Origin of the sequence: Trichlorobacter sp. (assembly GCF_034008105.1) — a bacterium.
Classification (GTDB): Bacteria; Desulfobacterota; Desulfuromonadia; order Geobacterales; family Pseudopelobacteraceae; genus Trichlorobacter.
This window is the reverse complement of sequence record NZ_JAVEPN010000007.1, coordinates 1-111836: the sequence shown is the minus strand read 5'-3', so window position 1 is coordinate 111836 and position 111836 is coordinate 1. Positions and strand designations below refer to the sequence as shown.

The following is a 111836-nucleotide window of genomic DNA, read 5'->3' as shown; positions in this document are numbered from 1 at the left end:
AGCAAAGGGGCCCAGGCGTTTTACCGTGCCCGCCAGGATTACTATGCTGCCCACCATTACGCCGGTTTGGACTACGAGGCGATCTGGAAGGGCAACCGGCCTCAGGATGCACCGCTCTTGACGGTCTACCGCCACTTCGACAACGCCTCGGTGCACAAGGGAGCCCTGGGTAACCTGCCCAAGACGGTCTGGGTGATCGACTATCCACTCTTGGAGCGGATCTACTACGCCCTGGTGGCCGGTTTCGACGTCTACGGCAACGTGGCCCACCAGCTGTCGCTGCGGTTGTATATGGATCAGCTGCGCACCGAGGGGGAGAGCTATTTTCTCGATTTTTTGCCGCCGGAAAGGCGGCAGGAGATCATGCAGTCCTGGTATCTGGGGCTCGACCTGCAGAAGATCGGCTATCATCCCTCGGCACTTCCGGCCCGGATCAGGTTTGGCAGCAGCGACCCCAAGCGGGAATTTGTGGAAGAGCTGGTGGACCACCGCCTGCTGCCGGCCACCGGCATCGCCTTTGATCCGATCAATTACCTGCGGGCCGGGGCCCAGTATCCGCAGTTGCCGACCAGTTACCGCACTGCCGATGATTATCTGCGCGCACTGCGTGCCCTGGCCAAGCCGGGTATGCCTTTTGTACGCATGGTCAACGATTACAATGCCAATCTGGCCTACCTGCGGGTGCGTCTGCCGGACGGTACTGACCGGGTGGCCTCCTTGGTGGTCAACCGCTGGCATGACAACGTCGCCTTTTTACTGGGCGAGGATGGCCGTCTCGATCCAACCAAGGACGATGTCGATTTCATCCCGGGGCTGATCGGCTCCTATCCCAACTACTTTTTTGATGTGCGGGTGGATCAGCTGCCCGACTTCCTGAATCTGCTGGCCCACTTCAGCGGCTCTGCCAGGGATCGGGAACGGCTGGTGCGCTACGGCATCAATCGCGCCGACGACCGCTTCTGGGAGACCTACGACTGGTTCCAGCAGCGTTTTGACAAGGACGAGCCGGTACGGGGCGGCCTGTTGGACCTGAACCGGTATTACCACCAGGCCAACTGACAGGCAGCGACTGGTTCGGCGCCGGCTCCATCAACAGCTTTTGACAAACGGCGGCCAGGTGTGCTATGCAGACTGCCTGCTTGATCATCACGATTGATTCGTCCAGGTTGTGGGCGGAGATGGTAGCCGGGCCCTGCGCAACGGCAGGCCGTGAACCCCGCCAGGTCCGGAAGGAAGCAACGGCAGCGGCTGTCGCCGTGTGCCGCGGGTCAACCCGGCTACCATCTCCGCCCACAACGCATCGTAGCTGTCCAAAGCCAGGAAGCCAGCCGTGTCTTACGTTGTCCTTGCCCGTAAATACCGTCCCCAGACCTTTGGTGAACTGACCGGCCAGGAGCATGTCAGCCGTACCCTGCAGAACGCCATCGAGACTGAGCGGGTGGCCCATGCCTTCCTATTCACCGGTGCCCGGGGGGTGGGCAAGACCAGCTCGGCCCGTATCCTGGCCAAGGCGCTCAACTGCGAACAGGGGCCGGCGGCCGAGCCCTGCAACGTCTGCCCGCTCTGCAAGGAGATCACCGACGGCAGCTCCACCGACGTGCTTGAGATCGACGGTGCCTCCAACACCGGCGTGGACGACGTGCGCGAGCTGCGGGACAACAGCCGCTACCTGCCGTCCCACAGCCGCTACAAGATCTACATCATCGACGAAGTGCACATGCTTTCCACCAACGCCTTCAACGCCCTGTTGAAGATCCTGGAGGAGCCGCCGCCCCACGTCAAATTCATCTTCGCCACCACCGAGCCCCACAAGCTGCCGATCACGATCCTCTCCCGCTGTCAACGGTTTGACTTCAAGCGGGTGCCCTTGGCCAAGATCGTGGCCCGGTTGCGCCACATCGCCCAGCAGGAGCAGATCACCATCTCCGACGCCGCTCTGTCCATGGTTGCCCGCAAGGGGGACGGCAGCATGCGCGATTCGCTGTCCTGCTTCGACCAGGTGCTGGCCTTCTGCGGCAATCAGGTGCTAGACGACGATGTGGCCACCCTGGTGGGGGTGGTGGACCGGCGCCTGTTGGCCGATATGTCGGCCGCCGTGCTGAACGGCGATACCCAGGCCGCCCTGGAAGGGGTGGGCCGGGTGGACAGCTTCGGCTACAACATCCGCCAGTTCACCCAGGAGCTGATCGCCCACTTCCGCGGCCTGCTGGTGATCCGCTCGGTGCCCAACCCGGCCGGTATCCTCGATCTGGCCGAGGCCGAACTGGACGAGCTGCGGCGTCAGGCTGAAGCCCATGATCCACAGGCCATCCAGCGTCGCCTGACCCTGCTGGTCAAGGCGGAAGCAGAGATGGCCCAGGCTAGTTTTCCTCGGCTGCTGCTGGAGATGGCGCTCTTGAAGATGGCCACCCTGCAGCCGGTGCTGCCGGTGCAGCAGCTGATCGAGCGGATCAAGGCCCTGGAGACCAGCGCTGCGGCCACACCGGAGCTGTGGCGCAACCCTGCGCAGCAGAGCGTACCTGTTGCCAGGCAACACCAGACGCCGGCGTCAGCCGGCCCTTCGACACCAACCGCTGCCGCCGCTGCCCCGGCCGGTCAGACCGCCGGCGGCGCCTGGGAGCGCTTCGTGGCCTTCTGTCTGGAGCGCAAACCGGCCGTGGGGGCGCTCTTGGAGTATGGTTCGCCGCTGCGTTGTTCTCCGGACCGGATCGAAGTCGGTTTTGACGAAGGCTCCTACTATCTGACCTGCCTGCAGGATAGCGAGACCCTGCAGTCGGTGCGTGAGCTGGCGGCCGAGTTCAACCATCAGCCCACGGTGGTAACCATCACCTCGGTGGCGGCTGGCGACGGGCAAGGTCCCCAGTCACTGGCTGAAAAAAAAAAGCATGACGACGAACAGCGGCTGAACACGGCCCGCCGCGAGGCGGCCGAACATCCGCTGCTGGTGGCTTCGCTTAAGGTGTTGGGCGGTGAGATCGTCGAGGTCAAGCCGTTGTAGGCAATCAAGACTAACTCTGTTTTACCATTACCAAACAGCATGGAGGTTATAGGCAGATGTCAAAAGGATTGGCAGGTATCATGAAGCAGGCCCAGATGATCCAGAGCAAGATGGCCAAACTGCAGGAGGAGGCCTCCCAGAAGACCGCCGAGGCCACTGCCGGCGGCGGCGCTGTGACCGTGGTGGTCAGCGGCAAGAACGAGATCAAGTCGCTGGTGATCAAGCCCGAGGCGGTGGATCCCAACGACGTGGAGATGCTGCAGGACCTGATCATGACCGCCGTCAACGAGGCGCTGAAAAAGGTGCATGCCGAACTGTCCGAGGAGATGTCCAAGATCACCGGCGGCATGAACATCCCGGGTCTTTTCTAACAGCTATGCTTTTACTCAGACTGTAATGAACCGCCTGATATCAGACAGAAACAAGCGGACGATGGGATTCCTGTCGTCCGCTTGTTTTTAACCACACTATAATTATAAAAAATTGTTTTACTTGGGTTTTTTCTATGCTACAACATGCACCTACACTGACGCGGCTGGTGGGCGAGCTGAAAAAATTGCCCGGCATCGGTGAACGGACCGCCTTCCGGCTGGCCTTTCACCTGCTCAAAAGCCCTCACAACATGACGTCGCTGGCCGAAGCGCTGCTCGCAGTACAAGAGCGGGTGCGGGCCTGTTCCGTCTGTTTTACGTTGACCGAGCAGGACCCCTGTCCTCTGTGCAGCGGCCAGCGCGACACCCGCACCATCTGCGTGGTGGAGACCTCCCAGGACCTGCTGGCCCTGGAGCGCAGCAACGCCTTTCAGGGGGCCTACCACGTGCTGCAGGGGGCCATCTCGCCTTTGCAGGGCATAAGCCCCGATTCCTTGCGGATTGCCGAACTGCTGGAGCGGGTGAAGCGTGGTGGGGTCGAAGAGGTGGTGATCGCCACCAACTTCACGGTGGAGGGTGAGACCACGGCACTGTACCTGGCCAGACAGCTCAAGCCGCTGGGGGTCAAGGTCACCCGGCTGGCCCACGGTATCCCGCTGGGCAGCGATATCGAATTCGTGGACCCGGCCACCGTGCAATGGGCCCTTAAAGGCAGAAGCGAGCTTTGAACATCCGGTCGTTCGGACATCTTTAGGTACCACAATCAACAGGAGGAGCAGCATGAGCAAGAAGATGGTGACCATTGACGGCAACACCGCCGCAGCTCACGTGGCCCACGCCACCAACGAAGTCATTGCCATTTACCCGATCACCCCATCCTCGGTGATGGGCGAGATCTCCGACGCCAAGAGCGCCGTGGGCGAGAAGAACATCTGGGGCAACGTCCCCTCGGTGGTCGAGATGCAGTCCGAGGGCGGCGCCGCCGGTGCCGTGCACGGCGCCCTGCAGGCCGGCGCGCTGACCACCACCTTCACCGCCTCCCAGGGCCTGCTGCTGATGATCCCCAACATGTTCAAGATCGCCGGCGAGCTGACCTCTACCGTGTTCCACGTCTCGGCCCGCGCCATTGCCGCCCAGGCGTTGTCGATCTTCGGCGACCACTCCGACGTGATGTCCTGCCGCTCCACCGGCTGGGCCTTCTTGTGCTCCAACAACGTGCAGGAGGTGATGGACTTCGCCCTGATCGCCCAGTCCTCCACCCTGCGTGCCCGAGTGCCGTTCCTGCACTACTTCGACGGCTTCCGTACCTCCCACGAGATCCAGAAGGTGGTGGAGCTGTCCTTCGACGAGATGGCCGCCATGCTGGACGACAAGCTGATCGCCGAGCACAAGGCCCGGGGCTTGAACCCGGACAAGCCGGTCATGCGCGGTACCGCCCAGAACCCGGACGTCTACTTCCAGGGCCGTGAGACCGTCAACCCCTACTACCCGGCCTGCGAGAAGATCGTGCAGGAAGAGATGGACAAGTTCGGCAAACTGACCGGCCGCAAGTACAAGCTGGTGGACTATGTCGGCGCCAAGGATGCCGAGCGGGTGGTGGTGGTGATGGGTTCCGGTGCCGACGTGGTGCAGGATACCGTTGAGAACCTGGTCAAAAAGGGTGAGAAGGTCGGCGTGGTCAAGATCCGCCTCTATCGTCCCTTCCCGAAAGACGCCTTCCTGAAGGCGCTGCCCAAGACCGTCAAGAAGATCGCCGTGCTGGACCGCACCAAGGAGCCCGGCTCCCTGGGCGAGCCGATCTACCTGGATGTGCGCACCGCCATCGGCGAAGGGATGGCCGAAGGCAAGTTCAAGTTCAACGGCTATCCGGTGATCGTCGGCGGCCGCTACGGTCTGGGCTCCAAGGAGTTCAACCCGGCCATGGCCAAGGCCGTGCTGGATAACCTGAAAAGCGCCAAGCCGAAGAACAAGTTCGTGGTCGGCATCGAGGAAGATGTGACCAACAGCAGCCTAAAAGTTGACTACAACTACAAGAACCCGATGGAAGGGGTCTATCAGGCCATGTTCTACGGTCTGGGTTCCGACGGCACCGTGGGCGCCAACAAGAACTCGATCAAGATCATCGGCGAGGAGACCAACAACAACGCCCAGGCCTACTTCGTGTACGACTCCAAGAAGGCCGGTTCCATGACCACCTCCCACCTGCGCTTCGGCAAGAAGTACATCCGCGCCCCATACCTGGTGCAGGAGGCCGACTTCGTGGCCTGCCACAACTTCTCCTTCCTGGAGAAGTACGACATGCTGGCCAAGGCCAAGAAGGGCGCCACCTTCCTGTTGAACGCCCCCTTTGGCCCCAACGAGGTCTGGGACCAGATGCCCAAAGAGGTGCAGCAGCAGATCATTGACAAAAAGCTCAAGTTATACGTGATCGACGGCGTACACCTGGGCAACGAGATCGGCCTCGGCCCCCGCATCAACGTCATCATGCAGACCGCCTTCTTCAAGATCTCCAATATCATCCCGATCAAGGACGCCGTGGCCTCCATCAAGGGTGCCATCAAGAAGTCCTACGGCAAGGCCGGCGAGAAGGTGCTGGAGATGAACTACAAGGCGGTGGATGCGGGCCTGAACAACTTCTACGAAGTCAAGGTGCCCACCAAGGCCAGCAGCAAGATCAAGATGGCGGCCGCGGTCTCGGCTAAGGCCCCCACGTTCGTCAAAGACGTGACCGGCGTGATTGTGGCCGGTCTGGGCGACCAGCTGCCGGTGTCGCTCATGCCGCCTGACGGTACCTTCCCCACCGCCACCTCGCAGTACGAGAAGCGCAACATCGCCACCGAGATCCCGGTCTGGGACGAGAAGCTCTGCATCCAGTGCGGCATCTGCTCCTTTGTCTGCCCCCACGCCGCTGTACGGATGAAGGCCTATGACGCCAAGGAGCTCAAAGGCGCACCCAAGGCGTTCAAATCGATTGATTGCAAGATCAAGGGCCAGGAAGGCAAGAAGCTGACCGTGCAGGTGGCGCCGGAAGACTGTACCGGTTGCGGCGCCTGCGCCCACAACTGCCCGGCCAAGGACAAGACCAACGCCAACCACAAGGCGCTGGACATGGCCTTCCAGCCGCCGTTGCGCGCCCAGGAGGCCGAGAACTTCGAGTTTTTCCTCAAACTGCCCGATGTGGATGCGACCCAGGTCAAGCTGGATACCCTCAACAACAACCAGCTGGTCCGTCCGCTGTTCGAGTTCTCCGGCGCCTGCGCCGGCTGCGGCGAGACCCCCTATCTGAAACTGCTGTCCCAGTTGTTCGGCGACCGGATGATGATTGCCAACGCCACCGGCTGCTCCTCGATCTACGGCGGCAACCTGCCCACCACCCCCTGGGCCCAGCGGGCCGACGGCCGTGGCCCGGCTTGGTCAAACTCGCTGTTCGAGGACAACGCCGAGTTCGGCTACGGCATGCGTCTGACCGTGGATCAGTTCACCAAGTCGGCCCTGGAGTACGTGGCCGAACTGGCCGCCGACAAGGCCTTTGCCGCCTCTGCCAAGCTGTTTAAGGAGATCGCCTCCGCTGACCAGTCCAGCCAGGCCGGTATCGAGGCCCAGCGTGGTCGGGTCGAGAAGTTGAAGGCCGCCCTGAAGGGCAGCAAGAACAAGGTTGCCAAACTGTTGTTGCCGATCGCCGATTACCTGGTCAAGAAGTCGGTCTGGTGTATCGGTGGCGACGGCTGGGCCTACGACATCGGTTTCGGCGGTCTGGATCACGTCATCGCCTCCGGCAAGAACATCAACCTGCTGGTGCTGGATACCGAGGTCTACTCCAACACTGGTGGCCAGGCATCCAAGGCGACGCCGATCGGTGCAGTGGCCCAGTTTGCCGCCGCCGGCAAGCCGGTGGGCAAGAAGGACCTGGGTATGATCGCCATGTCCTACGGCACAGTCTACGTGGCCACCGTGGCCCTTTCAAATCCGTCCCAGTGCGTCAAGGCCATGCTGGAGGCCGAGGCCTTTGACGGTCCTTCGATCGTCATCGCCTACTCGCACTGTATCGCCCACGGCATCAACATGACCGAAGGGGTTGATGCCCAGAAGAAGGCTGTCCAATCCGGCTACTGGCCGTTGTACCGCTACAACCCGGCCCTGGCTGCCGAGTGCAAGAACCCGCTGCAGCTGGACAGCAAGGCTGCAACCATCAGCTTCGAAGAGTACACCAACAACGAGAACCGTTATCGGATGCTCAAGAAGGCCAACCCGAAAGGTGCAGAAGCCATGATGAAGCAGGCCGGTGAGTGGGCCAAGGCTCACTTCGCCTACTATCAGAAGCTGGCCAGCTTAAGCTTCGAGGACACCTGCGAGAAGAAGTAGTTTCCCGTTTGTAAATGATGGTACAATCCGGCCCCGCAGAGAAATCTGCGGGGCTTTTTTATCGCGAAAGGGGTAAACCTCAGTGAACGACCACCTCGCCAGGGCCATGGCGGCCAAGGGTAAACTGCGGGCCGTGGCCTGCGTCACCACCAGCGTGGTTAACGACATCTGTTTTCTGCAGGGCTGTTCGCCGGTGGTTTCAGTAGCGCTGGGCCGGGCTGTGTCCGGTGCAGCGCTTTTGGGCAGCACCCTCAAGCAGGGCCAGCGGCTGGCGATCAAGTTTGAGGGCAACGGCCCGATGCAGAAGCTTATCGCCGAGGTTGATTGGGACGGCGCCCTGCGGGCGACCGTGGCCGTTCCCGATGCCGTTGCCGAGAGTGTGCCCGACGCGCTGGGCCGGGCCGGCTTCCTGACCGTCACCAAAGACCTGGGTTTGAAAGAACCCTACAGTGGCATGGTGCAGCTCTACACCAGCGAGATCGCCCAAGACCTGGCCTACTACCTGACCGACTCGGATCAGATCCCGTCGGCGGTCGGCCTGGGAGTCAGCCTGGCGCCGGACGGTCAGGTGGCCGTAGCTGGTGGCTTCCTGATCCAGTCGCTGCCTCCCTCCGACGAGTCTGCGGTGGAGCAGGTCATGACTCGCATTGAACAGCTGCCTCCGCTGACGACCCTGTTAGCAGGGGGCACAAGCCCCACTGCACTGCTGGAGCTGCTGTTGGAGGGGTTGGAGTACAACCTGTTGGAGTCCACCGATCTCTCCTTCCGCTGCGGCTGCTCGCTCGACAAGGTGGAGCGGGCGCTACTGTCGCTGGGCAAGGAGGAGCTTGAGCGTCTGATGGCCGAGCAGGGCAGCGCAGAGGTGACCTGCGAATTCTGTCGCAGGCAGTATCGACTGGATCGGGAGTTGCCGTCACTGCTGGAGCGGTTGCAGTAAGGGAGCTGAACGTCTAGCCGGGCCATTCGCTGTTGCTAGACAAGTTGATAAAAATATGCCATGACAGGCAACGAGTACACCGCACTATCTCCGAATCACAGGCCCTACCAGGGAGAAAACCTCATGGACTGTGATCGCCGGTGCCGCCGGAAACAGCGTCGCCATCCTTTTGAAAAGGGGAATGCGCATCAGTGACCCGGTTACCCGGTGTCCTAAGGCCCCCTTTCTTTATGAAAAGCGGCCTTTTTTTGTACTACAACCAAACAGGAGGGATGAACCATGCTGATCGTACGTATGTTGATCGCGGTAGTGCTGCTGGTGATGTCGATAGGTGGTGGAGCGGTCTTCGCCGAGGCGGCAGGCTCCAAGTCCGTTATTCTGGCCACCACGACCAGCACCCAGGATTCGGGCCTGCTGGATCTGCTGATTCCGGTCTTTGAGAAGCAGACGGGCTACCAGGTCAAGACGATCTCGGTCGGTTCTGGCCAGGCGATGAAGATGGGAGAACGGGGAGAGGCCGATGTGCTGCTGGTGCATTCCCCGGCTGCCGAACAGAAGTTCATGGCAGCTGGCTTTGGCGCCACCCGTCGTCTGGTGATGCACAATGATTTCGTGATTGTCGGTCCGGCCGCTGACCCGGCCAAGATCAAAGGTACCAGCGCCATCGAGGCCATCAGTCGTATCGCCCGCAGCGGTTCATTATTCGCTTCCCGCGGCGATAACTCAGGTACCCACGCCAAGGAGCTAGGCCTGTGGAAGGCAGCCGGCCTTAATCCAGAGGGGCAGCAGTGGTACCAACAGACCGGCCTGGGCATGGGCCAGACCCTGAGCGTGGCAGCAGAAAAGAAGGGCTACACCCTGACCGACCGGGCCACCTACCTGGCGCTTAGAAAGAACCTGGGCCTGGATATCCTGAGCGAGGGTGACGGCAAACTGCTCAACATCTACCATGTGCTGGAGCTGAACAGCGTCAAATGGCCCAAGGTAAACCGTGCCGGCGGCAAGGCCTTTGCCGATTTCATGGTCTCGAAACAAGCGCAGCAGCTGATCGGCAGCTTCGGTGTCAGCAGGTACGGTTCAGCACTGTTTTTTCCGGATGCAGGCAAAACGCCTGAATCATTGGGGCTCTGATGGAACTGATTGTTGAGGGTGTACGTCAGGCGCTGGCATTGGTGCTGGCCCTGGACAGCGAAGTGTTGTCGATCACCCTGCTTTCACTCAAGGTCTCCTGTAGCGCAACCCTGATCAGTCTGGCGCTTGGCTTGCCGACCGGCACGCTTTTGGCGCTGTCTGATTTTCCGGGGCGGCGGCTGATCATTAGCATGGTCAATACCGGTATGGGCTTGCCACCCGTGGTGGTGGGCCTGTTCATTACCATCTTCCTCTGGCGCAATGGCCCGATCGGCTTCCTGGAGATCCTCTATACGCCAGCGGCCATGGTGCTGGCCCAGGCCGTGATTGCCACGCCGATTGTCACCGGCATCACCATCGCCTCGATTCAAAACCTGCCTGCCAATCTGAAACTGCAGATTCTGGCCTTGGGCGCCACCCGTCGGCAGATGGTCTGGTTATTGGTCCGTGAGGCGCGGCTGCCGCTGCTGGCAGCGGTGATGGCCGGTTTCGGCGGGGTGATCTCCGAGGTGGGGGCCTCAATGATGGTGGGGGGTAACATCAAGGGGCAGACGCGGGTGCTGACCACCGCAACGGTGATGGAGACCGGCAAGGGCAACTTTGAGGTGGCGATCGCCCTGTCGTTGGTCCTGCTGGGGCTGGCCTTCGGGGTCAATTATCTGCTGACCGTGATCCAGCAACGGGAGCGTCCGCGATGACCGGCAACGTACCATTACTGGAGATGCGGAACCTGGCTGTCAGGCGCGGAGGCAGCGAGGTGCTGCAGATGCCGTCCTTCGTGCTGCATGAAAACAAGACCGTGGCCTTGATCGGTCCCAATGGCTCAGGCAAGACCAGCCTGCTGCTGGCCCTCGCCCGGCTGCTGGACAGCGTGAGCGGTGAGCTGTGCTACCGTGGTGTGCCGGTGCCTGAAGGCCGGGCTGCAGTTGAGTATCGCAGAAAGCTGGCTATGGTCTTTCAGGAACCGCTGCTGTTCGATCTGACGGTGGAGGACAATGTGGCCGCAGGGCTTAAACTGCGTGGTATGGCAAAGGCGGAGTTGCAGCAACGGGTCGCTGCCAGTATGGAACGTTTCAAGATCGCCCATCTGGCCAAGCGATCGGCCCGCAAACTGTCGGGCGGCGAGGGGCAACGCACCAGTCTGGCACGGGCCTTTGCTGCCCAGCCGGAGGTGATCCTGTTGGACGAGCCGTTTTCCTCGCTGGACCCCTTGGCGCGCAAGACGTTGATTGAGGATTTTGGTGTGAGCCTGCATGCGGCCAGCGGTGCGGCGGTCATTGCCAGCCATGACCGGGAAGAGGTGTACCGGCTTGCTGATTGGGTGCTTGTGCTGGAAGAGGGTAGGGTCATCCAGGCCGGCAGTCCGGATGAGATAGCCCGGCAGCCCGCCAATCCCTATGTTGCGGCGTTTTTTGGCCTGTAATGGTCAACCAATCGGGGTGATGATCCCCTCGGGTCGGCTGTAGACCTTGAACGATCCTCCCCTGACATAGCCCACCAGGGTGATGCCGGCCTGCTGACAGATGGTGGCCGCCATGTCGGTGGGGGAGGTGCGTGACGCCAGCAGTCGAACCCCCAGCTGTGCTGCCTTGGCAGCCATCTCTGACGATATGCGCCCCGAGGTCAGCAGCAGCTTGCCGCTCAGGTCGATACCTCGCAGCAGAGCCTCACCGGCGATCCGGTCGACGGTGTTATGACGCCCGATATCTTCGCAATGCAGCAGCAGCCCCTGCTCGTCACCGGCGGCGGCCGAGTGGATACCGCCGTGGGTACTGTACCGATCGGTCAGCTGGTTCAGCTGATCCATCAAGCTGAAGATGGTTGCCGCCTCAGTTGGCTGGCCAGCCGGGCAGATCATGCCGGTCGGCGCCTCGGGCAGGGTAAAGGTGATGCCGGTGCCGCAGCCGGAAGTCAGCACCGGCCTGAGCTGGTCTGGCAGCTCACCCTTGATGCGCACATTGGCGACACCGAAATCGTCACAGATCGCCAACAGGTCGAAATCGGCGATTGATTGCACGAATCCCTGCAGCCGCAGGAATCCAACCACCAGTTGGCGCAGGTCATGGGGCGAGGAGACCAGTGTGGCGATCTGGCGGCCATTCACCTGCAACAACAGCGCAAACTCCTGCACTGTTTCGCCCTGTTCCAGGGTCAGCTTGCCGTTTTGGTAACGGTGGATGACCGGTTTCCTATTTTCCACGTTCAAATCCTTCGCGCGACGCCATCAGATCGAGGTGCATGGTCAGGGCGTCACTCACCTCCAAGGGCACAGCGGCGTCACCCTTGCGTGAGTCGCGGGTCTTTATGTAGCGGCTGCAGCCCTTGCAGGTGTCGACTCGCACCGGGCCGTCATCAACGGTGAAGTAGGAGAGCTTGTCCGGCTCTTCGCAGCCGCAGTAGGGGCATTGTAGACGGCTGAACGGCCACTTGAAACTACAGGCTGAACAGGCGAGGTAACGTTTGCCTTCGTCACCGGCCAATTCGGCCATACCTGCCCGCGAACCGCAGATCGGGCAGAATCCTTCCTGCCAGCCGTCAACATCGCCCGCTCCGAATGGTTTTGCGAATAGTTCCAGCATGGTGCGCAGCGGTATCTCGCACAGAAATTCGATCAGCGGCGACGGCACTTCCAGCCTGGCAGCAGCTTCGTCCAGCGGTGGCCGTTGTCGCTCCAGGATGGCCCTGAACAGCGGAGCAGGGTCAAGCTGGTCAGCGGCCAGCGCGGCGGCCAGCTTGTCCATGCCATCCACAGGTTCACGGCTGTTGGCCTTGATCACCGCTACCAGGCCGGCCAGGAACTGGCGCGCCTGCTGGCGGTCCACCTGCAGTTCCGTAGGCGACAGCAGCGGCAAGCCCGACTGGTTACGCTCTTTGGGGGAGGCGGCCACAGTGGCCGTGATGCCGGTTTCCAGCTCACGGCCTTGCAGATACTCCTGAATGGCAATGAAAAAAGGAATGATCTCCGCATATTCTGGCGCTGTGGTGAGCGCTGCGCGCAGGGCTGCCAGCTTTGCCTCGGTTGTGTTCATCAGTGTCCCTATCCCTGTGGTTATCTGGGTGTGTTAATGAAAACCCCCTCCCTGTGCGGGGAGGGGGTCGCTTCGGTCTGATCCTGGCATTAGCGCATCAGCGGTTCTTCTCGAAGTTTTCCTTGTACCAGCGGGCGTGGTGATGCTTGGCCCAGGTCCTGGTGACGTTACCCCACAGCATGGATTCCAGTGTGCCGGGGTTGCCGACCGAACCCAGATAGACGTGCACGACGGTGAACATCAGGGCGCAGACAAACATCAGGCCATGCAGCATCAGCGACAGTTGCACAACGATACGCGGAAAGAAGGTCGGGAACCAGATAAAAATGCCGGTAATGCCCAGAATGACAGTGGCAACGGCGATGCTGAGCGCAAACAGTTTCTGGCCTGGGTTGAACTTGCCCATGTTGAACTGGCAGTCCTCCTTGGTCAGGTAGCAGCCCTTCTTCCTGATCCAGCTCCAGTCGTTCTCGGTGAGGGTCGTGATCTCGGTCCGGTTGTGGAAAAACATCATCAATGAGGTGACAAAAAAGATCAGTGCGGCCAGCTTGTGAACCATAATGGCATTCTGGCCGCCGCCGAACAGGTTGAAGTAGCCGTTGAACATCTGGGAGAAAAGCCCCAGTCCTGAGAGTACCAGGGTGAAAAAGGACAGGGCGACCACCCAGTGCAGTACCCGTTCCTTGGTGGTAAACCGTTCGATCCGGTTCTTATTCATGGTGGTCCTCCTCCCTGCGGGTCTGCTCTTCCTCAAGCTGCTTGGGGCCGATGGTGACATAGTGCAGCAGCACTGCACCGATACTGCCCCAGAACCCGAGAATCCCCAGCGGCTTGATAACATCCTTCCAGAGGAAGATCGAGAATGGAATGCTTGGCTTGTTCGGCAGACCGTACTGGTCCGGCGGCCCTTCCAGGGCGTAGACCACCCCCAGGCCGTTCAGATCGTTCTCGCCGTAGAGAGTTTTGTTGGCAGCCTTGGCCGAGGCGATCAGCGTGTCGCGGTTGCCGAACTTGAGCGCCTCGGTGGGGCAGGCCTTGGCACAGGCCGGCGTCAGGCCGTTTGAAACCCGGTCGATGCAGAGGTGACACTTGGATACCTTGTCATCCTCGTCATAGCGCGGGATGTTGAACGGGCAGGCCGAGACGCAGTACTTGCAGGAGATACACTTCTCCTTGTTAAAGACCACGATCCCGTCTTTGGTTCTGGTCAGCGCGCCGGGAGAGGGGCAGACCTTCATGCAGCCGGCCTCGCCGCAGTGCATGCAGCGTTCGTTGAAAAACTGCCAGCTCATGCCGCCGTCGCTGGTTGCGCTCTCTACAAAATGGATCCGGTTATAGAGGGCCGGGGTCAGGTCGCGGGGATTTTCAAAGGTCCCCTTGTTGGTGGTCTTGTCCGGTTGCAGCTTGTTCCACTGCTTGCAGGCCACCTGGCAGGAGCGGCAGCCGATACAGCGTGCGGTATCAACCAGAAAGCCTTTGCGTTTATCGGCATTGAATGGTGTCGGTGTCGTCGCCATGGCTTACCCCTTTCTCTTGATGCCGACCATGAAGGCCTTGGTTTCAGGAATCATGGTGTTGGCATCCCCGACGGTGGGGGTCAGCAGGTTGACCGAATCCCCCACATTGGGGGTGTGCCAGCCGTAGCAATAGGGCATACCGACCTCGTGGACCACCTGGTCGCCAATCGTGAACGGTTTAAAGCGTTGGGTCACCATGGCCACCGCCTCAACCGATCCCCGGATTGAGGAAACCTCAACCATGTCGCCGCTCTTGATCCCCTTTTCCTTGGCCAACTCCGGGCTGAGCTCAACGAACAGGCGCGGCTGCAGCTCCAACAGCCAGGGGGTGTTACGGGTCATGACCCCGGTTTGCCAATGTTCAGTCACCCGGTAGGTGCTGGCCACATAGGGGAAACGGGGGTCGCAGGAAGCCACCATGTCTTCTTTGACATCGGTGTCCTTGAACAGCTTGATGGTTGGGTTGTTGATCTGCTTTGACAGCAGGTTTTCAGCCAGTGGACACTCCAGCGGTTCGTAATGCTCCGGGAACGGCCCTTCCTTCATGCCGGCGCCGAAGATGGCAGCCACGCCGTCGGCCCGCATGATAAACGGTTTCTTGCCGTCCTTCTGGTTGGACATCGGTGGCCAGGGGCCGTCCGGCACATCCCCCACCCAGGCACCCAGGGCGCCGGTGGGTTGCACCGCCGCCGGGTTCCAGTAGACCACCGCCTTTTTCTGGTTGAACGGTTTGCCGTCCACCGTGCAGGAGGCCCGATTGTAGAGGATGCGACGGTTGACCGGCCAGCACCAAGACCATTCCGGGAACATCCCCAGGCCGGTGGGGTCTTTCTTGCCCCGACGGGCCATCATGTTGCCCTTCTCGTTGTAGCTCTGGCTGTAAATCCAGTTGCCGCAGGAGGTGCTGCCATCAGCCTGCAGCAGGGCAAAGCCGCCGGCCAGCTCACCTTTCTTGCCGATCAGCTTGAGTGGCGTCTTCTGGTCCGGCACATCCTCCAGGAAGGAGCCGTTGATCTCCTTGGCCACCAGGTGCGGATCAACGGAGTGGATGCTGCCGTCGGCATGCTTGAAGCCGTAGTTCCAGGTAAGATTCAGCAACTGCTCGGGCAGGGCCCCGCCCTCTTTGGTGTAGAGGGATTTCAGTTTCTGGTAGAGCTCGTGAATGATCTCGGCGTCCGGTTTGCTCGAGCCGAGCGGTTTGACTGCGGCATAGCGCCACTGGGCCCAGCGGCCTGAGTTGGAGATGCTGCCCTCCTTTTCAAAGGAGGCGGCCGCCGGCAGCAGAAAGACCTCGGTCTTGACATCAGCCGGATTCATGCCGGGCCCCTTCCAGAAGGAGGCGGTCTCGTTGTCGAAGATATTGACCGTCACCATCCAGTCCAGCTTGGCCAGGGCGTTGCGCACCTTGTTGGAGTTGGTGCCCGAGCAGGCCGGGTTTTGTCCCCAGGCAAAGAAGCCCTTGAATTTGCCCTTGATCATGTTGTCGAAGATCATCAGCCAGGAGCAGTTCATGCCCGGATCCAGCTTGGGCAGCCAGGCATAGCCGTAGTCGTTCTCCTTGGTGGCCTTGGCGCCGTAGATCGCCTTCAGGTAGCTGGCGATATATTTGGGCCGGTTCTGCCACCAGTTGGCGCTCTGGGGGTCCTTGCTCTTGGGGGTGTACTTCTCGTTGTAGGCGGCCAGATCCTTCAGGTCGGCCGACGGGACCGGCAGGTACCCAGGCAGGATATGGAACAGCAGCCCGTGGTCGGTGGAACCCTGCACGTTTGATTCGCCGCGCAGCGCGTTCACGCCGCCGCCGGCCACTCCCATGTTGCCCAGCAGCAGCTGGATGATCGACATGGTGCGGATGTTCTGGGTGCCCACGGTGTGCTGGGTCCAGCCCATGGCGTACATGGAGGTACCGGCCTTGTCCGGCGCTCCGGTGGAGGCGTACAGCTTGTAGATCTCCAGCAGTTTTTCCTTGGGGGTGCCGGTGATGCGTGACACCAGCTCCGGGGTGTAGCGGGAGTAATGCTTCTTCAGCAGTTGGAAGACGCAGTTGGGGTCCTGCAGGGTCATATCCTTCCTGACGCTGTCATCGGCGCCTTTCTGGAACGACCAGGCCTTGGGATCGTAGCTGCGCTTCTGGGGGTCATAGCCGGAGAACAGGCCGGCCAGCTCGCCCGGCATCTTGAAATCGCCGTTCACCAGGTAGCTGGCGTTGGTGTACTGCGTGACGTACTCCTCGAAGTAGGCCTTGTTCTGGATGATGTAGTTGATCATCCCGCCCAGGAAGGCGATGTCGGTCCCGGAGCGCAGGGCGGCGTACAGGTCGGACTTTGCCGCGCTGCGGGTAAAGCGTGGGTCGACGCAGATCACCTTGGCCCCGGCATCCTTGGCCTTCATGATCCAGCGGAAGGAGAGCGGGTGGTTCTCGGCTGGGTTGGCACCCATGATCAGGATTACATCGGCATTCTTCAGGTCAATCCAGTGGTTCGTCATTGCACCGCGTCCAAACGACTCTGCCAGAGCCGCTACCGTTGCGCTGTGTCAAATGCGGGCCTGGTGTTCGATATACACCAGACCTAACCCCCTGAGGAATTTTTGATACAGGTAGCACTCTTCATTGTCCAGCGCGGCACTGCCGATGGAGGCGATCCCCATGGTGCGATTGACCACGGCCTCGACCTGCTGGTTATTAACCTTGATGCTGCTGGTGGGTACGAAGGAGGTGTCGCGGGTTTTTTTAACCTTTTTGGCGATCTCGTCGAGGGCCCAGTCCCACGAAACCTCTTGCCATTCGCTGGTGCCGGGGGCACGGTAGAGTGGCTTGGTCAGGCGGGCCTTGTTGTCGCGCAGCTGGTAGACCGAGGAGCCTTTGGGGCAGAGTGCCCCTTCATTGATCGGGTGATCCGGATCACCCTCGACGTTGATGATTTCGCCCCGCTGGGTATGCACGATCATGCCGCAGCCGACCGCGCAGTAGGGGCAGATGGTGGTGGTTTCCTTGGCGTAGCGAATCTGCAGATCCGCTGCCCTGGCCTCTACCGGCGCCAGGCTGAAGCCGAACGTCGCCGCAGCCAGACTGGTGCCGGAGAGCTTGAAAAAGTCTCGCCTCGATACCGTCATCTGGTGTCCTCCTTTGCTGGTTGTTATCGTTGCCGATGCCAACCATCCCCTTTTCAAGGACAGGAGGGCGCCGCCGTTTCCCGCGACACCCGCGGTCGTACGCCATAGAAGCCGCTTCCGTAGGCAATACAACTCGGAGATGGAATTATCTGTAACTTGACTAACAGTGTTATATAATAGCGCGTGCTGTCTGTCAACCGGTAATACTGCCTGCTGTTGACTCAGCCAGATCGGTCCGTTATGGTCTGTTCGGAGGTGCTCTGGTGCGTGGACGGTTTGCATGGCAGCCGCAGTTGCAAGCGGCGGTGCCTGAAAGGGGAGAGTGCTATGAAGCGTATCCTGGTAACCTGTCTGGTGTTAGCCGCTGTATTGGCCGTGATACCGTCAGTGCAGGCAGCAACACCGCCCGGTGTGGGGCAGCAGCTGCCTGACTTCGAACTGCCGCTGCCCAAGGATGGCGCAGAGCGGAGCTACCTGGGATTGTCAAAGCGCCTGTTCTCCTTTGGCGGCGGCTCGTTCAGGGTGCCGGAGATAAAGGCTCAGGCGGTGGTCTTTCAGGTCTTCAGCATGTACTGCCCCCACTGCCAGAAGGATGCCCCGAACATGAATGCCTTTTACCATCTGGTTAACGGCAGTCAGCGGGCCCGCGACAGAGTCAAGATCATCGGTGTCGGCGCCGGTAACAACCCCTATGAGGTCGGCGTCTTCAAGAAAAAGTATCAGGTCCCGTTCCCGCTGTTTGCCGATGCCGACTTCGTCATTCACAAAAAGCTGGGCGATGTCCGCACCCCATACTTTATCGTGATCAGGATCATGCCGGATGGCAGCCACCGGGTGGTCTACTCCAAACTGGGCAGCTTTGGCGATCCAGCCCGTTTTCTTGATGCCGTACTGACCATGAGCGGTATCTGAAAGGAGTTGTATCATGCCTTTACCCTCCCGCCTGCTGCCGTGCCTCATGATTGGCGGTCTGCTGGCCATGGTCCCCGTCCCGGTCGCTGCACTTTCCGAGGCCTACAAGGACAATCTCTACGAAACCGGCATCCTCAAGCCGGTGGACAGCGTACTTACGGTCAAGGTCGGTGACCAGGCCCCTGATTTCAGCCTGAAGGCCGTCTCAGGCCAACAGATTGCCCTTGCCGACTACCGTGGCAAGAAGCATGTGGTACTCTCCTTCATCCCAGCGGCCTGGACGCCGGTCTGCTCGGACCAATGGCCGGGCTACAACATCGTCAAGGAACTGTTTGACGAGCATGACGCCGTGCTGCTCGGTATTTCAGTGGACAGTCTGGCGTCCCTGTTTTCCTGGACCAACCAGATGGGCACGCTCTGGTTTCCGGTGCTGTCTGATTTCTTTCCCCACGGGGCCACCGCAGCCAAGTTCGGCATTCTTCGCACGGACGGCACGGCCGAGCGGGCCCTGATTGTGATCGATAAGCAGGGGATCATCCGCTATATCGATGTTCACGATGTCAATAAACGTCCGCCGCTGGATGCCCTGGCGCGGGAATTGGAAAAGCTGTCGCAATGACCCGATCACACAAAGCCACCACCGTGGCCCACAAACCTGAACTGTTGGCCCCCTGCGGTTCCCTTGAGGCCTTTTTTGCTGCCATGGAATCCGGCGCCGATGCGGTCTATGCTGGCCTGAGGGAATTTTCGGCCCGGGCCCGGGCCAAGAACTTCACCCTGGGGCAGATGGAGCGGATGCTGGCCTATGCCCACCAGCGGGACCGCCGCATCTACATCACCCTCAATACCCTGGTCAAGGAGCAGGAGCTGCCGCAACTGGCCGAGACCCTGGCCGAGCTGGCCCGGCTACGGGTAGATGGCGTGATCGTGCAGGACATGGCCGTGGCCCGCATGGTGCGGCGGCATTTCCCCTCGATCCCGCTGCACGCCTCCACCCAGATGACGATCCATAACCTGGCCGGGGTGCAGCTGCTGGAAGAGCTGGGCTTTGAGCGGGTGGTGCTGGCCCGTGAACTGCAATTGGCCGATATCGCCTTGATCGCCGGACAGTGCACCGCCGAGCTGGAGATATTTGTGCATGGCGCGCTCTGTTTCTGCGTGTCGGGGCAGTGCCATTTTTCCTCTCTGCTGGGGGGCCATAGCGGCAATCGGGGCCGCTGCGCCCAGCCCTGCCGTCGCCTCTACAGCCACCGTAGCAAGGAGGGCTACTACTTCTCCCCCAACGATCTCTCCGCCATCGAGCTGGTGCCTGAGCTGGCGGCGGCCGGGGTCAGGTCGCTCAAGATCGAGGGCCGCATGAAATCGGCCGATTACGTCGCCAAGGTGGTGGCGGCCTACCGGCTGGTGCTGGATGCGCCTCCTGATGGCCAGAAGCAGGCCCTGGCCCTGGCCAAGGAACGTCTGAAGGATTCATTCGGTCGAGCACCCACCAAGGGTTTTCTGTCCTCGAAGGAGCCGAGCGATATCGCCAACCCGTGGTTGCGGGGCGGCACGGGACGTTTTACCGGCGAGGTCAAGCGGGTCGCTGCAGGCCGTATCAGTTTTGAAAGCCGCGACCCGTTGCAGGTGGGGGACCGGCTGCGGCTGCAGCCCAAGAGCGACATGGCCGGCCAGGCCTGGACCCTGCGGGAGCTGTACGTAGGGCGTAAAAAAGTGCCGGCTTGCAGCGCCCACGCCCAGGTGGAGGTGGCCTGTCCCTTTGAGGCCAAACCGGGTGACGCCCTGTTCAAGGTGGGCGCCCATGACGCCTTCGGTATGAGTGACGAGGCCGCCAACCGCAAACTGCAGGCCGCCGGTCCTGATCGGGCAGCGGTTTCGCTTGAACTGGCCTGTAACCAGCAGGGCCAGGACTGGACGTTGCAGATTACGGCCCAACTGGGGGCTGCCAGCTTCAACTACCAGTTCCCGCTAGGCGAGTTGGAGCCGGCCCGCAGCGCCGATATGGCTGGCGTGCTCAGGGCGCGCTTCAACGAGACCGGCGAGACCCCCTTTCAGTTGGCCCGTCTGACGGCCCCTGATTTTCCGGCGCTCTTTATCCCTCCGGCCAGGCTGAAGGAGATCCGCCGTGAGCTGTACCGTCGTCTGGAACAGGAGGGGGCCGGACAGCAGCGGCGGCTGATCGCCGAGGCCAAGGCCGGTGCCCTGGCCGAGCTGAAGGCTCACCAGCGGCCTGCTGCCCGAAGCGATCAGCGTGAAGAACTGCTGATCGTGGTGGACAGCCCGGCCGATGCCCGCTGGGCGCTGTCCCAGGCCGACCGGGTGGTGTTGCCGCTACGTCGGGCCACGGCCCACAGCCTGCCGCGCTATCTGTCCCGCCTGCGCGAGACGCCTGAGCGGGTGGTCTGGCAGTTGCCGTTTATGCTGTTCGAGGCCGATTACGCCTGGTACCGCGCCTTGGTGCAGCAGCTGCACGCAGAGGGCTTTCGGCAGTTCGAGGCCACCAACCACGGCCATCTCCCCTTGCTGCGGGGCCTGTCGGACCTGCGGCTGTCCAGTGGTTACCGCCTGTTTTCGCTCAACAGCCAGGCCCTGGTCGCCTGGCAGGAGCAGCAGGTGGAGCGGGCCACCCTCTATCTGGAGGATGACCGGGAGAATCTTGCTGCGCTGCTGGGGCGGGAGCTGCCGATCCAGCGCACCGTGACGGTCTATGCCCCGGTGGAGGTGATGACCACCCGTATCAGGATCAAGGAGGTCACCAGCGGTGCGCCGTTTCAGTCCGACCGCGGCGAAGGCTACAGCCTGAGGGGCCGGGATGGCCTGTCGGTGATCAGCGCCGCCACCCCCTTTTCTCTGTTGGGGCATCTGGCCGAGCTGCGTCGCATGGGTTGCCGCTCCTTCCAACTTGACCTGTCCGAAACCGAGCCCGGCAGCCGCGATACCGTACTGGCCGCCTTCCGCAGTGACCGTTTGCTTCCCGGCACCACCAGCTTCAACTACGAACGAGGTCTGGCATGAGACGTATGCTGCTGGCAGTCTGTATGCTCCTGCTCGGCCTGCCGGGTCTATCCTGCGGGGAGACGCTGCACGGCATGGTGCGGCAGGTCTACGACGGCGACACCCTGTTGCTGGTGGCCCGTCCCCAGGGGCAGCTCAAGGTGCGGCTGTACGGTATTGATGCCCCGGAGACCGCCAAGCGTGATCGACCGGGGCAGACCTACAGCAGCGTAGCCAAACGGGTGTTGATGTACAAACTGCTGGGCAAGGCGGTTACGGTGGAGGTGCGGGATCAGGATCAGTACGGACGGGTGGTGGGGGTAGTCAGGCTGACTGGGATGGATATCAACGCGGCCATGGTGGCCGAAGGACTGGCCTGGGCCTATCGTCATCATCTGGAAGGGGATTACGCCTCCGAGTATCTGCGTCTGGAGGATCGGGCGCGGCGGAGACGGATGGGGCTCTGGCAGCAGACCAACCCGCAGCCGCCCTGGGAGTTCAGACGCAGCGGCCAGGGCGGTCGTCGACGCTAGACGGTCTTCATCTGGCGGGAGAGTTCCAAGGCCCGCTTGATCCGGGAAACCACCCGCAGCGGTTGGACCGGTTTGGGGATAAAATCGATAAAGCCCGATTCCAGCGCCTTCTGCTCATCGTCGGTGGATGCCCTGCCGGTCAGCATGATCACCGGGGTCTCGGCGGTCATCGGATTGGCCTTGATGGCCCGCAGCAGACCGAAACCATCCAGTTTGGGCATGACGGAGTCGGTAATCACCAGCCGGGGGCGACGGGTCAGCACCAGCTTGAGCGCCTCCATCCCGTCTTCGGCCAGGACCACGTTGTAGCCCTCCTTGACCAGTGCTGCCTGCACCACGGTGGCCACCGTGGGGGAGTCTTCCACCACCAGGATCGTGTCACCGGCGTCAGGGTTGTAAGGGCTGTTCAGGTAGTGTCGGGCAATGGCGTCCAGCAGTTCGCGTCGGGTGGCCAGCACCGGCACCAACTGAAAGCCAGTGATCCGGGCAATCAGATCGCAGGTCTCGCTGTCAAACGGGTCGGACATGGCCACGGCCAGCTGAAACTCCTTCAGCATCAGCGGAAAGACCACCCGTTTCATCACGAACTCGGTGGGCAGCAGGTTGAGCAGCTCAGGGGCATAGCTGCGGCCGGCAAACTCCTTGACGGTCTTGAAGTTGAACTGCCGGCCCAGGGCGTCCACCAACTCCTGCTCGGTGATCACCCCCATCTCCTCCAGTACCTGTCCCAGCCGCTTGCCTTCCGTCTTGCCCCGTTCCAGGGCCCGCTCCAGGGTTGTTTCGCTGATCAGCTTGGCCTCGACCAGCAGGTCCCCCAGCTGTTTTTTGTGGCCCACATCAACAAACGGGCTGTTCTGGCGGATCAACGCCTCCATCAGCTCCTGTTCGGTGATCACGCCCATCTCTTCCAGCACCTGCCCCAGGCGTTTGTCAGTGCCGGCCTGGCGTTCCAGTGCACGCTGCAGCGTCTTTTTGCTGATCAGTTCGGTCTCTACCAGTATGTCGCCCAGCTGTTTTGCCATACCCGCCCCCGGCTCAGTTGATTGCTACTTCGGCACCTTTTCCCAGTCTTCCAGAAACTTCTTGATGCCGGCATCGGTCAGCGGGTGCTTGGAGAGCTGCAGCATGACCGAGTAGGGGATGGTGCAGATGTCGGCGCCGATCAGGGCCGAATTGAGCACATGGATCGGGTTGCGGATGCTGGCCACGATGATCTCGCTGGTGTAGCCATAGTTGTCAAAGATGGTGCGGATCTCTTCGATGATCCCCATGCCGTCCTGGGAGATGTCGTCCAGACGGCCCACAAAGGGGGAAACGTAGGTGGCGCCAGCCTTGGCAGCCAGCAGCGCCTGCAGCGGGGAGAAGATCAGGGTCACGTTGGTCTTGATCTTGAGCTTGGTCAGCTCCTTGGTGGCCTTGAGCCCTTCGGGCGTCATCGGCAGCTTGATCACGATGTTCTTGTGGATCTTGACCAGCTCTTTGGCCTCCTTGACCATCCCCTTGGCCTCCAGGGAGATCACCTCGGCCGAGATCGGGCCGTCCACGATGGCGGTGATCTCCTTGATCACATCCTTGAACTTGCGGCCAGACTTGGCGATCAGGGACGGGTTGGTGGTGACGCCGTCCACCAGGCCCAGCTCATGGGCTTCGCGGATCTCTTTCACATCTGCGGTGTCGATAAAGAACTTCATGGGTAAACCTCCAGGTTTGGATTAGGGTGTATGGTCAAGTTGTTCGCGAAATTTTTCCAGACAGGCCATGGAGCAGAAGTAGTGACGTTTGCCCTCCAGGGTGCCCACCACCGCGTCGTCACGGGAGAGGTAGACCCCGCAGACCGGATCTTGCACGGCATCTTCGCCTTTGATCCGTTGCGGCGGAGCCTCGGCCTTCGGTTTGGGCGCCAGTAGCGCCTTGACCACACGGTAGCCGATGTAAAACAGAAGTCCCATGAACAGCAGGCGCATTAAACCCATGACTTACTCCAGCGGGGCAACCCGCTCCTCCGATTGCAGCCCTGCCAGCAGGCTGCTGATGGTCTTCCCGCTCAACGGCTCCACCAGGTCCGGCGCGATTTCGGCCAACGGCTGCAGCACAAAACGGCGCAGTGCCAGCCGGGGGTGGGGCACGACCAGATCAGGCATGTGCAGAACCTGGTCACCGTACAGCAGCAGATCCAGATCCATGCGGCGTGATACCGGCGTGGTCGAGGCCGTGCGAGCGAATACCTGCTGCTCGATCCGTTGCAGTTCAGCTAACAGAGCGTGTGGCTCCAGTTCGGTCGTCAGTCTGAGCGCCCCGTTCAGAAAGGCGGGGGTGTCGTCCGGCATACCCACCGGGCTGGTCTCAAAAAAACGGGAAAGGGCCGTGACACGGCAACCGGGCAGACGGCCCAGTTCCGAAACGGCCCGCAACAGGTTCAGTTCCCGATCCCCCAGGTTGGAGCCAAGGGCGATGTAGGCGTCGGTTTCCACAGGGCAGAATTAAACCACACTACGCCAGGGGCGTCAACCGCCGGGCTGTCTGTTTTGTTGGCGCAGCTGGTCGCACTGAATGGCCAGGCAGCAGCCTTCGCACCGGGGGCGGGGCCGGCAGTGCTGTTTGCCGTGCTCCACGATCAGGGCGTGGAACTCGTTGAACAGGGCCGGGTCCTCCGGCAGCTGCTGCATGCAGAAGGAGCGCAGCGTTTCGTAGGCGATGGTCTCATCCACCAGCCCCAGGCGACTGAAGATGCGGCGGGTGTAGGCATCCACCACAAAACTGGGCTGGTTGGCGGCGTATAACAGTATCGAGTCGGCGGTCTCCGGACCGATGCCGTTGACGGCCAGCAGCCACGGGCGCAGCTGCCGCCAATCCTGCGCAAACAGTTGTTCAAGGTCGCCCTGGCATGCTTCCAGGACACAGCTGCAGAAGGACTGCAGGCGGCGGGCCTTGACGTTGAAGTAGCCGGCCGGACGGATCAGCGCGGCCAGCTGCTGCGACGGCAGCGCTGCGATGCCGGACAGGGTCAGGCAGTCGGCGGCCTTCAGGTTGGCAATCGCCTTTTCCACGTTGCCCCAGTTGGTGTTCTGGGTCAGGATCGCGCCGACGCAGACCTCGAAGGGGCTTTCGGCAGGCCACCAATCGCGATGGCCGTAGCGTTCCAGCAGCCGATCAAAGATCGTGGTCAGCATAGCATGGTCATGGGCTGGGCAGGCTGGCGCGCAGGCCGTCCGCCAGGCTGGGATAGCGCAGCGTGATGTCCAGCTCCGCCAGCATGCGTCGGTTGTCCACCACCCGCGATTCGACGAAGTAGGTAAACAGCAGGGGCGGCATCATCCGTTGGGCCTCTGCTAGGTCCACCTGGGGCTGGCGGGGCAGCCCCAAGGCATCAGCACAGGCGTTGAAGTAGGCGGTCATGCTGTAGGGCGCGCCGTCGCTGACGTTGTAGATCCCCTGGCCACGCTGGAGCGTTGCCAGGCAGACCTGCACCAGGTCGTCGACATGGATCCGGTTGGAGGGCTTGGCCAGTTCTTCCCGCAGCAGCGGCTGGCCCTGGGAGATCTGCATCAACGGCAGGCGGCCCGGTCCGTAGATGCCGGAGACCCGCAGGATCACCAGCGGGATGCCGTGGCGCTCGGCAAAGGCGCTGAACTGCTGCTCCGCATCCAGCCGCCGTTTACCCATGGCGGCGGTCGGTTGGGCCGGGCTGGTTTCATCGACCAGGGCCCCGGCGGTATCGCCGTAGACGCTGCTGGCGCTCAGGTAGATGATCCGTTCGGGCACCTGCTGGTCGCGCTCCAGTGCGGCCAGAAAGGTGCGGGTCCGCAGGTCGCTGCTGCCGCCTCCCTGAGGAGGGACGCTGTAGAGCAGGGTCTGTCCGGCCAGCGCCAAGGGGGGAATCTCATCCAGCTGGTCCATGTTGGCCAGAACGATGGTGCAGCCGGCCTGCGCCAGCGGGCCGGACTTGGCCTCGTCACGCAGCTGTGCGGTTACCTGCCAGCCCTGCTGCCGGGCCGCCAGGGCCACCCGTTGGCCGGTGTAGCCGCAACCGGCGATGAACAGTTGTTTCATGATGCGTTCTCCTGCGTCAGGCGTTGTTGTGTTGTCCGGCCTCCTTCCGTCAGCGGAATGATGCGGACCTTGATCAGCCCCTTGCCCCACAGGCCGATCTGCTGGGCAGCCTTGCGGGAGAGGTCGATCAGGTTTTTGGGGGCATGGCGGGGGTGGCAGCGGTCATTGATCCGCACTACCACATCCTGGCCGGTCCTGGGGTTCAGCACCCGCACCACCGTCCCCAGCGGCAGCGTGGCGTGGGCCGCAGTCAGCTTGTCGGGTTGGTAGCGTTCGCCGGAACTGGTGCGGCGGCCGATGAAGCGCGCGGCATAGTAGGTGGCCACGCCATCTCGGGGGTCCCGTGGGCTGCCCTGACGCACCAGCTGCTCCAGCTGTTCGTCGATCGAATCCGATTCTGGCAGGGCGGCAAAGCTATAACCGCCTGGCAAAAGCAGTGTCAGCACAGCCAGCAGGCAGCCAGTGCGCTGCAGGCGAGAGGTCGAGCGCATGTCAGCCCTTCAGGTAGGCGCGGATGCCATCCCGGAAGCGGATCGGCTCAAAACGGAAGGTGTCGCGCCAGGCACCGTCGCAGATGTTTTCCTCCAGCAGCATCTGCAGCTGGTCGCTGGTGATCGGGAAGGCGCTGAACCCTTGCAGGGCCTTGATCACCGGCTGCATCACAGCCAGCGGCAGGGCCGGCTTCCAGGGATGCCCTTTGCCCAGGGCTTCGGCAATGGCGTCCAGCAACTCCCGGTAGCTGAGTCGGTCCGCGCCGCACAGCTCATAGGTCTGTCCGGCGGTCTCCGGCCGCTCCAAGGCCTCGGCATAGCAGCGGGCCACGTCGTCGCCATGGATCGGTTGCAGCCGGTAGGCACCGTTCCCCATGGTGGGCATCAGCGGCGCCAGCCGCAGCTGGTCGGACAGCATGTTGACAAAGGCATCCCGGGGCCCGAAGATCAACGATGGCCGGAAGATGGTCCAGGCCAGGCCGCTGTCCCGTACCAGCTGCTCACCCCGCCATTTGGTACGGTGGTAGCCTGATACCGCCTCGGCACGGGTGCCCAGGGCCGACATCTGCAGGTAGCGCTGCACACCGCTGCGCTGCGCCGCGGCCACCATGCAGGCGGTGGCCTCCACGTGCAGTCGTTCGAAGGTGATCCCTCTAGCCGGAAACTCGCGGATGATCCCCACCAGGTTGATCACCGCATCGCAGCCGCTGACCGCTGGCTGGTAGCTTGCGGGATCGGTAACATCGCCCCTGACATAGCTGACGCCGGGCCGCTCAGCCGCAGGCGCCCCATGGGACAGCAGCACCAACTGGTGGCCGCGACGCAGCAGTTCGGCGGTCAGATGGCCGCCCACAAATCCGGTTGCCCCGGCGATGAAGATCTTCATGGTTGTTCCTCCGTATCCTCAGCAATCTCCTTGGGAAGAAAATTCTGCTTGCTGACTATACTTCTGCCCAGTTCCTTCTCTGTTTCCAGGCGGGCCGTACCAGCCACCCGGCCGCCCCGTTTGGCCACTTTTTTGTTGGCTTCAAAGCTCTCAGGTTTTTCAGTTTGAGAAATTTCCGTGGTTACCTTTTCACCCAACATGGTGAAGATCAGTTCCAGATCGGTCATGTGATCGCGCAGGTTGTCCTGGGGGCGGGTAAGTCGCTTGAACTGCTTATGCTCGGACAGTGTCATCCCAAAAGTGGCCTTGGCAATCTCGGCAGTCAGAATACTGAACTCCCGCTCGGTTGTGATACCCCGCTCCTGCCATTCATCGGTCAGGTTCTGGCGGATGGCAATGCCGCGCAGACGTTTATCAATCCAATCCTTGGGGTAGCCTTTCTGTTCGTACAGCTCTTTCATTCGCTGCTGGGCCAGCTCCGGGTTCTCGATCTCCTGTATCCGTTCATAGCCCACCTGAGCCAGCCAGCGTTTGAACGGTTCAGCCTTGGGGGACGGGATCGACTGGACGATGCGGAACATCCCCTCGGTGTTGGCGCAGTCGGTGGCGTATTTTTTCCCATCAGTAGCGGGTAGCTTCAGTTGTCGACAAATTGTCGATAACTCAACTCCTGATAATTTTTCGCGTTTTTTGATACGATACCAATAGTCTTTCGGATCAGCGCTGTCCGTCAAAACACCTACCACATCCACCACCGAAAACCACCATTCGCCATTGTGGATGATTTTCCGAATCTGTTTGCCCTCAAAGACAGCCAACTTGACGAGCTGCTGTGCAGTCATGGCGTGCCTCCTTTTGCAGAAGCGCCCTCCACCAGAGCGATCTCTTCATCCGTCAGGCCGTAGAGGGCATAGACCAGGCGATTGATCTCGGCCTCAAGCCGGGGGACTTCCGGGCTGTCGGGGGCATCCAAAATCTGCTGCACCCGTTCAATGATCGGAGCCTGCTGCTCTTCTGCTGCCTCTGGCACAGGAAACTGCTGGATATCGCTAATCATAATTTGCGGGAAGGTGTCTTCAGCAGAAATCTGGAATCTGCTTTTGAAATACCAGCCGATAAAGCGGGAATTGAGAATCCCCAAAAGGTACAAGTAGGATAGTTGCCGTTCTGGCTTGATTTTTAGAACATACAACAAAGTATTGCAGTAAGAGGTCTCCGGCACATAGCTGGCGATAAGCGTGTCAGCCACGATCTTACGAATCAGAATTTTTTCACCGATAAATTTCTGAGGATTTCTTGGCTCAGCTAGCCACGGTCCGTAGTGAAGCCAGTTGTCCTTTTGCCAAAACATCCGGTAACGGCCAACATGCTTACCGTCGTAAAACGGTAAGAAACTTTCATCTTTTTGGATGTTAGAGGTAAACGGCTTGCTGATACGAATCTCTTCAGTCTGAGGTGGTTTACCTTTGCCAACCTGATACGCTTTAATGCCATAAAACATTTCTGCCAGTTCGGCTATGCTGGGTAGCGTGGTTGCTAAGCGGTTCAACAGTGCATCAGCAGGGCCGCCAAGCTGGACATTGAAACTAGCTTGGGTATGCCATGAAACCGTATCAACAGCCGTAGCGTACTCAGGCAAATTAAGGTCTATCTGGCTGGCTTGTTTGGAAAAACTTTTAACCCGTACAGAGGTTTGATGAAACGCCTCAGTTGAAGCGGCTTTTTCGGAAAAAAGCAGGGTGGTGTCAACCGTGGCATCTTCAAAAACGCGGGACGGCAGTAACACCAGTTCTTGCAGTAATGAATGTTGCAACAGATGGCTTCGTAACGGTGCCGTAAAGCTCAGGTTCAAATAGGTGTCAGGAATGATAAAGCTGAACTGCCCTTGATGCTTCAATAGTGATAACGCTTTTTCGACAAAGAGAACATAGCTTTCTCCCCGTAGCGTGTAGGTCTGGTACCACTGCTTCAACTCTTTTGCCATGGCAACGCCATACGGCGGGTTACCGATCACTGCATCAAAGCCGATAAACTCTCCGGCATCGTCCAGCACTTCCGGGAACTCAAAGCGCCATTCAAAGGCGTTGCTGTACAACAACCGCTCTTTTTCCGCAAAGCGGGACTGCAGCACCTCCACCTCTTTCATCAATTTTTGCCGGACTTCCGTCCCCTTTTTATCAAAGGCAAAACCAAGCTGGGCCACTTCGTTTTCCTTTTTACGCAGGGCGATCAGATCCTTGTCGTTGGGTAGGCCGAAGTTCTCCAAGGAATGTTTCAGGTTCTCAATCTGCTTGCGTACTTCTGCCTTATTGCTGGGGGCATGTTTGTAGAAGAAGACCAGTTCACGGTATTTGTCGGCCAGCTCTTTCTGCTTCTTGCGTCCTGCTGCGGGGAGCGACGGCATACCGGCCAAGGCAAAACGGCTGACCAGCGAGTTGCCGCACTTGATGTTGATATCGATGTTGGGCAGGGTCTCTAACTGGTCGCTGTTGCGGTGGTAGTAGGCGTTTTTCAGCAGCTCGATCCAGAGCCGCAGACGGCAGATGGCCGCCGATTTGGGGTTGATATCCACCCCGAACAGGCAGTTTTCGATGATGGTCTCTTTTTCGTGAAACAGTGTCTCTTGTATCCGCTGCGATTCACTGTCCTCATACTGGTACTCAAAAATTTGATCATCAACCGTGACTATCAGTTCATCATTTTCAATGGTCAGGTCACAGCGCAGCAGCTTGCCGTCTCTGTCGGCCAGTATCCGCAGTTCGTTCTTGATGGCAATGATCTCGTTTAAGGCCGAAACCAGAAAATGGCCTGAACCCACAGCCGGGTCACAGATCTTTAAGGAGTTGACCAGGGTATTGGCCTCTTTGATCGACAGGCGCTGGCGAATGATCTCATTGTGCAGCTCCGCTAGATCGGCACAATTCAAACCATAGGCATCGTTGAATTTGTGCAGCACTGCCCGCCGCAGGGTCTCGCGGCAGATGTACATGGTGATGAAGCCGGGGGTAAAGAAGGAACCGTCGCGGTAACCGTTGATCTTTTCAAAGATCAGGCCCAGCACCGAGGCGTTGATGATGCTCTTGTTTTGCTCCTGAATATCGGCGTTGCCTTCTGCGCCGAAATCATAGGCATCCAGAAACTCAAACAGGTACGCCAGGGTGCTCATGCTGCCGCTTAATCGTTTGCCGTTACTTGCCTTGAGTACGGTTGAGCCGGACAATGGCAACTCCAGGCGGTTTTTCAGTTCGTTAATCCGGATGGTGCTGCGCTCAAGTTCACTCTCTTCAAACAGCGAGCTGTTCAGGTAGGGAATGGCACCAAACTTTTCCAGCACCGATTGGCTGCGCTCGTCAACCCGTACTGCCAGCACCTCAAAAAACAGCTCATTCAGCTCATCAAAATCAGTGATCCGGCTGCTATTAAGAAAGGCCTGGCTGCGGTCCCCTTTGTGATAGGTGATTAACTGGCCTTCCAGTAGCTTCAGAAACAGCAGGCGGTTCAGCCAGGTAATGCAGAGCTCAAGGGCAACGCTGAACTGCTGTTCGTCTGCATCAGCTCCGTACTGTTGCAGGTTGGTAAGGCCAGAGAGCCGCCCGCGGGTTTTAAGAATGTTACAGGCGTTTTCCAACAGAGAGCCATCGTCACGCTTGCCTTCCGGCTTGCGTTGAATCAGCTTTTTGCCCTTTTCCTTTACCTCTTCCAGGCCGATGATATGCAGCAGTTCACTGTAGAACTCTTTGTTCAGGGAGTTACTGTCGTTGGCAAAGGACTGTTTCAGCAGGTGTGGTGGTGAGAGTACCTTGTAGAGGGCGATCAGCTTGTTGTCTTCAGCCTTGGCTGGATTACGGACAATCCGCTCGTACTCTTTCAGATTGAAGTAGGTGCAGGGGAGATTTTCCAGTTCGCCTTCAACAAACGGCTTGAGGATTTCTTTGTAGAGCCACTCGGTTTTGTCACCGCTAAAGAGGCCGTTGCTCCACTTTTGATAACTTTCAACGAACTTCTTGTTCTGGAAGAACAGGCGCTCAAAATCAGCGGCATCAAAGATGTACCATTCATAGATATTGCAGACGATCAGACGCCGGACTTCCAGATTGCCCTTTGTGTAGCGTTCCTGCATGTAGTAATGCAGCAGTTCATGCAGCGCCTTGGTATTGGGCTTGTCGTGGGAGATCATTTCTGCGCTGTTGCCGGGTCGCTTTACCTCCAGCAGCACGCCAACATTGTCTTTAGAGCTTGTGCCGTTATGGATGACCAGATCGGTGCGACCGCTGGTGTTGATCTCGTGGGTCTGCTTGTACCAGGTGTCTTTTAAAAAGTCGGCAACGATATTTTTGAGGTGCTCTTCATGTTCATCTGTACCCGTACGGATACGCTCAAACATCCGGGCAAGGTTGGTGCGGAAAAGCTCGATTTGCTCCCGTTTGAGGCTCTGCTTGAGGTAGGCCTTGTTCAGAGATTTTGCAGGAGTTGAAAGTGTCAGTTTCATAATGCTCCAAACTTCTTTTAATGCGCCAGCCGCAGTGTCAGCCAGGCCACCACACCGTAACGGGCCAGTTTGCCCGTTGCCACCAACAGCAAAAACAGCAGCGGATTGATCCGCAACAAGCCCCCCACCAGACACAAGGGGTCACCCACCAGCGGCAGCCAGGAGAACAGCAGCGAGGCGGCTCCGTAGCGGCGGTACCAGGCTTCAGCCCGCTGGCGTTGCTGCTCGCTGATCCTGAACAGACGCTCAAGCAGCCAGCCTCCGCCGTAGCGCCCCACCGCCCAGGTGGTGCAGGCCCCCAGGGTGTTGCCCAGGGTGGCAACAGCGACCGTGGTGGCGGGTTGGTAGCCCTGGGTCAGCATCAGCGCCAACAGCCACTCCGAGCCCAGCGGCAGCAGGGAGGAAGCCAGCAGGCTGACGGCGAACAGGGCCGGGTAGCCGGGCTGGCGTAGCCAGTCTACAAGTGGGACGAAATATGTCGGAAACAGGTTGTCAAACAGGTCCACATCACGTACCCTTCGCCGTTGGAAACGGTAGTATAGCTGAAATTTTACTGCAGCAACAGGGGGCAGTCATGGCAGGACCCGGCAGCAAGACCCGAGGCAAGCCCGCTGGTCATTACACCCAGGCGGCGCGGCTGCATAACGTGATCCGCCTGATCGAATCCCGTCAGGGGGTGACCCTGGATGACCTGGTGGAAGAGACCGGGGTGGACCGGCGTACCGTGCACCGTGACCTGGCGGCGGTCCAGGAGGCCGGTTATCCGCTGGTGGCCGAATGGCAGGCCGGCAAGAAGGTCTACCGCTTCCTGACCCGCACCCGCCAGATTGCGCCGATAACCTTTACCCTGGATGAGCTGGTCTCGCTGCATCTGCTGCGCTCGCTGGCCGGCATGCTGCCGCCGCAGCCGTTCGGCAGCGAGATCGACGCCCTGTTCGCCAAGATTCACGCCGCCCTGCCCCCCCGTTCGGCAGCCCATCTGGAGCGGATCAGCCGGGTGGCCCTGCCCCGTCTGCAAGGTACGCGTGATTATTCAAACGCAGCTGAACTGCTGACGGAACTGCGCCGGGCACTCTTGTACCAGTACCGGGTCAAGCTGTCCTATGGCCGCAGCGGGAAGCCGCCGGCAGCGTACGAAGTTGACCCCTACACCTTGGTGCTGGCCAAGGGCGGCCTCTATTTGCTGGGCCACGCCCATAACCGCAACGCCATCCGCCTGTTTGCCGTGGAGCGGATCGCCGGCCTGACCGTCAGTCGTCAGCGCTTCGAGATACCGGACGATTTCGACCCCGAGGGCTGTTTCAGCGATGCCTTTGGTCTGGTCTCCGACCAACCGATGCAGGTCAAGGTCCGTTTTGACCAGGAGGTGGCCCAAACCGTGCGGGAACGGATCTGGCGGCCGGGGCAGCTGGTCAGTGATCTGCCGGACGGCGGGCTGCTGCTCTCCTTCGAGGCAGCCGGTACCCTGGAAATCCTGGCCTGGGTGCTGTCCTACGGCAGCCATGCCGAGCTGCTGGAACCGCCCGAACTGCGCCGGGAGCTGCGGCGGCAGATCAAGGGGATGCGCGAACACTACCGCAAAAAAGGAAAGGATTAGACGCAGGACGAACCATGAACGAAAACCAACTGGAAACCATCATCAGCGAGCGGATCCGCCAGCAGGGACGGATCACCTTCTGCGATTACATGGCCGCCTGTCTCTACGAGCCGGGTCTGGGCTACTACACCTCGCCGGGCCGCAAGGTGGGCACGGCCGGTGATTTTTATACCAGCATCACCGTGCATGCCGCCTTCGGCCGGGTGGTCGCCCGCGAGATCGCCCGGATGTGGCGTTCCCTGGGGCAGCCGGCCGGCTTCACCCTGGTGGAGGTGGGGGCCGGCCATGGCCGCCTGGCCTGCGACATCATGGATTTTCTGGCCCAGCGCGAGCCGGACTGCTACGCCGCCAGCACCCTGCTGCTGGTGGAGCAGGAGCCGACCCTGGCCGAGGCCCAAGCGGCACTGTTGTCGGCCCACGCGCAGAAACTGGGCTGGCGCAGTCCGGCTCAGTTGGCGGAACTGCGCTTCAGCGGCGTGGTGTACTCCAACGAACTGCTGGATGCCATGCCGGTGCACCGGGTGGTGATGACAGCCGAGGGCTTGCGGGAAATCTATGTGACCCTGCAGGGCGGGCAGCTGGCCGAACAGCTGGATCAACCCTCCACGCCACAGCTGGAGCAGTACCTGGCCCGTTACGGCACGCCGCTGCTGGTGGGGCAGGAGGCCGAGGTCTCCCTGGCTGGCCTGGTCTGGCTGGAGACGGTGGCTGCCGCCCTTGAGCGAGGCTTTGTGCTGACCATAGACTACGGCTTCCCCAAGGAAGAACTGTACACCCCCCGCCGTCGTCAGGGCACCCTGCTCTGCTATCACCAGCACCGGGTGGAGGATAATCCCTACATCCGCCTGGGACAGCAGGATATCACCACCCATATCAACTTCAGCGCCTTGATGGAGCGTGGCGAAGAGCTGGGGCTCACAACGGTCTGGTTCGGCGAGCAGTACCGTTTTCTGCTGTCGGCCGGCATGGTGGAAGAGTTCGAGGCGATCGAGCGCGCAGAGCTGAGCGAGGCCGATAAGCTCAAGGCCCGCCTGACCCTCAAACGGTTGATCATGCCGGAGGGCGGTATGGGCGACACCTTCCGGGTGCTGGTGCAATCGTGGGGGGTAGGGCAGCCGCAGCTGGGCTGTATCAAGGGGATTGGGCTGTGATGCTGCGCGGCGCTGAGATCAAGGCGATCGTGTTCGATCTGGATGGCACGCTGTATGTTTCAGAACCGTTCGAACAGGTGGTCTGGCAGTCGGCTGCCCGCTATGCCGGCGACCTGCTGGGAGTATCGGCCGATGAGGGCGGACGGCAGATAACAGCACTGCGGCAGCGTTTGAGCGAGGAACGGGGTACTCTGCAGACCCTGGCGGTGGCCATCGAGGTAATGGGCGGCACCGTGCCTGATCTGCACCGCCGTTTCGCCGCAGAGCTGGAACCGCACCACCACATCGAACCGGACCCCCGCGTCGGGCCGCTGGTCGAGTCCTTGCGGCAGCGTTACACCAGCTGGCTGTTGACCAACAACAACCGCACCCTGACCGACAAGATCCTGGCCACCCTGGGGTTGGAGTCGGCCTTTGAGCGGGTGATCACTATCAACGACACCTGGCGGCCCAAGCCGGACGAATCGGTGCTGGACGAGGTGCTGGAGGCGTTGGGTCATGGGCCTGAGCAGGTGCTGTTTGTGGGAGACCGTTACGATATCGACCTGCGGCTGCCGGCCGAGCGCGGTTGTCCGGTGTTGCTGACCAAGACGGTCGACGAACTGATGGCGCTCTCGGCGTTGCTATAGGCCGAATGGCATAGTTGTACCGCTGTTAACCTCACCTCGGTCTGCTTTCAGGCCATGCGACGCAGCGCATTAAACAAAATTATAAAACGTCGTTATCAAATAACTTGATTTTTTTGCGTGGGTTTGGTTTACTGCGCAACATCTGTATGCCACCGGTCAACACTGCGATCTTCCTTCTCCGTGGAGGTGTTACCCCATGTTTAACCTGCGTCTGACAGCCAAGGTGCTGTTCGCCATCGCCGTCACCCTTTCCATCGGCTTTGCCTGCCTGGGGGGCTTAAGCCTCTATCTATCCTACCATTCGATGCTTGATCTGCAGCGGGCCGCCACCCGTCAAGCCGCTGCCGATGTGGTTCATGACCTGATCGAGCTGAAGATGAAAGGCGATTTTGAGGCCTTTAACGGTTACGTGGCCGAGGTGGTCAAACGGGGCGGTGCGCTCAAGATTCAGCTGTTCCACGCCGACGGCAAACCGTACGGCGGCGGTGAAAATAGCGAGCTGATCAGGCAGGCGGTTGAAACCGGTGCACAGCGGGAGCAGAATGTTTCGCTGGATGGCAGATCTGCTCTGGTGCTGGCCACACCGCTGGTCAACGAGGCCCGCTGCAATGCCTGCCATGCCGCCGGTCCCAAGTACCTGGGCGGTCTGCAACTGACCACCTCACTGGAGGCCGGGGTGGCCAAGGCCAAACAGCTGGCCCTGATACTGACCGGCGTCGGGCTCTGTTTCTTTTTCCTGATCATCGGCGTGCTGTACCTGCTGATCTCGCGGCTGGTGGTGAGGCCGATCAAGGTGTTGTCCGGCCAGGTGGCCGAGATTGCCAAGGGCGAGGGCGACCTGACCAGGATTATCCCGATCGCCTCGCATGACGAGATCGGCATGCTGGGTGAGGAGGTCAACCATCTGACCCAGAAGATCCGCGAGATCATCGCCTCTCTGTATCAGCAGGCCTGTCTGATCGGTTCCAGTGTCTGCGAGCTGGCTGCCGGCACCGAACGGATGGTCAACGCATCCGAGACACAGAAAGAAGGGGCCGCTGCCGTGGCGGTGGCTGCCGAGGAGATGGCCCAGACCATCCATGGTGTGGCCGATAACACCCACCGCGCCGCCAACCTGTCCGGGCAGGTGGATAGTGCCGCCGACAGCGGCATGGCAGTGGTGCAGGAGACCTGCAGCTGCATGCGCAGCATCGCCGACAGCGTCCAGGAAACACTGCAGGGGATTCGCCAGCTGGAGGGCTCGTCCAACCAGATCGGCGATATGTTGAGCCTGATCGAGGATATTGCCGACCAGACCAACCTGCTGGCGTTGAATGCCGCCATTGAGGCGGCCCGTGCCGGTGAGGCCGGCCGTGGTTTTGCCGTGGTGGCCGATGAGGTGCGGGCCCTGGCCGAGAAGACCACCAAATCCACCCGCGAGATCGAGCGGATTGTGGCCTCGATCCAGCAGGAGAGTCAGCGGGCCGTGGGGCTGATCAACAGGGAGAGCGAACTGGTGCAGACCGGCCTGGCCCAGGCTGAGGATGCCCGCAGCCGGCTGGAGGCGATCCGCCAGCATGCCCATGAATCAAAGGAGATGATCGACCAGATTGCGGTGGCCAGCGAGGAACAGAGTGCCACCACCGGCGAGATCGCCGGCAAGATTCACCACGTCTCCGAAGTGGCCAGCGAGACCAACGCCATGATGCAGAAGAGCGCCGAGGCCTTCAGCCAGTTCTCACAGGTGGTTGAGCAGATCTACGGCACGGTCGGTAAATTCTCAGTGGGCAACTACCACGATCAGATCAAGGCCTACGTCAAAGAGTTGCACGATGGCGTGCAGCAGGTGATCGCTGAGGCCCTGCAGCGCGGCAGCATCAGCGAGGCCGACCTGTTTGACCGGGCCTACAAGCCCTATCCGCAAAAGACCGAGCCGCCCAAGTTCACTACCCGCTTTGACAGCTTCTTTGACCGGTCGGTGTCGCCGCTGCAGGAGTCGATCGTCAACCGGGACAGCAATGTGCTGTACGCAATCTGCTTCGACGACAAGGCCTATGTGCCGACCCACAACCAGCGCTACTGCAAGCCGCTGACCGGCAACCCCGAGCTGGACCGCAACAACAACCGCACCAAGCGGATCTTTAGCGACCATACCGGCAGCCGTTGCGCCTCCAACCTGGAGGGCATCCTGCTACAGACCTATCGCCGCGATACCGGTGAGATCCTGAACGACATCAGCCTGCCGATCTACATCAACGGCCGCCACTGGGGCGGCATCCGGATCGGTTACAAGGCGCCCTGCAGTTCGGTGGTCAACCTGTAGTCAGAAGCGTGCGAATAGCGGCGATCGCTGTCGACTGAGGCGGGGCTCTCGAAGAGGAGGGCCCCGCTTTTTGCTTTACTTCCCAGTCGGTTGCGCTAGAGTTGCTACAAACGCCAATTCACAGCTACTGCGCGGTTTCTGTTGCTGTGTTTTTGGTGGCCGATACCCACTATTCTGGTCAGACAAGATAGCCCAGGGAGACAACCATGACCGACCCCACCACTACCACCTCGACAACGGGCGATGATCCCCTTGATCGTGACTACCTGGAGCGTAACTACCTGGCCCTAGGCTGTGCCGATGTGCTGGTCGACGTGGTAGCCATGTATCTGGAGAGTGTGCCATACAAGCTGGCTGGACTGCAGGCTGCGCTGGCGGCCAGTGACAGTGCTGAATTTGCCAAGCTGATCCATGGCCTGAAGGGTGAATCGGGTTCGGTTGGCGCGCATCTGGTAACCGCACGGGCGGCGGTCCTTGAGCAGCACGCCCGCCAGGGCGATCTGGCCGCTTGCTCAAGCGGTATGCCGGAGCTGGAGCAGGAGCTGCAGCGGGCCATTGCCGTGCTGCAGCAGGAGTTTACGGGATGAATCAGTCAGCACAGCCGCTCAAGATCCTGTTTGCCGCCGCCGAGGCGGCGCCCTTTGCCAAGACCGGCGGTCTGGGAGAGGTGGTGGGCGATCTGCCCCGCTACCTGCAGCGGATGGGCCATGATGTGCGGGTGGTGCTGCCCCGCTATTACAGTATCGATCCACAGCGCTACGATCTGAAGCTGCTACCCGGCACACTGGTGGTGCCGATGGGGATCATCGGCGATATGTACTGCAGCGTCTGGGAGGGGCGGCTGCCCAAGAGCGAGGTGCCGGTCTATTTTCTGGAACATGACGGGCTCTACGGACGGGACGGCATTTACGGCGTCGACAACGTGGCCTTCATGGACAACGACAACCGTTATGTCTTTCTGTCCAAGGCGGCCCTGGAGCTGCCCAAACTGCTGGGCTGGCAGCCCGACATCCTGCACGCCCACGACTGGCACACCGCCGCCGTGCCGCTGCTGCTCAACACCAGCTACCGCAACGACCCACAGCTGGCTGACGCTGCCACGATCCTCACCATCCACAACATGCAGTATCAGGGTGAATTTTACCCCGGTTTGATGGAGGTGCTGGATGTGGGCTGGGATCAGTTTACCTTCCTCGGGTTGGAAAAGGATGATCAGGTTAATCTGCTCAAAGGAGGCATCTACCAGGCCACGCTACTGAACACCGTCAGCCAGGGCTACGCCCGCGAGATTCAGACGGCCGCCTTCGGATGGGGTTTGGAAGGGGTGCTGCGGGAACGGTCCGCCGACCTGTACGGTATCCTCAACGGGGTCGATTACGAGGAGTGGAATCCGGCCGCTGACCATTATCTGCCGGCCAGCTACAGCAGCGATGATCTGTCCGGCAAGGCGGTCTGCAAGCGGGCCCTGCAGCGACGATTCGGCCTGCCTGAGATCGATGTGCCGGTGTTCGGCGTGGTATCCCGCATGGTGGCCCAGAAGGGGACCGACCTGCTGGCCGAGGCGATCCACGAGATGCTCAAGCTGGATATCCAGCTGGTGGTGGTCGGCACCGGCGAGCCGTGGGCCCACTTCTTCTTTGGCGGTATGGCCCATCGGCATCCCGAACGGGTGGGCTGTTTCATCGGCTACGACAACGCCCTGGCCCACCTGGTGGAGGCCGGCAGCGATTTCTTTCTGATGCCATCGGCCTTTGAACCCTGCGGCCTGAACCAGATGTACTCGCTGGCTTACGGCACGCCACCGCTGGTGCGGGCCACCGGCGGCCTGGACGACAGCGTTGATAATTTTGACGAAGCCACCTTGACCGGTGACGGCTTCAAATTCTGGAGTCACACCGCAGCGGCCCTGTACGATACCGTGGGCTGGGCCACCTGGACCTACTACAACAATCAGCCCGGTCTGGCCGCCCTGCGCAAAAACGGCATGGCCAAGCGCTTTACCTGGCAGGCGGCGGCCCAGGCCTATGACCAGCTCTATCGCCAGGCGCTGAAGAGGAAGCGCGGTGCGTAGCAACGGTTACCTACAGCGCCTGCTGTTTGCCTGTCTTGCCCTCTGCCTGCTGTCCGCCCTCGTACCCAGCCCTGGTCTGGCCCAGACCCAACCGCCGCCACCCTATGCCAGCCATCCGTTGTTGCCCAGCGGCTACCGCTCGATCAAGGTCTTTGACCGTCAGAGCCGTTTTGTGGGCCGCCTGTTGCCGGAGACCCGCTACTGGGTCACTATCGACCGGATTCCGCTGTTTTTGCAACAGGCGGTGGTGGCGGTCGAGGATGCCCGTTTCTATGAGCACGGCGGCATCGATCTGCGCGGTATCGCCCGGGCTGCGGTCAAGGACGTGGTCAAGCGGCGGCTGGCGGAGGGCGGCTCCACCATCACCCAGCAGTTGATCAAGAACCGTTACCTGAGCGCCGAAAAGACCATCGACCGCAAGCTGAAGGAAGGGGTGATGGCGCTGGAGTACGAGAAGCAGTACACCAAGCGTCAGATCCTTGAGATGTACCTGAATGAGATCTATTACGGCAACGGCGCCTGGGGCATTGCCCAGGCAGCGCGGCTCTACTTTGACAAAAACCCCGAGCAGCTGAGCGATGCGGAATGTGCCCTGCTGGCCGGGGTGCCCAAGAATCCCGGTCGCTATAATCCGCTGGCGAAACCGGCCGAGGTTGCACAACGCCGGGCAGTGGTGCTGAAGCGGATGTCCGAGGTGGGGGTACTCACTGCCCGGCAGCTGCAGCAGGTACGCAGCCAAACGGTCGCTCCGGTGCCGCGCAACCAGGCCCCCTATTACCTGGCCCATCTGCGGGCACTACTGATTGGGCGCTACGGCAGCGCTATCATCGAACAGGGCGGGCTGGAACTGACGACCGCCCTGGATCTGCCGTTGCAGCTACAGGCCGAGCAGGTGATCAGTGAGGGAGTGCCCCGGATCGCACCGCAACTGCAGGGGGCCCTGGTGGCCCTTGACCCGGTCAGCGGCGACCTGCTGGCATTGGTTGGCGGGACCAACTTTGTCACCAGCCCCTATAACCGGGCTCTGCAGGCCCGTCGGCAGCCGGGCTCAGCCATCAAGCCGCTGTTGTACGCCTTTGCGCTGGAGAGCGGGGCTAGGGCAGGTGATGTCTGGAATGACGCACCGGTGTCCTATCCCAAGGACCATAATCAGACCTGGAAACCGCTCAACTATGATGGTAAAAGCCATGGCGACCTGAGTCTGCGTCAGGCCCTGGCGTCGTCCAACAACGTGATTGCAGTCAAATTGCTTGACGCAGTGGGGGTGAACGCCTTTAGCGATTTTAGTGCCGGACTGGGTCTGCCGTTGCACACGCAACATGACCTCTCACTGGCCCTGGGCACGGAAGAGGTCACCCTGCATGACCTGGCCCTGGCCTATGCGCCGTTGGCCAATGGCGGTAACCGTCCGCAGCCGCGCAGCATCATCCGCAGCTACAACAGCTACCACAAAAGCTGGGACGTGCGGCCGTCAGTCAGCACGCCGGTCATGTCGCCGGCAAATGCCTACATTACCACCCAGATGCTGAAAGATGTGCTGGTCAGTGGCACCGCCCGGTCGCTTAAACCATTCAGTCAGCAGTACCCGGCTGCCGGCAAGACCGGCACCACCAACGATTATCGCGACGCCTGGTTTATCGGTTACACGCCGCAGTTGGTGGCGGGGGTCTGGCTGGGCTACGATCAGCCTAAGCCTGGCGGCAAGGGCTTCACCGGTGGCGTGGTGGCGGCTCCGCTCTGGGAGCGGTTCATGCGGGCGGCCCTGGCGAACCGGCCGGTGGTCGATTTTGCCAAGCCGGACACGGTGGTGATGGTCAGCATCGATCCGGCCAGCGGCCTGTTGGCTGGCCTGGCCTGCCCCCGGCAGCGGGACGAGTATTTTGCCAGCGGCAACGAACCGGCCGAGTATTGCCCGCTGCACGGCAGCGAACCGGCGCCGGCATTGACAACAGCGCCAAACGGAGACTAGTCTGACGCAGGTGGTTCATCAGAGCCTCACCTGATGTCGAACCGGAATGGCTGCAAGGAGGCACAGATGCTCTCGTCACTGCACGATTTTGTCGCTCGCCTCGAACGGTTGGGGGAGGTGCAACCGGTGGAACACCCGGTGGCCACCCGGCTGGAGATCGCCGCCATCACCCGCCGCATCAGCCGTTATCCCAAGGGTGGGCCGGCCTTGTTGTTCCGGCAGCCGGACCAGTCCCCCTTCCCGGTGGTCACCAACCTGTTCGGCTCACGCCGCCGGATGCGGCTGGCTTTGGGGCTGGACCGGCTGGAAGATCTGACGCTTAATTTCAGCGCCCTGCTCCAATCGCTGCCGGTCAGCGGGCTGGACGGGCTGGGTGCGCTTGTGACCGATCACCCGGCGTTGGGACATTGCCGGCCTGTGGCGGTGCCCAACGGTCCTTGCCGCGAAGAACTGGTGTCAGGCGCCGACCTGCAGCAGCTGCCCTTTCTGCACAACTGGCCCGATGACGGCAGCGCCAGCGGCAGCGGTCAGTACATCACCCTGGGCCAGGTCTTCACCTGCCTGCCGGACGGCAGCCAGCCCAACTGCGGCATCTATCGTTGTCAGATCCACGATGCCCACACCCTGGCTATCCGCTGGCGCAGCGGCAGCGACGCCGCCCGTCATCATCAGGAGTACCAGCGGCGCGGTGAACGGATGCCGTTGGCGATCGTGCTGGGTGGGCCGCCGGCCCTGACCCTGGCTGCAGCCTGGCCCCTGCCGCCGGGACTGGATGAACTGCAGTTTGCCTGCTGGCTGCGGCAGACCACCCTGCCGGTGGTGGACTGTCTGCACGGCCCGTTGCGGGTGCCGGCTGAGGCCGAACTGGTGATCGAGGGCTTTGCCGAACCGGATCGTCCGTTGATCGAAGGCCCCTTTGGCAACCATACCGGCCGCTACGACCCGGCCGGTCCGGCCGCGCGGGTATCGGTGGTGCGTATCACCCGCCGTGAGGCGCCGCTTATGCCTGCCACGGTGGTGGGACCGCCGCCCCAGGAAGACTGCTGGATGATGCTGGGCTGGGAGCGGCTGCTGGCGGCTTTGCTGCCGCGGCTGGTGCCCGAGGTGCGCGACATCCACCTGCCGCTGCCCTGGGTCTTCCGTCAGAGCGCCGTGGTCTCCATTGCCAACCATGGGCCCCGTCAGGTGCGGCAGATCGTGCAGGCCCTGTGGGCGCTGCCCTGGTTTGCCAAGGCGCGGCTGCTGGTGCTGGTGGATGCCGAGCGGCAGCCCTACAGCCTGATGCAGACCGCCTGGTGCGTGGTGAACGACACCGACTGGGGTGATGACCTGATTACGGATGAAACCGGGCGTCGGCTGGCAGTCGATGCCACCTGCCGCCACTTGAGCGGGGAACGGCTCATCGATGACGCCACCGAGCAGATGATTAGCCAACGCTGGAAGGAGTACGGCCTGCCATGACCGCAGTACTGCACAAGATCACCATCTTCATGGAGATGATCAAGTTCTCCCACACCATCTTCGCACTGCCGTTTGCCCTGTCCGGGGCGCTGCTGGCGATCCGCGGCCTGCCCAGCGGACGGCAGCTGCTGTTCATCGTGCTGGCCATGGTGGGGGCACGCACGGCGGCCATGGCCATGAACCGCCTGATCGACGCCGAGATCGATGCCAGAAACCCGCGCACCGCCGGACGAGCCATCCCGGCCGGCTTGCTTTCCAAAGGTGCGGTGCTGTTTGCGATCCTGCTCTCGGTAGCACTTTTGCTCTGGTCAGCCGCCATGCTCAATCCGCTCTGCCTCAAGCTCTCGCCGGTTGCCCTGTTCTTTCTGGTGCTCTACTCCTACTGCAAGCGGTTCACCGCCCTGGCCCACGTCGTGCTGGGCATCTGCCTGGCAGCCGCGCCGATCGGCGCCTGGGTGGCCCTGACCGGCACCATCCAGCTGCCGGCCATCGTGCTGGGACTGCTGGTACTGTTCTGGGTGGCCGGTTTCGACATCCTCTATGCCTTGCAAGACCTGGACTACGACCGCTCCGTCGGCCTGCACTCCATCCCGGTGGCGCTGGGGGTCAGCGGTTCCCTCTGGCTGGCCCGCCTGTTTCACCTGCTGACCCTGGCGCTGCTGCTCTGGCTGATCGTCCTGCTGGGCCTGGGGCCCTGGTTCTGGCTGGGTAGCGCTGCCATGACTGCCATGCTGCTGTATGAGCACTGGCTGCTGCGTGGCGGTGATCTCAGCAAGCTGGACGCCGCCTTCTTCACCATGAACGGCTACATCAGTCTGACCTTCCTGGCCGCCACGTCAGCGGATGTTTTCTGGGGGGGGGGTAACCTGTGAGGATCGTTCTGGCCATTACCGGCGCATCGGGCGCCATCTACGGGTTGCGGCTGCTGGAGGAGCTGCTGCAGGCTGGACAGCGTGTTACCCTGGTGGCCAGCGCCAGCGGCCGCGAGGTCTGCCGTTTCGAGACCGGGGTGGCCTTGGATGCTGCCGATGACCTGAAACAGCGCTGGGGGCTGCCGGAGGCGGACCTGACCCTGCGCGGCGTGGACGATCTCTGGGCGCCGGAGGCCAGTGGTTCCGCCGCACCGGATGCGATGGTGATCGCCCCTTGCAGCATGGGCACGGTCGGGAGGATCGCCGCCGGTATCTCGGGCACCCTGATTGAGCGAGCCGCCGATGTGATGCTGAAAGAACGTCGACCTTTGTTGCTGCTGCCGCGGGAAACCCCCTTCTCCAGCATCCACCTGGAGAATCTGCTCAAACTGTCCCAGGCCGGGGCGCGGATCGTGCCGGCCATGCCGGCCTTCTATCAGAAGCCGGCAACCATGGAGGATCTGGTTGATTTCGTGGTGGGCAAGTTGCTGGATCAGCTGGGGATCGAGCACCGCCTGTTCAGGCGCTGGGGCAACTGACTAGCGCCAAACAACGACGGGCGGCCAATTGGCCGCCCGTTTCATGTTGTATGATCTGGTGCTGAGGAGCTACCCTTTCTGGGCCACCGCATCGGAGACCGCAGCCCCCAGGGCACGGCACTGCTCCAGCACCTCCGCCGTCGGGGTAAACACGGTGCGCACCGGCTCGGCCACCAGCTTGAGGCCCATTCCCTTCAGTCGTTCTTCAGCCATCTTACAGGCTTCGCCGCTCCAGCCGTAACTACCCAGTAGCGCCGCGGTGGTGGTCTTCAGCTTGACGGTGCTTAAGGCGGCCAGCACGTGCCACATCGGTGGCGGGATGTCGCGGGCCACGGTGGGGATGCCGAACACCAGGGCGTCGGCCTCTTCCATCAGGGTGCGGATTTCGTCATCGAGCATGCCGACGATATGGTGGCAGGCCACCTCGATGCCGTCCCTGGCTGCTCCCTCCACAAAGGCCTTGGCCATCTTTTCGGTGTTGCCGTGGGGCGAGAGATAGAGCAGCACCACTTTTTTGCCAAACGACGTGGGCTTGCTCCAGGCTTCGAACTGCTGGATCACCCGCCAGGGGTCCTTGCGGATGATCGGGCCGTGGCTGGGCAGCAGCATGTCGATCACGTCGTGGCGGATCTTCTCCACAGCGGAGAGTACCTTGTCCTTGAAGGGGCGGAAGATGCAGTCGAAGTAGAACTGGCGGGCTGAGGTGAAGTCCTCGGTTTCGTCGTTAAAGATATGCTTCGTGTCGCAGTAGTGTGCGCCGAAGGCGTCACAGGTGAACAGCAGGTTTTCCTCCTCCAGCCGGGTAAACATGGTGTCAGGCCAGTGCAGGAACGGGGCCATGATGAAGCGCAGGGTGCGGCCCCCCAACTCAATGGTGTCGCCATCTTTAACCACCTGTGATTGAAACGGCTTGTGGATCATGTTGGTGACAAAGTTCTTGCCGGCCTGGGTGGAGATCACCGTGGCGTTGGGGCACTGGTCCAGCAGGTAGGCCAGCGAACCGGAGTGGTCAGGCTCGGCGTGATTAACGATGATGTAGTCGATGGCAGCCGGGTCCACCAGCGAGCGGATCTTGTCCATGAACAGGTCGGTAAACTTGCCCTTGACCGTGTCGATCAGGGCGATCTTGTTGCTGCCCTTGATCAGGTAGCTGTTGTAGGTGGTGCCGTGTTCGGTGGGGAACAGGTCATCAAAGATACGCAGTTCGGGATGTAGCACGCCGACCCAGTGCAGGTCGGTCTTGATTTCGATAGTTCCAAGCATCGCTGCAACTCTCCTTGGTGGTCTATAGTTGATCATTTTAGTCTGCGTACTATAGCAAAGGCTCCCCCTGTATACAAGCGGCAATCGGCGGTTGTGGGCCCTCGGCCTTTCTGCTAAAGTGCCGTCAGTTCAGCTTTTTGCATCCATCGTCGTCAGGCAGTCTGGAGCCGTTTACATGCGTCAGAAAACCGTCTTTAGCTGCAGCCAGTGCGGCGCCCAATCCCCCAAATGGTTGGGTAAGTGTCCCGATTGCGGAGCCTGGAACAGTATGGCCGAAGAGCGCCAGTCGTCACCCAAGGCCGCCCAGGGTCGTGGTATGCTGAGTGCTGCCAAGAACAGCCCCATGCCGATCAGTCAGGTGCCGCCCCAGACCGAGGTGCGTCGCAGTTGCGGTATCAGCGAGCTGGACCGGGTGCTGGGGGGCGGGCTGGTGCCCGGTTCGCTGGTGCTGATCGGCGGCGACCCCGGTATCGGAAAATCGACCTTGCTCTTGCAGGCCATGCAGCACCTGGCCGGCCAGGGGCCGGTGTTGTACGTCTCCGGTGAGGAATCGGCGGCCCAGACCCGGCTGCGGGGTGAGCGTCTGGGGGTGGATGCTTCCAACCTGCTGGTGCTGGCCGAAAACTCCCTGGAGGAGATCATTGCCCAGGTGGAGCAGCACAAGCCCCAGGCGTTAGTGGTGGACTCGATCCAGACCGTCTGGACCCAGGCGCTGGAGTCGGCGCCGGGTAGTGTCAGCCAGGTCCGTGAGTCGGCCGGGCGGCTGATGATGCTGGCCAAGGGCAGCAACCTGCCGGTCTTTCTGGTGGGGCACGTTACCAAGGACGGCTCCCTGGCCGGTCCCCGGGTGTTGGAACATATGGTGGACACGGTGCTCTACTTTGAGGGGGACCGCGGCCACCCCTACCGTATCCTGCGGGCGGTCAAGAACCGCTTCGGCTCCACCAACGAGATCGGTGTCTTTGAGATGAAGGCCGGCGGTCTGGCCGAGGTGGCCAATCCCTCGGAACTGTTTCTGGCCGAGCGACCGCTGGACGCCCCCGGCTCGGTGGTGACCGCTTCGCTGGAGGGCAGCCGTACCTTGCTGGTGGAGATCCAGGCCCTGGTATCCCCCAGCGCCTACGGCACACCCCGCCGCACCACTATCGGCGTGGACAGTAACCGCTTGGCCCTGCTGGTGGCGGTGCTGGAGAAAAAGGCCGGGCTGCATCTGGCCGGTCAGGACATCTTCCTCAATGTGGCCGGCGGTGCCCGTCTGTCGGAGCCGGCCGCAGATCTGGCGATCCTGCTGGCGGTGGCCTCTTCCCATCTGGACCGTCCGGTGGACCCGCAGACCGTGGTCTTCGGCGAGGTGGGACTGGCCGGTGAGGTGCGGGCCGTGACGCAACCGGAGCCACGTCTGGCCGAGGCAGAGAAGCTGGGCTTTAAAAACTGCCTGCTGCCGGCGGCGCACCTCAAGCGACTTACCCCGACCGCCATCGGCTGCCAGGGCGCATCCAGCGTGCAGGAGGCGCTGCAACTCTTGTCCTGATGCACTTTTTGCTGGACTTGCCAGGGTTCACCCGATAAAATCACGCAGTTTTAGACTCCTGCAGTGAGGAGAGCTATGGACGCCGAAAAACGAGAACTATACCGCCAGCTGCTGCTGGACGAGATGAAGGGTTTGTTGTCCGAGGCTGACAAGACCGTCCACGAGATGGCTGATGATGCCGCGCACTTCCCCGATCCTACCGACCGCGCAACGCAGGAATCAGACCGCACCTTCGAGTTGCGGATACGTGACCGCGAGCGCAAGCTGGTCAACAAGATCAGGGAAGCCCTTGAGCGGCTTGACGACGACACCTTCGGCATCTGCGAGGAGTGCGGCGAAGAGATCGGCGAGGGACGTCTGAAGGCACGACCGGTTACTACGCTCTGTATCAACTGCAAAATGGAAGCAGAAGAGAAGGAAAAGCGGCTCTGATTGCACGACGCCGGTTGCTCCGGCGTCAAACCTCTCCAGGTATCCGGTATGGTTCCCACTTCTCCTACAGATGCCTCCGTTGATGATAGCCGCCAGCACTCCTGTGCCGGTGCCTTGTCATTATTATCCCTGTTCAGCTCCACTCTGCTTTCCACTAACCGCCTCAACAAGCTGCTGCACCTGTTTCTGTCTGCCCTGGTCCACCGTAACAACACCCTGTTCGGTCGCGCCATGCTGTTCCTGCACAACGAAAAGACCGGCGTGCTGCAAGGCATGCTGGGAGTTGAACAGGCTGACGCTGCTGGATTGCAGGTGGTGGGGGGCGATCCGGCCAACCCGCTCACCGGCCACTGGGAGCTGGACGATGGACAGATTGCCCGTCAGTGGCAGAGCAGCTACTGCAATGCTGTTCGTTCGCTGCGGATCGACCTGGGGGACGAGGGCTGCCGCGTCGTGTCTCAAGCGCTGCACCAGCGCCAGCTTACCCACGTCACCGAGGTCGACTGCCAGAACTGCGCCGAGTGCGGCTTCATCAAGCGCTTTTCCATCTCATCATTTGCCGCTGCACCGCTGATCTCGCGCAACCGCACCCTGGGGGTGGTGATCGTTGATGTCCCTGGTGCCAATCACGCCATCTCCAACGAACGGCTGCAGCTGTTGCAGCTGTTTGCCAGTCAGGCCGGCATGGCCATCGATAACTCGCAGCTCTACCGCAACCTGGAAGAGGCCCACGCCGAGCTGCGTGAGAGCCGCCAGCGGCTGGTGCACTCCGCCCACCTGGCTGCCATCGGTGAGATGGCAGCCTCAATTTCCCATGAACTCAAGACGCCGCTGGTCACTATCGGTGGTTTTGCCGCCCGTCTACGCAAACTGCTGCCTGAAGCGACCCCTGAGCAGCAGTGTCTGGATACCATCATCAGTGAAGCCCAGCGGCTGGAACGGATGCTGGCCGATATCCTGGCCTACTCCCGCAAGCCCACCATCTGCTACAACCGCTGTGATCTGCGGGCAGTGCTGCAGGAATGTCTTGACGACTACGCCGCCTCCCTGACCGAGCGCAGTATTGAGCTCAAGGCCAGTCTGCCGGCAGGCTACTGGGAGGTGTTGGGCGATGCCCACCAGCTCAAGCAGGTCTGCATCAATCTGCTGGTCAATGCCCAGGAGGCCATGCGCCAGGGTGGCACCCTGACCGTTATGCTCGATGACGTTGAGCAGGGCGACCAGGTCAATGCCCGTATCAGGGTTGAAGACACCGGCGGCGGCATCCCCGAAGAGGACCTGAGCAAGGTCTTTGCGCCGTTCTTTACCACCAAAAACCACGGTACCGGTCTTGGGTTGCCGATCGTCAGCCGGATCGTGCAGAATCATGGTGGATCGCTCAGGGCCGCCAATGGCGAGCGGGGGGCGGTCTTCACCGTACTGCTGCCGCTGGCCGACTGCCAGAACGGTACCGTGTAAGGGGCTGTAGCTCAGTTGGGAGAGCGGTACGTTCGCAACGTACAGGCCGTCGGTTCGATCCCGATCAGCTCCACCACAAGCAACAGGAGGGCTGGCGCACTGCGCCAGCCCTCCTGTTGCTTGTGGAGCATCGTTAAACTGTAGTTGGTGTCAGGTCATCAGCTCAGTGCTCACGGTAGCCCAACACCACCAGGATGCAACTGTGATCGGCGATTACGTTGATGCCGGCCTGTTTGCAGCGCTCGACCGCCACGGCGCTTTCGGCGCCCGGCTGCATCCAGATGCTGGTGATACCCTTGGCAATGGCTGCCTCCACCACCTTTTCGGTAACCTGGGGCGGGGTGATCACCGAGATACTCTTGACGGTGTCCGGCAGGTCGGCCACGCCGGCCACACAGGGTAGGCCCTCGATGCTGGCAGCCTTGGGGTTAACCGGTACCACCGTCTTGTTGTTGTCCAGATAGCAGCGCAGTACCTTGTTGCCGTACTTGCTGCGGTCTTCCGACGCGCCGACCACGCCGAAGGCGGGGGATTGGAAAAAGGTCTCAATGGCTGGTGTCATGCTTGGCTCCTTTGTAGCGGCAATCAGCCCCTTGCGCTGGGGGCACAGTTGCCGTATTCTGCGACAATGAGTTCATTTACCACGATTAGCGACAAAGTGAAAGCCGGCCAGCGACTCAGCGAAGACGACGCCCTGGCCCTCTACGCCTCTAACGACCTGCTTGCCATCGGCGAGTTGGCTGCCCTGGCCAATGAGCGGAAAAACGGCCGCAACGTCTATTTCAACGTCAACCGACACATCAACCCCACCAACATCTGTGTCAACCGCTGCGCTTTTTGTGCCTTCTCCCGCACCGGTAACGAGGCCGACGCCTATACCCTGACCCGTGACGAAATGGTGCGCCGGGCGGTGGAGGCCCGCTCGCAGGGGGCCACCGAGGTTCATCTGGTGGGTGGTCTGCACCCTGATCTCTCCTTTGGGTTTTATCTGGAGCTGTTGGCTGCCATCCATTCTGCTGCGCCGGAGCTACATATCAAGGCCTTTACCGCGGTGGAGATCGATTGGTTTGCCAGCATCAGCGGTCTGAGCGCGCAGCAGGTGCTTAAGCAACTGATGGCGTCTGGCCTGGGGTCGATGCCCGGCGGTGGTGCCGAGATCCTGGTAGAGCAGGTGCGGCAACAGATCTGCCCGGAGAAGATCAGCGGTCAACGCTGGTTGGAGGTACATCGTCTGGCCCACCAGAACGGCCTGAAGACCAACTGCACCATGCTCTATGGCCACCTGGAGAACCATGCCGACCGGGTGCGCCACATGGCGCTGCTACGGGAGCTGCAGGATGATACCGGCGGTTTCCAGGTCTTTATCCCCCTGGCCTGGCAGCCGGAAAACTCGCCGCTCAAGCTGGACATAAAGGGAACCTCAGGTCTGGACGATCTGAAGACCCTAGCCATCAGCCGTCTGTTTCTGGATAACATCCCCCATATCAAGGCCTACTGGGTGATGCTGGGCGAGAAGATCGCCCAGGTGGCGCTGGCTTTCGGGGTGGACGACCTGGACGGCACCGTGGTTGATGAGAAGATCGGCCACGACGCCGGCGCCCGTTCGCCTCAGCATCTTTCTCTTGATCGTCTGATTCGTCTGATCCGTCTGGCAGGCAAGACCCCGGTGGAGCGGGACACCCTGTACCGGCCGTTGCGTAGTTTCTAGTTGTGTCCTGACATAGGTTTTTTCGGCAGCCCTGAGATCGTCTCAGGGCTGTTTTTGTTTGTAGGATGAGGGGGGCGTGAGGCAGCCTCAGTCGGGCAGGCTCACGCCCCTTTTGTTGCGCCAGGCAGGTGGTGACCGGATTGCCGCTGGCGGGCCGATCGCTCAACCGTTATGACCACAGCATGCCATTTCACCCATTGACCTACCTATAAATTAGGCGTAAAAACATAGCGTATTTACTGTACCTATTATAAAGGGGCAAACATATGGCGGAAACGGCCCGTAAATTGAACTTTATGATCAGCCATGATGTGGCCAATGAGCTGGAATCATTGGTGCCGCATGGTCAGCGCAGCAAGGTGGTGTCGGAGGCGATTCGAAAAGAATTGGTGCGTTTTAAGCGCTGGAAATTAACGGAAAAGCTGCTGGCTATCCGGTCTGAGGCACCTCAAACCAGTGCGCAGACAATTGAAAAAGCCATCTCGGCTGATCGACGGCGAGGATGATATGGAGCAGCTTTATGTGCCTGATGCAACCGTTATCATAAAATGGGCCGTGCCGCCGACTGAGACCAAGCAGCAGGACCGTTCTCTGGATCTGCTGCAACTCTGGCTGGAGGGCGGATGCCGATTTTTGCTGCCGCCTCACTGGTTGACAGAGGTCGGCAGCCTGCTACTGCAGCACTACCCGCAACGAGCTGCTGACCTGCTGGAACTGTTGAGCGGCTTTGATTTTCCTGAGGTAGCCAACAGTGCGACGCTGCACCGCACCGCGCTTCGTCTGGCGGATAGCCAAGGCGTCAGTTATTACGGCGCATGCTATCAGGCGGTTGCCCAGCTGCATGGCGGTATCCTGATTACCGCCAACAGCGCCTACTGGCGTAAGGCAAAGGCATCGGGGTCTGTGCTGCAGCTAAAGGATTTTAAAACGTCCTGATATGCAAGCGCCACCTGGCACTGACAGCAATCCGATCAGAGGATTACAACCTGATCTGTTCATGCATAGGCTGCGTAGGATGCAACAGCTTTTTGCTGTCTACGCTGCCACCAGTCCAGCACCGTTGCCCAGCACCAGGCTGGTGATCACGCCTGAGGTTCGTCATCAAAGTGAGCTGTACCTGCCGATCGACCAGATCAGGCGACTGTTCTATCATTATTACAGAGCCAGTCTTCGCCATTCCCCACTGCTTGCCAGTACCCCCTTTCATGAGGCTTTAAGTTGGGCTGATTGCTTCTCGCAGTTGCCGCAGTGGTGTCAGTGCAGTGCCGACCCGGCTCGCCTGCTGCAGCGGCTGCTGAATGATGCCGAGCTGCATGAACGGTTCATCTACGCCAGTTTTTTGCCGTTACGCTACAATGGCCCGGGTTTTGGACGTTATCCCGCGCAGCGATCGTGGCTTGAGAGGTGGTTTGTTGAGACAGATCACCAGGGTGCAGCACCTGTACGCTGTCTGGATGCGGCCTGCGGTAGTGGTGAGGGCAGTTGGGAGTTGGCTGAGCTGGCCAGTGTGTCCGGCTGGCAACCGCAGCAGCTACAGATCGCCGGTTGGACCCTGGACCCATTGGAGGTGTACGCAGCCACCAGCCGCTACCTGCCCCATCTGCCGCAGCATCAGACTGTGTACCGTCAGCGAACGTGCTCGCTGGTTGTCCAGGGCTGGCACCATCAACTGCACTTTCAGGCTGTGGATCTGTTGCGTGATGACTGGCCTGCAGGCTGTTTTGATCTGATTATCTGTAATGGTCTGCTGGGCGGACCAATGCTGCATGAGGCTGCTGCACTTCAGCGGGTGGTTGCTGGGCTGGCTGGACGATTGCGGCCAGGGGGCTGGCTGCTGGCTGCCGACCATTTTCATGGCGGCTGGCATAGGCAGGTCGGCAGTGCGCAGCTGGTCGACCAGTTCAGACAGTCAGGGCTGGTGGTGGAACAGGCCGGTGAGGGGATCGCCGGCAGAAGGAAAGGATGAATCGCCTGCAGTACACAGGTCTGGTACGCAAAAAGGCCCTGGAATATCCAGGGCCTTTCATTTTTAACTGGTTGGGTGTGGTTAGAAACGGATCAGCAGACCGCCCCAGGATAGGCCACCGCCAAAGCCCATCACCAGCACCAGCTGGCCCGGCTTAATCGTGCCGTTGCGCCGGAATTCGTCAAAGGCGAGACCAACCGAAGCAGCGGCGGTGTTGCCGTACTTCTGCAGGTTGACCAGAAACTTTTCCTTGGGGATATGGTTCTTCTTCGAAACCGAGTCGATGATCCGCAGGTTGGCCTGGTGCGGGATCAGCCAGTCCAGCTGGTCAGGAGTGATGCCGGCCTGGTCACAGACGGTCTGAATCAGCTCGGGTATTGCCTCGGTGGCGAAGACGTAGACCTGTTTGCCAGCCATGTAAAAGGTGTTTTCCTTGGCGGCGATGGTCTCGGCGGTGACCGGCTTGCGTGAGCCGGAGGAAGGTACCTGGATCAGGGGCCAGCCGTTGCCGTCGGAACGGATGAAGGTCTGCTGGATGCCGGTTTCACCCTCACCGGCCCGCAGAATGACAGCAGCAGCACCGTCGCCGAACAGGGGGCAGGTGGTTTTGTCCTCAAAGTTAAGGATTTTTGAGTACGTGTCGGCACCGATCACCAGGGCGGTCCTGGCCTTGCCGGCCCGGATGAAGCTGTCGGCGGTGTCCATCGAAAAGACAAAACTGCCGCAGACCGAGTTCAGGTCGAAGGCAAAGGCGTTTTGGGCACCGATCTCTTTTTGAACCATACAGGCCGTGGCCGGCAGGATCATATCCGGAGTGGAGGTGCCCACCACGATGCAGTCGATCTCGCTGCCGTCGATGCCGGCATCGGCCAGGGCCGCCTTAGCGGCTCGCACCGCCAGGTCAGACGTGGACTCGTTTGGTGAGACAAAACGACGTTCTCGTATGCCGGTACGGGAGGAGATCCACTCATCAGCATCGTCGATCAGGTAAGAAAAGAAATCATTGCCGACCACTCGCTCAGGAAGGCCGGCACCACTGCCTATTATCTGTGACCGTATCATGGGGGCATAATGGCACAAACAAACGTCGTTTGTCAAAAATTAATCATTGGGCGGCGTGCGCAGGGCGCTGATCAGATCCACCAGCCCGAAGCCCCACACTGCCAGCAGGGCTGACAGTAGCAGCTTGGCCCACATGGAATACGGCTGGATCGCCTCCAGAACCTGTTGAGCGGTGACCGGCGTACCGCCGAGGTGGGCAGCGATCACCGGGGCGGAAATCTTCATCATGAAAAAGAGAGCTGCCAGGAGCAGCAGGTTGACCGCCATTACCAGCACGACGCCTTTAATCTTGCTCCCGAGGTAGATCTGGCCAGCGCCGGGCAGTATAAAGGCGTTTAGCAACAGGGCAATTACAACGCGTTTCATCATATTCCTCTCTGGGCCAGCAGATCGATCATCTCCTGGTGGATTAGGCCGTTGCTGGCCAGGATGCGGTGATTGCGAATCTGGTAGGGGCTGCCATCAAAGGCGGTAACCATGCCGCCCGCCTCCTGGATCAGCAGGGTGCCGGCCGCAACATCCCAGGGCTTGAGTTTGACCTCCCAGAAACCGTCCAGACGTCCGGCAGCCAGATAGGCCAGGTCCAGCGCGGCAGCACCGGCCCGGCGGATGCCGCGGGCCGCCTTTTGAAAACGGATGAAGCTGTCAAAATTGTTCTCTGGATCGGTCGCACAGTCGTAGGGGAAGCCGGTGCCCAGCAGCGATGCGGACAGGGGCGCATGTTGAGAAACTTTGAGCCGACGACCGTTCAGGAAGGCGCCGCCGCCAGCAGTGGCGGTGAACAGTTCGTCGGTGATCGGGTTGTAGATCACGCCCACCTGCAGCTGTCCATCGTACTCAAGGGCGATGGAACTGCAGAACCAAGGAAAACCGTGGGCGAAGTTGGTGGTGCCGTCGATCGGGTCGATGACCCAGCAGTGCTGACCGTCGCCGGCCGGGTAGCTGCCCTCTTCGGCCAGGATGCCGTGGGTGGGGAAGCGGTCCAGCAGCATGCCGACGATCAGGGCCTCGGAGGCGGTGTCCAGTTCGGTCACCAGGTCCTTGGCCCCTTTGAGGTCCACCGTAAAGTCGGTGGCAAAGCGCGAGCGTTGCAGCCGGCCGGCGGCCAGGGCGGCCTGAATGGCGGTATCAAGCAAGCGTGTGTCAGTCATGGTCAGCAGCATACCGGAACGGAAGGCCTTCAGTCAACCGGCCAGCAACGCATACATTTTGACTTTCAGGATGGAATCAGGCATAGTTTGCGGCGAATTTTCCAAAGGAATACCGCCATGATCCTGCTTGCCAACATACTGCGTGCCCTGTCGGTGATCGTCGAGATGGCCAATGGACTACTGACGCTCTACAAGTATGTCCTGATTGCCGCTGCGCTGATCTCATGGGTCAATCCCGACCCCTACAACCCGATCGTCAATTTTTTGCACCGGGCGACCGAGCCGGTGCTGCGGCGTATCCGCCGCTACATGCCCGATACCGGCGCCTTTGACCTGTCGCCCCTGGTGGCCTTTGCCCTGATCTATCTGCTGCAGATCGTGCTGCTGGACACCCTGTACCAGTACCTGTTCAATGCCAGCCTGAGCCTACGGCTGCGTTAATAAAGGAAAGAGCCATGACGATTACACCGCTGGATATTCAGCAGCAGCAGTTCAAGGGCAAGATGTTTGGCGGCCTTGACGCCGACGATGTGGATGCCTTTCTGCAGGCCGTGGCAGCCGAGATGGAGACGCTGCTGCGGGAGAATACCGAGCTGAAGGAGCAAGTTAACCGTCAGACCCGCGAGCTATCCGAGATGGCCGAGCGGGACAAGGAGCTGCGTGAAACCATGCTGGCGGCCCGTACCATCACCGAGGAGATGAAGGCCAACACCCAGAAGGAAGGTGAGCTGATCATCGCTGAGGCCCAGATGCAGGCCCGTCGTATGGTGGACGATGCCGAACGCACCGTGGCCGAATTACAGGTCAAGGTGCAGGATGTGCGGCGTCAGCGGTTGCAGTTTGAAATCGAGCTGAAGGGACTGCTGGATGCCCACGCCCGCCTGATCGAGCATGGCCGACAGGACTGAACTGCCCTGGCAGGAGCAGCCCGATGGTCTGCTGCTGCGGGTGGTGGTGCAGCCCAGGGCCTCTCGCAGTGAATTTTGCGGCATACAGGGTGATGAGCTCAAGCTGCGGCTGACCGCCCCGCCGGTGGATGGCGCGGCCAACGCCTGTTGCCAGGAATTTTTGGCCAAGCTGTTCCGGGTGGCCAAATCTGCGGTACGTATTGAAGCCGGCGAGAGCTCCCGGCATAAACGGATCAAGGTGCTGGGCGCCACGGCGGCCCAGCTCGAGCAGAAGCTTTCGTAACAGAGTACCCCCGTCTCCTCACGGAGCGGGGATTTTGGTTTAAGGAAAGGAAAAGATGATGCTGCTGGCTAAACATGGTGATCGGGTACGCGTTCACTACACCGGAACGCTTGAAGACGGATCAATTTTTGACTCTTCGGAGGAAACCCAACACGAAGGCTGCGGCTGCAGCTCAGGTGGCTGTGGGTCGGATTGCGGCAGCGAACCGCTGGAGTTTGTGATCGGCGAAGGCAACGTGATTCCCGGATTTGAGAAAGCGGTTGTCGGTCTGGCTGTGGGCAGCAGCACTACAGTAACCATCCCCTGCGACGAGGCCTATGGCCCCCGTCATGATCAGATGGTGGCGGTGGTCAATCGCAGCGAGCTGGGTGACGGGGTTGAGCCGATTGAGGGACAGCATCTGGAAGTGGTGCTACAGGATGGCAGCAGCATGCCGGTGCTGATCACCGAGGTAACCGACAGCAGCATCACCATCGATGCCAATCATCCCTTGGCTGGACGAGACCTGACCTTTGCTATTCGGTTAGTTGAAATAGTGTAACAACCCATCACAGATGCAAACGAACAAGGGCTGCCCAATCATCAGGGCAGCCCTTGTTCGTTTGAGATGAGCAACTAAGCGGTTCTATTTGCTGGCAGCAACGGTGGAGCCCACCGCCTCAACACTGTAATCCAAGGCCGTAGCCGGCGGGTTGATGATCACCAGCGTAAAGGGGATCGCCTTGCCGGGCGCCACCTCAAGATTTGCAAGGGAGTCGCCAAATTGGTTGTTCATGGCCGCCTCGATTTTTTCCCAGGGCATGCTGGTCAACTGTTCTCGGGTCAGCTGGTTGCCGGCGTAGGCCAGTTGGGTAACCACCGGCTCGTTGGTGTTGCTGAACAGGGTCGCCTTGACTTGCAGTGCTGCCCGGGGCTTGCTGAAGCTGTTCAAGGCTTCTCCGGTTATAATCAACAGATCGCCGGCCGCGGCCTTGTTCAGGTATGAAGCCTGCACTTGTTGAACGGTTATCTTGCCGTCTTCAACTTGGGCTTGCGTGCCGAAGAAAGGCGCTTGCTTGTCGCCAGTGCCCAGGAACAGATAGCCCATATAGCCCAAGGCACCCACCAGCAACAGGCAGGCAACGATGACCAGGGTTGAGGTAATCGGGCTTTGGATACGACGTGAGGCGATTGACAGCGGCGAAGCCTCGTCAGCGGCGTCTGCTTCAAAGCTGAAATCCATGCTTGCTGCCTGTTCTGGCGCAGCAACCGGGGCTGACGGCGTTTCTACGGTACCAAAATCAAACAGGCCACCACTGCCTTGGGTTGCGTTAGCTGGCATTGCAACGCTGGCGGCCTCGGTACCAAAGTCGAAATCACCCAGGCTGAAGCTGTCTGCAGCGGGAGCAGTGCCGCTGGGCTGTGCTGCGCCAAAGTCCATGCCTGAAAAATCCAGGCCGTCTGACGGTGCAGTAACCGATTGTGGTTCTACATCGCCAAAGCTGAATCCCAGGTCGTCACTATCGTTTGCTGCTGGCTGACGGGTGGCTGCCATCCCGCCAAAATCGGCGCCATCGAGGCTAAAGCTGTCGTCGGGCCTGGCAACACTGACGTCACCGAAATCAAAGCCGCCGAAGTCGATATCACCGCCCGGTGCAGCCGCGATCGCAGTCGGTTTGGTAGTGAAGTCGAAGCTGATGTTCTGTTGGGCAAGCGGTGACGCACTCACTTCACCGAAATCGAAGTTGATTGCCGGTGAGGGCTCAATCTCACGCCCCTGGGGCAACACTGTGCCGAAGTCAAGACCGCCGGCGGGCAGCGGCGGCGGCGTAGTGGCTGCCGGAGCCTGTTCGACATCAACATCGGCAAAGGAGACTTCGCCCAGATCAAAGGTCGGTGCAGCGGCGGCGATGGCTGCCCCTGAGGCGGCTTCTACAGCCGGCAGGGAACGTTCTTCGGGGGCTGCCGCACCGGGCTTCCGAACGGTGAACACGTGTCGGCATTTGGCGCAACGGACCTTGGCGCCACGCTCCGTCACCTTGTTGTCGTCAAGCTTGAACTTGGTCCGGCACTGCTCGCATTGGATGATCATCGCCAGCTCCGTTAAGCGGGTTGGTTGTCGCGCAGGCCTCGCAAGGCCGATAAAACAGCGATTTTGTATCAGAAAGGGGCAGTGGTGTCAATTTCTTATCCGTCGGACCGCCGCTGGCAGTGGGCAGCAATCGGGCATTTGCGGCATGTGGGGCCACTTTTGCCGCTGCAGCCCTCCGAGATGCCCAGGTGACAGATACTGAAATCGTATCTGATCGGATCATCCGGCGCCAAACGTCGTAGCCCGGCGGTGATCTCCAGCGCCATCCGCCAGTCAGGGGTGCGGCGGGTGGTCAGGCCCAACAACCGGCCGATCCGTTCGATGTGACGGTCCACCGGGATTACCAGTTGGCTTGGTCTGACCGTTGTCCAGAGTCCGAGGTCGATGCCGTCCGCCGGTCGCGCCACCCAGCGCAGAAACATGCAGCTACGTTTGCAGGCGCTGCCGCCTGCCGGAGCAGGAAACAGGAAGCGGAAGGAACTGTCGGCGTCAAGACCAGTGGGGCCGAACACCGTCCGGTAGTCAAGGTGTAACACGGCGGCGCTGAAGCCGTTCAGCCCTGCCTCGACGGTCTCAGCCCGAGGGTCGTGAAAGCGGGCGAAAAACCGCTCGATGCTGCCGGCCTGCTGACGCATCTGGCGGATGGCCCACAGTAGAGCCCGCAGATCGTCAGCACTGTTGAAGCGGTGCTTGAAGCCGGCAAAGGCTTCCGATTGCCGCAACGGCTCAAAGCGATCAACAAAGCGGGCCGGCGATCTGCCCAGCTGGTCGAAGATGCGTTCCAGGCTGCCCTTGATCACCGCCACGCTGCCGTAGGCAAAGACCGCGGCGATCAACGCCGTCACCTCGCGATCGGCTGGATCGGCATAGCGGTGACAGAACGAGAGCGGATCGTTGGCCAGGTGGCGCAGTGAACGCCCGGTGTAGAGGGCTTCAAGGGTGGCCTTGAGGGAACGGCCGGACACTACACCTCCGCCTCACGCAGGAACAGGGCGGCATCCTCCGGAGAGGTGGGGTTGATGTAGAAGCCGGTGCCCCACTCGAAGCCGGCGATGGAGGTTAGCCGCGGCACCAGCTCGATATGCCAGTGGTAATCGTACTCCAGCGAGCTCCAGAGGCCCGGCTTGCCTGGCCGCCGGTGCATCGGCGGGCAGGTATGCAGGATGAAGTTGTAGGGGGCGTCTTTGAGTACCAGCTTGACCCGCAGCAGCATGTCCCTGAGCGCCACCGCCAGTTCGGCCAGCTGGGCGTCGTTCATCAGGGCAAAGTCGTGGGCGTGCTGCTTCGGATACAGCTTGAGCTCAAAGGGAAAACTGGAGGCATAGGGAGCCAGGGTGACGTAGTTGGCAAACTCCCGCACAATCCGGCTGCCCTGTTCCAGCTCAAAGGCGATCAGGTCGCAGAACAGGCAGCGTTCCTTATCGGCATAGTGCTTGCGGCAGACCTTGAGCTCGGTGGCTGCCACCGGCGGCAGCATCGGCACGGCGATCAGCTGGCTGTGGGAATGGGCCAGGGTGGCGCCGGCCCGGGCGCCGTGGTTTTTGAACAGGATCATGTAGCGGAAGCGGAAGTCGCGCCGCAGGTCCAGTAGTCGCGTGCGCCAGGCGATCAGCACCTCGGTCAGCTCAGCCGGGGTCAGGTCGGCCATCGAACGCTCGTGGTCAGGTGTCTCGATAATCACTTCATGGGCGCCGATACCGTTCATCACGTCGTAGGGGCCGTAGCCGCGATTGTCCAGATCGCCCTCCACCCGCAGGGCTGGGTACTTGTTGGGGATCACCCGCACCTGCCAGTTGGCGGCGTTGGGCAGGCCGCTGGGGCGGCTGGCGTAGATCTCGGGAGGGGTCTTGTCCTCATTGCCGTAGCAGAACGGGCAGGAGGTCATCGGCAGCGCTTCCGGTTCGGTCTGGAAGTCCCGCGGCCGTCGTCCCCGCTCGGTGGCAATGATCACCCAGTGTAGTTTTAACGGGTCCCAACGTAGTTCAGACATGCAGTTCTCCTAAATCAACCAATCATTTGCCTCTAAGTCCGGCCCTTCATAGTTCAGCATCAGCGGCGCATCGGATGGCCAGCGGCCGATCTGTTCGGTGTCGCGGGTCAGGGTCAGCGAGGCGAACAGTTTGGCCCTCGGTTGCAGGCCGAGTGCCTCAAGCGGTATGGCCACTTCGCAGGTGCGGTCGATGGCCCAGCGGCAACAGGTGTTGGTGGGCACCCAGTTGCCGTTTTCCTTGGCCAGCAGCATCCCCTGGTTGGCGCTGCGTTGCATCGGCAGACGGTACTCGCGGTCGGCAATCAGGTGCAGCGCCAGCAGATCCGTCTCTTTCAAGAGCCGTGACAGATCCTGCATGCCGTCAATCCTGAAAAAGAGTGACTCGCGATTATAGCCCCAATAAAAGCCCTGCAGCATCCGGTCGGCAGAGTGCATGGCCGAGCCCTGGCGGGTCAGGTCGAACAGGCCGGCAGCCAGCCACTCGAAATAATCGCCCACCCGGCCGTTGATGGCCGGGGTGATGAAACCGGCCGGTTCCCGCACCAAACCGGCCGGGCTCTTCTTCTTGATCGGCTCCAGCAGTTTGGAGGGCGGATCAAGGCCCAGCAGCCGGTAGACGTTGGTCAGATGCTGGCGGAACAGGTGGTCGAAGCGGTCGCTGTGGGGCGAAAAGTGGTCATCGCCAAACCACCAGAACCAGTCGCTGCCCTCGGCAGCGTACAAGGAGGTACAGAGCATACGGGCCGTTTCGTCACCGTTGGTGCCGCAGGCCTGCAGGATATGGGCCGCCGCCGGATGATATTGGCTGACCGCCTGGCGGGCCTGGTGCAACAGGTCCCAGGCCAGGTTTTCTTCCGGGTGACCGATCCAGATGCCGTAGTTTGCGTTGATCCAGGAGCCGGGATGGATCCGGTGTAGTCGGCCTTCAAAGTTCGACCGCTCCAGCACCTCGCTGCAGGTGGTCAGCCGCAGGTCCTGGGCCTCGGCCAGGCCCGCGTAGAGGCCGGACAGGAAGTCGTAGGCGTTGTCGGGGTAGAACTCCCAGGCATTTTCACCATCCAGGATGACCGGGATCACCCGCCCTTCGCTGCCGATCTGCTGGTGGATCTGGCGTAGCCGGCCGCAAAAATCCAGCACCGCCCGGCTGGGGTCCCACTGGCTGTAGCTGAAGCCGATCAGGTCTGACAACCGATGGTCGCGGAAAAAGATGCCCAGGTCGCCGTGGCCGGTGGTGTAGCGCCAGGGCCGGTAGAGCCGTTCGTTGTGGTGGCCCAGTCCGCCGTCCAGGGATCTGGCCAGCACCTCTTCGTCGCTGGCCACCCAGGAAAGGCCGCACTCGGCGATGATCGAGAGCGCCTCATCGCTGACTGAACCCTCCGAGGGCCACATGCCGTGGGGGGTGATGCCCAGCACCTCTTTGAAGTAGGCCAGGCCGCGTCGGATCTGGGCGGCGGCGTCTTCCGGGTGGCGGAAGCGCTCCTGGGGCAGGGTCACCTTGGGCATCGCCTCGCGGGCCAGCTGGGTGTCGCATAACAGCGGCAGGATCGGATGGAAGTAGGGGGACAGGGACAGCTCGATTCGCCCCTGCTGGTGCAGCCGTTGGTAGAGCGGCAGAATCTCGTTCAGCAGACGCCGCTGCGTGGCAAACAAGAGCGCCAGGTCGTCGGCGCTGTACCCCTCGCCCTTCTCCAGCAGTTGGCGGAACTCAGGAAAACGGCGGCGGGCCGCCTCGCCGGTCCAGGCCAGGAAAAAGCAGACCTGCAGATCTCGCAGGTCCTGATCGCTGAAGTGGCGAATCCGCTCACGGGCCGAGCCCGGCTTGCCCTCGCCCGCCATGTACAAAAGCTCCAGGTAACGGCGGTGAGGTTCGATCATCCGCTGTCGGTTGGCGGAAAAGAAGTTTTCCAGCAGAAAGACCTTGTCATCGTCGTTCATGGTGGCCGGGTCCTGCTGGCCCTTGATCAGGAAACGATCCACCGCCGTGCCGGCGGCGTAATCCAGCAGCTGCTCGATCAGCGACGGCACCAGGTTGAAGACCGCCCGCGCCCCCGGCGTATCCTCCACGATGGCCGGCATGTCGTAGTAATCCTTGATGCCGTGCAGGTAGGTCCAGGGCAGCACGTATTCGTTCTGCACCGTATCCTTGTAGTACGGTTGGTGCATGTGCCAGATGAAGACCACATCGAGGGGCGCGCTCATCGCGGCTACTCCAGTTCTTTCTTCCAGCGCTCCACCTTTTTCTGGTACTCGTTCAGCAGTTTGGTGGCGGTCTTGTCATCCTTTGATTCGGCCACGATATGCACGAACGAGCGGTACTGGTCCGGCAACACCAGGGCCCAGTCGTTGCCGATATGCACCTTGATGCCGTCAATGAAGCTGGCCTCTTTGTCCAGCGAATCCTCGCTCATCTTGCGCATGATGCCGCCCTTCATCTCAAACGGGCAGGGAACGCTGGTCTGCAGGAAGGCCCGCTGCGGCGCGTCGGCCAGCGCCTTGGAGAACGGTACCCCCAGCGTGGCTGACAGCTCGATCAGTTTGCCGATGGCGAACATGCCGTCAAAGGCGGCCTGGAAAACCGGGAAGGCGAAGCGGCCGTCGGTGGTGCCGGCCATGATCACCTCGGAGGAGCTGGCCGCCTCCAACATGGCCCGGTCGTTGCTCTTGGTGCGGGTCACGGTGCACTTGCGCTTGAGGGCCATCTGCTCGATGGTGGAGGGGGCCTGCACCGGCACGGCGATGGTGCCCCGCTTTTCATTGCGCAGCTTAAGGGACGTCACCAGGGCCAGCAGCTCCACCCCCTCATGCAGGGCGCCGGTTTCATCCACCAGGGTGATCGCCTCGGCGTTGGGTTCCAGCCAGAAGCCGGCCTGGGCCTTGAGCGAACCGACCACCGTGGCCAGCTGGGCCAATGCCTCGGCCTTTGGTTTGGGAACCACACCGCCGCGCCCCTCATCAACATAGGCGTTCAGGGCCACCACATTGCAGCCCAGCTCGTTCAGGAGCATCGGCAGTACCTGACAGGCCGGCGAGAAGTTGAAGTCCACCACCACGGTCCAGGCAGCCTTGCGGATCACGTCGCGGTTCAGGGCCCGTAGGTAGCCTTCGCGATAGAAATCCACCGCCTGGGGCAGATCGATGATCGCCCCCGGTTCGGTATGGTGGGCCCGCCGGAAGTTTTCCTTGAAGAAGATCCGCTCGGCGTTTTTGGACATGTTGGTGGAGAAGTCCAGGCCGTCACCGTCCAGGAAGACGATCTCCATCGAGGCCGGGTCATCCTGGGCCTGGCGGAAGTGGAAACCGCCCACCTCGCCAAAGGTCTTCAGCTTGTAGCGGATGATCGGCAGCGAGGTCATGGTCATATCCCGCACATAGACCCCGGCCGACAGCAGGCCGCCCACAAAGCAGCGCTTGAGCATGCGGGAGGAGCGGTTGGCATCCCGTCCACCCAGCACGAAGCTGCCCTTGGGCAGCATGGTGCCGTAGGCGCAGCCCAGCTTGGCCACAAACTCAGGTGTCAGCTCCACGTTGGACAGACCGCTGATGATGGCCCCCTCGAACAGCGATTTCTTCCACTTCTCGCCCCAGATCAGGTTGGCGGTGACGATGGAGCCGGCCTCGATCATCTTGCGTGGCCAGATCTTGACATCGGCCTTGATCTGCACCTCGTCGCCGATGGAGGTGTCGTCAGCCACGATCACCCCTTCATTCAGGATGGCGGATTGTCCCACCCGCACGTTGGCGCAGACCACGCTGTCGGTGATGCGTGCCCCTTTCTTGACATAGGCGTTATCCCACAACACACAGCGGTTGAGCTTGACCCCGGCCTCAATGGTGCAGTTGCGTCCGATGACCGAATCCTTGATCTGCACATCGCCGCGAATTTGGGAGTTGTCGCCGATCACCACCGTGCCGGACAGTCCGGCCGCGTCCTCCAGCGTCACGTCGGTGCCGATCCGCAGGTCCTTGCCCACGTAGTCCTGCTTCTCCTCGTCGATCTTCAGATTAACCTTGCCCTTGAAGATGTCGTGGTAGGCCTCGCGGTAGGAATCGGTGTTGCCGATATCCCGCCAGTAGCCCTTGGCGCTGAAGCCGTACAGCGGGTCCTTGTTCTTGAGCATCAACGGAAACAGGTCCTGGGAAAAGTCGAAATTTTCCCCTTCGGGGATGTAGTTGAATATCTCCGGCTCCAGAACGTAGATGCCGGTGTTGATCGTGTCGGAGATCACCTCGCCCCAGCCCGGCTTTTCCAGAAACTGGGTGATCCGCTTCTCCTTGTCGGTGATCACCACCCCGAACTGCAGCGGGTCCTTGACCGAGGTGAGTGTGATGGTGGCCATGGCCTTGTTGTCGGCATGGAAATCCAGCACCTTTTTCAGGTTGAAGTCGGTCAGCAGGTCGCCGGAGATCACCATGAACCGCTCGTCCAGGTATTTTTCGGCAGCCTTGACCGCACCGGCAGTACCCATGTCCTCCAACGGGGTGACATAGGTGATCTTGACCCCGAAGTCGGAACCGTCGCGGAAGAAGTTCTTGATCACCGCCGGCTGGTGATAGAGCAGCATCACCAGGTCGGTGATGTCGTGCTTTTTCAGCAGCTCGACGATATGCAGCATGATCGGCCGATTGAACAGCGGGATCATCGGTTTCGGGATGCTGCTGGTGAGGGGTTGGATGCGGGTGCCGAAGCCGCCGGCCATAATGACTGCTTTCATAATCTCATTCCTCCATTGTATAGGGTCAGGGGGCATGGGTCATGGGTCAGGGTGCTTGGCAGGGTGTGGCTCGTTGCCCCATGCCCCGTGACCCCGGACCCTGCATTACAATCCCGCGGCCTTGCGCTGGGCCTTCTTGGCCAGCACCCGCTTGATCTCTTCCTTTAGCTCGGTCAGGTCGCCGGATTTGACCACGTAGCTATCGGCCAGCCAGGCTGAGAAATCGTCCTTGTAGCAGGAGAAGGCCGAGCAGAGGATCACCGGCATGTCGTGGCGCTCCTTGACGATCCGCTGCAACAGCTCGATGCCGCTCTCGTTCTTGAGTTTGATGTCCAGCACCGCCAGGTCGAAGGCGCCGTTCTCCAGCTTTTCAACTGCCTCAGCACTGCTGGCGGCGGTGGCCACCTCGTAGCCTTCGTCTTTCAGTTCCTCTGCGTAGAGCAGGCGGATATTGGCCTCGTCGTCGACCACCAGGATCCGGTTCATGGCTGCTCCTCCTTGCGGGTGGGTAGTTTGATGCTGTAGCGCACCCCGGCCTCCGGTGGTGCCACCACCAGGAAGGGGATATCCAGTTTTTCAAGCATGTTGCGGCACAGGGCCAGGTTGAGGCCTGAGCCCATCTCGCGGGTCTCGGCAAAGGGGGTCAACAGCGCCTCCAGCTCGTCCTGGTTCAGGCGGCGGTTCAGGTCATCGATCTGGATCACGATCCGGTCGCCTTCCTGGCAGGTGCTGATCTGCAGGGCGCCGTTCTCCAGGCCATCGATGGTGCCCAGCAGGATGTTGCGCAGGCAGTAGGAGAGTTGCTTATAGTCCACGTAAGCCTGTGGCAGGCCGTCGGCCGGGTGGAAATGGCAGCTGTAGTTCTGGGTCAGGGCCTTTTCCTGGATGTCCCGGATCACGGTCTCCACCAGCTGGTTCACATCCCAGAAATCGCGAATCGGGTAGAGGGCGTCGGAGTAGGTCAGGATCTCGTCCAGCACCTCTTCCATCTGGCTGGCCTCGGCCACGATCGAATCGATGAAGGTGCGCTTGGGGTCGTTGTCCGGGGTGGCCTTGAGTACCGAGCGGGCAAAACCGCCGATCACCATCAGCGGGTTGCGGATCGAGTGGGCGATGCTGGAGGTGATCCGGCCCACCAGGGCCATCTTTTCCATCTTGACCAGCAGTTCCTGCTGCTCCTGCAGCCGGTGGTTGGCATCCTGCAGCTTGGTCACCTCTTCCTGCAGCCGCTCGTACAACGAGGCCCGTTCAATGGCGAAGGCCACCGGGAAGGTGAAGGTCTCGATGGAGCGCAGGTCATCGTCGGTGATCGGCTGGCGGGTGATGAAGTTATCGGCCAGGATTACCCCTACCCGTCGGTTGCGGGCCAGCATCGGCAGCACCAGGAAGGTGTCCACCCCCAGCAGTTGGGCCAGTTCGGGGTCCACCTCCGGATTGTTGAAGGCGTCATGTACCAACAGCGGTTTCTTCTCCTCCAGGGAGCGGATGACCACATGGTGGATGTTGTCCATGGAGATCACCAGCCGGTTGAGGATGTCGTGAAACTTGTCCCGTTCGGCATTGAGCTTGTTCTGGCGGAAGGAGCGGGAGAGACTCTGCAGATCAAGGTCGCTGGAGGTGATTTCGTGCCAGGTCTGGCCGGCCTCCTCGGCGGAGCGAGGGCCGATGGCCAGGTGGCCGCGCAGGAAGTGACGCTCCTTGTCGGCCAAGAGCAGGAAGGCCCGGTTCATGCCGAACCCTTTGCCGGAGGTGATGGCGGTCAGGGCCACCGAGAGCACCTCCTCCAGATCCACCGAACTCTGCAATACCGAACCCAGTTCATGCAGAAAGCGCACCTCCAGGCTCTTGGTGTCGAGGAAGCTGCTTAAGGCCTGAATCTGGGCTCGTTGACGGCGGTAATCGTTGTGCAGGACGGAAAAGATGGGGGCCAGCGGGTGGCCTGAATCCCTGAAGCGGGAGAGGTCGCGCTTGAACTTGTCGCAGTCGCAACATTTTTCAAGAAACCGTCGCTGGCGGGAGAGCAGCAGATCCTCGTCGCCTGCGCCCAGATTGGGGCAGTCGTCCAGCGAGGTCAGGTCGCGGTCCCAGCAGCATTCCCAGTGTGTGGTGTCGTTGTCCATGCGAAAGGCTCCAGAACCAAGCATACCACGGGAACGTACCGGGTCAAGGGCTGAAGCGGGCAGTGGAGCGGCAGGGAGCGCTACTTCACCTTCCAGCTGGTACCCTGGGGGGTGTCCAGCAGTTGGATGTTGTTGGCCAGCAGCTGGTCGCGGATCTCGTCACTGCGCTTGAAGTTCTTGTCCTTGCGGGCCTGGGCCCGCTCGGCGATCAGCGCCTCGATCTCGTCCGGGGTGATGGTCAGCTGACCGGCCTTGTCGGCCTCGCGGGCCGCCAGCCACTGGGCGGGATTGGAGCAGAAGAGCCCCAGCACCTGTCCCATCTCGGCAAAGGCGTTGCGGATAGTGGTCAGGGTCTGACGGCCTGTCTCGTCCGGCTGACCGGCCTCGGCCAGGTAGCGGTTCAGGGTTCGCACCAGGTCGAAGATCACGCCCAGTGCCTGGGCGGTGTTGAAGTCGTCGTCCATTGCCTCGGTGAAGCGGGGCAGCAGCTGCTGTGCTTTTTCCTGCAGCTCGGCCAGCGAGGGCGCTGCCGGGTCACTGCCGATTGGCCCAGCCAGGACTTCATCCAGGGCTGCCAGGGCCTCGTAGATGCGGGTCAGCCCGGCCTGGGCCTCTTTGAGGTTCTGGTCGGAGTAGTCCAGGGGCGAGCGGTAGTGGGCCTGCAGGATAAAGAAGCGCAGCACCTCGGCGTCGAACAGCTCCAGTACCTCGCGGATGGTGAAGAAGTTGCCCAGCGACTTACTCATCTTCTCGCTGTTGATGTTGACGAAACCGTTGTGCAGCCAGTATTTGACGAACTGGCAGCCGTTGGCGCATTCCGACTGGGCGATCTCGTTCTCGTGGTGGGGGAAGACCAGGTCCTTGCCGCCGCCGTGGATATCGAAGGAGGGGCCCAGGAAACGCATGCTCATGGCCGAGCATTCGATATGCCAGCCAGGGCGACCCTTGCCCCAGGGGGATTGCCACCAGGGTTCCCCCGGCTTGGACCCCTTCCAGAGGGCGAAGTCCATCGGGTTCTTCTTGCGCTCGTCCACCTCCACCCGGGCGCCGGCCTGCATGTCCTCCAGGTTGCGCTTGGAGAGTTTCAGGTAGTGATCGAAGGTCTCCACTGCGAAGTAGACGTCGCCTGCGGCCTCGTAGGCGTGGCCGTTCGCGATCAGCTTTTCTATTATGGCGATGATGTCGTCGATATGGTCGGTGGCCTTGGGCTCCAGGGTCGGTTTTTTGAGCCCCAGCCGTCCCATATCCTCGTCAAAGGCAGCGATGTAGCGGTCGGCGATGGTACGGTAGTCGGTCCCCTCCTGGTTGGCGCGGTTGATGATCTTGTCATCGATGTCGGTGTAGTTGCGGACAAAGGTGACATCATAGCCGGCGTACTGCAGGTAGCGGTAGATCACGTCGAAGACGATCCCGGCCCGGGCGTGTCCGATGTGGCAGTAGTCGTAGACCGTCACGCCGCAGACGTACATGCCGGCCTTGCCCGGCACCTGGGGGATAAACGGCTCTTTCTGGCCGGTGAGGGTATTGTAAAGACGGAGCGCCATGGTGGACCTCTGAAATTTTTCAGGCTACTCTGCCATGATTTTGCGGCAAAGACAAGGCTGCCCCTTGCAGAGCAGGCGGCAGCAATGCTACAAGCAATTGTTGATCAGGGAGGTGGGATGGACCGTCAGCAGTACGAAAATCAGCTGCATCTGTTGACCACGGAGGATTCGGGCGCGATCCTGACGCTGCTGGTGGAGCTGTCGCAACGGCCCAAGCCGCCCCGCATCCAGCTGCACAACTACTACAAAGAGGTGCCGGTGGCAGCCAGCGCCGAGATCCTCTATCTGTTCGAAGACTCCCTCTGTTGCCGCACCAACGAGACCCAATCGCGGGCCATCGAGCTCAGCCGTCACACCATCCTCAAGTGTCCCGAACTGCCCCACGATATCTACGCCGAGGCTCGTTACAACCCTGAGAGCGGCGAGGTGGCGCTGTCCGGTTTCTCCTATGTCGAAGTGCTGCCGGAACGGCGCAACTCGATCCGGGTCAAGATCGGCGGGCTGCTGTTTGTTGATGTGGAGGCCGGGCCGGACCGTTTCCGGGCCAAGCTGAAGGACCTCTCTCTGGGGGGCTGCGCCTTGGAGGTGCCGGACAAGGCGCTCTTGGGCAACTTTACCTACTTTTACCTCAACATGTCGCTTGCGCTTGCCAATCGTCCTGCTCCGGTCACGTTACGGGTCCTGTCGCGGCTGCTGCGCTACGAATCGGAAGGCAGCCCCTGTCGTTGCATCTTCCTGTTCGAGCTGGACCGGGGCAGCGAAAACCTGGTCGGCATGTTCATCGCCCAGCGCCAGGGCGAGATCATCCGCGAACTGAAGGTCTGATCCGATTGTCTGCCGGACCGACTCCTTTTCCCGAGCTGTCCGGCCATCGCAACCAGGGCTGCGTCTATCGTGAGCAGCTCGGTCCCCGGGCTGATGGCCAATCACTCTTGGCCTATCTCAGCCGCCACTATCCCCACTCATCAGAGGAACAATGGACTGCCAATATCGGCGCCGGGCTGGTGCTGCTGGATGGCGTAACCGCCAGCGGTGATGTCAGGCTGCGGGCCGGTATGGAGCTGGTCTGGCGGCGGCCCGCCTGGGATGAGCCTCCTGCGCCGCGTCGGTTTGATCTGGTTTGCGAGGACGACGATCTGCTGGCGGTGGCCAAGCCGGCGGGCCTGCCCACGCTGCCCGGCGCCAACTTCTACCACTCAACCCTGCTGTACCTGGTGCAGCAGCAGTATCCCGCTGCGGTACCGCTGCATCGGCTGGGGCGTTGGACCTCGGGGCTGGTACTGTGCGCCACGAATCACGATGCCCGACGGGAGCTGCTGCGCCAGTGGTCGGCGCGGCAGGTGGGCAAGCGCTATCGAACCCTGATCAGTGGTAACCCGGTCTGGGATCAACAGCTCATCGAGACGCCGATTGGGCCGGTGCCGCATCCGTTGCTCGGTTCAGTGTATGCCGCAGCGCCGGACGGCAAGCCGGCCCGTTCCGAGGTGACGCTGCTGGAACGGCGTGATGGCTGCAGTCTGTGCGACGTGGCCATCGACACCGGCCGCCCTCACCAGATCCGCATTCATTTGGCCTCGGTGGGACACCCGCTGTTGGGCGATCCGCTCTACCTGTGCGGCGGTCGGCCCAGCCCGGACAGTGCGGCCCTGCCGGGTGATCCCGGCTATCTTTTGCACAGCGCCGAGTTGCGTTTTTGCCATCCCCGCAGCGGGCAGCCGACCGTGATCAGCTGTCCGCCACCGCCAGAGCTGCGTAGTCGGCTGGAGGGCGTCTGATTTATGGCTTGCCGGTCGGGCAGGGGCGGGCAAAGCAGAACAGCAGGCAGGTCAGCAGCAGTCCGGCCACCGGCAGGCTGAAGGCGGCACGAAACCCTTCGAGACAATAGCCGCCGTAGCGGGCGATCACCAGCCCCATCCCCTGCTGGGCAACGGCGGCCCCCATCAGCACGAAGAAGTTGAGCGAGGTCAGTCCGGTGCCGACCATGGCCACCGGTATACTGGCCCTGATGATCGGGTAGATCATCACCCCGCTGGAGACGGTCAGGCCGATGGCCAGGAAGTAGAACCCCAGGCACCAGGTGGGCAGCAGCGGCAGCCAGCCCAGAAAGCCGGTCATCAGCAGGGCCAGGCCGAACTGGCCGGCCAGCAGGGTGCGGCTGTAGGAACGGAACAGGTTTTGTGCGATCCGGTCAGTGACCATCGAGCCGATGATGAAACCGATCGAGGTCCACATCAGCATCCGGCCGGCGCTGTCGCGGGAAAGCCCCAGTACCTCCATCAGGAACGGGCCGCCCCACAGCCCCTGCACCGCCAGGTAGTTGCCGTACCAGCAGAAGGCGATGGCTGCCAGCAGCCAGAAGGAACGGTCCCGGCCGAGTACGCCCCAAGCGGCCAGTATGCCTGGCTTTTCGAGCTGCTCGCCGCTTTCGGGCTCCAGCGGTTGCGGCGGACGATCCTGTACCTTGAGGAAGATCAGCAGGGTTACCAGCCCCTGCAGCAGGGCGATGATCAGGAACGCATCGCGCCAGCCCAGCCAGCCCACTGCCAGGGCTAATGGTGCGGTGCCGGCCAGGTTGCCCAGATTGCCGGCCGCCACCATCAGCCCCGAGATGCGGCCGAACTCCTGCCTGCTGTACCAGTGGCTGAAGATGGTGAAGGTGGCCATCAGCACGGCGGCAGTGCCGATGCCGATCAGCACCCGGCCCGCCATGGCGCCGGCCAGGCCGTTGGCCTTGGCAAACAGCAACCCACCCAGGGTAGTCAACAGTCCGCAGCCGGAGATCACCAGCCGCGGGCCGATCCGGTCGATCAGCGGTCCCAGCGGGATCTGGGCCACGGCGTAGACGTAGAACAGCACCCCGGCCAGGGTGCCCAACTGCTCAGGGGTCAGGTCCAGATCGCGGCTGACGTCGCCGGAGACCACCGCCAGGGAGACCCGGTAGAAGTAAACCAGGATGTACATCAGCGCCAGGGTGCCGAACAGGCGCCAGCGCAGAGTGGCAAATGAGGGCTTGTTGCTCATGGAAGATGTTCCTGCCTGAATCTGCTACAATCTGCAAGCGTAAAGGTGATCGGCTTCAGACGGCACTCGAAGGAGGCGCTATGGAAGAGCTGCTGCGCAGTGAGATCGTCCGTTTTGTACGGGAAGAGCCGGCCAACCGCTTTCCTGACCGTGAGCAACCCTACTTCGATCAACCGCTAGTCGGTCTGGTGTCTGCCGACGACCCGATCTGGCTCCAGTATCAGCAGGTCATCGGCCCGTTTCACCGTACACCTGAGCAGCTCTTGCCGGGGGCAGCCACGGTGATCAGCTGGGTGCTGCCGATCACCCGTGCCACCCGCGAGAGCAACCGCAGCCAGACGGAAGTTCCCTCACGGGCCTGGTCCCAGACCCGCAGCTTTGGCGACCGGTTCAACGCCGATCTGCGTCGCCATCTGGTGGCCTGGCTGCAGCAGCGGGGCTATCGCGCCCTGGCTCCGCAGCTGGACCCGAACTGGCAGGAGCTGGCCGATACGCCGGTGGGGATTGCCTCCACCTGGTCCGAGCGTCACGCCGCCTATGCCGCGGGTCTGGGCACCTTCAGTCTGAACGACGCCCTGATCACCCCGCGCGGTATCGCCCACCGCCTGGGTAGTGTGGTGACCGATCTGCCGCTTGTCCCCACGGTTGGTGAGCGGCCCGGTGTCTATGACTACTGTCTCCATTACCACAACGGCAGCTGCGGCGCCTGCATCGGCCGTTGCCCGGTGGCGGCCATCTCACGGCAGGGGCACGACAAGCCCAGCTGCGGTGTCTATGTCTACACGACGCTGACCGGGCTGTTGGCCGAGCGCTATCAGGTTCCGATCACCGGGTGTGGCCTGTGCCAAACCAGGGTGCCCTGTGAGGAGCGCAACCCGGTGACTCGTTAGCGGCAACGCAGTGTCCTGGCCGGTTGTGTCAGTTGAGCAACGAAACACTTCCACGGAGGTAGTCATGCAGCTGATCGAAAAGATGGTCTCAACCCTGTCCGGCTGGGTATGGGGCCCGCCAGTGCTGTTGCTGCTGGTGGGCACCGGCCTCTACCTGACGATTATCCTGCGTGGCATGCAGTTCCGCGCCCTGCCCCACGCCCTGCGGCTGATCTGGCACAAGGAACATGCCGGTGATGGCGATATCAGCCATTTTGCCGCCCTGATGACCGCCCTGGCGGCCACCGTCGGCATCGGCAACATCGTCGGCGTGGCCACCGCCATCACCCTGGGCGGGCCGGGGGCGGTGTTCTGGATGTGGATGACCGGTCTGGTGGGGATGGCCACCAAGTACGGCGAGGCGGTGCTGGCGGTCAAATACCGCGAGAAGGGACCCCACGGCATGCGGGGCGGCCCGATGTACTACCTGAGCAGGGGGGCCAACCTGCCGGTGTTGGGCTGGCTGTTCGCCCTGTTTACCGCCCTGGCCACCTTCGGCATCGGCAACATGACCCAGGCCAATGCCGTGGCAACGATCTTTAAATCTACCTTTAACGTTGAAACTTGGGTCACCGGGCTGGTGTTGATGCTGCTGACCGGGCTGGTGATCCTGGGCGGGATCAAATCCATCGCCAAGGCCACCTCGTTGCTGGTGCCATTCATGATCGTCTGCTACCTGATCGGTGGTCTGCTGGTGCTGGCGTTGCAGCTGGACAAGATTCCCCATGCCCTGGGGCTGATCTTCCAGCATGCCTTCAGCCCGGCTGCTGCCGGCGGTGGCTTTGCCGGCGCCACCATTGCTGCGGCCATGCGTTTCGGTGTCGCCCGTGGGGTGTTTTCCAACGAATCCGGCATGGGCTCGGCCCCCATCGCCGCAGCTGCCGCCCGCACCACTGATCCGGTCAAACAGGCCCTGGTCAGTATGACCCAGACCTTTATCGACACCCTGGTGGTCTGCAGCATGACCGCCCTGGTGATCCTGACCGGCACCGGCTGGCTGGAGGGCGTGCCGGCCGGCCAGCTGACCAGCGCCAGCTTCGGTGCCGTTTTAGGGCAGCCCGGCGTGCTGTTGGTGGCCCTGGCCACGGCGTTGTTCGCCGGCTCCACTCTGATCGGCTGGAACTACTACGGTGAAAAGGCGATCGAGTACCTGCTGGGGTCAGGCGCCATCAAGCCCTACCGGGTGGTCTTTGTCTGCATGGTGCTGGTGGGGGCCATGATGCAGCTGGAATTTGTCTGGAACTTCTCGGACCTGATGAATGGCATGATGATCATCCCCAACACCATCGGCCTGTTGCTGCTGTCCAAGGTGATCAAGGAGGAGACGGCCCGTTATTTTAAGTGGTGATTCCGCTTTCACTCTTTACATTGGCTCGTCTTCGGCCTTTGCCTCAATACGCCGGATCGCCCCTTCCAGTACCGCGTTGTTGACCCCCATTCCCATGTAACCGGTCTGGGCGTAGGTGTCGTACTGTTCCACCATCGTTGCCAGCCGGCCGACCTGAGCGGCCTGCTGGCGGTACTGGTCGGGCTGCTGCGTGATCCGTAGTAACTGCAGGGCCAGAAAATCGGGCAGCTCGTTTTCGGCCTGGGCCTGCTCTGTTGCCAGCTTGAGTTGTTCAAAGACGTCCATCGCTCCTCCTCCTACTGCTCCAGCCAGCCCAAGGTCCGTTTGATATCCTCATGGTCGTAGGCCCATTTGCAGCAGCCGGCCTCGGCATACACATCGTACTCCCGCAGCTGGGCGGTCAACAGCTCGATCAGGTACTCCTTGCCCTGGTAGCGCTGCCGGTTGGCCACCACCTCCAGCACCGGATCGGCCAGCCATCTGGGCAGCTCTCCCTGTTCGTACTGTTCCTGTACCACTTGGTGCAGCTCGTCAAAGATATCCATGACAGCTCCTTTACTGGTCACGCAGACCGTGTAGTGTCGTCAGTATCGCCTCCCAGTCCGGCTCTGGCGTCAGGTGGCACCAGGACAGGCGGATCGAGGTTTCGATCCGCTGCTCGTCCAGCCCCATGGCGGTCAGCACGTGGCTGGGGGTGCGGGTGTGGGAGGTGCAGGCCGAGGTGCTGGAGACCGCGACCAAGCCTTTCAGCGCCGTGATGGCGCGGTCGGACGGTATGCCCGGCAGAGAGAGATTGACGGTGTGGGGCAGCACCCACTGTTGATCACCGTTCAGCACCGGTGCCAGCGGTTCCAGTGCCTTCAGCAACCGCTGCCGGAAGGCGCGGCAGCGGTCGGCCCGGGTAGCATGGTCGCGCTGGGCCAGCTTAGCCGCCTCCCCCAGCCCGGCGATCAGCGGCACCGGCAGTGTGCCGGGTCGCAGGCCCTGTTCCTGGCCGCCGCCGAACATCAGCGGCGTGAGGGGCGGAAAGGCCCCATCACGTTTGCGGGCGATCAGGGCGCCGATCCCTTTGGGGCCGTAGATCTTGTGGCCACTGATACTCAGCAGGTCGATCCGTTGGTTTGTAAGCGGCTCGATCTCTTTGCCGAACCCCTGGGCCCCGTCCACGTGCCAGAAGGCCGCGTGACCCGCCAGGAGGAGTGCGAGTTCCGCCAGGGGCTGGCTGACGCCGGTCTCGTTATTGATCTGCATGGTGGAGACCAGCAGGGTGTCGGGCCGCAGGGCGGCGGCCAGTCGCCGGGGCTCCAGCCGCCCGCTTGCGTCCACCGGCAACCGTTCCAGCGTAAAACCCAACCGCTCCATCTCGGACAGTGGTTCCAGCACCGCCTTGTGTTCGATGGCCGTCGTGATCAGGTGGCGGCGGCCCGTGGCCTGGCCGTGCTGCATCAGCCCCAGCAGGGCCAGGTTGTTGGCCTCGGTGGCGCCGCTGGTGAAGATGACCTCGTCCCGTCGGGCCGCCACCAGTGAGGCGATCTGGCCGCGGGCATGCTCGGTCGCCATGCGGGCAAATGCACCAAAGTCGTGGATCGGGCTGGCGGCATTGCCGTACTCCCGTTCCATGAAGCGGTTCACCAGGGTCAGTACCGCCGGTTCCAGCGGCGTGGTGGCGTTGCAGTCAAGATAGATGGCCATCGATGGCACCTCGCTAACGTGGTGAACTGAGTATAGGCAAGGGCGCAAAATATAAGAAATATATTGTTTTTATTGTCCTGATATATTTTATTTATAGTTGAACCGATCTGTAGGGAGGGAACCATGGACCTGCGACAGTTGCGCTTTATGCTGGAGGTGGCCCGGGCCGGGAGTTTCACGCGGGCCGCGCAGCGGCTGCATATCGCCCAGCCGGCCCTCAGTATCGCCATCCGCAAGCTGGAGGACGAGTTGGAGGTGCAGCTGTTCAACCGGCGGGACCGCACCATCACGCTGACCGCCGAGGGAGCCGCGCTGGCGCGCCATGCGCGGTTGATGGAACAGCAGATGGATGCGGCACGGCAGGAGCTTGACGATCTGCGGGGGCTTTTGCGGGGCGAGGTGCGGATGGGCCTGTCGCCGATGCTCAGCAGTCACTTTTTTCCGCAGATCCTCGCGTCGTTCAAACGGCGCTATCCTGCGTTACAGCTGTCGATCAACGGTGACAGCGCCCGCAACATCCAGCGCAAGATCGCCTCAGGCAGTCTGGATATGGGGGTGATTGCCGGCGTGGTGCCGGAGGGGCTGGATGCGCACCTGCTGGTGCGGGACGAGCTGGTGGCCTGCGTCCACCGCAGCCACCCGCTGGCCGGCAGAAAAACGGCCCCGCTGCGGGTGCTGCTGGCGGAGCCGCTGATTCACTTCAGTGAGGGATATCACCTGCGGGAACTGATCGACGAGCGGGCGGCCCAGGAGGGGCTCACCCCCAGCGTGGTGGCGGAATCGAACCTGTTTTCCCTGGCCCGCAGTCTGGTGCGGGAAGAACTGGGACTGGCCTTTTTCCCCAAGATGGTGGTGGCCAGCGAGAGCGAGATGGCGGTGATCTCCTGCGATCAGCCCCTGCTGCTGGACCTGTCCATCGTCTGGAAGAAGCACGCCACCCTTTCACGGGCCAACCGGGTGTTTGTCGATTACGTCATCCAGGAGGTGGATGATTACTACCTGCTAACCCAGGCCGCCGGCACCTTCCCGCTGCCCTGATCAGCCTGCCGGAGTTGTGCTCAGAGTTCAAGTCTGAATGCGGCCCCGGTTGCGGTGTTGCGGGCGGTCAGGCTGCCGCCCATGTTCTGCTCGATGATCACCTTGGACATGTAGAGGCCGATGCCGGTGCCGTGGGCCTGGTGCTTGGTGGTGAAGTAGGGGTCGAAGATCTTCGGCAGTACGTCGTCGGGGATACCGCCGGCGTTGTCGCTGATGGTTACCACGGAACGGCCGGCCTCTGCTGTGATGACGAGCTCGATGGCGGCATCGGGCACCTCACGTGTAATCAGGGCCTCCTTGGCGTTGGCGATGACGTTGAGCAGCACCTGGGTGTACTCGTTCGCGTAGCCTTCGGCTTGCACCTCTTCCTGCTGCTGGACCTGCACGGTAATGTTGTGGCTGGTGAGTGATGGCGCCAGCAGGGCCACGGTCTTGGCCACGGTCTGGTTGATGCTGAACGGTTGTTTTTGCTTGTCCTGACGGAAAAAGTTGCGGAAGTCGTCGATGGTGCGGGACATGAACTGGATCAGTTCCATGGTGCTGTCCACATCCTGGGCCAGTTCTTGCTGGGTCAGTGCACCGCTACCATTCAGGTACTTCATGTTTTGCACGATCAGGCTGATGTTGTTGAGTGGCTGACGCCATTGGTGGGCGATGTTGTTGATCATCTCCCCCATGGCCGCCAGACGGTTCTGGGCGATCAGGGCCTGATCGCGCAGGCGCAGCTCCTGCAAGGCGACTTCGATCCGCTGTTCAAGGGATTGATTGAGGGCCTCCAACTGGTGCTGCTGCTGGGATAATTCTTGCGTCATACGATTGAAAGCTGACGCCAGCTCGCCAATCTCATCCCGTGATTTGAGCGTCACCTGCACATCGCGCCGTCCCTGTCCAAGCCGGTTGGCTGCATCGGCCAGTTCTGCCAATGGTCGAGTGATAGAGGAGGCGACGGCAAAGGCGGCCAGGGCGCCCAGCGCCAGTAATACAGCGGCAAACGGTAACAGCTGCCACACGAGTTGACGCAGGCTATCGTTGATCACCTGCAGCGACATGCCCACATGCACCCTACCCAAGTCTCCCTGCACCGTTACTGCCACATCCTTGATCAACTCTTCACCAGCGTCAACCGTGGTAACCACCACGGTCTGGTTGCCGGGCAGGGGGGCATCGGTCTTCAGCAGGTCGTCGGGAAAAGTGGTGCCGAAGCTGTGGGCCAGCACCTCGTGCTGGTCGTTTGCCAGATAGATGTAGCGGATGTCGGTTTCGTTCTTGGTGTAATCGATCAGGGTCTGCTGCAGGGCAACCCAGTTTTCGGTCAGGATCGGTGTGACTGCGGCCTCGGCCAAGTGGCGGGCGATGGAGATACCCCGCTTGCGCAGTTCGTGATTCATGGCGCGTTGCAGCTGAGCCGTAACCAGCAGCAACAACAGCAGGCAGAACACGAGCATCAAGCCGCTGAAACCGGCAATAAACTTGGTGCGCAGACGTGTACGTATCATCGGTCAGCTTGCCCGGCGAGCCAGCGGTTCATGGTGCGGATCGAGTCATAGTTGCGGTCGTCGCCCGGCACAAAGCGGTCGATCAGCATGCCATCTAAGATCGCCTTGCCCTCGGGGTTCTGGTGGACGGTGAGCAGGGCCTGCTGCAGACGCTGTTTGAGGGCTGGATCAATGCCGGGACGAACCACCACCGGCGGGATACCGTAGGGCTCAGACGTGGCAATCACGCGGGTGTTGGCCGTCAGGTGGGGGTATTTGCGGGCAGTATAGTCCCAGATCAGGCTGTCCACCGAGGCGCCGTCCACATGGCGCTCTGCCACCGCCTTGATGGAGTTGTCGTGGCCGTAGGTGAAGATGCGGCGGCTGAAGAACCGCTCCGGGGTTGTTTTGAGCTGGGCCAGCATGTAGGTGGGCACCAGTTTGCCGCTGTTGGATTTGGGGTCGGTGAAGGCGAAGGACTTGCCTTCCAGCTGACTCAGGTTTTGGATCGGACTGTCCTTATGCACGATGATGTAGGCGTGGTAAACCGACTTGCCGTTGACCAGCGGCATGGCGATCAGCTGCATGTCAAACTGCTGCTTGCCCTCCACGTAGGGACCGGCGCAGACAAAGGCGGCGTCGATGCCGCCGGATTGTAACAACCGGTTGAGTTCCTCGTAATTGGCGCGATCAACCAACTGCACCGGCTGGCCGAGCTGCTGTGCCAGGTAGCCCTGCAGCTGCTGATAGTAACGGTAGCCTTCCTTGGGGGTGATGATGCCGCCCATGCCGATCCGTAACGGTTTGACCGGCGTTTCCGCCGGCGCTGCAGCGGTCGGGGCGCTGGGGGACAGGTTGACCTTGACCGGCTGCTGGTCGTCGGGGCTGCAGGCAGCTACCAGAACAAGTAGTGCCAGGTAGGACAGGCTGCGTCGGAAACACATGAGATACCTCCGCACGAGCTGGCTCGCACAAACAAGAATCTGCCGCATTTTTATACAGCATAGCGCAGCGGGGCAGTATTGCAACCGGCGCTTCAGTCGACAAGCGGCAGCCTGACCGCGAAGCCGCTGCCCTGGCCGGGGACGCTATGCACCTCGATGCTGCCGCCGTGGTTGCGCACAATGCCCCAGGAGACCGCCAGACCGAGGCCGGTGCCGTGTTGCTTGGTGCTGTAAAAGGGGGTGAACAGCCGCTGCTGCTGTTCCGGCGTGATGCCGTGCCCGCTGTCGGTGACGGTGATGACCTGCATCCCCTGGCTGGTGCCGGCCGAGATGGTCAGGCGGCCCCCGCCCTCCATGGCCTGCAGGCCGTTCAGGATCAGATTGGTAAAGACCTGGCGCAGCTGTTCGCGGTCGGCCAGCAGCTGCAGGTTCTGCTCGCGGTAGCTCCGTTCGATGCTGTAGCCCTCCAGCGGGATCTGGTGGTCGATCTGGTCCAGGATCTCGTCCAGCAGCGGGTTGAGTGGAAAGCGGCTGATCTGGCGCCGTTCCTGGCGGGCCAGGGTCAGCAGGCTGCCCACAATCCGGTTGATACGTCCCACCTGGGTCAGGATCTCCCGTACCTCCTCCTGACTGTCCTGCTGCTGGGGTAACTCCATCTGCAACAGTTCGGCATTACCCCTGATGATCGCCAGGGGGTTGTTGATCTCATGGGCCACCCCGGCCGAGAGCATGCCCAGTTCGGCCAGCCGCTCGCTACGGGCCAGTTCCTTTTCGGCCCGCAGCAGTTGGTGGTTTTTTTCTTCAAGCTCGATGGTGCGCTGCTGAACCTTGTCCTCCAGGGTGCGATTGAAGGCCTGGATCTCTGCCTCCCGCTGGGCCAACTGGCGGGCCAGGCGGCTGGTCAGCAGCAGCCCCAGCGTGGTCATGGCCAGCAGCAGCCCGGCAAAGGTCAGGTTGAGGGTGCGTCGCAGGGTGATGAACGGTTGCTCCGGCACACCGACGTACAGCGCGCCGACTATTGCGCCGTCAGGGTCCCGCAGCGGCTGGTAGGCGGCAAAGTAGCGCTGGTTGAGCACAAAGGCCCGATCGTGCCAGAGTTCACCCTTTTCCAGCACCTGGCTGGCCACAGCGGCCGACATGCGGGTGCCGATGGCCCGTTGGCCGTTCTCGTCAGTGACGGTGGTGGCGATACGGACATCGTGCAGGAACAGGGTGGCGTTTTGCTGCAGGCCGTCTTCTGTAGCTTGGCCCGGCGAGGTGATGCGGGTGATCCTCTCTACCAGCGCCTGGTTGTTGTTCAGCAACTGGCCGATGCAGACAGCACCCAGCAGCCTGCCGTTTGCGTCGTGCAGCGGTGCGGCGGCCACCATGAACAGACCGCGTTGCTCGCTGCTGCGGCTGTCTGCTTCGACATGGGGGGACGCTTGCAGCGGGATGGCCATCGAAGCGGCAAGTGCGGGATGTTCACGCTGGGCCTGCTGGGAAGTCAGCAGCAGAGTGCCCTGGGCGCTGGTGCCCCGCAGGGCCACTTGTACCGGCGCGAAGTGCTGCAGGCTATCGCCCGTGTAGGTAGGGTTGTTGAGCCGGTAGCGGACCAGGCCGGCCTGGTCAACCACGCTGACGAAACTGGAGGGGAAGCCTGACGCAGCCATGGTCAGGATCCGTTCCAGATCGGTTCGGGATAGCCGTTGCACAGCCCGGCCCAGTTCGGGGATCAGGGCCAGTTGTCGGGCGCGATGGGCCAGGTTGGCCAGTTCGCCATCGTAGATCTCCTGAGCGGCGCTCAGGTCGCTGCGTACCTTGGTGCGGGCCTGGCCTTCGATCCGGTCGGCGATCAGCCGGACGCCCACCAGCCAGCTGACCAGCAGGGCTGCCACCAGGGGCAGCAGCGTCGTCAGCAGCAGGCGGCGACGGATGGCGGCAGCGTTCTTCACGGGGCGCTCTTCATCCCATACTCGGTCAGTTTGCGATCAAGGGTTTTGCGGGAGATGCCCAGGATCTCGGCGGTGTTACTCTTGTGAAAGCCGGTCTGCTTGAGCACTGCCAGGATATGCTGGCGTTCCACCTCGTCCAGCGGGATCAGCGGCGCAGTTTCCAGCGCCACCGGTTCCGTCTTGCGTCCGCCCACCGGCAGCAGGTCGGCCGAAAGGTACGGGCTGCGGGCCAGGATAACGGCCCGCTCGATCACGTTTTCCAGTTCGCGCACGTTGCCGGGCCAGTGATAGCCGCGCAACAGCTCAAGGGCCGACGGCTCCAGATCGAGCAGTTCCTTTTTCATCCGGGCGGCGAAGCGTCGCAGGAAGTGTCGTGCCAGCGGTTCTATATCCTCGGGTCGCTCCCGCAGCGGCGGCACGGTCAGCGAGATCACGTTCAGCCGGTAGTAGAGATCCTCCCTGAATCGGCCGCCACTGACCTCCTGCTGCAGGTCCTTGTTGGTGGCCGCCACAAAGCGCACATCAACCTTTTTGGGCTTGGTGCTGCCCAGGGGGATGAAGTCCCGCTCCTGGATCACGCGCAGCAGTTTGGCCTGCACCGCGGCGCTGACATCGCCGATCTCGTCCAGAAACAGGGTGCCGCCGTCAGCCTCCTCCAGCAGTCCCTTCTGGTTCATGATGGCGCCGGTGAAGGCACCGCGCAGATGGCCGAACAGCTGGCTTTCCAGCAGGCTGTCGGTCAGCGCCGCGCAGTTAAGCGATACGAACGGTTTGGCCCGGCGGGGACTGTTGCTGTGGATGGTGCGGGCAATCAACTCCTTGCCGGTGCCCGATTCCCCCAGGATCAGAATGTTGGCGTCGCTGGCCGCCACCTGCAGGGTCAGGTCGTAGACCTGACGGAAGCGGGGCGAGGCGAAGATGATCTCATCACTGCCGCCACGTTGCAGTTCCACGCGCAGCCGCCGGTTTTCGTCGGCCAGGCGGTGGTGTTCCAGGGCCCTGGTCAGCACCCCCAGGATCTTTTCCTTGGGGAACGGCTTCATCACGTAATCGTAGGCCCCCAGCTTAATGGCGTGTACCGCGTCGTCCACGGTGCCGTGGGCGGTCATCACCACCACCGGCAGCTCGGGGCGCAGCTTTCTGACCCGCTTCAGGATCTGGATGCCGTCGATGTCCGGCATACGCACATCCTGCAGCAGCAGCGAGGCCGATGCGGGCGCGGCGGTCTCAAGGCGCTGCAGCAGGTCATGGCCGGTGGTAAAGGTCTCAACCTCGTAGCCATGCCCTTTCAGCAGCTTGGCCAGATAGCGCAGGATGCCGGCTTCGTCGTCGCAGATGTAGATACAGGGCATATTGGTGGTCCTTTGCCAAGGGCTCTACGGACAAAATGATACAATCCGTTCAGCATGTATACAGCAAACCAGGTGTAAAGGAGAAGCAAAAGGATGGGGCGGAGCGTAGGGACAGTTAGCTGACGTCATGCAGCAGCTGGGCGCAACGCCAACCACGCACCGCGTTGATCAGCCAGATCTCCTCGGCCTGCCCCAGATCGGCTGGATAGAGCATCTGCTCATGGATGGTCCCCTGGGCCAGCAACTCCTCCCGCATTACCCCCGGCAGCAGGCCGCAGGTAAGCGGTGGTGTCATCAGGCGTCCGTCCAGACGCAGCACCAGGTTGTGATAGCTGCCTTCGGTCAGCTGGCCCTGCCGGTTGACCAGCAGTACCTCGTCGGCTGCGGGTTGCTCCTGTCGAGCCGCATCATAGCGTTGCCGCGTCTCGGTCTTCAGGTAGAGGGACTGGTCGTCGGGGTCGATGGTACGGCTGGAGAGGGCCAGCCGCAACGGGGCGCTGTCCGGCTCGATCGGCGCGGATGTAATCTCCAGTTCTCCATCGGCCGCCAGCAGCAGGCGTACCTTGTGGATTCCGGGGCGGTTGGCGGCATGTTCTAGCAGCCGCTGTTCAATCAACTCGGCGTTATAGTGGTGACCTAGCCGGCCAGCCGACCAGGCCAAACGGGTCAGGTGTCGCTCTAGCAGCGGGTAGTGGCCGTTTTCGAGGCGCAACGATTCCAACAGCCGTGGTGGTGGCTGCATGTTCAAGAAGGCAGCCTTGGCATGACATTCGGCGTATTCGGCATCTGTCTTGGCATCCCAGGTGATGCCGCTGCCAACCCCCATGCTGCAACTGCTGGTCTGCCGGTCCAGCAGCAGGGTACGGATCGCCACCGAGAAGATCGCATCACCGCCGGGCTCCAGCAGGCCGATGGCCCCGCAGTAGACCCCCCGGGGCCGTGCCTCATGACGGGCGATCAGCTCCATGCTGCGCCGCTTCGGTGCTCCGGTCACGGAGCCACAGGGGAACAGCGCCCTGAAGATCGCCTCCAGATCGGTCCTGGGCAGCAGGCTGGCGCTGACGGTGGAGGTCAGTTGGTGCACCGTCGGATAGTGCTCCAGCGCGAAGAGCTGTTCTACCTGCACCGAGCCGGTCTGGGCGATCTGCCCCAGATCGTTGCGCAAAAGATCGACGATCATCAGATTTTCAGCCTGCTCTTTGGGAGATGCGGCTAACGCGGCGGCCTGGGCGGCATCTTCGGCGGGAAAGCGCCCCCGCAGCGCGGTCCCTTTCATGGGGCGGGTTACGATCCGCTGGCCTTGGCGTTGGAAAAAAAGTTCTGGTGAGGCGGAGAGGATCAGGTGGTTACCAGTGTCCAGCAGTGCACCGAAGGGTGGTCGCTGGTTGTCGAGCATGGCTTGGTAAAGGGAAAGCGGGTTGCCGTGGCAGCGACCTGTCAGCGGAAAGGTGTAATTGACCTGATAGCTCTCACCGGCAGCGATGGCGTCATGCAAGGCCGAGATTGCATGACTATACTGCTCAGCGGTAAGCCTTGGCTGGAGTGGCAATGGCCGGTTGGGGGAGGGGTGCTGTGCTGGCGGACAGGCATGCCGAGCACCATAGATGGCAAACCAGGCCAGTGGCAGACCAGGCAGTGGCGGTAGCGCCGGGAGGTGCGGATTGAGGGCCGCTGCTGCCTCATAGGCCACAAAGCCGACGGCGTAGCAGCCGGCTGCTGCGGCCGCCTCGGCCTGCCGGAGTACCATCGGCACCTGCGCAGGATTGAAGGCTGCCAGCGTGGTCCGGTGGCTGTCAAAAAGCCAGCTGGTGCCGTGGGGCGCACCCCAACCGTCGAGTCGCAGATGCGGAGTATTCACCAGCGTCACACGTCAAGCGAAGAGCACAGCCGGGACTGCTCAGGCATCGCTATCGGCGCCTTGTGCCGGCGGCAATATACTGTCGGCGCGGTAGGCATCCAGAAAGACCAGCACCACCGCCAGCACCAGCGGACCGGCAACCACACCGGACAGGCCAAAGGCCAGGAAGCCTCCCAAGACGCCGAACACGATCAGCAGGATCGGTAGTTTGGCATTGGTGCTGATGAACAGGGGCCGCAGCACGTTGTCGATACTGCTGACCACCAGGGCGCCCCAGATGATCAAGGAGATGCCGGCAGCTGTCTGGCCCTGGGTCAGCAGGTAGATTGCCCCCGGCAACCAGATCAGGGCGGTTCCCACAAAGGGGATCGGTGCGCAGAGCGCCATCAGGGTGCCGAACAGCAGCGGCGAGGGCAGGCCGGTGGCCCAGAAGGCCAGACCACCCAGGGTGCCCTGCACCATGCAGGTCAGGATCACGCCGTACATTACCGCCCGCAGCACCCGCCCCACGGTGTCCACGATGCGGGCCTGCAGCTGTTGGTTGAATTCCAGCAACTGCCAGCAGCGCTGCATGAAATAGGCGCCATCCTTGTAGAGAAAGAACAGGGTAATCACCAGCAGCACCATCTTGAGTACAAAACCCAGCAGGTTTTTGACCACCCCGGTGGAGTAGTTGAGCAGTACCGACAGCCCTTGCTTGAGCGCTGGCAGCAGCATGCCCTCCAGATCAAGGTTGAAGGGGTCGATAAACGGTTGCAATCGCTCCAGCAGCGGAGTCAGCAGCGGATGCTGCAGCAGCCGGTCCACGGTCATGCCGTCGCTGCCGGCGGTCAGCCGTTCCAGGTAGTGGTAAGCGATGGCCACTTCATGGGAGAGGGCGATCATCATGCCGATCATCGGCAGCACTAGGGCCAGGGTGACGGCAGTGGTCATCAGGCCGGCGCAGATGATCTCACGTTTTTGACAACGAGCAAGCAGACGCAGGTAGAGCGGGTAGGTGACGCTGCCGATGGCGCCGGCCCAGATCATCAGGGCCAGAAACGGCGACAGGATCGCGTACAGCAGATACAGGAACAGTACGGCACCGGCAAAGGCCAGCAGTGTCTTGAACAGGGTGCGATCCATCTACGGTTCCTCGGCGAGTCTGTTAACGCAGTTCCGAGGTGCAGTGCGGGCAGCGGGTGGCCTCGTCATGCACGGCGGACTTGCAGAAGGGACATTCGCGAGCCGGAGGGGCCGGGGCTGCTTCTTCCGCCTTGCGGACCTTGTTGGCGGCCTTGATGATCATGAAGATCACCAGCGCCATGATCACAAAATCGATGGCGGTGTTGAGGAAGATGCCGTAGTTAAGCGTCGGCACGCCGGCCTCCTTGGCCGCTGCCAGTGTGGGGAAGCTGCCGCCGGAGAGGGTGACGAACAGGTTGCTGAAGTCCACCTTGCCCATGAACAGGCCCACCACCGGCATGATCAGGTCATTGACCGCCGAGTTGACGATCTTGCCGAAGGCGGCGCCGATGATCACACCGACTGCCAGATCCAGCACGTTGCCCTTCATGATGAAACTCTTGAACTCTTGCAGCATGGTCTACCTCCTCTTTCCTTAATGGTCCTGCTTTTGCCCGGTGATCCGCACCGGCGGCCGGTCGGCCGCCTGCACCAGATCGCCAGGATACAGCTTGCGCCCACGGCGGGTCTCCACCTGGCCGTTGACCTGGATCTGCCCTTCATGGATCAACAGTTTTGCCTCACCGCCGCTCATCACCAGGTTGGCCAGCTTGAGCAGGCTGTCCAGCTTGATGTAGTCGGTATCGATGACAATCAGTTCAGGCATTGGGCACCTTTCTGTCCAGTGAACGGTACTGGATCGCCTCGGCCAGGTGGGACTCACGGATCTGCTCTGAACCGGCCAGGTCGGCCACGGTGCGGGCCACCTTGAGGATGCGCGAGTAGCTGCGGGCTGAAAAGCCCAGCCGCTCGCCGGCCAGCTCCAGCATGCGGTGGCCAGCCGGGTCCAGCTCGCAGTGCTTGCGGATCAGGCGTGTGTTCATCTGGGCGTTGCAATGTACCTTGCTGCCGCTGAAGCGTTGCTGCTGGATACTGCGTGCCTGCACGACGCGACCGGAGATGGTGCTGGAGTCTTCACCGTCACGGCGGTCGGAGAGATCGCGATAGGCCACGGCCGGCACCTCGACATGCAGGTCGATCCGGTCTAGCAGTGGCCCCGAAATACGGGAGCGGTACCGTTTGATGGCCAGCGGTGTGCAGGAGCAACTATGGGCAGGATCACCCAGATAGCCGCAGGGGCAGGGGTTCATGGCCGCCACCAGCATCACCCGGGCCGGATAGGTCAGCGATTGCAGGGCCCGCGAGATGGTGACCCGGCCATCTTCCAGCGGCTGGCGCAGCACCTCCAGGGCGTGTTTCTTGAACTCCGGCAGTTCATCCAGAAACAGGACGCCGTTGTGGGCCAGCGAGACCTCACCAGGCTTGGGAGATGTGCCGCCACCGATCAGGCCAACGTCCGAAATAGTATGATGGGGGGCCCTGAATGGGCGCTGGGTCACCAGGGCGGTGCCGTTGTCCAGCAGGCCGCTGACGCTGAAGATGGCGGTGGTCTCGATCGCCTCGTCAAAGCCCATGCCTGGCAGGATCGAGGGGATACGGCGGGCCAGCATGGTCTTGCCGGAGCCGGGCGGACCGATCATCAGCAGGTTGTGTCCACCGGCCGCCGCCACCTCGATGGCCCGCTTGGCGTGTTCCTGGCCGCGCACCTCGCCAAAGTCATCGCTATGGTCGTCGATCCGTTGGAACAATTGCGCCAGATCGAGCTGGTGCGGCGTCAGCTGTTGTTCTCCCCGCAGGAACTGCACCACCTCGGCCAGGGTGGCGGCCGGCACCACCTCAATGCCTGCAACCACGGCGGCCTCCGGGGCGTTTTCCGGCGGCAGCACCACGCCGGTCAGGCCGGCCTGCTTGGCAGCCACTGCCACCGGCAGACTGCCGCGCACCGGCTTGAGTGAGCCATCCAAGGAGAGTTCTCCCACCAGCAGGTACTGGTTGAGACGTTCGCCGCTGATTACGCCGGTGGCGGCCAGGATGCCGATCGAGATCGGCAGGTCAAAGGCGGCGCCCTCCTTCTTGATGTCGGCCGGGGCCAGGTTGGCGGTGATCCGTCGGGCCGGGAACTCGTAGCCGGCGTTCTTGAGGGCGGCCTTGACCCGGTCCTTGCTCTCCTTGACCGCGCCGTCCGGCAGACCCACCGTGGCAAACTGGGGCAGCCCGGCGGCGATGTCCACTTCCACGTCCACCAGGATCGCCTCGATCCCCACCACCGTTGCGCTCAGCACCTTTGCCAGCATCGTGTCACCTCAATGTTATGCAACTAATGGTGGTCCGTCGTGTTTTCGCGTTGAGTCCAAGGCAGCGCGAAGGCGCGACCGGTCTACGAAAGCATGATGAAGCCCATCTGCCGTCCCGTCTCGCCCCCATCCCTGCGATAGGAGAAGTAGAGCTCCTTGTGACAGCAGACGCAGGCGCCGGCGGTCTGGATGGCAGCGATCGGCAGTCCGGCCTCTTCCAGCTGCAGCCGGTTGGCCAGGGCCATATCCAGCCGCCAGTGGCCGGGGCTGGTGGCCTCAGCAACCGGCTCCCAGGGGGTGCCGTTTTTGTCAAAGCTGTCCTTAACCGGCTGGTCCACCTCATAGCAACAGGGGGCGATGCAGGGGCCGATGGCGGCCTGCATCTGCTGCGGGTTGCAGCCGAACAGTTGCTGCATGCCGCTGATGGTCTGTGCCGTGATGCGGTTCGCGGTCCCCTGCCAGCCGGCATGCACCGCCGCCACTACCCGCTTGACCGGATCGCAGAGCAGGATCGGCACGCAGTCGGCCACGGTGACGCCGATCATTACCCCCGGCTGGTTGGTGATGATGGCATCGCACTCCAGGGAGAGGTAGTGCGAGTAGTCGTCATTGGGTTCGTCGATCACCAGGATGTCGCTGCCGTGGGTCTGGCGTACGGTGACCAGTTTCTCTAGGGTCAGGCCGAAGGCCCGCAGCAGGATGCTGCGGTTGCCCTCCACGTTGTGGGGGGCGTCATCGGTGTTGGTGCCCAGGTTCAGCGAGTTGTAGGGTGGGCGCGAAACCCCTTCATGGCGGGTGGTAAAACCCTGTATCGTGCCGCTGGCGGCGCCGAAGCCGGGGGCCAGGTAGTGAACGCGCCCGGTGCGGGTCATCTCCATGGTATTTTCCTTTTGCCTTTCAAGACTTCTTACGCTTTAATGATTGGCGACGGTGCCACCAGATGTAGCCTGCCACCAGGGCGCAGCAGGTGACAAGCACCCAGAACAGGGCCTTGTGGGACCACTCCATCACCAGTTCCTGGTGTTCACCCAGGGCGTAGCCGATCCAGGTCAGGATGCTGCACCAGATGGCGGCCCCCAGCAGGGTGTAGGTTGTGAAGCGCAGGTGGTTCATGCCGGCCACGCCGGCCGGGATCGAGATCAGGTGACGCACCACCGGCAAGAGCCGCCCGATAAAGGTCGATATCTCGCCGTGGCGCAGGAAGAATGACTCCACCCGCTCGAACTTGTCCGGCGGGATCAGCACATAGCGACCGTACTTGAGGATCAGCGGCCGTCCCAGGTAGTGTGAAGCGAAGTAATTAGCGTAGGCACCAGCCAGGCTGCCCACGGTGCCGGCCAGGATCGCCAGCCAGGGGTTCATCCGGCCCTGAAAGGCCAGGTAGCCGGCTGGCGGCATGACCAACTCACTGGGTACCGGGATGATCGAGCTTTCCATTGCCATCAGCAGCAGGATGCCGGGGTAGCCCAAGGCACCGATGGTTTCCACCAGCCAGTTGATCAGTGTGTGCAGCATGGGATCTCGTTTCGATTGTGTGTGACGCTTCTTATACCCTAAAACCAGAGCCGGTACAACTGCCGCAGGGTGGTTTCCGCTGCCAAGGAGTGAGCCCCATGCCGATCCGACTGTTTGCCCTGCTGGTGATGCTGCCGCTTTTGTTCTGTGGCTGTTCAGCCTATAGCAAGTATGGCCGTGGTGAGGACTGCGAACGGACCATCAAGGATTACAGCAAGGCGGTGCGCTGGCTGGAGCTTGAAAAAGCCGCGCTGACCATGGTGGACAAAGAGCAGCGTGAGGCCTATGTCCAGGCTGCCGACCAGGTCCGCCGCCGGGGGGTGACCATGGTTGACTTCCGGATACTGGGTCAGCACTGTCGTCCCGAGCAGGGCACCGCAGATGCCATTATGGAGTTCGATTATTTCGTGATGCCCGACAACCGGCTGAAGACGGCTAGCGACCGCCAGAAGTGGGTCTATCGTGAAGAGCCGACCGATGACCAGGTGCCCGGATGGAAACTGATCAGTCCGCCGCCGTCGTTCCAGTAGCAACTGCCACGACATTGAGTGGCCAGGTTGCCGCCTTTTTGGACTACCTGGCCACCCAGCGCAATGCCTCGTCCAATACCGTTGCCGCCTACCGCAACGATCTGAGCCAGTTTACTGCCTTTGTTCGCGACCAGCGCGGCGAGGCCGCCGATGCAGCAGCAGTGGACCATCTGCTGTTGCGGCTCTACCTGGCCCAGCTCTCGGCAAGTCCGCCGCCGCAGTCCCACTCCTATCGCAAAAGCAGTATCGGTCGCAAGCTGGCCGCTATCCGCGCCCTGTTCGCCTGGCTGGTGCGTGGCGGTCAGCTACCGCTCAACCCGGCTGAACTGATTGCCACCCCCAAGCGCGAACAGCGGCTGCCGTTTCACCTCAACATCGATCAGACCGTTGCCCTGCTGGAGGGGGGGGCGTTACGGCCGCGCGACGAGCTGACCGAGGCCCGTGACCGAGCGGTGCTGGAGCTGCTGTACTCAAGCGGTCTGCGGGTCTCCGAACTGAGCGGTCTTACGGTGGGCAACCTGGACCTGGCCAGCGGCATGGTGCGGGTGCTGGGAAAGGGGGGGAAAGAGCGGATTGTGCCGGTGGGCAGCAAGGCGGTCGTGGCGGTGACGCTCTATCTGCAGTTGCGTGGGCTGCCTGACGAAACCGAGCCGCTCTTTCTGAACAGCCGTGGTCAGCGGATTAACCGGCGCAGCGTGGCCCGGATCGTAGCGCAGCAGGCCGGCGGTATCGACAGCTTTCGCGCCGTGAGCCCCCACACCCTGCGACACAGTTTTGCCACTCACCTGCTGGAGCAGGGCGCCGATCTGCGCTCGATCCAGGAACTGCTTGGCCATGCCTCCCTTTCGACCACCCAGAAGTATACCCACCTGAGTCTTGACCGCCTGATGGCGGTTTATGACCAGGCCCATCCCCGGGCTCACCAAACAAAACAGGGCGGAGACTGACGTCCCGCCCTGCAGATGGCTGGTCTGTGTGTGGTTCAGGTCAGGCCTGGGTGATCATCACCATTTCCCCTTCGTTGACCTTGAGCTTCTTCTCAATGCCCGGTCCCACCACCAGGGCCCCTTCATACTGCAGCTCCACGTCGTTGATCACCATCAGCGGGAAGCTGCCGCCACCGCCACCGGGGGTGGTGACCTTGACCTTCTTGACCGGTTTGCCGAAAAAGTCGCTGATCTGTTTGGCTGTGGACTGGCTGACCGCGATCATACCCAGCTGGTCGAAGCTGCTGCTGGCATCGCTCTTGGGCAGGTGCGCCACCCGCAGCTGCATCCCTTCATCCGACGAGACCGGCGAACCCAGCGCCGGTGAGGCAGCAGGCTGCTTCGCCAGGGCCTGCTCCAGCTTTTTCATGGCCAAGTTCAGGGTGATGTTGACCATCGACATGTTGACATTCTTGGCGCAGGGCACACACAGAAAGGCACCCGGCAAGGTCCGTACGATGATGCGACCTTCGGTGTAGCGCAGATCGAGCCCATGGACACTCTGCGAAATCTGCAGGCCGTGAATACAGTCGAGGATTGTCGTGGCGGCTGTGCCAAGCTGCGCTACGTCCAGTAGCGGTGGGCAGGCATGGGCCAGTACCTTGCCCTGGTCGTTAAACAGGCTGGAGCCGATCACGCCATCGATGGCCGATATCTGGTGGAGGATTTCCTGCATGCGCGGTCTCCTACTTGCCCGGTGCCAGGGCGGCCTTGATCTCGGCCTCGACCCCGTCCAGTTTGCTATTGGGTTTGATGGCGATGCACAGGTAATGCTGGCGTGAATCGTAGAGCAGCAGATCGAAGTTATCGGTCTGGGTCACGGCGGCACGCAACTCACCCAGGCCCATCAGCTCGCCCAGTTTGATGCTGGATTGCGCCATAAACAGCCCCTTGGCCGACAGCGATTCAGCCTCCTGGCTGTCGTCCTGCACCGGGTGGCCTTGTTTGTCCAGCAGTGTGGCATAGGTGACGGCGTTGACACTCATCACGCGGGCCGCTGCTGCGCTCATGGTGCGTTGTTGCGAGGTAGCGGGGTCCGGCTCTCGGGGCTGCTGGCGGCGTTCGCTCTGTTCGATCACATCCTTGAACGATTCGGCCTCTTCATGGGCCTCCTCGTCCATCCGGCGGTGGGCCTCCAGCAGCAGGAAGTTGAGGCTGCAGTGGATGGTGCAGACGTTGGTGGTCATCTCGGGGGCCAGGGAGAAATTGCCGCCGGGCCATTTCAGGATGGCATAGATCGCCTCTTCGCCGCTGTGCTTACCCTGCTCGGCGTGGATGATCTCGCCATCCACAAAATAGATGGCGCCACGCTGGTCTTTGTACTCAACCGTGATGCAACCGCAGTATTTGTTGTGTCCCTTGAGCTGGATAACGTCGGCGAGTGAGAGGCCGGCAATCTCGCCCTGAAAGCCACTAACCTTGTCTGCCATGTAGGAGTCTCCCCTGCTGATCTGCTCCGATAGGAGGGCTGGTGCCACGAAATCGGTATCTTAAGCACTTTTGGCGGCGAGCGCAAGGGGGAAAGTGTGATCAGAACCCTGTGCCTCAACGCACAAGGCCCTGCCGGTATGCCGGCAGGGCCTTGTGTAGTGTCTGTTCAGAGCGACACGCTATTCGCAGAGATCGATCTTCACATCCCAGTTTTTCAGCTTCATGGTGCCGTTCTTCTCAAGGTTGAGGTGCATCTTGAAGGCGCGATCCCACAGTTGCGGCTCGTGACCAACCTTGCGCTTGAGACAGTCTGCCTCGGCAATGTTCAGGTACTCGGTCAGTTGGGCCTTGTAGTCCGGGTGGGCGCACTTCTCGATGATGCGACGGGCACGCTCTTTCGGAGCTACACCACGCAGGTCGGCCAGGCCCTGCTCGGTGATAACGCAGTCCAGGTCGTGCTCGGTGTGGTCGATGTGCGAGCAGTGCGGCACCACGCAGGAGATGCCGGTCGGGTCAGTCTTGCTTGGGCGGCTGGAAGGGGTATGCATCATCTTCAGGAAGCCGTTGCGCAGGAAGTCGCCGGAACCGCCCAGGCCGTTGATCATGCGGGTACCGCCAACCAGGGTGGAGTTGGCGTGTGCGTAGATGTCGATCTCGACCGGGGTGTTCATGGCGATACATCCCAGACGACGGATCGGCTCCGGTGCGTTGGAGATGGACAACGGACGCAGGGTGATCTTGTCGAAATACTTGTCCATGTTGGCAAAGAAGCGGGGGAAGCCTGGATCAGCCGACAGGGACAGGGAGCAGGAAGAAGCCGCGTCCAGTTTGCCGGAGTCAAACAAGTCCAGCATGGTGTCTTGCAGCACCTCGGTGAAGACGGTCAGGTTCTTGAAAGGACCCTTTGCCAGGCCGCCGATGACGGCGTTGGCGATGGAGCCCACGCCGGATTGGATCGGCAGCAGGTTCTTGGGCAGACGACCGGCCTTCACTTCGTGGGTGAAGAAGTCGATGATATGGTTGGCAATCGCCTCGGAGGTATCATCCTGCTCGGCAAAGGCGCGACCCTGGTCACGCAGTTTGGACTCGACCACGGCAATCACCTTGCTGGGATCGCAGGGGATCGAGATGGAGCCGATGCGTGAATCAGCCTTGGTGATGTTGAATACCTGACGGTTCGGCGGGGTCAGGGGGGTCAGCAGGTCATGGATGCCCTTGAAGGAAGGCTGTCCGGTGTTTACCTCCAGGATTACGCGGTCGCAGATCATCAGGATTTCGGGAATCACGCCGCAGGAAGAGGTGGGAACCAGGCTGCCGTCTTCCAGCACTTCAGATACCTCGATGATAGCCAGATCCAGCTTGCCGGTGGGGGTGTCTTTGGTGTAGAAGCCGTAGCCCAGATCCTGAGCGAACAGCGAGAGGTGCTTGTCGCCCATCCGGATGCGACCGGCGTTGATGCCGGCAGCGATGTCCTTGCCGGTCTGGTAGGGCCAGCGGCGATCGATCATATCCAGTTGTGCCCAGCGGTTTTCGGTCTCTGCACCAACCGAGGCGCCGATGAACAGGTTGAACTTCAGTTTGCCCTGCAGGTTGTTTTTCTCGACATGCTCAGCCAGCGCAATCGGCACCACTTTAGGATAACCGGCCGGGGTAAAGCCGGACCAGCCCAGGTTCATGCCGTCTTTGAAAAAATCAATGGTCTGCTCGGGGGTCATTACCTTGTTCAGCAAGGACTTGCACTGAACGCGGTCTTGCAGGGTTCCGTACTCGGACATCGTGTTACCTCCTGTTTGTTTTTTGCGTTTACAGCAAAACGTGCTGTCGGCAGTAAAGGGGTGTTAAAAAAGCTGAAATAAGCAAATAATCTAAGTATATCGGGCTGTTATTGAGTGGAATAACGACTTTGCGTCAGTAAAACCGGATTCTACTTATCTGGTCGGTTGTGTCAAGTTAAATTATATGGTTTTCAGCATTTTTAAGGAATAAAGGGGGTTGGCGGATAGTTAACCCGCAGCAGGCAGAGTCCCTGCGGCGGTGCGGTAACCCCGCCCAGGCAGCGATTAGGTGTTTGCAGCAGTTCGACGATCAGGCCTGGGCTGAAGCGGCCCCGGCCGATATCCACCAAGGTGCCGGCCATGATTCTGACCATGTGCTTGAGGAAGCCGCCGCCTGTCACGTCAATCGTGATCAGCGGGCCGTGCTGGTTGATCTCGATGGCGTCGATACGACGTTGGCTGGTGACGGCGGTGCAGTTCTGGCCACGGAAGGCGGCAAAATCGTGGCTGCCGATAAAGTGGTTAGCGGCGGAACGCATGGCATCGAGATCCAGCAGGTCGCGTACGTGCCAACTGGTACGGCGGTTGAGCGGCGAGCGTTGGCGGGCATTGTAGATGGTGTACCGGTAGGTCTTGTTGTGGCTGCCGCCGATCACCCGGAAGTCGTTGGGCACCTCTTCGGCGGACTGGATGGCGATATCGCCCGGCAGAAAGCCGTTGACCCCTGCCACAAAGGCCCGCAGCGGGATGCTGGATTCAGTCCGGAAGGTGGCGGGCATAGCCAGGGCATGCACCCCGGCATCGGTGCGGCCGGCGGCCTGCACCCGCACCCGCTGTCCCAGAATCTTTGCCAGCGCCAACTCGACGGTCTCCTGAATTGAAGGACCGTTGGCCTGCTCCTGCCAGCCGCAATAATTGGTGCCGTCGTATTGAATGGTTAATTTTATCGTGCGCATGAAAAAGGGAGCGGTCTTTTTCCGCAATCTCGGTGTCAGGCTTCCCATTCCCTTGTGCGGCGTACTGATCTGTACGCCTCCGCGTGAATGCTCGCCTTCCTTGACCTTGCGAAAAAATCCTCGCTCCCTGAACTCCTCGTCAGTTGAGGTTGCAATCTAGGTGAGGCTACTTCTCCAACAGGATGCGCAGCATCCGCCGCAACGGCTCCGCCGCCCCCCACAGCAGCTGATCGCCGCAGGTGAAGGCCTGCAGGTACTGGGGGCCCATCTTCATCTTGCGCAGCCTGCCAATCGGCACGGTCAGGGTGCCGGAAACGGCCGCCGGGGTCAGGCCGGCCAGGGTCTCGGCCTTGGTGTTGGGGATCAGCTTGACCCACTGGTTGTCATTGGCAATCAGCTGCTCAATCTCGGCCAGCGGCAGGTCCTTGTTCAGCTTGATGGTGATGGCCTGGCTGTGGCAGCGCATGGCGCCAACCCGTACACAGATGCCATCCACCGGGATCGGGCTGCTGGTGCCCAGGATCTTGTTGGTCTCCTGAAACCCTTTCAGCTCTTCACGGCTCTGGCCGTCATCCACCTCGCGGTCGATCCAGGGCAGCACGTTGCCGGCCAACGGGAAGCCGAACTCTTTGGTGGGCATGGAGCCGTCCCGCAGGGTCTCGGTCACTTTCTTGTCGATCTCCAGGATGGCGGAACCGGGGTTTTTCAGCTCTTCGGCCACCACTCCCTGTAGGGTTCCCATCTGGGCCAGGAGTTCCCGCATGTTGGGGGCGCCGGCGCCGGAGGCCGCCTGGTAGGTCATGGAGGAGATCCATTCCACCAAATTGGCGCGGAACAGGCCCCCTAAGGCCATCAGCATCAGACTGACGGTGCAGTTGCCGCCGATAAAATCCTTCTGGCCGTTTGCGAGCGCCTTGTCGATCACGTTGCGGTTGACCGGATCGAGGATGATTACGGCGTTGTCTTCCATCCGCAGGGTGGAGGCGGCGTCGATCCAGTAGCCGGTCCAGCCCTGCTTGCGCAGCTCGGGATGCACTGCCTTGGTGTAGTCCCCCCCCTGGCAGGTGATGATCACGTCCAGTTTTTTCAGCTCAGCGATGTCGTCGGCGTTCTTCAGGGTGCCGGCGTTCATCGGGGCAGGCTGTCCCGCCTGGGAGGTGGAGAAAAAGACCGGCTCAAAACCGAGGGCAAAGTCGTTCTCTTCCTGCATCCGTTGCATCAGCACCGAGCCGACCATGCCGCGCCAACCGACGATACCTACTTTCATGGTGATCACTCCTTTGTGAGGGTTCTTGTAATTAGCCAAGTGCCGCGATGATCGCGTCACCCATCTCCTTGGTATTGACCAGCTTCTCGCCCGGTTTGTTCTGGAAGATGTCGCGGGTGCGGTAACCCTGGTCCAGCACCTTGGCCACGGCGTTGTCGATGGCATCGGCCGCATCAACCATGCCGCAGGAGAACTTGAGCATCATGCCGGCCGACAGGATCTGGGCGATCGGGTTGGCGATGCCCTGGCCGGCGATGTCCGGTGCCGAACCGCCGGAGGGCTCGTACATGCCGAAGGTGCCTTCGGCCAGGGAGGCCGAGGGTAGCATCCCCAGGGAGCCGGTCAGCATGGCCGCCTCGTCGGAGAGGATGTCGCCGAACATGTTCTCGCACAGGATCACGTCGAACTGCTTGGGCCACTTGACCAGCTGCATGGCGGCGTTGTCGACGTACATGTGGGTCAGCTCCACATCGGGGTACTGCTTGGCAATATCGATCACTATCTCGCGCCAGAGTACCGAGGAGGAAAGCACGTTGGCCTTGTCGATGGAGCAGACCTTCTTGCCCCGCTTCTGGGCGGCCTGGAAGGCCACATGGGTGATCCGCTCGATCTCGGGCACGCTGTACTTCATGGTGTCGATGCCGATCCGGTTGCGGCCTTCGCCCTCAATCCCTTTGGGCTGGGAGAAGTAGATGCCGCCGGTCAGCTCCCGTACCACCAGCACGTTGAAGCCGCCGGCAATTACCTCTTCCTTCAGCGATGAGGCGCCGGTCAGCGACGGGAAGATGATGGCCGGCCGCAGGTTGGCGTAGAGACCGAAGATCTTGCGCAGTGGCAACAGCGCCCCCCGCTCCGGCTGTTCGTCCGGCGGCAGGGTCTCCCATTTGGGGCCCCCGACGGAGCCGAACAGGATTGCATCGCTGTTTTTGCAGATGTCGATGGTGGTCTGGGGCAGCGCCTTGCCCTCGTTGTCGATACCGGCGCCGCCCACATTGGCAAAGGTGCCCTCAAAGGTAACGTCGTACTTTTTGCCGATCACGTCCAGCACCCTGGTGGCCTCAGCCATCACCTCAGGTCCGATACCGTCACCCGGCAGGACCGCAATCTTGTATGTCTTCGCCATGTTCAACCCCTCCATCAAAAAAGTGCGCTAGCTTACTGTATACACAACAGCTTTGTCAATCTTCACGCAAAAGGGGCCACCTCTCTCAAGATTGCCCCTTGCTTTTGCCGGTATGGTAGCTGTCCGGTTTCAGTTTAAGGATGATAGCGAGACGGTGAGGAATGCGGCGACGCAGGCGTACACGGTAGTACGTCGAGGAGCCGCAGACGAGCCGACGAAGCTAGCGCCTTAAAATGGAAGCGGAACTAGAGACCGGCCTTTTGTTTCAGCTCTGCTGCCTTGTCGGTCCGCTCCCAGGTGAACTCCGGCAGCTCGCGGCCAAAGTGGCCGTAGGCAGCGGTCTTCTTGTAGATCGGGCGCAGCAGGTCCAGCTGCTCGATGATGGCGCGGGGGCGCATGTCAAAGGTTTCGCGTACCAGTTCAGCCAGGCGGTGTTCGGAGACTACGCCGGTGCCGAAGGCGTTGACCATGATCGAGACCGGCTCGGCCACGCCGATGGCGTAGGCCACCTGCACCTCGCAGCGCTCGCACAGGCCGGCCGCCACCAGGTTTTTGGCCACATAACGGCCCATGTAAGCGGCGGAACGGTCCACCTTGGAGGGGTCCTTGCCGGAGAAGGCGCCGCCGCCGTGGCGACCCATGCCGCCGTAGGTGTCGACGATGATCTTGCGGCCGGTCAGGCCGCAGTCGCCCATCGGGCCACCCACCACAAAGCGGCCGGTGGGGTTGATGAAGAAGCGGGTCTCGCTGTCCATCAGGTGGGCCGGGATCACCTTCTTGATCACCTCGTCCATCACGCCCTCGCGGATGGTCTCCTGGGTCACGTCCGGGGTGTGCTGGGTGGAGATGACCACCGTGTTGACCCGCACCGGTTTGCCGTTGTCGTATTCCACCGATACCTGCGATTTGGAGTCGGGACGCAGGAAGTTCAGCAGCCCTGATTTGCGGACATCAGCCAGGCGCTTGAGCAGTTGCTGGGAGAGCTGGATCGGCATCGGCATCAGCTCCGGGGTCTCGTTGCAGGCGTAGCCGAACATCAGGCCCTGATCGCCGGCCCCTTGCTCCTTGAACAGGCCTTCGCCCTCGGTAACGCCCTGGGAGATGTCGGGTGACTGGCGGTCCAGGGAGACCAGCACGGCGCAGGTCTCATAGTCAAAGCCCATCTCTGAACCGCAGTAGCCGATCTCCTTGATGGTGTTACGGACGATCTCGGCATAGTTGATCACGGCACTGGTGGTGATCTCGCCGGCAATCACGGCCATACCGGTGGTCACCATCGTCTCGCAGGCTACGCGGGCCTTGGGGTCCTGGGCCAGGATCGCATCGAGGATGCTGTCTGAGATCTGGTCGGCAACCTTGTCGGGATGCCCTTCGGATACGGATTCTGAGGTAAAGATGAACTTCTCGGCCATGGTCTGCGGTCTCCTCGTATTGGTCGTTCGCAACGGGATGATAGGGAGTAAAACAAGACGAAAAGACTATAAGTAACGGCAGGTTCTGTCAACCAAAAAGCGGCCCGCCGATGCTTGGTCAGCGGTTGGTTATCTGGCCTGTCGCCAACTGGTGCGCAACCGGCACAGCTCTCGGCCGTCGTCGGCATGCTCGATCCGGTGCAGCAGGGTCTGGGGATCGTCCGGCAGGGGGGCGCAGCAGGAGCGGATCCTGTCGCCGTAGAGCGCCTCGGCCCGAAAGCCGATCTCCAGGCGGGTGACCTGGCAGCTGTCGGCGATCGCGGCCGGCACCGCCTCCAGGGCCCAGCCGGCATAGACCGTATTGTTGACGTGACGGTTCGGATCGAGATCGGCCCGCAGCACCGGCAGCTCAAGGGCTGAGCTGCACTGTTCCAGCATCGGCAACGTGCTGAACGGATCGGCCAGCGCCCGCAGCGGTCGCAGCGGGTAAGGCGGCAGGTGGTCGTCGATCTTGACCGGGCGGCGGCTCTTCAGGTCAAGCACCGCCCAGGAGGTGGTGGCCTGGCCGATCTGCTGGCCAGCGGCATTCAACAGCTGATAGTCGCGGATCGAAAAGCGTCCCTCGCGGGTCACCGGCCAGGTCCGTACCGTGACCTCTTCGGCGCCACGGGGGTAGTGTTCCAGCTCCAGGGTCAGCCGCGACAGCACCCAGGTTAGCCCCAGTTTTCTCAGATCCCGTACCGCCACTCCCAGTTGGGTGGCATGCTCAATGCCGGCATCCTGCAGCCAGGTCATCACCACCGGCAGTCGCACCGCCCCCTGCTGATCCACCTCGTGGTAACGTACCCCGAAACGGCATTCCAGTACTGGCCCGCTCATGGCGTATCCCCTCCCCGGTGCCGGACGCGGTAACGCACATAGAGCTGGCCACCCAGATCCAGCAGAATCAGCACACTGACGATCGCCATCAGGGCGTTGTCCTGACGGAAGTAGGCCAGACAGTTGAAGAACATGTAGAGGGTCACCACGCCGGTCAGCATGCGGCGGATGCTGCGCACCACCGCAGCAGGGTCGCTGTCTTCGCTTTGCGGTGTCAGGCGCAGCAGGTGCGGCGCCAGGTGGTAGCCCAGACTGGCGTCCAGCAGGATCAAGGCGATGTTGAGGCTGAAGGCCGTCAACAGCATGGTTTCAGGTGACAGATTCACGCGTCATCCCCGCGGGTGATGTAGTCAGGCGGCAGGTCACAGCTGGCCGGAATCTGGAACGGCACCGGGTAGCGGATACCGGCCTTGTGGGTGGCGGCCAGCCCAACAGCAGTCCGCTCCAGCCAACTGGCCGGGATGCCGACGCACAACTCGTGGTCCTGGGTCATGGCAAAGCGTCGGTCTCCCAGACAGGGGATCTCCACCGCCGGCTCATTGGTCAGGGCCACCTGGGCCACGGCCCTTGAGCAGACCCCGGCGTCACCGGAACTGCGCATCACAAACTCACCGCCCTGCTGGTACAAGAAGGCCTGCACCAGCCGCATGGCCTGGGCCGAGTTGACGTACAGCACGACCAGATCGGGCGTAAAGCCGTCCACCGGCCGTGCCAGCGGGTAGGTCAACAGTCCCGCGACGCCGGGGGCCAGACGGGGCATCTGTTGCTGCATGGCCTGTGCGGCTGCCTGGTCCTGCTGGTAGATGCCGGTATTGACCGAGCCGTTCAGTACCCGCTCCGGCGGGGCGATGATGCCCGCGCAGGCGGCGCCAAGCACACAGTGGGAGCTGGCCTGGTCGGCCCAGGTTGACCAGCCGTACATCCGGCTGTAGGCGATCTGCTGGCAGACACTTACGCGCTGGCCGCGCAGCCGGACCTTCTTCCCCTCCAGCAGTGCGCTGTCGCGCACCAGGTTGACCCCCACCGGTTGGGTGGCCGGGTTAATGGTCTCACGAACGGTTGTCAGAAACGTTTCCATCGGGTTTCCTCCTTGGTCAGGTCAGAGCATCAGGTCGGAGCGGTCTGCTGTTCCAGTGCAGTCAGCCAGGCCAGGGCCTCTGCCGCACTTGTGCCGCACATCTCTGGGTTGGGCTGTAGGCTGGCGCAGACGGCGGGTCGCTCGGGCTGTCCGAACAGCAGGCAGCGCAGGTGGTGATCAAGCTGCGGGCAGGGCACACCGGCCGACTTGCCCTGCGGCAGGCCAGGCAGAGGAGAGGAGATGGATGGGGCGATGCAGCAGGCGGCGCAGCTGGTGCGACAGTCCATCGTTAGCCCTTGCCGGTTGGCGGACGTCGGCCCCGGCTGGTGCTTGGTCTGGCCTTTGTGGCGGGTGGGGCCGGTTGTGCTGTTTTAGGCGCTGGTTTGCGCTGCGCTGCGCCCTCGTTGCTGCGGGAGCCACCGGTCTTGGGCGCTGGACCTTTGCGGCGGGCCGGACCTGGTCTGCCGCCGGCCGGTTGCGGCTTCTGGGGCCGGGCGATGCTGACCGTGATCTGCAGTCCCTCCATCAGGGCGCCGTCCAGGCAGTCGATCGCCTCCTGCAGCTCCTCTTCGCTGGACATGCGCACGTAGCCGCAGCCCTTGGATTTGCCGCTGATCGGGTCGGTGATGATATGTACCGAGGTGACCGTGCCGGCCACGCTGAACAGTCGCCGCAGGTCGTCGTTGGTGGCCTCGTAGGGCAGGTGGCCGATATACAGTTCTTTTGCCATGGTTGCTTCCCTTCTGTTGCTGATGTCTGGACTCTGCCATGCATCAGCCTGTTTTGTCACGGCAAAAAGCGGTGCGATCCTGTCACTACCGCATACCTGCAGTTCATGAGTGGCGATACACCTCTCTGCGATGACCTGCCTTCACCACCCAGACCGTCAGTTCGTGGTCCTGGACTGAATAGATGATCCGGTAATTGCCCTGACGGATACGGTAGCGCTCCTGGCCGGTCAGTTTTTCAGAACCGGCTGGTCGTGGTTGCTCAGCAAGGGAGGCGATCCGTTCCATGATCCGTCTAAGGTCATGTTTTGGTATGGCTGCCAGATCTCTCCTGACCGAGTCACGGAAGAAGATACTATAGGCGGCCATTGGCCTTCAGCTCTTGCAGCATGCTTTCGTAGCTGACCAACGGTTCATGCACCCGCTCCGCAAAGGCCGCCAGATCCTCAGCATCCTCTGCGAGCGACTGTCGTACCGCTTCATTCACCAAATCAGAAACCGAGCGCGATGTCTCCAGCGCCTTGTGGCGCAGTGCCTGGTGCATCGACGGATCAAAATAGACCGTGGCCCGTTTCAAGGCAGTATTCATGGCTGATTCCTCCATACACCAGCATAACGTCATGACGTTATAACGTCAAGCGCCGCGTGGTTAGTATGCGGGATCGGGCATAAAAAAACCGCCCTTGTTGCCAAGGGCGGTTGTGTAATTCCCTGTCCGGGCTACATGTTGTAGCCGCTCTCCGAATGCTGGGTCTGATCCAGGCCCATGATCTCGTCTTCCTTCTCCACCCGCAGACCGATGGTCTTATCCAGCAGGTAGGCGATCACTACGGTGACGATGAAGGCATAGGCACCGGCGGCAACGATACCGATGATCTGCACCATTACCTGCTTCGGTTCGCCGGCAATCAGGCCTTTGGCGCCGACGGTGGCCAGCACGCCGGTGGCGATGGCGCCGAAGGTGCCGCCTACCCCGTGTACGCCGAAGGCATCCAGCGAGTCATCGTACTTCAGTTTGGCCTTGATCAGGATGGCAGCGTAGCAGATCAGGCCGGCGCCGACGCCGATGATGATCGCTGCGCCCGGGGTTACCAGACCGGCGGCCGGGGTGATCCCCACCAGGCCGGCTACCACGCCGGAGCCGAAGCCCAGGGCTGACGGCTTGCCGGAATGCATCCACTCGGCAATCATCCAGGCCAGACCAGCGGCGGCCGGAGCCACGGTGGTGGTCGTAAAGGCCAGGGCAGCAGTACCGTTGGCAGATACCGCGCTACCGGCGTTGAAGCCGAACCAGCCGAACCAGAGCAGACCAACACCCAGCAGGGTCAGCGGCAGGCTGTGGGGGGCCATCCGCTCAGTGGGGAAGCCGTGCCGTTTACCCAGGAACAGCAGCACTGCCAGGGCCGAGATACCGGAGGAAAGGTGCACCACGGTGCCGCCGGCGAAGTCAAGGGCCCCCATCCCCAGCAACCAGCCGCCGGGTCCCCAGACCCAGTGGGCGATCGGATCGTAGACCAGGGTGGTCCAGAGCAGGGCGAACAGGCAGTAGGCGCTGAACTTGATCCGTTCGGCCAGGGCGCCGGAGATCAGGGCTATGGTGATCATGGCGAACATACCCTGGAACATCACAAAGACATATTCCGGGATGGCGTTGGCCGAAGAGGCCACGAACTGGAACAGGCTGTCCGGGGTGATACCGTTCAGCATGAACTTGTTCAGTTTACCCAGCAGGCCGCCGCCGACATCATCGCCAAAGGCCAGCGTGTAGCCGACCACCACCCACTGTACCCCCACGATCCCCATGGCGACAAAGGAGTGCATCATGGTGGACAGTACGTTCTTGGAACGGACCATGCCGCCGTAGAACAGTGCCAGGCCTGGAATCATCAGCAGCACCAGGGCCGACGAGATCAACATCCAGGCGGTGTCGGCGCCGTTAAAGACCGGGGCCGGGTTTTCCGGGGCAGCTGGAACAGCCGCCTCTGCTGCTGCCGGAGCGTCGGCTGGTGTGGTTGCTGCCTCAGCGGCAACGGCAGCGACCGGAGCGTCCTTGGGTTCCTCGGCCATGGCCGGTACAGCCACCAGGCCGGTGACCAGGGCAAACAGTGCTGCGGTAAGTGTGTGCTTCAGTTTCATGACGGACCTCCTGTATCGTGGTTCAGTGATAGGTAGTTGTCTGGGTTAGATCGCTTCGCCGCCGGTCTCGCCGGTGCGGATCCTGATCGCCTCTTCCAGGGGCAGCACAAAGATCTTGCCGTCGCCGATCCGGCCGGTCTTGGCGGCGTTCTGAATCGTCTCCAGCATCTTGGGCAGCAGTTCGTCCGCCACGGCGATCTCCAGCTTCACCTTGGGGATGAAATCCACCACATACTCGGCCCCCCGGTACAGTTCGGTATGGCCCTTTTGACGACCGAACCCTTTCACCTCGCTGACGGTGATCCCCTCGATGCCGATCTCGTGCAGGGCATCCTTTACCTCGTCCAGTTTGAACGGCTTGATAATCGCTGCTACCAGTTTCATGGTGGTGGCCTCCCTTTTTTGGGTATGGTGCCTGCTATGCTGCAACGTGTGTTGTGTGGTGTTCAAAAAATCCGGGGGCCTGACGCCCTCGGCACCAAGGAGGACAGCGCGTCTGTGGCAGTGCCTGTCTGGCCTACTGATGAGCATCGACCGTGCCAGTTTTGAAAAATGTTACATTTCAGTATGTTGAGATTTGTAGTGGGGTGCTGTTGTTGGGCTTATGCCTAAAAAAAAGGCAGGCTGGAGAGGTGTCCGCCTGTTGCGACAGCACAAGCCACAGCTTTTTGACCATGGCCGTAGATGTGGTAAGCTTGGGCAACGTTTGAGTCGATCATCCACAAGGAGGTAGCGCCATGCCGGTTGTTGCAAAGCTGAATGAGGTTCCCAGTCTGGGGAAAAAACTGGTCACCGTTGAGGGACAGGAGGTCCTGCTCGTGAACTTCAAGGGCACTATCTACGCGGTTGAGAACGAGTGCCCCCATCAGGGGGCCCCGCTGGCCGGTGCCATTATCAAGGACGGCCATCTGTCCTGTCCGCGGCACGGCTATCGTTTTGATCTGGGCAGCGGCGTCTGCAAGGACTTCCCCGAATTCGTGCTCAAGAGCTGGCCAGTGCGCATTGAGGGGGACGAGATCATTGTCGATCTGGCTTGATCAGACCATCGTTGATGAGCTGATTCTGCTGCTGGTGGCTGCTGCTGCCCTGGTCTGCGGGCTATGGGCGGCCGGCCATGCACTGCTGCACAAGCGTGACCCTCGTTCGGCCCTGGTCTGGGTAACCTTGAGCCTGACCGTGCCGCTGCTGGGAGCATTGGCCTACTGGCTGCTGGGGATCAACCGGATCACCCGTCGTGCCCGGCGCTGGCAACGTCGCCGCCGTCAGCTACACCATGACGACCACCCGGTCCCCCGTGGGCCGTCAACGGTGGCGCTGCCCGCTCCGTTCGTCCACCTGAGGGATCTGGTGGCCCTGGGTGACCGGGTGGCGCGCAACCGTCTGCTGGACGGTAACCGGATCGAACCGTTGGAAAACGGCGAAGGGGCCTACCCGGTTATGTTGGCAGCCATCCACGCCGCCCGCGAGACCATCAATCTCAGCAGTTACATCTTTGATGGCGACGGCGTGGGGCGGGGTTTTGTCGATGCGTTGGCTGCTGCTGCCCGGCGAGGGGTGGCGGTCAGGGTGCTGGTGGATGCGCTGGGCGAACGTTACAGCACGCCGACTGCGCGGCAGGCGCTGGCCGGCAGCGGCGTCGATCTGCGCCTGTACCTGCCGCTCTCACAGGGACCGTTTATCAATCTGCGCAACCACCGCAAGTTGCTGATCATCGACGGCAGCACCGCCTTCACCGGCGGCATGAACATCCGCAGCCGCCACTGCATCCAGCAGAGTGATCCGCAGGAGGCGACCCGCGACCTGCATTTCCGCGTGCAGGGGCCGGTGGTGGCCGATCTGCAGCGGATCTTTCTGGAAGACTGGCAGTTCGTCAGTGGCGAACTGCCCACTGACCCGCGGCTTTTCCCACCGCTTGCTCCCTGCGGCAGCGCCGTGGTACGGGCCATTGGCGACGGGCCTGATCGAGCCTTTCGTAAGCTGGAGTGGATCGTAATGGGGGCGCTCTCCGTTGCCCGACAGCGGGTGCGGATCATGACCCCCTACTTCATCCCCGACCGGCCGATGATCGTCGCCCTGACCACCGCCGCCCTGCGGGGAGTGGAGATCACGCTGGTGCTGCCCGGCCACAACAACCTGCCCTTCGTGGCTTGGGCCAGCCGCGCCTCCTACTGGGAACTGATCAAAAACGGCATCACCATCTACGAGCAGCAGCCCCCCTTCAATCACACCAAACTGTTCCAGGTTGATGACTGCTGGACCCTGATCGGTTCAGCCAATCTGGACACCCGTAGCCTGCGGCTCAATTTTGAACTCAACCTGAGCGTCTTTGACCTGCCCTTTAGCGCCGCCATAGGTCGCTACTTCGATCAGGCCCTGGCCAGCTCCCGTCAGGTCACCCTGGCCGAGGTGGATGGCCGCCCACTACTGATCCGCCTGCGGGACGGGGTGGCGCGCCTCTTCTCGCCCTATCTATAAAAAGACCAAAAGACTCCTTTTATCTTCTTGACAGGGTTAGATGGGGCTGGTATGAATTTGCCATACGTTGCACTCAACTCACACAATCAAGGAGAACATACCCATGAGCCTTTGCACCCTGATTACCAAGCCTGCCCCTGATTTCACCGCCGAAGCCGTCATGCCCGACAACAGCTTTGCCCCGCTGTCCCTCTCCAGCTACCAGGGCAAGTACGTCTACCTGCTGTTCTATCCGCTGGACTTCACCTTTGTCTGTCCGTCCGAGATCCTGGCCTTCAACAAGAAGCTGGACGAGTTCAAAAAGCGTAACTGCGAGGTGCTCACCGTATCGATCGACTCCAAGTTTACCCACCTGGCCTGGAAAAATACCAAGCTTGAGGACGGCGGTATCGGCAACGTACAGTTCCCGATGGTGGAAGACCTGACCAAACAGATCTCCCGCGACTACGGCATCCTCTTGGGCGACAAGGTGGCCCTGCGTGGCCTTTTCCTGATCGATCCCAAGGGCGTCGTGCGTCACTGCGTGATCAACGACCTGCCGTTGGGGCGCAGCGTTGATGAGGCCCTGCGGATGCTGGATGCCCTGCAGTTCACCGACACCCACGGCGAGGTTTGTCCGGCCAACTGGCAGCAGGGTGACGAGGCGATGAAGCCCACCGCCGAAGGGGTGGCCTCCTACCTGGCCAAGCATGGCAACTAAGACGGCTGTCGACTGCTGTGCACAAACGAACGAACGGCGCTGCCACACAGGCAGCGCCGTTTTTTTCTGCACTGCGTGCGCTTGCGCAGCCGTGCAAGCTGTGGTACACACTCAGATCAGCAGCTAAAGCCGTTCGAAAACCATGCGAATGCAAAGGAGTTGCCATGAAACGACTGTTCTGTGCCCTGGCGCTGGTACTGCTGGTCACCACGCAGGTACACGCCAACAACGAGCAACAACCCGAAAACATCGCCAGCAAGATGGCGGTCAAATTTGGACGCGGCATCACCAACATTGTCACCGCGCCGATCGAGATACCCAAGCAGACCGTGCTAATGACCCGTGACCTGGGCTTTCCCGGGGTGCTGGTCGGGCCGGTCGGTGGCGTCCTGATGACCGGCTACCGGGCCATCATCGGTCTGGCAGAGACGGTCTTCTTCATGGTGCCGGCGCCCGGTTATTACGATGAGATGATCGAGCCGGAGTTTGTCTGGCAGGGGTGGGGTGCCAAAGAGTCGCAACCGATGGTCACCGAGCCGGCTCCGCAGCACTGACACAGGCAGCAACGACGTTTCTACAAAAAAAGGCCGCATCCCGAAGGATGCGGCCTTTTTGCGCGCTGTACAGCAAACTTACTTGGCAGCGGGAGCAGCCGGAGCAGCAGCTTCAGCAGGCTTGGCAGCCTCTTTCTTGACCGCCTTCTTCTTAACTACCTTCTTCTTGGCAGGGGCCTTCTCAGCAGCCGGAGCAGCAGCGGCAGCAGGAGCAGCGGCAGGAGCAGCAGCCTTAGGTGCCTCGTGGCCGGCGGCGAAAGCGAAAGAAGCGAAAGCAACAGTGGCGATCAGGGAAGCAATGATCTTTTTCATGGGTACATCCTCCTAAGGAAATTTGTAACAGCCTTAAGAGCAGGGAATGTGCCAAACAGCGTCAGCGCCTGCAACATGCAGCTATGATGCGGTTACTTGCCGCATGGCCATCAGTTGGTTTCTTTGGTGTGGTGCAGATCAGTTCTTCGATACCCGAAATGGGGTATTTTTACGCGCATTCATGTTGTCTATGCGTAATGGCCAGAGACCAAGTCGTGCCTTGTCATCCTTTAAATCATTAGCGCCCCTTAAAAGCCCGCTTAATATCATCCCAACGTTTACGGTCATCCTGCTGCAGGTTGCCCAGCGCCTCCAGCATGAACGCAAGCATTATAGAGGCAAACAGTGTTGCTGCGCTGACCAGCACCACAATCAGCGTCCGCTTGGGTTTGGCCTTCTCCAAGGGCGGCGTTGCGGGCTCCAGCAGCTTGATCGCGGTTGTCACCGTGCTGCCAATCTTTCCAAGATCATGCTCGGCGTTAATCTCGGGCGACACAACAAGATTAAGTGAATAAGCTGTGCGACCCAATTCAGCCACAGCCGCATTGGCGATGGCAGCGGCACGCTTGGGGTCAGCATCCTCAGCACTCACCTCAATCGTGCCGCTTTTGGCGCCCTTCACTTCGTACTGCTTTTTAAATGCCTTGAGTGACGGGAAGTGAAACTGGTTGCTTACTATCAGCATCAAACGGTCCGAATTGAGTATGTCCTCCAAGACCGGCTGCTTAACCGGCATTAATGGTAGCTTCTGAACACCAACGGTTGCCTTCTCACCCGTGAAGGCGGCGCCGATCGGCTGAATAGCCTGGCGTTGCAGGGCTATCACCTTGGCAGTAGCCTGATAGCGGTTGGGCAGCAGCACGGCCACCGCAGCACTAGCAAGTGCAGCAAACAGGGTAGTGGTGGCGATCATGCGCCAACGTCGGGCCAGCACCAACAGGAGGTCCAGCAGGTTGATCTCATCGTCAGCGATAGGGGTTAGTTGATGTTCAGTTGTCATGGACCCTTCCATTTTTAAAGTTTGTATCGTGTAAACAACAGGTGTTAACCAGAACCATCTGTGTGTCTCTCGGCAGTTCGCCTAGCTCTAACTCGCCCCTCTACCCAGGGTTACCACCCACAGGGTCTGGAACAGTATCTTGATATCCAGCCAGATACTCCAGTTTTCCACGTAACGGATATCCAGCCGGGCCACCTCGTCAAAATCCTGGATCTGATTGCGGCCACTCACCTGCCACAGTCCGGTGATCCCGGGCTTGATGCAGATTCGTTTGCGGTGCCAGTCCTCGTAGTTGGCAACTTCGTCCGGCGTGGGCGGGCGGGTTCCCACCAGGCTCATCTCCCCTTTGAGCACATTCCAGAACTGCGGGAATTCATCGATGCTGGTCTTGCGGATAAAACGGCCTACCCTGGTCACCCGCGGATCATCCTTGATCTTGAACATCTGACCGTTCATCTCATTGTGGGCCATCAGATCCTGCTTGTGCTGCTCCGCATCCACAATCATTGAGCGCAGCTTCCAGCAGCGGAACGGCCGGCCCTGTTCGCCGAGCCGCAGCTGGCCGAAAAAGATCGGGCCGGGTGATTCAAGCTTAATGGCCAGTGCTACAAAAGGGTACATCAGCCCAAAAAACAGCAGGCCCACCAGCGCTCCAGCAATATCCAAAAAACGTTTGGCCAGCAGCTGTGGGGCGCTGAACGCCTTTGCGTAAAAGCTGAGCATCGGCAGGGTGTCGTGAAATAAGGAAACTTCCTGGCGGTGCGCCGGGAAATCCACCAGATCGAGCACCATCCGCGAAGTGACCCCCAACTGGTCCAGCTCGGTCACATACTGTTCAATACGGGCCATCTCCGTGGCTGGCAAACAGAACACGACCTCATCCACCGTATGCTTTTTGCAGTAGTCAATAATGTTGCAGGCGGGGCCAGCACAGGTGATCGTATCCACGAGCCGCATTCCCCAACATGCGTGCAGTTCGATCAACTCTCGCATCTGTTGGGCCTTAAGACCGTCGCCCACCAGCAGGATGTCGCGGGTATTCAGCCCCCGCTGTCGTATAAGCGACAAAAACAGGCGGATGAATAGCTTGCCGGTTGCAATCGCGACAAAGGAGATCACTATGAACCAAAAGAACAGCAAACGGCTGAAGGTGTGCGGATCGAAGATGAAGATGGCGGCAGCAGCTATGCAGCCTGCAATTACGTAGGCCTTGAGCAGAGCGGTCAAAAAAGACCAGATAGTGCGGGTGCGCAGCGATCCATATATACCGCTGGCATAGAGTGCGCCAAACCAGAGCGGCAGGGCCAGTAGCAGAAACCAGAAATAATCGTTCAGCTCACGGTTTGTCAGATAGGGGTGGCGCAAGTAAAAGGCCGTAAGAAAACTGCCAAAGACAAGCAGCAGGTCAAGGGTGATCGCAATACCGGTGAGGAGTCGGGCCTGTTGTTTCAGCATGGATGGCAATCTAGCATAACTGGAGCAGATGTCCAGCAGCAGCTACACAAACTCCCCCGCCGGTTCATCGGCTAGCCAGCGCCGCAGGCCCTCTTCCAGGTCGGTGCGGTAGGGATAGCCGCGTTTGACCAGCTCGACTGGAATGATGTTGGTAGATTTAACCAGTTTGTACATCCGCGCCGGATGGATGCCGTTTTTAAGGCCCAGGGCATTCAGCAGTTGAAACGGCCTGGCGGCGTTTACCATCAAAGGCAGAGGGATCGTGCCCAGTGGTTTGCGGTAGCCGGCCACCTTGCCGAAGGTCTCGCAGATATCCTTGATGGTGTACTGGTGCGGGTAACAGAAGTTGTACAGCAGCGATGCCTCTGGTTGGTCGTTCATGAAAAACAGACTAGCCACCAGGTCCTCAACGTAGCCGCATCCCTTGATGGTGTCGTTTCGGCCGGGATAAGCGAACAGCCCTTTCTTGAGGGCCTTGGCCAGCTTGGTGAAGTTGCCATTTTCACCCCGGCCAAAGATGACGGCCGGCCGCGTGATTACCAGCTTGCGGTCAGCAGCCTTTGCCTGCCAAGCACGCTGAATCTCTTCGGCTTCAAATTTAGATTTGCCGTAGGCCGAGTTCGGCTCCAGGATTGATGACTCACTCTTGGGTTCTTCGGTGGGGCCGTACACGGCTATGGAACTGGTGAACCAAAGGGTAGTTGAGCCGGTTTCCTCGCAGAAGCGGGTAATGTTTTGAGCCCCCTTGACGTTGGTGTCGAAATACTCGTGATCGGGATGCCCCGGCGTGCGATGCACCGCTGCTAGATTGACCACCGTTGCCGGGCTGGAAATAAGGTTAGCCGGTATCGGCTCGCGCACATCGCAGTGCACATATCGGGTGCCCTTAAACATGGTGCCACGATTTGGTGCCTCTATGTCCGCAATGGTTATGTCGGTAATACCGCGCTGCTGTAGTTCTCGGACAAGATGGCTGCCGATGAAACCGGAGCCGCCAAAGATGGTGAATCTATTCACGCTTGCTTACCTTTCAGGACAGAATCCACATAATCCATGAATTTTCTTTTGAAGGCTTCTTTATCAAAGCTCAGGGCATGGTTACGAATAGCATGAGCATCAAATATTTCATGCATTGACTCAAATGCCGCAACTGCATCATTCAGGGCTTCTGGAGTTTGTTGATCAAAAAAGAGACCGGTTACACCTTCGACAACGGTCTCAAGAGCACCACCCTTACGGTAGGCGATCACCGGGCGGCCAGAAGCCATAGCCTCCAAAGGCACGATACCAAAGTCCTCAACGCCGGGGAAAATGAGGGCCTTGCACTTGCTGTAGTGTTCGCGAATCACAGAAAATGGTTGGCGACCCATTACGGTCACATTGGGAGCAGCCATACGTTTGAGATCTTCGTACTGCTCGCCATCACCGATTATGATCAAACGTTTGCCTGACAGGTTAAAGGCCTCGACAGCAAGGTCAGTTCTTTTGTAGCGCACCAACTGCCCCACCATCAGGTAAAAATCTTCAGTTTGTTCTGAAATCGAAAAGTCAACAGCAGATACCGGCGGATTAATAACCACGGCATTGCGACGGTAATGCTTTTCAATCCGTTTAGCGACGAAGGCGGAGTTGGCAACAAAATGATCTACACGTGCAGCGGAAGCAAGGTCCCACAACCGAAGATAGTGAATCAGCGGCGGCATGAGCAGGCGAGTTATACGACCAGCATTCTCCAGATAATCGTGGTACATGTCCCAGGCATAGCGCATGGGAGTATGACAGTAACAGATATGCGGTGTACCAGGCGAGACGATCACACCCTTTGCCGGGCCAGATTCACTGCTGATGACGAGGTCGTAACCGCGCAGATCAAGCTGTTCAAGGGCAATCGGCATAAGCGGGAGATAACTTTGATATTTCTTGGCGGCTTTTGG

Annotated in this window: 110 protein-coding genes, 1 tRNA gene, 1 other RNA gene, 1 pseudogene and 2 riboswitches (1 of these 115 running past the window's edge); of the genes and pseudogenes, 48 read left to right on the top strand and 65 right to left on the bottom strand. The window is 61.1% G+C overall.

Features of this window, described 5'->3' with window-relative positions:
* The 10 genes from RBQ93_RS05995 to RBQ93_RS05950 all read left to right on the top strand — a co-directional run.
* Window positions 1–1059: the end of a fatty acid cis/trans isomerase gene (locus RBQ93_RS05995; protein ID WP_320371150.1), read on the top strand. The gene continues 1308 nt to the left of window position 1, outside the view; only the last 1059 of its 2367 coding nucleotides appear in the window; its start codon lies off the left edge, out of view; it ends in the stop codon at window positions 1057–1059.
* Window positions 1060–1183: 124 nt separating this feature from the next.
* An RNA gene (ffs, locus tag RBQ93_RS05990) (signal recognition particle sRNA small type) lies at window positions 1184–1282 on the top strand.
* 48 nt (window positions 1283–1330) lie between these two features.
* Complete coding sequence (dnaX, locus tag RBQ93_RS05985) at window positions 1331–2998, top strand: DNA polymerase III subunit gamma/tau (protein WP_320371149.1); 1668 nt, start codon at window positions 1331–1333, stop codon at window positions 2996–2998.
* A gap of 56 nt (window positions 2999–3054) precedes the next feature.
* A complete protein-coding gene (locus RBQ93_RS05980) occupies window positions 3055–3369 on the top strand; it encodes a YbaB/EbfC family nucleoid-associated protein (RefSeq protein ID WP_320371148.1) in 315 nt (104 codons plus the stop codon).
* Between the two features lie 134 nt (window positions 3370–3503).
* Complete coding sequence (gene recR, locus RBQ93_RS05975; protein ID WP_320371147.1) at window positions 3504–4097, top strand: recombination mediator RecR; 594 nt, start codon at window positions 3504–3506, stop codon at window positions 4095–4097.
* Between the two features lie 52 nt (window positions 4098–4149).
* Window positions 4150–7731, top strand: a complete 3582-nt coding sequence (nifJ, locus tag RBQ93_RS05970) for a pyruvate:ferredoxin (flavodoxin) oxidoreductase (RefSeq protein WP_320371146.1) — start codon at window positions 4150–4152, stop codon at window positions 7729–7731.
* Between the two features lie 82 nt (window positions 7732–7813).
* Window positions 7814–8668 (top strand): Hsp33 family molecular chaperone HslO, encoded by an 855-nt coding sequence (hslO, locus tag RBQ93_RS05965; RefSeq protein ID WP_320371145.1) that lies wholly within the window; start codon window positions 7814–7816, stop codon window positions 8666–8668.
* Window positions 8669–8744: 76 nt separating this feature from the next.
* A riboswitch (molybdenum cofactor riboswitch) is annotated at window positions 8745–8864 on the top strand.
* 125 nt (window positions 8865–8989) lie between these two features.
* A complete protein-coding gene (locus RBQ93_RS05960; RefSeq protein WP_413818361.1) occupies window positions 8990–9799 on the top strand; it encodes a substrate-binding domain-containing protein in 810 nt (269 codons plus the stop codon).
* Window positions 9799–10497 (top strand): ABC transporter permease, encoded by a 699-nt coding sequence (locus RBQ93_RS05955; RefSeq protein WP_320371142.1) that lies wholly within the window; start codon window positions 9799–9801, stop codon window positions 10495–10497. The genes RBQ93_RS05960 and RBQ93_RS05955 overlap by 1 nt, the downstream gene beginning before the upstream one ends.
* Complete coding sequence (locus RBQ93_RS05950) at window positions 10494–11222, top strand: energy-coupling factor ABC transporter ATP-binding protein (protein ID WP_320371140.1); 729 nt, start codon at window positions 10494–10496, stop codon at window positions 11220–11222. The genes RBQ93_RS05955 and RBQ93_RS05950 overlap by 4 nt, the downstream gene beginning before the upstream one ends.
* A 3-nt stretch (window positions 11223–11225) precedes the next feature.
* Here RBQ93_RS05950 and fdhD read toward each other — a convergent pair whose 3' ends face one another.
* The 5 genes from fdhD to fdnG form a co-directional block, all read right to left on the bottom strand.
* Window positions 11226–11999 carry a formate dehydrogenase accessory sulfurtransferase FdhD gene (gene fdhD / locus RBQ93_RS05945; RefSeq protein WP_320371139.1) on the bottom strand — a complete coding sequence of 258 codons (774 nt, stop codon included), beginning with the start codon at window positions 11997–11999 and terminating at the stop codon, window positions 11226–11228.
* Window positions 11989–12828, bottom strand: coding sequence for a formate dehydrogenase accessory protein FdhE (locus tag RBQ93_RS05940; protein WP_320371138.1), 840 nt, complete (start codon window positions 12826–12828; stop codon window positions 11989–11991). Before RBQ93_RS05940 ends, fdhD begins: the two co-directional genes overlap by 11 nt.
* A 97-nt stretch (window positions 12829–12925) precedes the next feature.
* Complete coding sequence (locus RBQ93_RS05935; RefSeq protein ID WP_320371137.1) at window positions 12926–13546, bottom strand: formate dehydrogenase subunit gamma; 621 nt, start codon at window positions 13544–13546, stop codon at window positions 12926–12928.
* Complete coding sequence (locus tag RBQ93_RS05930; RefSeq protein WP_320371136.1) at window positions 13539–14345, bottom strand: 4Fe-4S dicluster domain-containing protein; 807 nt, start codon at window positions 14343–14345, stop codon at window positions 13539–13541. Before RBQ93_RS05930 ends, RBQ93_RS05935 begins: the two co-directional genes overlap by 8 nt.
* 3 nt (window positions 14346–14348) lie before the next feature.
* Entirely contained in the window at window positions 14349–17456 is a 3108-nt protein-coding gene (gene fdnG, locus RBQ93_RS05925; protein ID WP_320371135.1) for a formate dehydrogenase-N subunit alpha, read from the bottom strand.
* A 29-nt stretch (window positions 17457–17485) separates the two neighbouring features.
* Window positions 17486–17607: riboswitch (molybdenum cofactor riboswitch) on the bottom strand.
* Window positions 17608–17783: 176 nt separating this feature from the next.
* Between fdnG and RBQ93_RS05920 the strand changes: the two genes are divergently transcribed.
* From RBQ93_RS05920 to RBQ93_RS05905, 4 genes are read left to right on the top strand one after another with little or no spacing between them, the layout of a single operon-like run.
* On the top strand, window positions 17784–18368 hold the full coding sequence (locus tag RBQ93_RS05920; protein WP_320371134.1) for a TlpA disulfide reductase family protein: 585 nt from the start codon (window positions 17784–17786) through the stop codon (window positions 18366–18368).
* A 13-nt stretch (window positions 18369–18381) separates the two neighbouring features.
* Window positions 18382–18987, top strand: coding sequence for a redoxin domain-containing protein (locus RBQ93_RS05915; RefSeq protein WP_320371133.1), 606 nt, complete (start codon window positions 18382–18384; stop codon window positions 18985–18987).
* Window positions 18984–21383 (top strand): U32 family peptidase, encoded by a 2400-nt coding sequence (locus RBQ93_RS05910; protein WP_320371132.1) that lies wholly within the window; start codon window positions 18984–18986, stop codon window positions 21381–21383. Before RBQ93_RS05915 ends, RBQ93_RS05910 begins: the two co-directional genes overlap by 4 nt.
* Window positions 21380–21895 carry a thermonuclease family protein gene (locus tag RBQ93_RS05905; protein WP_320371131.1) on the top strand — a complete coding sequence of 172 codons (516 nt, stop codon included), beginning with the start codon at window positions 21380–21382 and terminating at the stop codon, window positions 21893–21895. The genes RBQ93_RS05910 and RBQ93_RS05905 overlap by 4 nt, the downstream gene beginning before the upstream one ends.
* Here the strand turns inward: RBQ93_RS05905 and RBQ93_RS05900 are convergent.
* The 11 genes from RBQ93_RS05900 to RBQ93_RS05850 are packed head-to-tail and all read right to left on the bottom strand — an operon-like array spanning window position 21892 to window position 32317.
* Window positions 21892–22917, bottom strand: a complete 1026-nt coding sequence (locus RBQ93_RS05900; RefSeq protein WP_320371130.1) for a response regulator — start codon at window positions 22915–22917, stop codon at window positions 21892–21894. The genes RBQ93_RS05905 and RBQ93_RS05900 overlap by 4 nt on opposite strands.
* Before the next feature lie 24 nt (window positions 22918–22941).
* Entirely contained in the window at window positions 22942–23586 is a 645-nt protein-coding gene (gene fsa, locus RBQ93_RS05895) for a fructose-6-phosphate aldolase (protein ID WP_320371129.1), read from the bottom strand.
* Between the two features lie 21 nt (window positions 23587–23607).
* Entirely contained in the window at window positions 23608–23868 is a 261-nt protein-coding gene (locus RBQ93_RS05890) for a YHS domain-containing protein (RefSeq protein WP_320371128.1), read from the bottom strand.
* 3 nt (window positions 23869–23871) lie between these two features.
* Window positions 23872–24366, bottom strand: coding sequence for a 2-amino-4-hydroxy-6-hydroxymethyldihydropteridine diphosphokinase (folK, locus tag RBQ93_RS05885; RefSeq protein ID WP_320371127.1), 495 nt, complete (start codon window positions 24364–24366; stop codon window positions 23872–23874).
* 33 nt (window positions 24367–24399) lie between these two features.
* Entirely contained in the window at window positions 24400–25065 is a 666-nt protein-coding gene (locus tag RBQ93_RS05880) for an endonuclease III domain-containing protein (RefSeq protein ID WP_320371125.1), read from the bottom strand.
* 7 nt (window positions 25066–25072) lie between these two features.
* Window positions 25073–25945, bottom strand: a complete 873-nt coding sequence (locus tag RBQ93_RS05875) for an SDR family oxidoreductase (RefSeq protein WP_320371124.1) — start codon at window positions 25943–25945, stop codon at window positions 25073–25075.
* A complete protein-coding gene (locus RBQ93_RS05870; protein WP_320371123.1) occupies window positions 25942–26436 on the bottom strand; it encodes a septal ring lytic transglycosylase RlpA family protein in 495 nt (164 codons plus the stop codon). Before RBQ93_RS05870 ends, RBQ93_RS05875 begins: the two co-directional genes overlap by 4 nt.
* A 1-nt stretch (window position 26437) precedes the next feature.
* Window positions 26438–27322, bottom strand: a complete 885-nt coding sequence (locus tag RBQ93_RS05865) for a complex I NDUFA9 subunit family protein (protein WP_320371122.1) — start codon at window positions 27320–27322, stop codon at window positions 26438–26440.
* Complete coding sequence (locus tag RBQ93_RS05860; protein WP_320371121.1) at window positions 27319–28164, bottom strand: Bro-N domain-containing protein; 846 nt, start codon at window positions 28162–28164, stop codon at window positions 27319–27321. Before RBQ93_RS05860 ends, RBQ93_RS05865 begins: the two co-directional genes overlap by 4 nt.
* The gene (locus tag RBQ93_RS05855) at window positions 28161–31811 is read right to left on the bottom strand and encodes an Eco57I restriction-modification methylase domain-containing protein (RefSeq protein ID WP_320371120.1); all 3651 of its coding nucleotides are present in this window, start codon (window positions 31809–31811) and stop codon (window positions 28161–28163) included. The genes RBQ93_RS05860 and RBQ93_RS05855 overlap by 4 nt, the downstream gene beginning before the upstream one ends.
* Window positions 31812–31828: 17 nt before the next feature.
* On the bottom strand, window positions 31829–32317 hold the full coding sequence (locus RBQ93_RS05850) for a YqaA family protein (protein WP_320371119.1): 489 nt from the start codon (window positions 32315–32317) through the stop codon (window positions 31829–31831).
* A gap of 68 nt (window positions 32318–32385) precedes the next feature.
* Between RBQ93_RS05850 and RBQ93_RS05845 the strand changes: the two genes are divergently transcribed.
* From RBQ93_RS05845 to RBQ93_RS05800, 11 genes and pseudogenes are all read left to right on the top strand, one after another.
* Window positions 32386–33408, top strand: coding sequence for a helix-turn-helix transcriptional regulator (locus RBQ93_RS05845; protein ID WP_320371118.1), 1023 nt, complete (start codon window positions 32386–32388; stop codon window positions 33406–33408).
* Between the two features lie 14 nt (window positions 33409–33422).
* Window positions 33423–34559, top strand: a complete 1137-nt coding sequence (locus tag RBQ93_RS05840) for a class I SAM-dependent methyltransferase (RefSeq protein ID WP_320371117.1) — start codon at window positions 33423–33425, stop codon at window positions 34557–34559.
* The gene (locus RBQ93_RS05835; protein WP_320371116.1) at window positions 34559–35188 is read left to right on the top strand and encodes an HAD family hydrolase; all 630 of its coding nucleotides are present in this window, start codon (window positions 34559–34561) and stop codon (window positions 35186–35188) included. The genes RBQ93_RS05840 and RBQ93_RS05835 overlap by 1 nt, the downstream gene beginning before the upstream one ends.
* A 196-nt stretch (window positions 35189–35384) precedes the next feature.
* Window positions 35385–36101: pseudogene (locus RBQ93_RS12430) on the top strand (HAMP domain-containing protein); the annotation flags it as partial.
* A gap of 87 nt (window positions 36102–36188) precedes the next feature.
* Complete coding sequence (locus RBQ93_RS12425; RefSeq protein ID WP_413818360.1) at window positions 36189–37490, top strand: methyl-accepting chemotaxis protein; 1302 nt, start codon at window positions 36189–36191, stop codon at window positions 37488–37490.
* Window positions 37491–37696: 206 nt separating this feature from the next.
* Window positions 37697–38077, top strand: coding sequence for an Hpt domain-containing protein (locus RBQ93_RS05825; RefSeq protein ID WP_320371114.1), 381 nt, complete (start codon window positions 37697–37699; stop codon window positions 38075–38077).
* Window positions 38074–39561: a glycogen/starch synthase gene (locus RBQ93_RS05820; RefSeq protein ID WP_320371113.1), complete on the top strand. Its 1488-nt coding sequence runs from the start codon at window positions 38074–38076 to the stop codon at window positions 39559–39561. Before RBQ93_RS05825 ends, RBQ93_RS05820 begins: the two co-directional genes overlap by 4 nt.
* The gene (locus tag RBQ93_RS05815) at window positions 39554–41530 is read left to right on the top strand and encodes a transglycosylase domain-containing protein (RefSeq protein WP_413818357.1); all 1977 of its coding nucleotides are present in this window, start codon (window positions 39554–39556) and stop codon (window positions 41528–41530) included. Before RBQ93_RS05820 ends, RBQ93_RS05815 begins: the two co-directional genes overlap by 8 nt.
* Before the next feature lie 66 nt (window positions 41531–41596).
* Entirely contained in the window at window positions 41597–42991 is a 1395-nt protein-coding gene (locus RBQ93_RS05810; RefSeq protein WP_320371112.1) for a UbiD family decarboxylase, read from the top strand.
* Window positions 42988–43863, top strand: coding sequence for a 4-hydroxybenzoate octaprenyltransferase (locus RBQ93_RS05805; protein WP_320371110.1), 876 nt, complete (start codon window positions 42988–42990; stop codon window positions 43861–43863). The genes RBQ93_RS05810 and RBQ93_RS05805 overlap by 4 nt, the downstream gene beginning before the upstream one ends.
* Entirely contained in the window at window positions 43860–44441 is a 582-nt protein-coding gene (locus RBQ93_RS05800; RefSeq protein ID WP_320371109.1) for a flavin prenyltransferase UbiX, read from the top strand. Before RBQ93_RS05805 ends, RBQ93_RS05800 begins: the two co-directional genes overlap by 4 nt.
* Window positions 44442–44510: 69 nt before the next feature.
* Here the strand turns inward: RBQ93_RS05800 and RBQ93_RS05795 are convergent, their stop codons facing one another.
* A complete protein-coding gene (locus RBQ93_RS05795) occupies window positions 44511–45704 on the bottom strand; it encodes an FprA family A-type flavoprotein (RefSeq protein ID WP_320371108.1) in 1194 nt (397 codons plus the stop codon).
* Window positions 45705–45879: 175 nt separating this feature from the next.
* Between RBQ93_RS05795 and radA the strand changes: the two genes are divergently transcribed.
* The 4 genes from radA to RBQ93_RS05775 all read left to right on the top strand — a co-directional run bounded on the left by radA (window position 45880) and on the right by RBQ93_RS05775 (window position 49201).
* Complete coding sequence (radA, locus tag RBQ93_RS05790) at window positions 45880–47235, top strand: DNA repair protein RadA (protein ID WP_320371107.1); 1356 nt, start codon at window positions 45880–45882, stop codon at window positions 47233–47235.
* A 75-nt stretch (window positions 47236–47310) separates the two neighbouring features.
* Window positions 47311–47667: an RNA polymerase-binding protein DksA gene (gene dksA / locus RBQ93_RS05785; RefSeq protein ID WP_320371106.1), complete on the top strand. Its 357-nt coding sequence runs from the start codon at window positions 47311–47313 to the stop codon at window positions 47665–47667.
* A 48-nt stretch (window positions 47668–47715) separates the two neighbouring features.
* Window positions 47716–49125, top strand: coding sequence for a GAF domain-containing sensor histidine kinase (locus RBQ93_RS05780; protein ID WP_320371105.1), 1410 nt, complete (start codon window positions 47716–47718; stop codon window positions 49123–49125).
* Window positions 49126–49201: transfer RNA gene (locus RBQ93_RS05775), tRNA-Ala, on the top strand. It abuts the gene before it with no gap.
* 87 nt (window positions 49202–49288) lie between these two features.
* On the opposite strand, the gene RBQ93_RS05770 is transcribed toward RBQ93_RS05775, so the two are convergent.
* A complete protein-coding gene (locus RBQ93_RS05770; protein ID WP_320371104.1) occupies window positions 49289–49687 on the bottom strand; it encodes a CoA-binding protein in 399 nt (132 codons plus the stop codon).
* A 66-nt stretch (window positions 49688–49753) separates the two neighbouring features.
* On the opposite strand from RBQ93_RS05770, the gene mqnE reads away from it, so the two are divergent.
* From mqnE to RBQ93_RS05750, 4 genes are all read left to right on the top strand, one after another.
* Entirely contained in the window at window positions 49754–50833 is a 1080-nt protein-coding gene (gene mqnE, locus RBQ93_RS05765; RefSeq protein ID WP_320371102.1) for an aminofutalosine synthase MqnE, read from the top strand.
* Between the two features lie 266 nt (window positions 50834–51099).
* Window positions 51100–51339 (top strand): hypothetical protein, encoded by a 240-nt coding sequence (locus RBQ93_RS05760; protein ID WP_320371101.1) that lies wholly within the window; start codon window positions 51100–51102, stop codon window positions 51337–51339.
* 16 nt (window positions 51340–51355) lie between these two features.
* The gene (locus RBQ93_RS05755; RefSeq protein ID WP_320371100.1) at window positions 51356–51769 is read left to right on the top strand and encodes a type II toxin-antitoxin system VapC family toxin; all 414 of its coding nucleotides are present in this window, start codon (window positions 51356–51358) and stop codon (window positions 51767–51769) included.
* 79 nt (window positions 51770–51848) lie between these two features.
* Window positions 51849–52799: a class I SAM-dependent methyltransferase gene (locus RBQ93_RS05750; protein WP_320371099.1), complete on the top strand. Its 951-nt coding sequence runs from the start codon at window positions 51849–51851 to the stop codon at window positions 52797–52799.
* A gap of 81 nt (window positions 52800–52880) precedes the next feature.
* Here the strand turns inward: RBQ93_RS05750 and RBQ93_RS05745 are convergent, their stop codons facing one another.
* From RBQ93_RS05745 to RBQ93_RS05735, 3 genes are read right to left on the bottom strand one after another with little or no spacing between them, the layout of a single operon-like run.
* Window positions 52881–53861 carry a beta-ketoacyl-ACP synthase III gene (locus RBQ93_RS05745; protein ID WP_320371098.1) on the bottom strand — a complete coding sequence of 327 codons (981 nt, stop codon included), beginning with the start codon at window positions 53859–53861 and terminating at the stop codon, window positions 52881–52883.
* Window positions 53862–53900: 39 nt separating this feature from the next.
* Entirely contained in the window at window positions 53901–54227 is a 327-nt protein-coding gene (locus tag RBQ93_RS05740; RefSeq protein ID WP_320371097.1) for a hypothetical protein, read from the bottom strand.
* Window positions 54227–55012 (bottom strand): inositol monophosphatase family protein, encoded by a 786-nt coding sequence (locus RBQ93_RS05735; RefSeq protein ID WP_320371096.1) that lies wholly within the window; start codon window positions 55010–55012, stop codon window positions 54227–54229. The genes RBQ93_RS05740 and RBQ93_RS05735 overlap by 1 nt, the downstream gene beginning before the upstream one ends.
* Before the next feature lie 117 nt (window positions 55013–55129).
* Here RBQ93_RS05735 and RBQ93_RS05730 point away from each other — a divergent pair, with 117 nt between their 5' ends.
* The 4 genes from RBQ93_RS05730 to RBQ93_RS05715 are packed head-to-tail and all read left to right on the top strand — an operon-like array spanning window position 55130 to window position 56744.
* Window positions 55130–55453 (top strand): YggT family protein, encoded by a 324-nt coding sequence (locus RBQ93_RS05730; protein WP_320371094.1) that lies wholly within the window; start codon window positions 55130–55132, stop codon window positions 55451–55453.
* Window positions 55454–55467: 14 nt separating this feature from the next.
* Window positions 55468–55920 (top strand): DivIVA domain-containing protein, encoded by a 453-nt coding sequence (locus RBQ93_RS05725; RefSeq protein ID WP_320371093.1) that lies wholly within the window; start codon window positions 55468–55470, stop codon window positions 55918–55920.
* The gene (locus tag RBQ93_RS05720; RefSeq protein WP_320371091.1) at window positions 55904–56203 is read left to right on the top strand and encodes a DUF167 family protein; all 300 of its coding nucleotides are present in this window, start codon (window positions 55904–55906) and stop codon (window positions 56201–56203) included. Before RBQ93_RS05725 ends, RBQ93_RS05720 begins: the two co-directional genes overlap by 17 nt.
* A 58-nt stretch (window positions 56204–56261) precedes the next feature.
* Window positions 56262–56744, top strand: a complete 483-nt coding sequence (locus RBQ93_RS05715) for an FKBP-type peptidyl-prolyl cis-trans isomerase (protein WP_413818359.1) — start codon at window positions 56262–56264, stop codon at window positions 56742–56744.
* Window positions 56745–56828: 84 nt separating this feature from the next.
* Here the strand turns inward: RBQ93_RS05715 and RBQ93_RS05710 are convergent, their stop codons facing one another.
* The 8 genes from RBQ93_RS05710 to cysS form a co-directional block, all read right to left on the bottom strand.
* Window positions 56829–58274, bottom strand: coding sequence for a DUF3426 domain-containing protein (locus RBQ93_RS05710; protein WP_320371089.1), 1446 nt, complete (start codon window positions 58272–58274; stop codon window positions 56829–56831).
* Between the two features lie 95 nt (window positions 58275–58369).
* Window positions 58370–59239 carry a TIGR02757 family protein gene (locus tag RBQ93_RS05705; protein WP_320371088.1) on the bottom strand — a complete coding sequence of 290 codons (870 nt, stop codon included), beginning with the start codon at window positions 59237–59239 and terminating at the stop codon, window positions 58370–58372.
* Window positions 59239–60264 carry a galactose-1-phosphate uridylyltransferase gene (gene galT / locus RBQ93_RS05700; protein WP_320371087.1) on the bottom strand — a complete coding sequence of 342 codons (1026 nt, stop codon included), beginning with the start codon at window positions 60262–60264 and terminating at the stop codon, window positions 59239–59241. Before galT ends, RBQ93_RS05705 begins: the two co-directional genes overlap by 1 nt.
* A 9-nt stretch (window positions 60265–60273) precedes the next feature.
* Window positions 60274–62463, bottom strand: coding sequence for a glycoside hydrolase family 57 protein (locus tag RBQ93_RS05695; protein WP_320371086.1), 2190 nt, complete (start codon window positions 62461–62463; stop codon window positions 60274–60276).
* Between the two features lie 5 nt (window positions 62464–62468).
* Entirely contained in the window at window positions 62469–64976 is a 2508-nt protein-coding gene (locus tag RBQ93_RS05690; RefSeq protein ID WP_320371085.1) for a mannose-1-phosphate guanyltransferase, read from the bottom strand.
* Window positions 64977–65081: 105 nt separating this feature from the next.
* A complete protein-coding gene (locus tag RBQ93_RS05685; RefSeq protein ID WP_320371084.1) occupies window positions 65082–65462 on the bottom strand; it encodes a response regulator in 381 nt (126 codons plus the stop codon).
* Complete coding sequence (locus tag RBQ93_RS05680; RefSeq protein ID WP_320371083.1) at window positions 65459–67096, bottom strand: sensor histidine kinase; 1638 nt, start codon at window positions 67094–67096, stop codon at window positions 65459–65461. Before RBQ93_RS05680 ends, RBQ93_RS05685 begins: the two co-directional genes overlap by 4 nt.
* Window positions 67097–67176: 80 nt before the next feature.
* Window positions 67177–68640: a cysteine--tRNA ligase gene (cysS, locus tag RBQ93_RS05675; RefSeq protein ID WP_320371082.1), complete on the bottom strand. Its 1464-nt coding sequence runs from the start codon at window positions 68638–68640 to the stop codon at window positions 67177–67179.
* Between the two features lie 84 nt (window positions 68641–68724).
* Between cysS and RBQ93_RS05670 the strand changes: the two genes are divergently transcribed.
* Window positions 68725–69465: a PilZ domain-containing protein gene (locus RBQ93_RS05670; protein ID WP_320371081.1), complete on the top strand. Its 741-nt coding sequence runs from the start codon at window positions 68725–68727 to the stop codon at window positions 69463–69465.
* A 5-nt stretch (window positions 69466–69470) separates the two neighbouring features.
* Window positions 69471–70415 carry an RluA family pseudouridine synthase gene (locus RBQ93_RS05665; RefSeq protein WP_320371079.1) on the top strand — a complete coding sequence of 315 codons (945 nt, stop codon included), beginning with the start codon at window positions 69471–69473 and terminating at the stop codon, window positions 70413–70415.
* Between the two features lies 1 nt (window position 70416).
* Here the strand turns inward: RBQ93_RS05665 and RBQ93_RS05660 are convergent, their stop codons facing one another.
* The gene (locus tag RBQ93_RS05660) at window positions 70417–71661 is read right to left on the bottom strand and encodes an MFS transporter (RefSeq protein WP_320371078.1); all 1245 of its coding nucleotides are present in this window, start codon (window positions 71659–71661) and stop codon (window positions 70417–70419) included.
* Between the two features lie 80 nt (window positions 71662–71741).
* On the opposite strand from RBQ93_RS05660, the gene RBQ93_RS05655 reads away from it, so the two are divergent.
* Window positions 71742–72551 (top strand): epoxyqueuosine reductase, encoded by an 810-nt coding sequence (locus RBQ93_RS05655; protein ID WP_320371076.1) that lies wholly within the window; start codon window positions 71742–71744, stop codon window positions 72549–72551.
* Window positions 72552–72615: 64 nt separating this feature from the next.
* Window positions 72616–73938, top strand: a complete 1323-nt coding sequence (locus tag RBQ93_RS05650) for a sodium:alanine symporter family protein (protein ID WP_320371075.1) — start codon at window positions 72616–72618, stop codon at window positions 73936–73938.
* 15 nt (window positions 73939–73953) lie between these two features.
* On the opposite strand, the gene RBQ93_RS05645 is transcribed toward RBQ93_RS05650, so the two are convergent.
* From RBQ93_RS05645 to RBQ93_RS05635, 3 genes are read right to left on the bottom strand one after another with little or no spacing between them, the layout of a single operon-like run.
* Entirely contained in the window at window positions 73954–74223 is a 270-nt protein-coding gene (locus tag RBQ93_RS05645) for a GSU3529 family protein (RefSeq protein WP_320371073.1), read from the bottom strand.
* An 11-nt stretch (window positions 74224–74234) separates the two neighbouring features.
* Window positions 74235–74483 carry a GSU3529 family protein gene (locus RBQ93_RS05640; RefSeq protein ID WP_320371071.1) on the bottom strand — a complete coding sequence of 83 codons (249 nt, stop codon included), beginning with the start codon at window positions 74481–74483 and terminating at the stop codon, window positions 74235–74237.
* 10 nt (window positions 74484–74493) lie between these two features.
* Window positions 74494–75630: a cysteine desulfurase family protein gene (locus RBQ93_RS05635; protein WP_320371070.1), complete on the bottom strand. Its 1137-nt coding sequence runs from the start codon at window positions 75628–75630 to the stop codon at window positions 74494–74496.
* A 123-nt stretch (window positions 75631–75753) separates the two neighbouring features.
* On the opposite strand from RBQ93_RS05635, the gene RBQ93_RS05630 reads away from it, so the two are divergent.
* A complete protein-coding gene (locus RBQ93_RS05630) occupies window positions 75754–76668 on the top strand; it encodes a LysR family transcriptional regulator (RefSeq protein WP_320371068.1) in 915 nt (304 codons plus the stop codon).
* A 20-nt stretch (window positions 76669–76688) separates the two neighbouring features.
* Here the strand turns inward: RBQ93_RS05630 and RBQ93_RS05625 are convergent, their stop codons facing one another.
* From RBQ93_RS05625 to RBQ93_RS05575, 11 genes are all read right to left on the bottom strand, one after another.
* A complete protein-coding gene (locus tag RBQ93_RS05625; protein WP_320371067.1) occupies window positions 76689–78164 on the bottom strand; it encodes an ATP-binding protein in 1476 nt (491 codons plus the stop codon).
* The gene (gene phnD / locus RBQ93_RS05620) at window positions 78161–79087 is read right to left on the bottom strand and encodes a phosphate/phosphite/phosphonate ABC transporter substrate-binding protein (RefSeq protein WP_320371066.1); all 927 of its coding nucleotides are present in this window, start codon (window positions 79085–79087) and stop codon (window positions 78161–78163) included. Before phnD ends, RBQ93_RS05625 begins: the two co-directional genes overlap by 4 nt.
* A gap of 92 nt (window positions 79088–79179) precedes the next feature.
* Window positions 79180–81021 carry a sensor histidine kinase gene (locus tag RBQ93_RS05615; RefSeq protein WP_320371065.1) on the bottom strand — a complete coding sequence of 614 codons (1842 nt, stop codon included), beginning with the start codon at window positions 81019–81021 and terminating at the stop codon, window positions 79180–79182.
* Window positions 81018–82373: a sigma-54 dependent transcriptional regulator gene (locus RBQ93_RS05610; RefSeq protein WP_320371064.1), complete on the bottom strand. Its 1356-nt coding sequence runs from the start codon at window positions 82371–82373 to the stop codon at window positions 81018–81020. Before RBQ93_RS05610 ends, RBQ93_RS05615 begins: the two co-directional genes overlap by 4 nt.
* A gap of 115 nt (window positions 82374–82488) precedes the next feature.
* Window positions 82489–84231, bottom strand: coding sequence for an aminodeoxychorismate synthase component I (pabB, locus tag RBQ93_RS05605; RefSeq protein ID WP_320371063.1), 1743 nt, complete (start codon window positions 84229–84231; stop codon window positions 82489–82491).
* 39 nt (window positions 84232–84270) lie between these two features.
* Window positions 84271–85356 (bottom strand): AI-2E family transporter, encoded by a 1086-nt coding sequence (locus RBQ93_RS05600; RefSeq protein WP_320371061.1) that lies wholly within the window; start codon window positions 85354–85356, stop codon window positions 84271–84273.
* A 22-nt stretch (window positions 85357–85378) separates the two neighbouring features.
* Window positions 85379–85813, bottom strand: coding sequence for a large conductance mechanosensitive channel protein MscL (gene mscL / locus RBQ93_RS05595; protein WP_320371059.1), 435 nt, complete (start codon window positions 85811–85813; stop codon window positions 85379–85381).
* An 18-nt stretch (window positions 85814–85831) separates the two neighbouring features.
* Entirely contained in the window at window positions 85832–86062 is a 231-nt protein-coding gene (locus RBQ93_RS05590) for an RNA-binding S4 domain-containing protein (protein ID WP_413818356.1), read from the bottom strand.
* Window positions 86055–87590, bottom strand: coding sequence for a YifB family Mg chelatase-like AAA ATPase (locus RBQ93_RS05585; protein WP_320371058.1), 1536 nt, complete (start codon window positions 87588–87590; stop codon window positions 86055–86057). The genes RBQ93_RS05590 and RBQ93_RS05585 overlap by 8 nt, the downstream gene beginning before the upstream one ends.
* An 83-nt stretch (window positions 87591–87673) precedes the next feature.
* Entirely contained in the window at window positions 87674–88468 is a 795-nt protein-coding gene (gene pgeF / locus RBQ93_RS05580; RefSeq protein WP_320371057.1) for a peptidoglycan editing factor PgeF, read from the bottom strand.
* A 19-nt stretch (window positions 88469–88487) separates the two neighbouring features.
* Entirely contained in the window at window positions 88488–89105 is a 618-nt protein-coding gene (locus tag RBQ93_RS05575) for a DedA family protein (RefSeq protein WP_413818355.1), read from the bottom strand.
* A 98-nt stretch (window positions 89106–89203) separates the two neighbouring features.
* Here RBQ93_RS05575 and RBQ93_RS05570 point away from each other — a divergent pair, with 98 nt between their 5' ends.
* Window positions 89204–89635, top strand: coding sequence for a hypothetical protein (locus RBQ93_RS05570; RefSeq protein ID WP_320371056.1), 432 nt, complete (start codon window positions 89204–89206; stop codon window positions 89633–89635).
* Complete coding sequence (locus tag RBQ93_RS05565) at window positions 89599–90582, top strand: tyrosine recombinase XerC (RefSeq protein ID WP_320371055.1); 984 nt, start codon at window positions 89599–89601, stop codon at window positions 90580–90582. The genes RBQ93_RS05570 and RBQ93_RS05565 overlap by 37 nt, the downstream gene beginning before the upstream one ends.
* A gap of 40 nt (window positions 90583–90622) precedes the next feature.
* On the opposite strand, the gene RBQ93_RS05560 is transcribed toward RBQ93_RS05565, so the two are convergent.
* The 16 genes from RBQ93_RS05560 to RBQ93_RS05485 all read right to left on the bottom strand — a co-directional run bounded on the left by RBQ93_RS05560 (window position 90623) and on the right by RBQ93_RS05485 (window position 103790).
* Window positions 90623–91297 carry a hypothetical protein gene (locus tag RBQ93_RS05560; protein ID WP_320371054.1) on the bottom strand — a complete coding sequence of 225 codons (675 nt, stop codon included), beginning with the start codon at window positions 91295–91297 and terminating at the stop codon, window positions 90623–90625.
* Window positions 91298–91307: 10 nt separating this feature from the next.
* Window positions 91308–92051 (bottom strand): DUF4388 domain-containing protein, encoded by a 744-nt coding sequence (locus tag RBQ93_RS05555; RefSeq protein WP_320371053.1) that lies wholly within the window; start codon window positions 92049–92051, stop codon window positions 91308–91310.
* Between the two features lie 180 nt (window positions 92052–92231).
* Entirely contained in the window at window positions 92232–93827 is a 1596-nt protein-coding gene (locus tag RBQ93_RS05550; RefSeq protein ID WP_320371052.1) for an acetyl-CoA hydrolase/transferase C-terminal domain-containing protein, read from the bottom strand.
* 200 nt (window positions 93828–94027) lie between these two features.
* A complete protein-coding gene (gene truA / locus RBQ93_RS05545) occupies window positions 94028–94783 on the bottom strand; it encodes a tRNA pseudouridine(38-40) synthase TruA (protein WP_320371051.1) in 756 nt (251 codons plus the stop codon).
* A gap of 166 nt (window positions 94784–94949) precedes the next feature.
* The gene (gene asd / locus RBQ93_RS05540; RefSeq protein ID WP_320371050.1) at window positions 94950–96050 is read right to left on the bottom strand and encodes an aspartate-semialdehyde dehydrogenase; all 1101 of its coding nucleotides are present in this window, start codon (window positions 96048–96050) and stop codon (window positions 94950–94952) included.
* A 31-nt stretch (window positions 96051–96081) separates the two neighbouring features.
* A complete protein-coding gene (gene leuB, locus RBQ93_RS05535; protein ID WP_320371049.1) occupies window positions 96082–97173 on the bottom strand; it encodes a 3-isopropylmalate dehydrogenase in 1092 nt (363 codons plus the stop codon).
* A 245-nt stretch (window positions 97174–97418) separates the two neighbouring features.
* Complete coding sequence (gene metK, locus RBQ93_RS05530; protein WP_320371048.1) at window positions 97419–98585, bottom strand: methionine adenosyltransferase; 1167 nt, start codon at window positions 98583–98585, stop codon at window positions 97419–97421.
* A gap of 129 nt (window positions 98586–98714) precedes the next feature.
* The gene (locus RBQ93_RS05525) at window positions 98715–99464 is read right to left on the bottom strand and encodes an acyl-[acyl-carrier-protein] thioesterase (RefSeq protein ID WP_320371047.1); all 750 of its coding nucleotides are present in this window, start codon (window positions 99462–99464) and stop codon (window positions 98715–98717) included.
* A complete protein-coding gene (locus RBQ93_RS05520; protein WP_320371046.1) occupies window positions 99461–99790 on the bottom strand; it encodes a hypothetical protein in 330 nt (109 codons plus the stop codon). Before RBQ93_RS05520 ends, RBQ93_RS05525 begins: the two co-directional genes overlap by 4 nt.
* Entirely contained in the window at window positions 99787–100542 is a 756-nt protein-coding gene (locus RBQ93_RS05515) for a DUF169 domain-containing protein (protein WP_320371045.1), read from the bottom strand. Before RBQ93_RS05515 ends, RBQ93_RS05520 begins: the two co-directional genes overlap by 4 nt.
* Before the next feature lie 29 nt (window positions 100543–100571).
* Window positions 100572–100829, bottom strand: coding sequence for a YkgJ family cysteine cluster protein (locus tag RBQ93_RS05510; protein WP_320371044.1), 258 nt, complete (start codon window positions 100827–100829; stop codon window positions 100572–100574).
* Between the two features lie 2 nt (window positions 100830–100831).
* On the bottom strand, window positions 100832–101272 hold the full coding sequence (locus tag RBQ93_RS05505; RefSeq protein WP_320371043.1) for an RNA-binding protein: 441 nt from the start codon (window positions 101270–101272) through the stop codon (window positions 100832–100834).
* 103 nt (window positions 101273–101375) lie between these two features.
* The gene (locus RBQ93_RS05500; RefSeq protein ID WP_320371042.1) at window positions 101376–101639 is read right to left on the bottom strand and encodes a type II toxin-antitoxin system RelE/ParE family toxin; all 264 of its coding nucleotides are present in this window, start codon (window positions 101637–101639) and stop codon (window positions 101376–101378) included.
* Complete coding sequence (locus tag RBQ93_RS05495; RefSeq protein WP_320371041.1) at window positions 101626–101859, bottom strand: CopG family transcriptional regulator; 234 nt, start codon at window positions 101857–101859, stop codon at window positions 101626–101628. The genes RBQ93_RS05500 and RBQ93_RS05495 overlap by 14 nt, the downstream gene beginning before the upstream one ends.
* Window positions 101860–101990: 131 nt before the next feature.
* Window positions 101991–103406, bottom strand: coding sequence for an ammonium transporter (locus RBQ93_RS05490; protein WP_320371040.1), 1416 nt, complete (start codon window positions 103404–103406; stop codon window positions 101991–101993).
* Between the two features lie 45 nt (window positions 103407–103451).
* Window positions 103452–103790: a P-II family nitrogen regulator gene (locus RBQ93_RS05485; protein WP_320371039.1), complete on the bottom strand. Its 339-nt coding sequence runs from the start codon at window positions 103788–103790 to the stop codon at window positions 103452–103454.
* A gap of 353 nt (window positions 103791–104143) precedes the next feature.
* Here RBQ93_RS05485 and RBQ93_RS05480 point away from each other — a divergent pair, with 353 nt between their 5' ends.
* From RBQ93_RS05480 to RBQ93_RS05465, 4 genes are all read left to right on the top strand, one after another.
* A complete protein-coding gene (locus tag RBQ93_RS05480; RefSeq protein WP_320371038.1) occupies window positions 104144–104443 on the top strand; it encodes a Rieske (2Fe-2S) protein in 300 nt (99 codons plus the stop codon).
* Entirely contained in the window at window positions 104427–105881 is a 1455-nt protein-coding gene (locus RBQ93_RS05475) for a phospholipase D-like domain-containing protein (RefSeq protein ID WP_320371036.1), read from the top strand. The genes RBQ93_RS05480 and RBQ93_RS05475 overlap by 17 nt, the downstream gene beginning before the upstream one ends.
* 103 nt (window positions 105882–105984) lie before the next feature.
* Entirely contained in the window at window positions 105985–106581 is a 597-nt protein-coding gene (locus RBQ93_RS05470) for a peroxiredoxin (protein WP_320371035.1), read from the top strand.
* 164 nt (window positions 106582–106745) lie between these two features.
* Window positions 106746–107135, top strand: a complete 390-nt coding sequence (locus tag RBQ93_RS05465) for an exosortase system-associated protein, TIGR04073 family (RefSeq protein ID WP_320371034.1) — start codon at window positions 106746–106748, stop codon at window positions 107133–107135.
* 78 nt (window positions 107136–107213) lie between these two features.
* On the opposite strand, the gene RBQ93_RS05460 is transcribed toward RBQ93_RS05465, so the two are convergent.
* The 5 genes from RBQ93_RS05460 to RBQ93_RS05440 all read right to left on the bottom strand — a co-directional run.
* Window positions 107214–107447 (bottom strand): hypothetical protein, encoded by a 234-nt coding sequence (locus RBQ93_RS05460; RefSeq protein WP_320371033.1) that lies wholly within the window; start codon window positions 107445–107447, stop codon window positions 107214–107216.
* 238 nt (window positions 107448–107685) lie between these two features.
* Window positions 107686–108447 (bottom strand): Wzz/FepE/Etk N-terminal domain-containing protein, encoded by a 762-nt coding sequence (locus RBQ93_RS05455; RefSeq protein WP_320371032.1) that lies wholly within the window; start codon window positions 108445–108447, stop codon window positions 107686–107688.
* 87 nt (window positions 108448–108534) lie between these two features.
* Window positions 108535–109902: a sugar transferase gene (locus RBQ93_RS05450; protein ID WP_320371031.1), complete on the bottom strand. Its 1368-nt coding sequence runs from the start codon at window positions 109900–109902 to the stop codon at window positions 108535–108537.
* Window positions 109903–109944: 42 nt separating this feature from the next.
* Entirely contained in the window at window positions 109945–110919 is a 975-nt protein-coding gene (locus RBQ93_RS05445) for an NAD(P)-dependent oxidoreductase (RefSeq protein WP_320371030.1), read from the bottom strand.
* On the bottom strand, window positions 110916–111836 hold a 921-nt coding region (locus tag RBQ93_RS05440; protein ID WP_320371029.1), incomplete at its 5' end, for a glycosyltransferase. The genes RBQ93_RS05445 and RBQ93_RS05440, both read right to left, overlap by 4 nt.

What these genes read in the sequence shown, in the direction of transcription:
- RBQ93_RS05980 (WP_320371148.1), top strand. Translation starts at nt 3,055, where the DNA reads ATGTCAAAAGGATTGGCAGGTATCATGAAGCAGGCCCAGATGATCCAG.
- recR (WP_320371147.1), top strand. Translation starts at nt 3,504, where the DNA reads ATGCTACAACATGCACCTACACTGACGCGGCTGGTGGGCGAGCTGAAA.
- nifJ (WP_320371146.1), top strand. Translation starts at nt 4,150, where the DNA reads ATGAGCAAGAAGATGGTGACCATTGACGGCAACACCGCCGCAGCTCAC.
- RBQ93_RS05960 (WP_413818361.1), top strand. Translation starts at nt 8,990, where the DNA reads ATGTCGATAGGTGGTGGAGCGGTCTTCGCCGAGGCGGCAGGCTCCAAG.
- RBQ93_RS05955 (WP_320371142.1), top strand. Translation starts at nt 9,799, where the DNA reads ATGGAACTGATTGTTGAGGGTGTACGTCAGGCGCTGGCATTGGTGCTG.
- RBQ93_RS05950 (WP_320371140.1), top strand. Translation starts at nt 10,494, where the DNA reads ATGACCGGCAACGTACCATTACTGGAGATGCGGAACCTGGCTGTCAGG.
- RBQ93_RS05940 (WP_320371138.1), bottom strand. Translation starts at nt 12,828, where the DNA reads ATGAACACAACCGAGGCAAAGCTGGCAGCCCTGCGCGCAGCGCTCACC.
- RBQ93_RS05935 (WP_320371137.1), bottom strand. Translation starts at nt 13,546, where the DNA reads ATGAATAAGAACCGGATCGAACGGTTTACCACCAAGGAACGGGTACTG.
- RBQ93_RS05930 (WP_320371136.1), bottom strand. Translation starts at nt 14,345, where the DNA reads ATGGCGACGACACCGACACCATTCAATGCCGATAAACGCAAAGGCTTT.
- RBQ93_RS05920 (WP_320371134.1), top strand. Translation starts at nt 17,784, where the DNA reads ATGAAGCGTATCCTGGTAACCTGTCTGGTGTTAGCCGCTGTATTGGCC.
- RBQ93_RS05915 (WP_320371133.1), top strand. Translation starts at nt 18,382, where the DNA reads ATGCCTTTACCCTCCCGCCTGCTGCCGTGCCTCATGATTGGCGGTCTG.
- RBQ93_RS05910 (WP_320371132.1), top strand. Translation starts at nt 18,984, where the DNA reads ATGACCCGATCACACAAAGCCACCACCGTGGCCCACAAACCTGAACTG.
- RBQ93_RS05905 (WP_320371131.1), top strand. Translation starts at nt 21,380, where the DNA reads ATGAGACGTATGCTGCTGGCAGTCTGTATGCTCCTGCTCGGCCTGCCG.
- RBQ93_RS05900 (WP_320371130.1), bottom strand. Translation starts at nt 22,917, where the DNA reads ATGGCAAAACAGCTGGGCGACATACTGGTAGAGACCGAACTGATCAGC.
- fsa (WP_320371129.1), bottom strand. Translation starts at nt 23,586, where the DNA reads ATGAAGTTCTTTATCGACACCGCAGATGTGAAAGAGATCCGCGAAGCC.
- RBQ93_RS05890 (WP_320371128.1), bottom strand. Translation starts at nt 23,868, where the DNA reads ATGGGTTTAATGCGCCTGCTGTTCATGGGACTTCTGTTTTACATCGGC.
- RBQ93_RS05880 (WP_320371125.1), bottom strand. Translation starts at nt 25,065, where the DNA reads ATGCTGACCACGATCTTTGATCGGCTGCTGGAACGCTACGGCCATCGC.
- RBQ93_RS05875 (WP_320371124.1), bottom strand. Translation starts at nt 25,945, where the DNA reads ATGAAACAACTGTTCATCGCCGGTTGCGGCTACACCGGCCAACGGGTG.
- RBQ93_RS05870 (WP_320371123.1), bottom strand. Translation starts at nt 26,436, where the DNA reads ATGCGCTCGACCTCTCGCCTGCAGCGCACTGGCTGCCTGCTGGCTGTG.
- RBQ93_RS05865 (WP_320371122.1), bottom strand. Translation starts at nt 27,322, where the DNA reads ATGAAGATCTTCATCGCCGGGGCAACCGGATTTGTGGGCGGCCATCTG.
- RBQ93_RS05860 (WP_320371121.1), bottom strand. Translation starts at nt 28,164, where the DNA reads ATGACTGCACAGCAGCTCGTCAAGTTGGCTGTCTTTGAGGGCAAACAG.
- RBQ93_RS05855 (WP_320371120.1), bottom strand. Translation starts at nt 31,811, where the DNA reads ATGAAACTGACACTTTCAACTCCTGCAAAATCTCTGAACAAGGCCTAC.
- RBQ93_RS05845 (WP_320371118.1), top strand. Translation starts at nt 32,386, where the DNA reads ATGGCAGGACCCGGCAGCAAGACCCGAGGCAAGCCCGCTGGTCATTAC.
- RBQ93_RS05840 (WP_320371117.1), top strand. Translation starts at nt 33,423, where the DNA reads ATGAACGAAAACCAACTGGAAACCATCATCAGCGAGCGGATCCGCCAG.
- RBQ93_RS05835 (WP_320371116.1), top strand. Translation starts at nt 34,559, where the DNA reads ATGCTGCGCGGCGCTGAGATCAAGGCGATCGTGTTCGATCTGGATGGC.
- RBQ93_RS12425 (WP_413818360.1), top strand. Translation starts at nt 36,189, where the DNA reads ATGGTCAACGCATCCGAGACACAGAAAGAAGGGGCCGCTGCCGTGGCG.
- RBQ93_RS05825 (WP_320371114.1), top strand. Translation starts at nt 37,697, where the DNA reads ATGACCGACCCCACCACTACCACCTCGACAACGGGCGATGATCCCCTT.
- RBQ93_RS05820 (WP_320371113.1), top strand. Translation starts at nt 38,074, where the DNA reads ATGAATCAGTCAGCACAGCCGCTCAAGATCCTGTTTGCCGCCGCCGAG.
- RBQ93_RS05810 (WP_320371112.1), top strand. Translation starts at nt 41,597, where the DNA reads ATGCTCTCGTCACTGCACGATTTTGTCGCTCGCCTCGAACGGTTGGGG.
- RBQ93_RS05805 (WP_320371110.1), top strand. Translation starts at nt 42,988, where the DNA reads ATGACCGCAGTACTGCACAAGATCACCATCTTCATGGAGATGATCAAG.
- RBQ93_RS05795 (WP_320371108.1), bottom strand. Translation starts at nt 45,704, where the DNA reads ATGCTTGGAACTATCGAAATCAAGACCGACCTGCACTGGGTCGGCGTG.
- radA (WP_320371107.1), top strand. Translation starts at nt 45,880, where the DNA reads ATGCGTCAGAAAACCGTCTTTAGCTGCAGCCAGTGCGGCGCCCAATCC.
- dksA (WP_320371106.1), top strand. Translation starts at nt 47,311, where the DNA reads ATGGACGCCGAAAAACGAGAACTATACCGCCAGCTGCTGCTGGACGAG.
- RBQ93_RS05780 (WP_320371105.1), top strand. Translation starts at nt 47,716, where the DNA reads ATGGTTCCCACTTCTCCTACAGATGCCTCCGTTGATGATAGCCGCCAG.
- RBQ93_RS05770 (WP_320371104.1), bottom strand. Translation starts at nt 49,687, where the DNA reads ATGACACCAGCCATTGAGACCTTTTTCCAATCCCCCGCCTTCGGCGTG.
- mqnE (WP_320371102.1), top strand. Translation starts at nt 49,754, where the DNA reads ATGAGTTCATTTACCACGATTAGCGACAAAGTGAAAGCCGGCCAGCGA.
- RBQ93_RS05760 (WP_320371101.1), top strand. Translation starts at nt 51,100, where the DNA reads ATGGCGGAAACGGCCCGTAAATTGAACTTTATGATCAGCCATGATGTG.
- RBQ93_RS05750 (WP_320371099.1), top strand. Translation starts at nt 51,849, where the DNA reads ATGCAACAGCTTTTTGCTGTCTACGCTGCCACCAGTCCAGCACCGTTG.
- RBQ93_RS05745 (WP_320371098.1), bottom strand. Translation starts at nt 53,861, where the DNA reads ATGATACGGTCACAGATAATAGGCAGTGGTGCCGGCCTTCCTGAGCGA.
- RBQ93_RS05740 (WP_320371097.1), bottom strand. Translation starts at nt 54,227, where the DNA reads ATGAAACGCGTTGTAATTGCCCTGTTGCTAAACGCCTTTATACTGCCC.
- RBQ93_RS05735 (WP_320371096.1), bottom strand. Translation starts at nt 55,012, where the DNA reads ATGACTGACACACGCTTGCTTGATACCGCCATTCAGGCCGCCCTGGCC.
- RBQ93_RS05730 (WP_320371094.1), top strand. Translation starts at nt 55,130, where the DNA reads ATGATCCTGCTTGCCAACATACTGCGTGCCCTGTCGGTGATCGTCGAG.
- RBQ93_RS05725 (WP_320371093.1), top strand. Translation starts at nt 55,468, where the DNA reads ATGACGATTACACCGCTGGATATTCAGCAGCAGCAGTTCAAGGGCAAG.
- RBQ93_RS05720 (WP_320371091.1), top strand. Translation starts at nt 55,904, where the DNA reads ATGGCCGACAGGACTGAACTGCCCTGGCAGGAGCAGCCCGATGGTCTG.
- RBQ93_RS05715 (WP_413818359.1), top strand. Translation starts at nt 56,262, where the DNA reads ATGCTGCTGGCTAAACATGGTGATCGGGTACGCGTTCACTACACCGGA.
- RBQ93_RS05710 (WP_320371089.1), bottom strand. Translation starts at nt 58,274, where the DNA reads ATGATCATCCAATGCGAGCAGTGCCGGACCAAGTTCAAGCTTGACGAC.
- galT (WP_320371087.1), bottom strand. Translation starts at nt 60,264, where the DNA reads ATGTCTGAACTACGTTGGGACCCGTTAAAACTACACTGGGTGATCATT.
- RBQ93_RS05695 (WP_320371086.1), bottom strand. Translation starts at nt 62,463, where the DNA reads ATGAGCGCGCCCCTCGATGTGGTCTTCATCTGGCACATGCACCAACCG.
- RBQ93_RS05690 (WP_320371085.1), bottom strand. Translation starts at nt 64,976, where the DNA reads ATGAAAGCAGTCATTATGGCCGGCGGCTTCGGCACCCGCATCCAACCC.
- RBQ93_RS05685 (WP_320371084.1), bottom strand. Translation starts at nt 65,462, where the DNA reads ATGAACCGGATCCTGGTGGTCGACGACGAGGCCAATATCCGCCTGCTC.
- RBQ93_RS05680 (WP_320371083.1), bottom strand. Translation starts at nt 67,096, where the DNA reads ATGGACAACGACACCACACACTGGGAATGCTGCTGGGACCGCGACCTG.
- cysS (WP_320371082.1), bottom strand. Translation starts at nt 68,640, where the DNA reads ATGGCGCTCCGTCTTTACAATACCCTCACCGGCCAGAAAGAGCCGTTT.
- RBQ93_RS05670 (WP_320371081.1), top strand. Translation starts at nt 68,725, where the DNA reads ATGCTACAAGCAATTGTTGATCAGGGAGGTGGGATGGACCGTCAGCAG.
- RBQ93_RS05660 (WP_320371078.1), bottom strand. Translation starts at nt 71,661, where the DNA reads ATGAGCAACAAGCCCTCATTTGCCACTCTGCGCTGGCGCCTGTTCGGC.
- RBQ93_RS05655 (WP_320371076.1), top strand. Translation starts at nt 71,742, where the DNA reads ATGGAAGAGCTGCTGCGCAGTGAGATCGTCCGTTTTGTACGGGAAGAG.
- RBQ93_RS05650 (WP_320371075.1), top strand. Translation starts at nt 72,616, where the DNA reads ATGCAGCTGATCGAAAAGATGGTCTCAACCCTGTCCGGCTGGGTATGG.
- RBQ93_RS05645 (WP_320371073.1), bottom strand. Translation starts at nt 74,223, where the DNA reads ATGGACGTCTTTGAACAACTCAAGCTGGCAACAGAGCAGGCCCAGGCC.
- RBQ93_RS05640 (WP_320371071.1), bottom strand. Translation starts at nt 74,483, where the DNA reads ATGGATATCTTTGACGAGCTGCACCAAGTGGTACAGGAACAGTACGAA.
- RBQ93_RS05635 (WP_320371070.1), bottom strand. Translation starts at nt 75,630, where the DNA reads ATGGCCATCTATCTTGACTGCAACGCCACCACGCCGCTGGAACCGGCG.
- RBQ93_RS05630 (WP_320371068.1), top strand. Translation starts at nt 75,754, where the DNA reads ATGGACCTGCGACAGTTGCGCTTTATGCTGGAGGTGGCCCGGGCCGGG.
- RBQ93_RS05625 (WP_320371067.1), bottom strand. Translation starts at nt 78,164, where the DNA reads ATGATACGTACACGTCTGCGCACCAAGTTTATTGCCGGTTTCAGCGGC.
- phnD (WP_320371066.1), bottom strand. Translation starts at nt 79,087, where the DNA reads ATGTGTTTCCGACGCAGCCTGTCCTACCTGGCACTACTTGTTCTGGTA.
- RBQ93_RS05610 (WP_320371064.1), bottom strand. Translation starts at nt 82,373, where the DNA reads ATGCCCTGTATCTACATCTGCGACGACGAAGCCGGCATCCTGCGCTAT.
- RBQ93_RS05600 (WP_320371061.1), bottom strand. Translation starts at nt 85,356, where the DNA reads ATGGATCGCACCCTGTTCAAGACACTGCTGGCCTTTGCCGGTGCCGTA.
- mscL (WP_320371059.1), bottom strand. Translation starts at nt 85,813, where the DNA reads ATGCTGCAAGAGTTCAAGAGTTTCATCATGAAGGGCAACGTGCTGGAT.
- RBQ93_RS05590 (WP_413818356.1), bottom strand. Translation starts at nt 86,062, where the DNA reads ATGCCTGAACTGATTGTCATCGATACCGACTACATCAAGCTGGACAGC.
- RBQ93_RS05585 (WP_320371058.1), bottom strand. Translation starts at nt 87,590, where the DNA reads ATGCTGGCAAAGGTGCTGAGCGCAACGGTGGTGGGGATCGAGGCGATC.
- pgeF (WP_320371057.1), bottom strand. Translation starts at nt 88,468, where the DNA reads ATGGAGATGACCCGCACCGGGCGCGTTCACTACCTGGCCCCCGGCTTC.
- RBQ93_RS05575 (WP_413818355.1), bottom strand. Translation starts at nt 89,105, where the DNA reads ATGCTGCACACACTGATCAACTGGCTGGTGGAAACCATCGGTGCCTTG.
- RBQ93_RS05570 (WP_320371056.1), top strand. Translation starts at nt 89,204, where the DNA reads ATGCCGATCCGACTGTTTGCCCTGCTGGTGATGCTGCCGCTTTTGTTC.
- RBQ93_RS05565 (WP_320371055.1), top strand. Translation starts at nt 89,599, where the DNA reads ATGGAAACTGATCAGTCCGCCGCCGTCGTTCCAGTAGCAACTGCCACG.
- RBQ93_RS05560 (WP_320371054.1), bottom strand. Translation starts at nt 91,297, where the DNA reads ATGCAGGAAATCCTCCACCAGATATCGGCCATCGATGGCGTGATCGGC.
- RBQ93_RS05555 (WP_320371053.1), bottom strand. Translation starts at nt 92,051, where the DNA reads ATGGCAGACAAGGTTAGTGGCTTTCAGGGCGAGATTGCCGGCCTCTCA.
- RBQ93_RS05550 (WP_320371052.1), bottom strand. Translation starts at nt 93,827, where the DNA reads ATGTCCGAGTACGGAACCCTGCAAGACCGCGTTCAGTGCAAGTCCTTG.
- truA (WP_320371051.1), bottom strand. Translation starts at nt 94,783, where the DNA reads ATGCGCACGATAAAATTAACCATTCAATACGACGGCACCAATTATTGC.
- asd (WP_320371050.1), bottom strand. Translation starts at nt 96,050, where the DNA reads ATGAAAGTAGGTATCGTCGGTTGGCGCGGCATGGTCGGCTCGGTGCTG.
- leuB (WP_320371049.1), bottom strand. Translation starts at nt 97,173, where the DNA reads ATGGCGAAGACATACAAGATTGCGGTCCTGCCGGGTGACGGTATCGGA.
- metK (WP_320371048.1), bottom strand. Translation starts at nt 98,585, where the DNA reads ATGGCCGAGAAGTTCATCTTTACCTCAGAATCCGTATCCGAAGGGCAT.
- RBQ93_RS05525 (WP_320371047.1), bottom strand. Translation starts at nt 99,464, where the DNA reads ATGAGCGGGCCAGTACTGGAATGCCGTTTCGGGGTACGTTACCACGAG.
- RBQ93_RS05515 (WP_320371045.1), bottom strand. Translation starts at nt 100,542, where the DNA reads ATGGAAACGTTTCTGACAACCGTTCGTGAGACCATTAACCCGGCCACC.
- RBQ93_RS05510 (WP_320371044.1), bottom strand. Translation starts at nt 100,829, where the DNA reads ATGGACTGTCGCACCAGCTGCGCCGCCTGCTGCATCGCCCCATCCATC.
- RBQ93_RS05505 (WP_320371043.1), bottom strand. Translation starts at nt 101,272, where the DNA reads ATGGCAAAAGAACTGTATATCGGCCACCTGCCCTACGAGGCCACCAAC.
- RBQ93_RS05500 (WP_320371042.1), bottom strand. Translation starts at nt 101,639, where the DNA reads ATGGCCGCCTATAGTATCTTCTTCCGTGACTCGGTCAGGAGAGATCTG.
- RBQ93_RS05495 (WP_320371041.1), bottom strand. Translation starts at nt 101,859, where the DNA reads ATGAATACTGCCTTGAAACGGGCCACGGTCTATTTTGATCCGTCGATG.
- RBQ93_RS05490 (WP_320371040.1), bottom strand. Translation starts at nt 103,406, where the DNA reads ATGAAACTGAAGCACACACTTACCGCAGCACTGTTTGCCCTGGTCACC.
- RBQ93_RS05485 (WP_320371039.1), bottom strand. Translation starts at nt 103,790, where the DNA reads ATGAAACTGGTAGCAGCGATTATCAAGCCGTTCAAACTGGACGAGGTA.
- RBQ93_RS05480 (WP_320371038.1), top strand. Translation starts at nt 104,144, where the DNA reads ATGCCGGTTGTTGCAAAGCTGAATGAGGTTCCCAGTCTGGGGAAAAAA.
- RBQ93_RS05470 (WP_320371035.1), top strand. Translation starts at nt 105,985, where the DNA reads ATGAGCCTTTGCACCCTGATTACCAAGCCTGCCCCTGATTTCACCGCC.
- RBQ93_RS05465 (WP_320371034.1), top strand. Translation starts at nt 106,746, where the DNA reads ATGAAACGACTGTTCTGTGCCCTGGCGCTGGTACTGCTGGTCACCACG.
- RBQ93_RS05460 (WP_320371033.1), bottom strand. Translation starts at nt 107,447, where the DNA reads ATGAAAAAGATCATTGCTTCCCTGATCGCCACTGTTGCTTTCGCTTCT.
- RBQ93_RS05455 (WP_320371032.1), bottom strand. Translation starts at nt 108,447, where the DNA reads ATGACAACTGAACATCAACTAACCCCTATCGCTGACGATGAGATCAAC.
- RBQ93_RS05450 (WP_320371031.1), bottom strand. Translation starts at nt 109,902, where the DNA reads ATGCTGAAACAACAGGCCCGACTCCTCACCGGTATTGCGATCACCCTT.